This is a genomic window from Pseudomonas sp. P4_B4 (assembly GCF_056402255.1).
The window spans coordinates 1-113,663 of the sequence record NZ_JBFUHS010000021.1 but is presented as its reverse complement, the minus strand read 5'-3'; the positions used below and the strand labels follow the sequence as shown (position 1 = coordinate 113,663).

106 protein-coding genes (1 of these 106 running past the window's edge) are annotated in these 113,663 nt (G+C 61.5%); 56 read left to right on the top strand and 50 right to left on the bottom strand.

The annotated features are described in order from the left end of the window. The 4 genes in view from lpdA to AC1DVE_RS21060 are tightly spaced (at most 3 nt apart) and all read right to left on the bottom strand, a layout consistent with a single transcriptional unit that may run on beyond the window. Nucleotides 1-566: the 5' portion of a dihydrolipoyl dehydrogenase gene (gene lpdA / locus AC1DVE_RS21075; protein ID WP_223455985.1), read on the bottom strand. It extends 817 nt beyond the left edge of the window; the window shows 566 of its 1,383 coding nt (coding positions 1-566); it begins with the start codon at nt 564-566; the stop codon falls past the left edge of the window. A gap of 3 nt (nt 567-569) precedes the next feature. Then, nucleotides 570-1,844, bottom strand: coding sequence for a dihydrolipoamide acetyltransferase family protein (locus AC1DVE_RS21070; RefSeq protein ID WP_223533812.1), 1,275 nt, complete (start codon nt 1,842-1,844; stop codon nt 570-572). Continuing rightward, on the bottom strand, nt 1,845-2,903 hold the full coding sequence (locus tag AC1DVE_RS21065) for an alpha-ketoacid dehydrogenase subunit beta (protein WP_015095444.1): 1,059 nt from the start codon (nt 2,901-2,903) through the stop codon (nt 1,845-1,847). Nucleotide 2,904: 1 nt separating this feature from the next. Beyond that, nucleotides 2,905-4,140, bottom strand: a complete 1,236-nt coding sequence (locus AC1DVE_RS21060; RefSeq protein ID WP_223533813.1) for a 3-methyl-2-oxobutanoate dehydrogenase (2-methylpropanoyl-transferring) subunit alpha — start codon at nt 4,138-4,140, stop codon at nt 2,905-2,907. A 185-nt stretch (nt 4,141-4,325) separates the two neighbouring features. Between AC1DVE_RS21060 and bkdR the strand changes: the two genes are divergently transcribed. Then, entirely contained in the window at nt 4,326-4,814 is a 489-nt protein-coding gene (gene bkdR, locus AC1DVE_RS21055; RefSeq protein ID WP_007976593.1) for a Bkd operon transcriptional regulator BkdR, read from the top strand. A 9-nt stretch (nt 4,815-4,823) separates the two neighbouring features. Here bkdR and AC1DVE_RS21050 read toward each other — a convergent pair whose 3' ends face one another. Then, nucleotides 4,824-5,687 carry an MBL fold metallo-hydrolase gene (locus AC1DVE_RS21050; protein ID WP_223533814.1) on the bottom strand — a complete coding sequence of 288 codons (864 nt, stop codon included), beginning with the start codon at nt 5,685-5,687 and terminating at the stop codon, nt 4,824-4,826. A gap of 118 nt (nt 5,688-5,805) precedes the next feature. Here AC1DVE_RS21050 and AC1DVE_RS21045 point away from each other — a divergent pair, with 118 nt between their 5' ends. From AC1DVE_RS21045 to nahK, 6 genes are all read left to right on the top strand, one after another. After that, the gene (locus AC1DVE_RS21045; RefSeq protein ID WP_223455981.1) at nt 5,806-6,147 is read left to right on the top strand and encodes an ArsR/SmtB family transcription factor; all 342 of its coding nucleotides are present in this window, start codon (nt 5,806-5,808) and stop codon (nt 6,145-6,147) included. Nucleotides 6,148-6,314: 167 nt separating this feature from the next. Further along, nucleotides 6,315-7,559: an NAD(P)/FAD-dependent oxidoreductase gene (locus AC1DVE_RS21040; RefSeq protein WP_223533815.1), complete on the top strand. Its 1,245-nt coding sequence runs from the start codon at nt 6,315-6,317 to the stop codon at nt 7,557-7,559. 9 nt (nt 7,560-7,568) lie between these two features. Beyond that, nucleotides 7,569-8,375 carry a sulfite exporter TauE/SafE family protein gene (locus AC1DVE_RS21035; RefSeq protein ID WP_223533816.1) on the top strand — a complete coding sequence of 269 codons (807 nt, stop codon included), beginning with the start codon at nt 7,569-7,571 and terminating at the stop codon, nt 8,373-8,375. Between the two features lie 221 nt (nt 8,376-8,596). Then, on the top strand, nt 8,597-9,781 hold the full coding sequence (locus tag AC1DVE_RS21030; RefSeq protein ID WP_223533918.1) for a porin: 1,185 nt from the start codon (nt 8,597-8,599) through the stop codon (nt 9,779-9,781). A gap of 154 nt (nt 9,782-9,935) precedes the next feature. Beyond that, nucleotides 9,936-11,093, top strand: coding sequence for a nitric oxide-sensing protein NosP (gene nosP / locus AC1DVE_RS21025; protein WP_223455977.1), 1,158 nt, complete (start codon nt 9,936-9,938; stop codon nt 11,091-11,093). Further along, on the top strand, nt 11,023-13,656 hold the full coding sequence (gene nahK / locus AC1DVE_RS21020) for a hybrid sensor histidine kinase/response regulator NahK/ErcS' (protein WP_223455976.1): 2,634 nt from the start codon (nt 11,023-11,025) through the stop codon (nt 13,654-13,656). Before nosP ends, nahK begins: the two co-directional genes overlap by 71 nt. A gap of 112 nt (nt 13,657-13,768) precedes the next feature. Here nahK and AC1DVE_RS21015 read toward each other — a convergent pair whose 3' ends face one another. From AC1DVE_RS21015 to AC1DVE_RS20990, 6 genes are all read right to left on the bottom strand, one after another. Next, the gene (locus AC1DVE_RS21015) at nt 13,769-14,434 is read right to left on the bottom strand and encodes a response regulator transcription factor (RefSeq protein WP_046037303.1); all 666 of its coding nucleotides are present in this window, start codon (nt 14,432-14,434) and stop codon (nt 13,769-13,771) included. A gap of 56 nt (nt 14,435-14,490) precedes the next feature. Further along, the gene (locus AC1DVE_RS21010; RefSeq protein WP_223455975.1) at nt 14,491-15,048 is read right to left on the bottom strand and encodes a PQQ-dependent catabolism-associated CXXCW motif protein; all 558 of its coding nucleotides are present in this window, start codon (nt 15,046-15,048) and stop codon (nt 14,491-14,493) included. A gap of 130 nt (nt 15,049-15,178) precedes the next feature. Beyond that, nucleotides 15,179-15,970, bottom strand: coding sequence for an ABC transporter permease (locus AC1DVE_RS21005; protein ID WP_477784163.1), 792 nt, complete (start codon nt 15,968-15,970; stop codon nt 15,179-15,181). Then, nucleotides 15,967-16,698: an ABC transporter ATP-binding protein gene (locus AC1DVE_RS21000; protein WP_223455973.1), complete on the bottom strand. Its 732-nt coding sequence runs from the start codon at nt 16,696-16,698 to the stop codon at nt 15,967-15,969. Before AC1DVE_RS21000 ends, AC1DVE_RS21005 begins: the two co-directional genes overlap by 4 nt. After that, the gene (locus AC1DVE_RS20995) at nt 16,695-17,654 is read right to left on the bottom strand and encodes a YVTN family beta-propeller repeat protein (RefSeq protein ID WP_223535941.1); all 960 of its coding nucleotides are present in this window, start codon (nt 17,652-17,654) and stop codon (nt 16,695-16,697) included. The genes AC1DVE_RS21000 and AC1DVE_RS20995 overlap by 4 nt, the downstream gene beginning before the upstream one ends. A gap of 30 nt (nt 17,655-17,684) precedes the next feature. After that, entirely contained in the window at nt 17,685-18,869 is a 1,185-nt protein-coding gene (locus AC1DVE_RS20990; RefSeq protein ID WP_223455972.1) for an ABC transporter substrate-binding protein, read from the bottom strand. Between the two features lie 280 nt (nt 18,870-19,149). Between AC1DVE_RS20990 and pedF the strand changes: the two genes are divergently transcribed. The 13 genes from pedF to AC1DVE_RS20925 all read left to right on the top strand — a co-directional run bounded on the left by pedF (nt 19,150) and on the right by AC1DVE_RS20925 (nt 32,580). Next, on the top strand, nt 19,150-19,611 hold the full coding sequence (pedF, locus tag AC1DVE_RS20985; RefSeq protein ID WP_223455971.1) for a cytochrome c-550 PedF: 462 nt from the start codon (nt 19,150-19,152) through the stop codon (nt 19,609-19,611). 3 nt (nt 19,612-19,614) lie between these two features. After that, nucleotides 19,615-20,490 carry a substrate-binding periplasmic protein gene (locus tag AC1DVE_RS20980; protein WP_223455970.1) on the top strand — a complete coding sequence of 292 codons (876 nt, stop codon included), beginning with the start codon at nt 19,615-19,617 and terminating at the stop codon, nt 20,488-20,490. Between the two features lie 10 nt (nt 20,491-20,500). Next, nucleotides 20,501-21,262 (top strand): quinoprotein dehydrogenase-associated SoxYZ-like carrier, encoded by a 762-nt coding sequence (locus tag AC1DVE_RS20975; RefSeq protein ID WP_223455969.1) that lies wholly within the window; start codon nt 20,501-20,503, stop codon nt 21,260-21,262. A 16-nt stretch (nt 21,263-21,278) separates the two neighbouring features. Then, nucleotides 21,279-22,217, top strand: a complete 939-nt coding sequence (locus tag AC1DVE_RS20970; protein ID WP_223533915.1) for a quinoprotein relay system zinc metallohydrolase 1 — start codon at nt 21,279-21,281, stop codon at nt 22,215-22,217. Nucleotides 22,218-22,506: 289 nt separating this feature from the next. Continuing rightward, on the top strand, nt 22,507-24,282 hold the full coding sequence (locus tag AC1DVE_RS20965; protein WP_110661132.1) for a PQQ-dependent methanol/ethanol family dehydrogenase: 1,776 nt from the start codon (nt 22,507-22,509) through the stop codon (nt 24,280-24,282). A 202-nt stretch (nt 24,283-24,484) separates the two neighbouring features. Further along, nucleotides 24,485-26,005 carry an acetaldehyde dehydrogenase ExaC gene (gene exaC / locus AC1DVE_RS20960; protein WP_046037291.1) on the top strand — a complete coding sequence of 507 codons (1,521 nt, stop codon included), beginning with the start codon at nt 24,485-24,487 and terminating at the stop codon, nt 26,003-26,005. A 192-nt stretch (nt 26,006-26,197) separates the two neighbouring features. Beyond that, a complete protein-coding gene (gene pqqA / locus AC1DVE_RS20955; protein ID WP_003253598.1) occupies nt 26,198-26,269 on the top strand; it encodes a pyrroloquinoline quinone precursor peptide PqqA in 72 nt (23 codons plus the stop codon). 55 nt (nt 26,270-26,324) lie between these two features. Then, nucleotides 26,325-27,239 carry a pyrroloquinoline quinone biosynthesis protein PqqB gene (gene pqqB / locus AC1DVE_RS20950; protein WP_223461801.1) on the top strand — a complete coding sequence of 305 codons (915 nt, stop codon included), beginning with the start codon at nt 26,325-26,327 and terminating at the stop codon, nt 27,237-27,239. Nucleotides 27,240-27,380: 141 nt separating this feature from the next. Next, the gene (gene pqqC / locus AC1DVE_RS20945; protein WP_223461803.1) at nt 27,381-28,133 is read left to right on the top strand and encodes a pyrroloquinoline-quinone synthase PqqC; all 753 of its coding nucleotides are present in this window, start codon (nt 27,381-27,383) and stop codon (nt 28,131-28,133) included. Next, nucleotides 28,130-28,402 carry a pyrroloquinoline quinone biosynthesis peptide chaperone PqqD gene (gene pqqD, locus AC1DVE_RS20940; protein ID WP_223461805.1) on the top strand — a complete coding sequence of 91 codons (273 nt, stop codon included), beginning with the start codon at nt 28,130-28,132 and terminating at the stop codon, nt 28,400-28,402. The genes pqqC and pqqD overlap by 4 nt, the downstream gene beginning before the upstream one ends. Then, nucleotides 28,380-29,522, top strand: a complete 1,143-nt coding sequence (pqqE, locus tag AC1DVE_RS20935) for a pyrroloquinoline quinone biosynthesis protein PqqE (RefSeq protein ID WP_223461807.1) — start codon at nt 28,380-28,382, stop codon at nt 29,520-29,522. Before pqqD ends, pqqE begins: the two co-directional genes overlap by 23 nt. Nucleotides 29,523-29,696: 174 nt before the next feature. Then, nucleotides 29,697-30,860, top strand: coding sequence for an alcohol dehydrogenase-like regulatory protein ErcA (gene ercA / locus AC1DVE_RS20930; protein WP_223461809.1), 1,164 nt, complete (start codon nt 29,697-29,699; stop codon nt 30,858-30,860). Continuing rightward, the gene (locus tag AC1DVE_RS20925; RefSeq protein ID WP_223461811.1) at nt 30,844-32,580 is read left to right on the top strand and encodes a PAS domain-containing hybrid sensor histidine kinase/response regulator; all 1,737 of its coding nucleotides are present in this window, start codon (nt 30,844-30,846) and stop codon (nt 32,578-32,580) included. Before ercA ends, AC1DVE_RS20925 begins: the two co-directional genes overlap by 17 nt. On the opposite strand, the gene AC1DVE_RS20920 is transcribed toward AC1DVE_RS20925, so the two are convergent. The 9 genes from AC1DVE_RS20920 to copC all read right to left on the bottom strand — a co-directional run bounded on the left by AC1DVE_RS20920 (nt 32,556) and on the right by copC (nt 41,275). Further along, a complete protein-coding gene (locus AC1DVE_RS20920; protein ID WP_477784162.1) occupies nt 32,556-33,446 on the bottom strand; it encodes an aldose 1-epimerase in 891 nt (296 codons plus the stop codon). The two genes, AC1DVE_RS20925 and AC1DVE_RS20920, sit on opposite strands and share 25 nt — an antisense overlap. A 255-nt stretch (nt 33,447-33,701) precedes the next feature. Further along, nucleotides 33,702-34,982 carry a TRAP transporter large permease gene (locus AC1DVE_RS20915; protein WP_223458172.1) on the bottom strand — a complete coding sequence of 427 codons (1,281 nt, stop codon included), beginning with the start codon at nt 34,980-34,982 and terminating at the stop codon, nt 33,702-33,704. Then, on the bottom strand, nt 34,983-35,510 hold the full coding sequence (locus AC1DVE_RS20910) for a TRAP transporter small permease (protein ID WP_223458170.1): 528 nt from the start codon (nt 35,508-35,510) through the stop codon (nt 34,983-34,985). A 78-nt stretch (nt 35,511-35,588) separates the two neighbouring features. After that, nucleotides 35,589-36,560 carry a TRAP transporter substrate-binding protein gene (locus AC1DVE_RS20905; RefSeq protein ID WP_223458168.1) on the bottom strand — a complete coding sequence of 324 codons (972 nt, stop codon included), beginning with the start codon at nt 36,558-36,560 and terminating at the stop codon, nt 35,589-35,591. Between the two features lie 78 nt (nt 36,561-36,638). Beyond that, nucleotides 36,639-37,526: an SMP-30/gluconolactonase/LRE family protein gene (locus AC1DVE_RS20900; protein WP_477784161.1), complete on the bottom strand. Its 888-nt coding sequence runs from the start codon at nt 37,524-37,526 to the stop codon at nt 36,639-36,641. A gap of 52 nt (nt 37,527-37,578) precedes the next feature. Further along, nucleotides 37,579-38,403, bottom strand: a complete 825-nt coding sequence (locus tag AC1DVE_RS20895; RefSeq protein WP_477784160.1) for an NAD-dependent epimerase/dehydratase family protein — start codon at nt 38,401-38,403, stop codon at nt 37,579-37,581. 193 nt (nt 38,404-38,596) lie between these two features. Then, nucleotides 38,597-39,892 (bottom strand): OprD family porin, encoded by a 1,296-nt coding sequence (locus tag AC1DVE_RS20890; protein ID WP_223458162.1) that lies wholly within the window; start codon nt 39,890-39,892, stop codon nt 38,597-38,599. 156 nt (nt 39,893-40,048) lie between these two features. Continuing rightward, entirely contained in the window at nt 40,049-40,906 is an 858-nt protein-coding gene (gene copD, locus AC1DVE_RS20885; RefSeq protein WP_223458160.1) for a copper homeostasis membrane protein CopD, read from the bottom strand. Nucleotides 40,907-40,909: 3 nt separating this feature from the next. Further along, the gene (gene copC / locus AC1DVE_RS20880) at nt 40,910-41,275 is read right to left on the bottom strand and encodes a copper homeostasis periplasmic binding protein CopC (protein ID WP_223458158.1); all 366 of its coding nucleotides are present in this window, start codon (nt 41,273-41,275) and stop codon (nt 40,910-40,912) included. Between the two features lie 135 nt (nt 41,276-41,410). Here copC and AC1DVE_RS20875 point away from each other — a divergent pair, with 135 nt between their 5' ends. Continuing rightward, nucleotides 41,411-42,031: a TetR/AcrR family transcriptional regulator gene (locus tag AC1DVE_RS20875; protein ID WP_008046717.1), complete on the top strand. Its 621-nt coding sequence runs from the start codon at nt 41,411-41,413 to the stop codon at nt 42,029-42,031. Nucleotides 42,032-42,159: 128 nt separating this feature from the next. Here AC1DVE_RS20875 and preA read toward each other — a convergent pair whose 3' ends face one another. The 3 genes from preA to hydA form a co-directional block, all read right to left on the bottom strand. After that, entirely contained in the window at nt 42,160-43,434 is a 1,275-nt protein-coding gene (gene preA / locus AC1DVE_RS20870; protein WP_223458156.1) for an NAD-dependent dihydropyrimidine dehydrogenase subunit PreA, read from the bottom strand. Continuing rightward, entirely contained in the window at nt 43,435-44,802 is a 1,368-nt protein-coding gene (locus AC1DVE_RS20865) for an NAD(P)-dependent oxidoreductase (protein ID WP_223533872.1), read from the bottom strand. Between the two features lie 160 nt (nt 44,803-44,962). Continuing rightward, complete coding sequence (gene hydA / locus AC1DVE_RS20860; RefSeq protein WP_223458152.1) at nt 44,963-46,402, bottom strand: dihydropyrimidinase; 1,440 nt, start codon at nt 46,400-46,402, stop codon at nt 44,963-44,965. Nucleotides 46,403-46,943: 541 nt separating this feature from the next. Here hydA and AC1DVE_RS20855 point away from each other — a divergent pair. From AC1DVE_RS20855 to AC1DVE_RS20825, 7 genes are all read left to right on the top strand, one after another. Further along, complete coding sequence (locus AC1DVE_RS20855; protein ID WP_477784159.1) at nt 46,944-48,428, top strand: NCS1 family nucleobase:cation symporter-1; 1,485 nt, start codon at nt 46,944-46,946, stop codon at nt 48,426-48,428. A gap of 148 nt (nt 48,429-48,576) precedes the next feature. Further along, nucleotides 48,577-49,860: a Zn-dependent hydrolase gene (locus AC1DVE_RS20850; RefSeq protein WP_223533870.1), complete on the top strand. Its 1,284-nt coding sequence runs from the start codon at nt 48,577-48,579 to the stop codon at nt 49,858-49,860. A 94-nt stretch (nt 49,861-49,954) separates the two neighbouring features. Then, on the top strand, nt 49,955-50,389 hold the full coding sequence (locus tag AC1DVE_RS20845) for a carboxymuconolactone decarboxylase family protein (protein WP_477784158.1): 435 nt from the start codon (nt 49,955-49,957) through the stop codon (nt 50,387-50,389). Nucleotides 50,390-50,392: 3 nt separating this feature from the next. Further along, nucleotides 50,393-51,286 (top strand): RNA polymerase sigma factor SigJ, encoded by an 894-nt coding sequence (sigJ, locus tag AC1DVE_RS20840; protein ID WP_223458144.1) that lies wholly within the window; start codon nt 50,393-50,395, stop codon nt 51,284-51,286. Nucleotides 51,287-51,414: 128 nt separating this feature from the next. Beyond that, the gene (locus AC1DVE_RS20835) at nt 51,415-52,515 is read left to right on the top strand and encodes a LuxR C-terminal-related transcriptional regulator (protein WP_223533868.1); all 1,101 of its coding nucleotides are present in this window, start codon (nt 51,415-51,417) and stop codon (nt 52,513-52,515) included. 403 nt (nt 52,516-52,918) lie between these two features. After that, a complete protein-coding gene (locus AC1DVE_RS20830; protein WP_223458141.1) occupies nt 52,919-53,068 on the top strand; it encodes a hypothetical protein in 150 nt (49 codons plus the stop codon). A gap of 136 nt (nt 53,069-53,204) precedes the next feature. Then, a complete protein-coding gene (locus AC1DVE_RS20825) occupies nt 53,205-54,545 on the top strand; it encodes a hypothetical protein (RefSeq protein WP_477784157.1) in 1,341 nt (446 codons plus the stop codon). Between the two features lie 94 nt (nt 54,546-54,639). Here AC1DVE_RS20825 and AC1DVE_RS20820 read toward each other — a convergent pair whose 3' ends face one another. The 5 genes from AC1DVE_RS20820 to AC1DVE_RS20800 form a co-directional block, all read right to left on the bottom strand. Beyond that, nucleotides 54,640-55,407, bottom strand: a complete 768-nt coding sequence (locus AC1DVE_RS20820; RefSeq protein ID WP_008046696.1) for an SDR family oxidoreductase — start codon at nt 55,405-55,407, stop codon at nt 54,640-54,642. 145 nt (nt 55,408-55,552) lie between these two features. Then, on the bottom strand, nt 55,553-56,620 hold the full coding sequence (locus tag AC1DVE_RS20815) for a phosphotransferase family protein (protein WP_223458137.1): 1,068 nt from the start codon (nt 56,618-56,620) through the stop codon (nt 55,553-55,555). A gap of 144 nt (nt 56,621-56,764) precedes the next feature. Beyond that, nucleotides 56,765-57,730, bottom strand: a complete 966-nt coding sequence (locus AC1DVE_RS20810; protein ID WP_223458135.1) for a 2-hydroxyacid dehydrogenase — start codon at nt 57,728-57,730, stop codon at nt 56,765-56,767. A 144-nt stretch (nt 57,731-57,874) separates the two neighbouring features. Further along, on the bottom strand, nt 57,875-58,462 hold the full coding sequence (locus AC1DVE_RS20805) for a TetR/AcrR family transcriptional regulator (RefSeq protein ID WP_223537549.1): 588 nt from the start codon (nt 58,460-58,462) through the stop codon (nt 57,875-57,877). Nucleotides 58,463-58,490: 28 nt separating this feature from the next. After that, the gene (locus AC1DVE_RS20800; RefSeq protein ID WP_223458131.1) at nt 58,491-58,874 is read right to left on the bottom strand and encodes a tautomerase family protein; all 384 of its coding nucleotides are present in this window, start codon (nt 58,872-58,874) and stop codon (nt 58,491-58,493) included. 376 nt (nt 58,875-59,250) lie between these two features. Here AC1DVE_RS20800 and AC1DVE_RS20795 point away from each other — a divergent pair, with 376 nt between their 5' ends. Further along, the gene (locus AC1DVE_RS20795) at nt 59,251-60,531 is read left to right on the top strand and encodes a serine/threonine transporter (protein ID WP_223533571.1); all 1,281 of its coding nucleotides are present in this window, start codon (nt 59,251-59,253) and stop codon (nt 60,529-60,531) included. Nucleotides 60,532-60,625: 94 nt separating this feature from the next. After that, entirely contained in the window at nt 60,626-62,275 is a 1,650-nt protein-coding gene (locus AC1DVE_RS20790) for a SulP family inorganic anion transporter (protein ID WP_477784156.1), read from the top strand. Between the two features lie 126 nt (nt 62,276-62,401). Here AC1DVE_RS20790 and acnB read toward each other — a convergent pair whose 3' ends face one another. Further along, nucleotides 62,402-65,002, bottom strand: coding sequence for a bifunctional aconitate hydratase 2/2-methylisocitrate dehydratase (gene acnB, locus AC1DVE_RS20785; RefSeq protein WP_223458174.1), 2,601 nt, complete (start codon nt 65,000-65,002; stop codon nt 62,402-62,404). Between the two features lie 457 nt (nt 65,003-65,459). On the opposite strand from acnB, the gene AC1DVE_RS20780 reads away from it, so the two are divergent. Next, nucleotides 65,460-65,930, top strand: a complete 471-nt coding sequence (locus tag AC1DVE_RS20780; protein ID WP_223458126.1) for a DUF1289 domain-containing protein — start codon at nt 65,460-65,462, stop codon at nt 65,928-65,930. Nucleotides 65,931-65,985: 55 nt separating this feature from the next. Here AC1DVE_RS20780 and AC1DVE_RS20775 read toward each other — a convergent pair whose 3' ends face one another. Beyond that, the gene (locus tag AC1DVE_RS20775; protein ID WP_223458124.1) at nt 65,986-66,849 is read right to left on the bottom strand and encodes a universal stress protein; all 864 of its coding nucleotides are present in this window, start codon (nt 66,847-66,849) and stop codon (nt 65,986-65,988) included. Between the two features lie 162 nt (nt 66,850-67,011). Between AC1DVE_RS20775 and AC1DVE_RS20770 the strand changes: the two genes are divergently transcribed. Continuing rightward, on the top strand, nt 67,012-67,620 hold the full coding sequence (locus AC1DVE_RS20770) for a MiaE family protein (RefSeq protein WP_223458122.1): 609 nt from the start codon (nt 67,012-67,014) through the stop codon (nt 67,618-67,620). A 15-nt stretch (nt 67,621-67,635) separates the two neighbouring features. On the opposite strand, the gene AC1DVE_RS20765 is transcribed toward AC1DVE_RS20770, so the two are convergent. Beyond that, nucleotides 67,636-68,127 carry a GFA family protein gene (locus tag AC1DVE_RS20765; RefSeq protein ID WP_223458120.1) on the bottom strand — a complete coding sequence of 164 codons (492 nt, stop codon included), beginning with the start codon at nt 68,125-68,127 and terminating at the stop codon, nt 67,636-67,638. A gap of 164 nt (nt 68,128-68,291) precedes the next feature. On the opposite strand from AC1DVE_RS20765, the gene AC1DVE_RS20760 reads away from it, so the two are divergent. The 3 genes from AC1DVE_RS20760 (at nt 68,292) to AC1DVE_RS20750 (ending at nt 71,486) form a co-directional block, all read left to right on the top strand. After that, nucleotides 68,292-69,176 carry a LysR substrate-binding domain-containing protein gene (locus AC1DVE_RS20760; protein ID WP_223458118.1) on the top strand — a complete coding sequence of 295 codons (885 nt, stop codon included), beginning with the start codon at nt 68,292-68,294 and terminating at the stop codon, nt 69,174-69,176. A 100-nt stretch (nt 69,177-69,276) separates the two neighbouring features. Beyond that, the gene (aguA, locus tag AC1DVE_RS20755) at nt 69,277-70,386 is read left to right on the top strand and encodes an agmatine deiminase (RefSeq protein WP_223542970.1); all 1,110 of its coding nucleotides are present in this window, start codon (nt 69,277-69,279) and stop codon (nt 70,384-70,386) included. 2 nt (nt 70,387-70,388) lie between these two features. Continuing rightward, nucleotides 70,389-71,486 carry an extracellular solute-binding protein gene (locus AC1DVE_RS20750; RefSeq protein WP_477784155.1) on the top strand — a complete coding sequence of 366 codons (1,098 nt, stop codon included), beginning with the start codon at nt 70,389-70,391 and terminating at the stop codon, nt 71,484-71,486. A 120-nt stretch (nt 71,487-71,606) separates the two neighbouring features. Here AC1DVE_RS20750 and AC1DVE_RS20745 read toward each other — a convergent pair whose 3' ends face one another. The 5 genes from AC1DVE_RS20745 to AC1DVE_RS20725 all read right to left on the bottom strand — a co-directional run bounded on the left by AC1DVE_RS20745 (nt 71,607) and on the right by AC1DVE_RS20725 (nt 75,851). Further along, on the bottom strand, nt 71,607-72,224 hold the full coding sequence (locus AC1DVE_RS20745; protein WP_477784154.1) for a DNA-3-methyladenine glycosylase family protein: 618 nt from the start codon (nt 72,222-72,224) through the stop codon (nt 71,607-71,609). 4 nt (nt 72,225-72,228) lie between these two features. Next, nucleotides 72,229-73,041, bottom strand: a complete 813-nt coding sequence (locus AC1DVE_RS20740) for an isocitrate lyase/PEP mutase family protein (protein WP_477784153.1) — start codon at nt 73,039-73,041, stop codon at nt 72,229-72,231. A gap of 35 nt (nt 73,042-73,076) precedes the next feature. Further along, the gene (locus AC1DVE_RS20735; RefSeq protein ID WP_223458107.1) at nt 73,077-74,159 is read right to left on the bottom strand and encodes a bifunctional transcriptional activator/DNA repair enzyme AdaA; all 1,083 of its coding nucleotides are present in this window, start codon (nt 74,157-74,159) and stop codon (nt 73,077-73,079) included. A gap of 83 nt (nt 74,160-74,242) precedes the next feature. Then, nucleotides 74,243-74,863, bottom strand: coding sequence for a LysE family translocator (locus tag AC1DVE_RS20730; protein ID WP_223458105.1), 621 nt, complete (start codon nt 74,861-74,863; stop codon nt 74,243-74,245). Nucleotides 74,864-74,954: 91 nt separating this feature from the next. Continuing rightward, entirely contained in the window at nt 74,955-75,851 is an 897-nt protein-coding gene (locus tag AC1DVE_RS20725) for a DMT family transporter (protein WP_223458103.1), read from the bottom strand. 89 nt (nt 75,852-75,940) lie between these two features. Between AC1DVE_RS20725 and AC1DVE_RS20720 the strand changes: the two genes are divergently transcribed. Both AC1DVE_RS20720 and AC1DVE_RS20715 read left to right on the top strand, forming a co-directional pair. Continuing rightward, nucleotides 75,941-77,272 carry an aminotransferase-like domain-containing protein gene (locus AC1DVE_RS20720; RefSeq protein WP_223458100.1) on the top strand — a complete coding sequence of 444 codons (1,332 nt, stop codon included), beginning with the start codon at nt 75,941-75,943 and terminating at the stop codon, nt 77,270-77,272. Nucleotides 77,273-77,358: 86 nt separating this feature from the next. Beyond that, a complete protein-coding gene (locus AC1DVE_RS20715; protein ID WP_223458098.1) occupies nt 77,359-77,946 on the top strand; it encodes a LysE family translocator in 588 nt (195 codons plus the stop codon). A gap of 207 nt (nt 77,947-78,153) precedes the next feature. On the opposite strand, the gene AC1DVE_RS20710 is transcribed toward AC1DVE_RS20715, so the two are convergent. Together AC1DVE_RS20710 and AC1DVE_RS20705 are read right to left on the bottom strand one after the other, a co-directional pair. Beyond that, entirely contained in the window at nt 78,154-78,987 is an 834-nt protein-coding gene (locus AC1DVE_RS20710; RefSeq protein ID WP_223458096.1) for an AraC family transcriptional regulator, read from the bottom strand. 33 nt (nt 78,988-79,020) lie between these two features. After that, the gene (locus AC1DVE_RS20705; protein WP_223458094.1) at nt 79,021-79,524 is read right to left on the bottom strand and encodes a VOC family protein; all 504 of its coding nucleotides are present in this window, start codon (nt 79,522-79,524) and stop codon (nt 79,021-79,023) included. 266 nt (nt 79,525-79,790) lie between these two features. On the opposite strand from AC1DVE_RS20705, the gene AC1DVE_RS20700 reads away from it, so the two are divergent. The 6 genes from AC1DVE_RS20700 (at nt 79,791) to AC1DVE_RS20675 (ending at nt 85,244) form a co-directional block, all read left to right on the top strand. Continuing rightward, nucleotides 79,791-80,039: a transmembrane sensor/regulator PpyR gene (locus tag AC1DVE_RS20700; protein ID WP_223533574.1), complete on the top strand. Its 249-nt coding sequence runs from the start codon at nt 79,791-79,793 to the stop codon at nt 80,037-80,039. After that, entirely contained in the window at nt 80,039-81,193 is a 1,155-nt protein-coding gene (locus AC1DVE_RS20695) for an NnrS family protein (protein ID WP_223458090.1), read from the top strand. Before AC1DVE_RS20700 ends, AC1DVE_RS20695 begins: the two co-directional genes overlap by 1 nt. A gap of 171 nt (nt 81,194-81,364) precedes the next feature. Beyond that, on the top strand, nt 81,365-81,820 hold the full coding sequence (locus AC1DVE_RS20690) for a (2Fe-2S)-binding protein (protein WP_223458088.1): 456 nt from the start codon (nt 81,365-81,367) through the stop codon (nt 81,818-81,820). Nucleotides 81,821-81,845: 25 nt separating this feature from the next. Then, nucleotides 81,846-84,014, top strand: coding sequence for a xanthine dehydrogenase family protein molybdopterin-binding subunit (locus AC1DVE_RS20685; protein WP_477784152.1), 2,169 nt, complete (start codon nt 81,846-81,848; stop codon nt 84,012-84,014). 1 nt (nt 84,015) lies between these two features. After that, on the top strand, nt 84,016-84,597 hold the full coding sequence (locus tag AC1DVE_RS20680; RefSeq protein ID WP_223458084.1) for a hypothetical protein: 582 nt from the start codon (nt 84,016-84,018) through the stop codon (nt 84,595-84,597). 74 nt (nt 84,598-84,671) lie between these two features. Then, a complete protein-coding gene (locus AC1DVE_RS20675; protein ID WP_223458082.1) occupies nt 84,672-85,244 on the top strand; it encodes a GGDEF domain-containing protein in 573 nt (190 codons plus the stop codon). Between the two features lie 128 nt (nt 85,245-85,372). Here the strand turns inward: AC1DVE_RS20675 and AC1DVE_RS20670 are convergent, their stop codons facing one another. Next, a complete protein-coding gene (locus AC1DVE_RS20670; RefSeq protein ID WP_223459466.1) occupies nt 85,373-85,798 on the bottom strand; it encodes a VOC family protein in 426 nt (141 codons plus the stop codon). A gap of 113 nt (nt 85,799-85,911) precedes the next feature. On the opposite strand from AC1DVE_RS20670, the gene AC1DVE_RS20665 reads away from it, so the two are divergent. Further along, a complete protein-coding gene (locus tag AC1DVE_RS20665) occupies nt 85,912-86,772 on the top strand; it encodes a LysR family transcriptional regulator (RefSeq protein ID WP_223459468.1) in 861 nt (286 codons plus the stop codon). A gap of 170 nt (nt 86,773-86,942) precedes the next feature. On the opposite strand, the gene fabI is transcribed toward AC1DVE_RS20665, so the two are convergent. The 8 genes from fabI to gloB form a co-directional block, all read right to left on the bottom strand. Continuing rightward, nucleotides 86,943-87,737, bottom strand: coding sequence for an enoyl-ACP reductase FabI (gene fabI / locus AC1DVE_RS20660; protein WP_057398455.1), 795 nt, complete (start codon nt 87,735-87,737; stop codon nt 86,943-86,945). Between the two features lie 19 nt (nt 87,738-87,756). Further along, entirely contained in the window at nt 87,757-89,367 is a 1,611-nt protein-coding gene (locus AC1DVE_RS20655; RefSeq protein WP_223459470.1) for an ABC transporter ATP-binding protein, read from the bottom strand. 1 nt (nt 89,368) lies between these two features. Beyond that, nucleotides 89,369-90,388 carry an ABC transporter permease gene (locus AC1DVE_RS20650; RefSeq protein WP_223459471.1) on the bottom strand — a complete coding sequence of 340 codons (1,020 nt, stop codon included), beginning with the start codon at nt 90,386-90,388 and terminating at the stop codon, nt 89,369-89,371. A gap of 1 nt (nt 90,389) precedes the next feature. Then, complete coding sequence (locus tag AC1DVE_RS20645) at nt 90,390-91,463, bottom strand: microcin C ABC transporter permease YejB (protein ID WP_223459473.1); 1,074 nt, start codon at nt 91,461-91,463, stop codon at nt 90,390-90,392. A 4-nt stretch (nt 91,464-91,467) separates the two neighbouring features. Beyond that, entirely contained in the window at nt 91,468-93,309 is a 1,842-nt protein-coding gene (locus AC1DVE_RS20640; protein WP_223459475.1) for an extracellular solute-binding protein, read from the bottom strand. Beyond that, a complete protein-coding gene (locus tag AC1DVE_RS20635; protein WP_477784167.1) occupies nt 93,306-95,126 on the bottom strand; it encodes an extracellular solute-binding protein in 1,821 nt (606 codons plus the stop codon). Before AC1DVE_RS20635 ends, AC1DVE_RS20640 begins: the two co-directional genes overlap by 4 nt. Before the next feature lie 276 nt (nt 95,127-95,402). Then, entirely contained in the window at nt 95,403-96,833 is a 1,431-nt protein-coding gene (locus AC1DVE_RS20630; protein WP_223459479.1) for a LysM peptidoglycan-binding domain-containing protein, read from the bottom strand. A 99-nt stretch (nt 96,834-96,932) separates the two neighbouring features. After that, nucleotides 96,933-97,700, bottom strand: coding sequence for a hydroxyacylglutathione hydrolase (gloB, locus tag AC1DVE_RS20625; RefSeq protein ID WP_223459481.1), 768 nt, complete (start codon nt 97,698-97,700; stop codon nt 96,933-96,935). A gap of 65 nt (nt 97,701-97,765) precedes the next feature. Here gloB and AC1DVE_RS20620 point away from each other — a divergent pair, with 65 nt between their 5' ends. The 5 genes from AC1DVE_RS20620 (at nt 97,766) to AC1DVE_RS20600 (ending at nt 103,142) form a co-directional block, all read left to right on the top strand. Beyond that, the gene (locus AC1DVE_RS20620) at nt 97,766-98,524 is read left to right on the top strand and encodes a class I SAM-dependent methyltransferase (RefSeq protein WP_223459483.1); all 759 of its coding nucleotides are present in this window, start codon (nt 97,766-97,768) and stop codon (nt 98,522-98,524) included. A gap of 93 nt (nt 98,525-98,617) precedes the next feature. Then, complete coding sequence (gene rnhA / locus AC1DVE_RS20615) at nt 98,618-99,070, top strand: ribonuclease HI (RefSeq protein WP_007979123.1); 453 nt, start codon at nt 98,618-98,620, stop codon at nt 99,068-99,070. A gap of 154 nt (nt 99,071-99,224) precedes the next feature. Next, entirely contained in the window at nt 99,225-99,983 is a 759-nt protein-coding gene (dnaQ, locus tag AC1DVE_RS20610) for a DNA polymerase III subunit epsilon (RefSeq protein ID WP_223459485.1), read from the top strand. Nucleotides 99,984-100,257: 274 nt separating this feature from the next. Continuing rightward, the gene (locus AC1DVE_RS20605; protein WP_223459486.1) at nt 100,258-102,513 is read left to right on the top strand and encodes an Orn/Lys/Arg family decarboxylase; all 2,256 of its coding nucleotides are present in this window, start codon (nt 100,258-100,260) and stop codon (nt 102,511-102,513) included. A gap of 14 nt (nt 102,514-102,527) precedes the next feature. Next, entirely contained in the window at nt 102,528-103,142 is a 615-nt protein-coding gene (locus AC1DVE_RS20600; RefSeq protein WP_116261234.1) for a GNAT family N-acetyltransferase, read from the top strand. Here AC1DVE_RS20600 and AC1DVE_RS20595 read toward each other — a convergent pair. Next, the gene (locus AC1DVE_RS20595; RefSeq protein WP_223459488.1) at nt 103,108-104,001 is read right to left on the bottom strand and encodes a LysR substrate-binding domain-containing protein; all 894 of its coding nucleotides are present in this window, start codon (nt 103,999-104,001) and stop codon (nt 103,108-103,110) included. The two genes, AC1DVE_RS20600 and AC1DVE_RS20595, sit on opposite strands and share 35 nt — an antisense overlap. Before the next feature lie 88 nt (nt 104,002-104,089). Beyond that, nucleotides 104,090-104,317, bottom strand: coding sequence for a hypothetical protein (locus AC1DVE_RS20590; protein WP_008051885.1), 228 nt, complete (start codon nt 104,315-104,317; stop codon nt 104,090-104,092). A 175-nt stretch (nt 104,318-104,492) separates the two neighbouring features. Between AC1DVE_RS20590 and AC1DVE_RS20585 the strand changes: the two genes are divergently transcribed. Beyond that, nucleotides 104,493-105,053 carry an NADPH-dependent FMN reductase gene (locus AC1DVE_RS20585; protein ID WP_223459490.1) on the top strand — a complete coding sequence of 187 codons (561 nt, stop codon included), beginning with the start codon at nt 104,493-104,495 and terminating at the stop codon, nt 105,051-105,053. 196 nt (nt 105,054-105,249) lie between these two features. Here AC1DVE_RS20585 and AC1DVE_RS20580 read toward each other — a convergent pair whose 3' ends face one another. After that, nucleotides 105,250-106,200 carry a DUF1853 family protein gene (locus AC1DVE_RS20580; protein WP_223459492.1) on the bottom strand — a complete coding sequence of 317 codons (951 nt, stop codon included), beginning with the start codon at nt 106,198-106,200 and terminating at the stop codon, nt 105,250-105,252. 117 nt (nt 106,201-106,317) lie between these two features. Between AC1DVE_RS20580 and AC1DVE_RS20575 the strand changes: the two genes are divergently transcribed. From AC1DVE_RS20575 to pepN, 6 genes are read left to right on the top strand one after another with little or no spacing between them, the layout of a single operon-like run. Beyond that, the gene (locus AC1DVE_RS20575) at nt 106,318-107,208 is read left to right on the top strand and encodes an NAD(+) kinase (RefSeq protein ID WP_008016128.1); all 891 of its coding nucleotides are present in this window, start codon (nt 106,318-106,320) and stop codon (nt 107,206-107,208) included. Beyond that, nucleotides 107,208-108,179 (top strand): metallophosphoesterase, encoded by a 972-nt coding sequence (locus AC1DVE_RS20570; protein WP_150724073.1) that lies wholly within the window; start codon nt 107,208-107,210, stop codon nt 108,177-108,179. The genes AC1DVE_RS20575 and AC1DVE_RS20570 overlap by 1 nt, the downstream gene beginning before the upstream one ends. Further along, the gene (locus tag AC1DVE_RS20565) at nt 108,176-109,045 is read left to right on the top strand and encodes a rhomboid family intramembrane serine protease (RefSeq protein WP_223459494.1); all 870 of its coding nucleotides are present in this window, start codon (nt 108,176-108,178) and stop codon (nt 109,043-109,045) included. Before AC1DVE_RS20570 ends, AC1DVE_RS20565 begins: the two co-directional genes overlap by 4 nt. Nucleotides 109,046-109,077: 32 nt before the next feature. Beyond that, nucleotides 109,078-109,338 (top strand): YeaC family protein, encoded by a 261-nt coding sequence (locus tag AC1DVE_RS20560; RefSeq protein ID WP_223459496.1) that lies wholly within the window; start codon nt 109,078-109,080, stop codon nt 109,336-109,338. Then, nucleotides 109,335-110,165: a DUF2797 domain-containing protein gene (locus tag AC1DVE_RS20555; RefSeq protein ID WP_223459498.1), complete on the top strand. Its 831-nt coding sequence runs from the start codon at nt 109,335-109,337 to the stop codon at nt 110,163-110,165. The genes AC1DVE_RS20560 and AC1DVE_RS20555 overlap by 4 nt, the downstream gene beginning before the upstream one ends. A gap of 10 nt (nt 110,166-110,175) precedes the next feature. Then, nucleotides 110,176-112,833: an aminopeptidase N gene (gene pepN / locus AC1DVE_RS20550; protein ID WP_223459500.1), complete on the top strand. Its 2,658-nt coding sequence runs from the start codon at nt 110,176-110,178 to the stop codon at nt 112,831-112,833. Nucleotides 112,834-113,663: the final 830 nt, after the last annotated feature.

The following is a 113,663-nucleotide window of genomic DNA, read 5'->3' as shown; positions in this document are numbered from 1 at the left end:
GCAATGCCCAGCTCCAGACCGATGTAACCACCGCCGACCACAATCAAGCGCTTGGGCACGGACGTCGGCGCCAAGGCTTCGGTGGACGAGATGATCGGCCCGCCAATCGGCAACATCGGCAGGTTCACGCTTTTCGAACCGGTGGCCAGCACCAGGTGCTCGCACTGAATGCGCGTGTCGCCAACATCAATGGTTTTACCGTCAACCACTTTGGCCCAGCCTTGAACGACCTGGACCTTGTTCTTTTTCAGCAGCGCGGCAACGCCGGTGGTCAGGCGATCGACGATGCCGTCCTTCCATTCGACGCTCTTGGTGATGTCGAGGGTCGGCGCCGAAACGCTGATGCCCAGGGCCGAAAGCTGATGGTGGTGCTGCGTCTGATGAAACTGCTCGGCGACGTGAATCAGTGCCTTGGACGGAATGCAGCCGATGTTCAGGCAAGTGCCGCCCAACGATTGGCCTTCCACCAGAATGGTCGGGATGCCCAGCTGACCGGCACGGATCGCCGTCACATAACCGCCGGGGCCGCCGCCGATGATTAGCAGCGTGGTATTCAGAGTCTGCATGCCTTACTCCACAAACAAGGTAGCGGGTTGTTCGAGCAAGCCACGAATGGCCTGGATGAATAGCGCCGCGTCCATGCCGTCGACCACGCGGTGATCGAATGAGCTGGAGAGGTTCATCATCTTGCGGATCACGATCTGGCCTTTGATCACCATTGGCCGTTCGACGATCTTGTTCACGCCGACAATCGCCACTTCCGGCAGGTTCAGCACCGGCGTGCTGACGATGCCGCCCAAGGCGCCAAGGCTGGTCAGGGTGATGGTCGAGCCGGACAACTCGTCGCGGCTGGCCTTGCCGTTGCGTGCGGCGTTGGCCAGGCGAGCGATTTCCGTTGCACTGTCCCACAGGCTGCGGGCTTCGGCGTGACGCACCACCGGCACCATCAGGCCAACGTCGCTCTGGGTCGCGACGCCCACATGCACCGCGCCGAGGCGGGTGATGACCTGGGCTTCGTCGTCATAGCGGGCGTTCATCTGCGGGAAGTCGCGCAGGGCGACGACCATGGCGCGGACCAGGAACGGCAGTAAAGTCAGCTTGCCGCGGGTCGCGCCGTGTTTTTCGTTCAGATGCGCACGCACCTCTTCCACGGCGGTGACGTCGATTTCTTCGACATAACTGAAGTGGGCCGCACGCTGGGTGGCGTCCTGCATGCGCTGGGCGATCTTGCGGCGCATGCCGATCACCGGGATCTGCTGTTCATCGGTACGTTGGGCGTAAGCAGCTGCCACCGGTGCCGAAGCGTTCGACTGACCCTGGGCCAGGTAGGCGTCGAGGTCTTCATGCAGCACGCGGCCGGCGGGGCCGGTGCCACGCACCAGACGCAATTGAATGCCGAGGTCCAGCGCATGCTTGCGCACAGCCGGGGAGGCCAGTGGGCGTTCATCGGCTGCGCGAGCCACCATCGGGCCCTGGCAAACGGCAGCTTTCGGCGCCGGGGCAGCGACCGGTTTGCTTTCCACCACGGTTTCTACTTTGGCTGCGGCCACAGGCGCTTCTTTAACAGGTGCCGGTTGCGCCGATTCCTTAACGTTGCCCGCGCCTTCGACTTCAATGCTGATCAGCACACTGCCAACCGCCATGACTTCGCCCGGCTGGCCACCCAGGGCAATGACCTTGCCATGCACCGGCGACGGGATATCGACCATCGCCTTGTCGGTCATGACATCGGCCAGTACCTGATCTTCGACGACCATGTCGCCGACCTTCACGTGCCATACCGACAATTCAACTTCTGCAATGCCTTCACCAATGTCCGGCATTTTAATGACGTGCGTGCCCATTCAGACCTCCATGACCCGTTTCAACGCCGCGCCCACTCGGGACGGGCCTGGGAAATACGCCCACTCTTGCGCGTGCGGGTAAGGGGTGTCCCAACCGGTGACGCGTTCGATCGGCGCTTCCAGGTGGTGGAAGCAATGCTCTTGCACCAGCGACACCAGTTCGGCGCCGAAACCGCAGGTGCGGGTGGCTTCGTGCACCACCACGCAACGGCCGGTCTTTTTCACCGATTTGACGATGGTTTCCAGGTCCAGCGGCCAAAGGCTGCGCAGGTCGATGACTTCGGCGTCAACGCCGCTTTCTTCAGCAGCGACTTGCGATACGTACACTGTGGTGCCGTAGGTCAGCACGGTGACGTCCTTGCCCGGACGGGTGATCGCAGCGACGTCCAGCGGCACGGTGTAGTAGCCATCCGGTACTTGCGCGGCGGGGTGCTTCGACCACGGGGTTACCGGGCGGTCGTGGTGGCCGTCGAACGGGCCGTTGTACAGGCGTTTTGGCTCGAGGAAGATCACCGGGTCATCGTTTTCGATGGAGGCAATCAACAGGCCCTTGGCGTCGTACGGGTTGGACGGCATCACCGTGCGCAAACCGCAGACCTGGGTGAACATCGCCTCGATGCTCTGGCTGTGAGTCTGGCCGCCGTAGATGCCGCCGCCACATGGCATGCGCAGGGTCATCGGCGCGGTGAACTCGCCGGCCGAGCGGTAACGCAGGCGGGCGGCTTCGGAAATGATCTGGTCGGAGGCCGGGTAGACGTAGTCGGCGAACTGGATCTCGGCCACCGGACGCAGACCGTAGGCGCCCATGCCCACGGCGACACCGACGATGCCGCTTTCGGAGATCGGCGCGTCGAACACCCGGGAGGTGCCGTACTTGTTCTGCAGGCCTTCGGTGCAGCGGAACACGCCACCGAAATAGCCCACGTCCTGGCCAAAGACCACGACGTTGTCATCACGCTCAAGCATCACATCCATGGCCGAGCGCAGGGCCTGGATCATGGTCATGGTGGTCGTGGTCATGGCGGTTTCCAGCTCGATATTGTTGTTGTGATCGTTCATGTCAGATCCCCAACTCTTGGCGCTGGCGCTTCAAGTGCTCCGGCATCTCTTTGTAGACGTCTTCGAACATGGTCGCGGCGCTCGGAATCTGGCCGCCGGCGAGGGTGCCGTACTGTTCGGCTTCTTTCTGTGCGGCGATCACTTCGGCTTCCAGTTCGGCGCTGACCGCGGTGTGTTCCTCTTCGGACCAGTGACCGGTCTTGATCAGGTGCTGCTTGAGGCGCGCAATCGGATCACCCAGCGGGAAGTGGCTCCAGTCATCGGCGGGACGGTATTTGGACGGATCATCGGAGGTCGAGTGCGGGCCGGCGCGGTAGGTGACCCATTCGATCATGGTCGGGCCGAGGCCGCGGCGCGCACGTTCGGCGGCCCAGGCAGAGGCGGCGTAGACCGCGTAGAAATCGTTGCCATCGACCCGCAGGGAGGCAATGCCGCAACCGACGCCGCGACCGGCGAAGGTGGTCGCTTCACCACCGGCAATCGCCTGGAACGTCGAGATCGCCCACTGGTTGTTGACCACGTTGAGGATCACCGGCGCGCGGTACACGTGGGCGAACGTCAGGGCGGTGTGGAAGTCCGATTCAGCGGTGGCGCCGTCGCCGATCCACGCCGAAGCGATTTTGGTGTCGCCCTTGATCGCCGAGGCCATGCCCCAGCCCACGGCTTGCACGAACTGGGTGGCAAGGTTGCCGGAGATGGTGAAGAAACCGGACTCCTTGACCGAGTACATGATTGGCAGCTGACGTCCCTTGAGCGGATCGCGCTCGTTGGACAGCAACTGGCAGATCAGGTCGACCAGCGGCACTTCGCGGGCCATCAGGATGCTTTGCTGGCGGTAGGTCGGAAAGCACATGTCGTCGATGTTCAGGGCCAGGGCCTGGGCGCTGCCGATGGCTTCTTCGCCAAGGCTCTGCATGTAGAACGACATCTTTTTCTGACGCTGGGCGACCACCATGCGGTTGTCGTAGATGCGGGTCTTGAGCATGGCACGCATGCCCTTGCGCAGGATCTCTACCGGCACGTTTTCGGCCCACGGGCCGAGGGCATTGCCCTGGTCGTCGAGCACGCGAATCAGGCCACGGGCCAGATCAGCCGTGTCAGCCGGTTCAACGTCGATAGGGGGTTTGCGCACCGTACCGGCATCGGTCAGATGCAGGTAGGAGAAGTCGGTTTTACAGCCGGGACGGCCCGAGGGTTCGGGGACGTGCAGGCGCAGCGGTTCATACGCTTGGGTCATGGCTTCTACGCTCGATCTTGTGAATTTCTTGTAGTGAGCTGACAGATTTCGTTCGGTAGAAGAAATCTTGTCCTACAACAATCATAGGCCCGCCCAAGAAGAATATTTCTCTCTGTTTCGTTGCGCTAAAGATCATTTGCAGATAAAAAACCTGCATAAACACAAAAAACAGGTGGTTTTGTCTCATGCGCAAACTGGACCGTACCGATATCGGCATTCTCAACAGCCTTCAGGAGAACGCACGCATCACCAACGCCGACCTGGCGCGTTCGGTGAACCTCTCGCCGACACCGTGTTTCAACCGGGTCAAGGCCATGGAAGAACTGGGGGTAATTCGCGAGCAAGTGACGCTGCTCGATGCCGACCTGCTGGGGCTGCATGTGAACGTGTTCATTCACGTCAGCCTGGAGAAACAGGTGGAGGAGGCGTTGCAGCATTTCGAAGAGGCGATTTCCGACCGCCCCGAAGTGATGGAGTGCTACCTGATGGCCGGCGACCCGGACTATCTGATCCGGGTGCTGGTGCCGACCATCCAGTCGCTGGAGCGTTTCATGATGGACTTTCTGACCAAAGTGCCGGGGGTGGCGAACATCCGCTCGAGCTTTGCGCTCAAGCAGGTGCGCTATAAAACGGCGCTGCCGTTGCCGGCGAATGGGCTGACCCTGGGGAATTAAACGTCGATCTTAAAATTTGTTAAGCGGAATCTTCAGGTAAGTCACGCCATTGTCCTCTGCCGGCGGCAGTTCCCCCGCCCGCACATTGACCTGAATCGCCGGCAATAGCAGCGTCGGCATGCCCAGCCCGGCATCACGCCGGGTGCGCATGTCGACGAAGGCGGCTTCGTCGATGCCGTCGCGCACGTGGATGTTGCTTTTGCGCTGTTCGCCTACCGTGGTCATGCATTGGGGCGCGCGGCCCTCGGGCGGATAATCGTGGCAGATGTAGAGTCGCACGTCGGCGGGGAAGGCCAGCAGCTTGTGGATCGAGGCGTACATCTGGTTGGCATTGCCGCCGGGAAAGTCGCAGCGCGCGGTGCCCACGTCCGGCATGAACAGTGTATCGCCGACCAGGATCACATCGTTGCCGATCAGGTAAGCCATGTCCGCCGGGGTATGGCCGGGCACGTGCAAGGCGGTCGCCTTGAGATTGCCGATCATGAACGATTCGTTGGGGGCGAACAGGTGATCGAACTGGGAACCGTCGACGCGGAAGGCGGGCTCCAGATTGAACAGCGCCTTGAACACGTCCTGGACCTTGCTGATCGACTCGCCAATGGCGATCTTGCCGCCCAGTTCCCCGCGCAGGTATGGCGCGGCGGACAGGTGATCGGCATGGGCGTGGGTTTCCAGCAGCCATTGCACCTGCAACTGACGAGCACGGACGAAGGCGATGATCCTGTCGGCCTGGGTGGTCGCGGTACGCCCGGCGGCCCCGTCGTAGTCGAGCACCGGATCGACAATCGCACACTGCCCGCCATCAGCCTCGTAGACCACGTAGCTGTAGGTCGAGGAGGCGGGGTCGAGGAAAGCTTCAATCAGCGCGGGCATGGACACGAACCTGTGCAGGGGTAGAAAAGTCGGACGACGAATAGTCAGCCATGGGTTGCAACACTTTATGTAAAGACATAATGTTCGCAGCTTAAGTGACGTTGAAGGCATCCTGCAAATGCAATCCAGTCTGACCGAATGTGAAGTCGCTCAACTGCGCGCCTCGGCCTCCAAGGCCTGTGCGCTGCTCAAGGCCCTGGCCAATGAGGATCGCCTGTTGATCCTGTGCCAGCTGACCCAGGGCGAACGCAACGTAGGCGAGCTGGAAAAAATCACCGGCGTGCGCCAACCGACCCTGTCCCAGCAATTGGGGATCCTGCGCGATGAAGGACTGGTCGCCACCCGTCGTGAAGGCAAGTACATTTTTTACGGTCTCGCCAGTCACGAAGTGATCCAGGTGATGAAAACCCTCTCCGGGCTTTATTGCGGGGCGGTGCTTAAAAGCTGGGTTCAACCCTGATCCTGTTCAACACACCGAACCTGTGGGAGCGAGCTTGCTCGCGATGACGTCGGCACATTCAACATAAATGTTGGCAGACCAACCGTCATCGCGAGCAAGCTCGCTCCCACAATGATTTTGGTGTCTGGACTAGCATCAATCCTTGCGTGCAGCAAAAGGAACAAGCAATGAACGATCAACACTGGGGCTCATCCATCAGTGCAGATATCGTGGTCATCGGCGGCGGCACGGCGGGTATCGGCTTTGTCGCCAGCCTGTTCAAGCGTAGCCCGCATCTGAATATCACCGTGATCGAACCCGACTCCCGGCACTACTATCAACCGGCCTGGACGCTGGTCGGCGGTGGTGCCTACAACGTGGAAAACACCGTGCGGCCAATGGCGTCGGTGATGCCGCGCGGGACCCATTGGCTGCAGGCTGCCGTGACGGGCATCGATCCCGACAAGCGCCAACTCACCCTCGGTGACGGGCGCACGGTCGGCTATCAAAACCTGGTGGTCTGCCCCGGCCTGCGCCTGGCCTGGGAGAAGATCGAAGGCCTGGAGGAAACCCTCGGCCAGCACGGCGTGACCTCCAATTACAGCTATCGGCACGCGACCTACACCTGGGATCAGGTGCAGAAACTGCGCGGCGGCAAGGTGCTGTTCACCCAGCCGGCCATGCCGATCAAATGTGCCGGAGCGCCACAAAAGGCGCTGTACCTGTCCTGCGATCACTGGCGCAAGACCGGTGTGCTGGACAACATCGACGTCGAGTTCAATCTTGCGGGCGCGGCGCTGTTCGGTGTGGCGACCTTTGTCCCGCCGCTGATGAAGTACATCGAGAAGTACAAAGCCCGGTTGGCCTTCAACTCGAACCTGGTCAAGGTCGACGGCCCGGCGAAAACCGCCTGGTTCGACGTCAGGGATGCCGATGGCAATGTCACCCGCCAGGCCAAGACCTTTGACCTGCTGCATGTCGTGCCGCCTCAGGTGGCCCCGGATTTCGTTGCCCGCAGCCCGTTGGCCGACGCCGCTGGCTGGTGCGAGGTCGACCCCCACAGCCTGCAGCATCCGCGTTATCCCGGCGTCTTTGCGCTGGGTGATATCTGCGGCACCACCAATGCAAAAACCGCCGCGGCGGTGCGCAAGCAGATCGTGGTGGTGGCCGAAAACCTGCTGGCCTTGCGCAAGCAACAACCACTGCCGCTGAAGTACGACGGTTACGGCTCCTGTCCGCTGACGGTGGAGAAGGGCAAGGTGATCCTTGCCGAGTTCGGTTACGCGGGCAAGTTGCTGCCGACCTTTCCCCTTGACCCGACGATTCCGCGCCGCTCGGCGTGGTGGCTGAAGGCGACACTGCTACCGTGGTTCTACTGGAACGGTATGCTCAAGGGCCGCGAGTGGCTGACACGTGTGTCCAGGGTCGACTGAGAACTCCCTATGTTGCTGGCAAGTCTGTTTGGCGTAGTGATGGGATTGGTGCTCGGCTTGACTGGCGCCGGCGGCGGTATCCTTGCGGTCCCGGCCCTGGTGTTGGGGTTGGGCTGGAGCATGACCCAGGCCGCTCCGGTGGCGTTGTTCGCGGTGGGCAGTGCGGCAGCGGTCGGTGCCATCGACGGTTTGCGCCATGGCCTGGTGCGTTATCGCGCGGCGCTGCTGATCGCGGCGTTGGGTGCGGTGTTTTCGCCGGTGGGCATCTACTTTGCCCATCAGCTGCCGGAAAAAATCCTGATGATCCTGTTCAGCCTGCTGATGGTCGTAGTGGCCGGGCGGATGTTGCGCCGCGAGCGCAAGGACGAGGGCCCCAGCGATCACGGTCAGGCCAACTGGGGCCAGAAGAACTGCATGCTCGATCAACAGACCGGGCGCTTTTCCTGGACCGCCAAATGCACCGCGACCCTCGCCGCGCTCGGCGCAGTGACCGGCGTGGTCTCGGGATTGCTGGGGGTGGGCGGCGGTTTTCTGATTGTCCCGGCCTTCAAGCAACTGACCGATGTGCAGATGCGCGGGATCATCGCCACGTCGCTGATGGTGATCAGTCTGATTTCGGCCATCGGCGTGATCGGCGCGTTCCAGGCCGGGGTGCGCATCGACGGTTCGGGCATTGCCTTCATCGTCTCCAGCATCGTCGGCATGATCATCGGCCGCAAGCTCTGCTCCCGGGTGCCGGCGCGGGCGTTGCAGGGCGGGTTCGCCAGCATCTGCGTCGTGGTCGCCGCTTACATGCTGTTGAAAGCGGCCTTCTGAACTGCGGGCGCCTGGCTCCTACGAAAAGCCACGCCTGATCAGCTCTATAGACCTACACCCTAAGTTCCAAGCCCTGCCGACACGCGGTCTTACGCCATAGTTGTCACGCACCGCCGGCTCATCCAAAGCACCTGAAAACCACCCCCAAGGCAGCGTATGGCGCCGCCGGTCAGGTTTCGATAATCGCCTCCGACACTTAGTCCCCCGTTTCGGAGCGCGCCATGCACAACAATAAGAACGTCACGCATCGTTTTCTGCCTGCCTTTATCGCCAGCCTGTCTGCCCTTGGCCTGAGCCAAGTGGCCGAGGCGGATATCATGCTGTACGACAAGGACCAGACCACGTTCTCCACCGACGGCTACATCAACGCCTTCTACGTGAACAGCGATGTCGACCGGGCCGGCGAGCAGTTCGACCGTCGGCAGTCACGGGTGAAGATGGGCTTTTTACCCAACTACCTGGGCTTCAACATGGGCAAGCAGGTAGACGATCTCAAGCTCGGTGCTCGCGCCTCGTTCTGGGTCACCATCAACGACAGCCAAACCAACGGCACCGACACCGCCATCGATGTGCGGCAGTTCTTCGGCACCGTGGCCAACCCGGAATGGGGCGAAGTGCTGATCGGCAAGGACTTCGGGCTGTTCGCCCGTTCCAACATCCTGCTCGACGAAATGCTCGCCGGTTACGGCCAGGTCAGCGATACGTTGGGGCTGGTGGATGGTGGCGGGGTGTCGTTCGGCAACATTGGCACCGGTTACCCGTACCCGTTCCCGACCTCGCAGATAACCTATCGCACCCCGGTGATGGACGGTCTGCGCGTGGCGGTCGGCATCATGGACCCGGTGGACACCAACGACAGCAGCCCGACGGGCAAGGCCTATCAGGAAAACCCGCGTACCGAGAGCGAAGTCACCTATCAGTTCGACCTGGCCGGGGCAAAGATCTACAGCTGGGTCAACGGCAGCTACCAGACCTCGGACAACACGGATTCCACGGTCGAGACCGTCACCTCCAAGGGTGTCGGTTATGGCGTGCAGGCGAAGATGGGCGGCTTGTCCCTCACCGGGTCCGGTTTCCAGGCCAAGGGCATCAACCCGTTTTTCACCAACAATGCCGGCGAGCCGACCCTGCGCAACGTCGACAGCGACGGCTACCTGTTGCAGGGCTCCTACAAACTGGGCAAGAACCGCCTGGCCTTGTCCTACGGCAAGACCAATGACGATGGCAACGGCGTGGTCGGCAGCGGCGCGGACTACGAGACCCGCGGCATCGCGTTGTTCCATGACGTGAACGACAACCTCAAGCTGGTGGCCGAGTACAACCAGTTCGAAATCAACGGCCACGACACCAGCGAGCAGAACGAAAACACCGACACCTTCGCAGTGGGTGCGGTGCTGACCTGGTAACCCCGGGAGGTGGCCCTGGCCGTGCGCATCGCGGCGAGGGTCACCAACCGTCTCATCCCATCGAAGCGGCTACCCGCTACCCAAGTAGCATTCGTCGCACCCCACAGACTTCGTACACTCGTGCCTCATACACACGCACCTGCGGGAGGTAAGGATGCAGCAGAGCGAAGGCGTCGTCAGTGCAATGTCCCAGGCCACCGATGCCCGGCAGGTCGCGCAGGAACTGGCACGACAGTTGTTGCATCCGCACCTGGGGTTCGTGCTGTTCTTCTGTTCCGCCGAGTACGACTTGCAGGCGCTGGGCCAGGCCTTGCAGCAAAGCTTCGGCGGCATTCGCCTGGTGGGCTGCACCAGCGCCGGGGAAATCACCCCGCTGGGCTACGGGCGCAATTGCGTGACGGCGGTGGGCTTCGATCACCGGCACTTTTCCATCGCGATCGAGCTGATCGACCAGATGGAGCACTTCAGCCTGATCGACGCCCAGCAAATGGTCGAGCGCCTGGTCAGTGGCTGTCGCAGCAACACCCTGGCCCCGATCAAGGGCAACAGCTTTGCCCTGACCCTGCTCGATGGCCTGTCCAGCCGCGAAGAAATGGTCCTGGCGGCCTTGAGCGCGGCATTGGGCGACATTCCGCATTTCGGCGGCTCGGCCGGCGACGACAACTACCTGACCCATACCCATGTGTACTTCGATGGCGAGTTCCACAGCGGCGCGGCCGTGGTGGTGCTGGTCAATACCTGGCTGGATTTCGAAGTGTTCACCACCCACCACGTGCTGCCCCGCGCTGAGAAGCTGGTGGTCACCGGGGCCGACAGCACCTTGCGCCGAGTCTTCGAACTCAATGCCGAGCCGGCCGCCGCCGAGTACGCCCGGCACATCGGCGTGCCGGTGGCGCAGCTCGATCACCGGGTCTTCGCCGCGCACCCGTTGGCGGTACGGATCAACCAGCAGTACTACGTGCGGGCCATCCAGCAGGTGCATCCGGACCTGAGCCTGAGTTTCTACTGCGCCGTGGAAAACGGCATCGTCCTCACCGCCATGACCCCGGGCCCGATGCTGCCGAACCTGCAGAGCCTGTTCGAGGGGTTGCAGGAGCGCCTGGGCGATTTGCTGCTGACCATCGGTTGCGACTGTTTCCTGCGGCGTCTGGAACTCGAAGACGACGGCAGTCTTGATCAGATCGGCAGGTTTTTGCGTGAGCAACGGGTGATGGGTTTCAACACCTACGGAGAACAGTTCAATGGCATGCACATCAACCAGACCTTCACCGGCGTTGCCATTGCCCGTGGCCGTGCCCCAGGACATCGCTGAGCTGCAGGCCGAACTGGCCGGGCTGCGTCTGGAAAACCACAAACTGCAGCGCATCAATGGCGCGCTGATCGAGCGGGTCGAGTCCGGGGGAACCCGCGGCAACGATCCGTACGCGGCATTCCAGCATTCGGTGGTGCTGGCCGAGCAAGTGCGCGAACGCACCGATGCCCTGAACCAGGCCATGGCCGAACTCAAGGCCGGTAATCATCTGCTCAGCGAAGCCCGCCTGCGCGCGGAAACGGCGCATCAACACCTGATCGATGCCATCGAAAGCATTTCCGACGCCTTCGTGCTGTTCGACGCCGACCAGCGCATCGTGCTGTTCAACAGTCGCTTCAAGGCGTTCTGGAGCAATAGCCGGGTGCGGATCAACGCTGGCATGCGCCTGACCGAGGTCAAGCGGTTGATGATGAACAACGGCCTGTTCACCGAAGAGCCTCGGGGGCATGCCGACGAAAACCTGCTGTACCGCCTGCAGAACGGGCGCTGGCTGCAAGTCAGCGAGCGGCCGACCCAGGAAGGCGGGCGGGTGATCCTGTTCACCGACATTACCGACGTCAAACTCAGCGAAACCGTACGCCGTGAGCAGGCGGTGGCGCAGAAGTCGCATCTTTTGCAACGGGCGGTCGACAACCTGTCCCAAGGGGTGGCGATGGTCAGCGCCGAGGGCATCCTGGAGTTGTGGAACCGGCGCTTCCTGGAGTTGAGCGGCCTGGCGCCGGTGGCGGCCCATCGCCCGTTTGCCGAAGTGATCGCCGACAGCGAGCTGAACCTGCTGACCCCGGCCAGTCGCGATGGCAACGGACGACCGGTCCGCGAATGCGAGCAGCGCCTGTACGATGGCAGGGTCCTGGAAATCCGCACCCATCCGTTGCCCACCGGCGGTTTCGTCAACACCTTCACCGACATCACCGAGCGCTACCAGCACGCCGAGGCGCTGAGTGAAAGCGAACACTGGATCCGTCTGATCACCGATCACGTACCGGCATTGATTGCCTACCTCAATGCCGACCTGGTCTACGAGTTCACCAACAAGGTCTACGAAGAGTGGTACTGCTGGCCGCGAGGCGTGATGCTCGGCCAGAGCCTGCGCGAAGTGCACAGTGAACAGCATTACCAGCGGCTGGAGTCCTACGTGGCCAGGGCGCTGTCCGGCGAGAGCGTGACCTTCGAGTTCGCTGAAACCAACGTCAACAACCAGGAGCGCTACATGCTGCGCTCCTATGTGCCCAACCGTCTGGCCAGTGGCGAGGTGGTGGGGATTTTCGTGCTGATCCGCGACATCACCGAACGGCGGCGCACCGCCGAGGCGCTGCATCAGGCTTATCAGAACCTGGAGCTGCGGGTACGCGAGCGCACGGCGGAATTGACCACCCTCAACGACCAGCTGCTGCGCGAGATCGATGAGCGTCGCCTGGTCGAGTCACGCTTGCGCGAAGCCAAGCAGGAAGCGGAGCAGGCCAACCTGTCGAAGACCAAGTTCCTCGCCGCCGTCAGCCACGACCTGCTGCAACCGTTGAATGCCGCGCGCCTGTTTACCAGTGCCTTGCTGGAACGGCGCGAGCCGATGTCCAGCGAGATTCTGGTGCGCAACGTGAGCAATTCCCTGGAAGACGTGGAGAACCTGCTCGGCACCCTGGTGGACATTTCCAAGCTCGATGCGGGGGTGATCAAGGCCGACATTGCGCCGTTCGCCCTCAGTGAACTGCTGGACAACCTGGCCGCCGAATACACCCAGGTGGCGCGCAGTGAAGGCCTGCAACTGCACTTCATCGGCTGCTCGGCGCTGGTGCGCAGCGACATCCAGTTGCTCGCGCGGATTCTGCGCAACCTGCTGAGCAATGCGATTCGCTATACCTACAGTGGCCGCGTGGTGCTCGGTTGCCGGCGGCATCATCAGTGCCTGACGATCGAAGTCTGGGACAGCGGCATGGGCATTGCCGAGCATCGCCTGGAGGAGATCTTCCAGGAGTTCAAGCGTGGTGACGTGCAGCGACCCGATCAGGATCGCGGCCTGGGCCTGGGCCTGGCGATTGTCGAGAAAATTGCCGGAATCCTCGGGCATCCCATTCATGTGCGCTCGTGGCCGGGCCGGGGCTCGATGTTCTCGGTCGAAGTACCGTTGAGCGCCACCGCGCCGAAACCTCAGCCCGCGTTGCAGATGAGCGAGCCGATGCTTGAGCGCCTGCGCGGTGCCCGGATATGGGTGCTGGACAACGACGCGACCATTTGTGCCGGCATGCGCACCTTGCTCGAGGGGTGGGGGTGTCGGGTGGTGACGGCGCTGTCGGAGGAGGACCTGGCGCGGCAAGTGGACAACTACCACGCCGAGGCGGACCTGCTGATCGCCGACTACCACCTGGATAACGATCAGAACGGTGTCGATGCGGTGGCAAGAATCAATGCCCGTCGTGCCTCACCGATTCCGGCGATGATGATCACCGCCAACTACAGCAATGAACTCAAGCAGCAGATCCGCGAACTGGGCCACACCCTGATGCACAAGCCGGTGCGGCCGATGAAGCTGAAGACGGCGATGAGTCATTTGCTTGGCCGGCCTTGAAATCTACGGTGCATGGGACGGCCCCTTCGCGAGCAAGCCCGCTCCCACAGGTACATCGCTGTCCTTGTGGGAGCGGGCTTGCTCGCGAAAGGGGCGCCGCGGTCTTACTGACTCAACGCCGCAGATAAGACCCGAAATCAATATCCCCGGCACTCAGGATCGCTTGCACCCGGTTGTGCACGTTGAGCTTGCGCAGGATTGCCGAGACGTGGGCCTTGACCGTGGTTTCGGCGATTTCCAGGGTGTAGGCGATCTGCTTGTTCGATTCGCCCTTGGTCATGCGTTCCAGCACCTGCAGTTGCTTGCGGGTCAGGGCCTGGAGCAGTTCGGGCGGGAAGCTCGGGGTGTCGTTCATCCGCCGGTGGGTACTGCTTTTGCCGGTGCGGATGATGTCCGGGGGCAGGTAGACATTGCCATTGAGAATCTGCTGGATGGCATCGGTCATCTGGGCGCGGGGTGAGGACTTGGTGATGAAACCCACGGCACCGTAGGTGATGGCTTGCAGCACGATCTGTTTGTCTTGCTCGGCGGAGACAATCACCACCGGAATGGTCGGCGCTTCGTTACGCAGGTTGATCAGGCCATTGAGCCCGTGCATGCCGGGCATGTTCAGGTCGAGCAGGATCAGGTCCAGGTCGTCGTGTTCCTGGGTCAGGGCCAGGGCGCTGTCCAGGTCGGCGGTTTCCATCACTTCGCTGCCGGCAAAACCGTCGCTGATGACGTTGTGGATGGCTTCGCGAAACAGCGGGTGATCGTCGGCAATCAGGATTTTGTACATGGCCTTTCACCTCATTATTTTGATTATGGTGTGGCAACAACACGCACGCGTAAAGCTCAGGGAAAGGGTTCTGGCCGAGCTGGCGAAACCGGCAGATTGGCCGCTTGCCAGGCGTCCAGGCCATCGCGATACCAATACAGAGTCTTATAGCCCATGGTGGCTGCGCGCTTGACCGCATTCCAGCTCAACCAGCAGTCGGAGCGGCAGTAGAAGACCAGCGGTTGCGTCGGGTCGCCGGCGGTCAGCTTTTTCAGGTTGCCGGCGAAATAGTCCTGCCATTGCGGCGTCAGGTCGCCGTCCCCGGTATTGGCCAGCCAATGGCTGCCGGGCAGGTTTTCATGGGGCTGGTCTTCGATGAATTGCCCTTGCAGCCACTGACGGCGGTAGACGTCGATCAGCACCGGGCGCGGGGTTTGGTTGAGCAGGGTTTGCAGGGCGGGGGTGTCGACGATGGTTGCGCCTTGCAGCTGGTCGGGCGTCGGGCTGCGGTACAGGCCGATGCGATAGCCGTCGGTGGAGAACAGCGCTGTGTCGGCCTGCGCGGTGCTCAGCAGCAGACCCAGGGACAGGGCGGCGAGAGCAGGGCGCAACAGGCAACGTCGGGCACGTGGCATGGGTTAAGTCCTTATAGTTATGGACCTATTACATGCCAGTCGGGGGGCGTTGGGAATGCGACGATAGACAGGGAAACCAGTACTAAAGTAGTAATTTCACCCTGTTCAATGAAGATCCCCTGAGGGGTAATCAGCTGGATTTGCGCAGGGCCGCATGCTGCGGGTTGAAGGTCAGCACGGCGAGCAGCGCAAACAACAGCGTCAGCCCCGTGCACACCGCCAGAGCCAGGGGATTGAAGCGTTCATACAGGGCAAAACGCACCAGCTCCACCGCATGGGTGAACGGATTCACCGCGCACAGCCAATACAGCCACTCGCTGGCCTCGCGCATCTTCCACAGGGGATACAGCGCCGACGACAGGAAAAACAGCGGGAAGATCACGAAATTCATCACCCCGGCAAAGTTCTCCAGCTGACGGATCGCGTTCGACAGCAACAGGCCCAGGGCGCTGAGCATCAACGCCACCAGCAGCAGGGCCGGCAACGCCATCAACAGGCCCATGGCCGGTGGCCGCACGCCGTAGACCCAGGCAATCGCCAGGAACGCATACACCTGCAACAGCGAAATCAGCGACGTGRCCAACAGTTTGCTGCACAGCAGAAAGGTTCGGGGCAGGGGGCTGGTCAGCAGCACCCGCATGCTGCCCATCTCGCGGTCGTAGACCATCGACAGTGAGCCCTGCATGCCGTTGAACAGCAGGATCATGCAGGCCAGCCCGGGAATGATGTAGACCTCATAGGGGATGTAGGTGTCGTAGGGCTCGATGATCGCGATCCCCAGCGCTGCGCGAAAACCGGCGGCGAACACCAGCAGCCACAGCAGCGGCCGCACCAGGGCGCTGAGAAACCGCGTGCGTTGCAGCACAAAGCGCAGCCATTCGCGCAGCACGATACCGCTAAAGCATTGCCAGTAAGCGTTCATTGGGCAGCTCCTGATGTTGTCAGGCGGGTGAAGGCCGAACCGAGGTCACCGCCGTGTTCCAGGCTCAGGGCATCGGCCTGTCCGCTGGCTACCAGCCGGCCTTGATGCAGGATCAGCAAGTCATCGCTGGGCTGCACCTCGTCGAGCAAATGGGTGGTCCAGAGCACGCTGATGCGCTCGTCGCGACACAGGCTGCGGATGTGCTGGTTGAGCGCCAGGCGACTCGCCGGGTCGAGGCCGACACTGGCTTCGTCGAGCAGCAACAGGCGCGGCTCATGCAACAGGGCGCGGGCAATTTCCACCCGGCGACGATGGCCGCCATTGAGTTCGCGTACCCGTTCGCGGCGGCGGTCGGTCAGGGCCTGGCGGGCCAGTTCGGCGTCGACCCGAAGGTCGGTCTGACGCCGGGACAGACCATGCAATGCAGCGTGATAACGCAGGTTCTGTTCGACGCTGAGGTCCAGGTCCAGGGTGCTTTGCTGGAACACCACGCCCAATTGCCTGAGTGCCGGGCGTGCCGCGCTACGCAATGAACAGCCACCGACGCGGATCTCGCCTTGCTGCAGATCATAGAGCCGGGTCAGCAGGGCAATCAGGGTCGACTTGCCCGCGCCGTTGGGGCCCAGCAGCGCGGCGAAGCGCCCGGGCTCCAGGCTGAAACTCACCTTGCGCAAGGCCTCTCGGGCGCCGTAGGCAAAGCTCAGGTCACTGACTTCAAGGGCGTTCATGGCGTCACCACCACGCCCCAGGGATAGCGCCCGACCTTCACCGATTTACTGACCTTGAGGCTGTCGACATCGATCACCGAGACATCGCCGCTGACGCCGTTGGTGGCCAGCAATTGCTTCTGATCCGGGGTGAATGCCATCTGCCAGACCCGTCGACCCACCAGCAGGTAATCGAGAATCTCGAAGGTCTTGGCATCGATCACCGCCACATGATTGGCCGGGCCCAGTGCGACGAAGCCGTACTTGCCATCGGCGCTGAGCTTGATGCCGACGGGCTGGACCTTGTCGGGGTGCACGCCCTTGATCTGGAAGTTCAGGGTCTTGAGCACGGTGCGGCTGGCCACATCGAGAATGGTCACGGTGCCGCCGATTTCCGCCGAGGCCCAGAGCTGTGCGCCATCGGGGGAGAACTCGACGAAACGCGGGCGCTGATCCACCAAGGTGCTGTCGTCCAGGGTCTGGGTGCTGGTGTCGATCCAGTGCAGCATGTTGGTGGTCTCGCTGGTGTTGACCGCCCACTTGCCGTCAGGGCTGACGGCCATGCCTTCAGGTTCGACGCCGACGTTGATCTGGCCGAGCACCTTGGAAGTCTCGGTGTCGATCACCGTGACCAGCGCATCGTCTTCGTTGGAGACGTACAACCAGCGATTGTTCGGATGCAGGGCGAATTGCTCGGGGTCTTTGCCCGAGGGCAGTTCCTTGATGATCTTGCGCGTGGCCACGTCCATCACCTGGACCCGGTCCGAGTCACTGGCGCAGATGTACAGCAGCTTGTTGTCATGGGACAGCAGCAGGCCGCGGGGACGCTGGCCGACGGGCAGGGTGTCGGTGACTTGCAGGGTCTGCAGGTCGATCAGGCTCAGGCTGTTGTCCTTTTCGTTGGAGACCCAGGCAGTGCTGGCAACGGCATGGCCAGCGGCGAGCAGCATGATGCAAGAGAGCAGGGTGCGGCGCATGGCGGATTCCTTGTTGTTGTGATTTTCGGATCAGGGAAAACGGCAGCTGACCTCGGGTTTGTCGTAGCCCAGGCTGTCCATCTCATTGAACGGGTGCAGAAAACCATCTTGGGGTGAGGTGCTGACCAGCGCCCGGGGCTGGACGATGGGAATCGGCTGGCGCAACTGGCCGTTCCACGGCCGATAGCTGAGCTTGCGGCCCTTGAAACCATCGAGGGGCAACTGGTCGCTGATTTCCAGCGTACGGATCGCCATCGGCTCGGCCTGGCGCAGTTTGCTCACGGCGCTGGCGATGCTGCGCACGGCCATCCAGGCGGCGAAATCGCGGTCATTCATCCAGCGCCCGGTCAGGGCTTCGAAGCGTTTTTGCAGCTGCGCGGCGCCGTAGGTTTCCACGGTCTTGTGCCAGCCCACCGGGGTCAGGCCCTGGGTGCCGGCGACCGGGCGCGGGTACCAGGTCTGGTAGGGCACGTATTCACCGAAGTCGCCGCGTTCATCGGCCACCAGTACCACGTCGTACTCGGCGGTCTGGGTGAACAGCGGCATGTCGGCCTGGGCGCTGCGGCGTTGGTCGTTATCGAAGCTCCAGGGTTTTTCCGCCACCAGTTGCAAGCCAAAGCGCTTGGCCCCGCGGCGCAGGGCGGCGGCATAGGCTTGATCGTCCGGCGTCGGGCCGACAATCAGCAGCGCCCGCTGCCATTTGCGCAACACCAGAAACTGCGCCAGTGCATCGGCGAGCATCGCGCGGCTCGGCAAGGTGTGCAGTACGTTCGGCAGGCAATCGGTGGTGCGCAGGCTGTCATCGGGGCTACCGGCGTTGAACAGCAAACTGTCGGGCAGTGCCGCACTCAATTGGCGCAGGCTGGTGGCGGGGGCATTCACCACGAACAGGCGCAGGCCTTGTTCATGCTGCACCTTTGCCGCTTCGAGCAAGGCCTCGGGGCTGTCGACACTGGCGCTGACCAGGCTGTAGCCGTGGTTGAGAAAACGCCCGGTGCTGTTGCTGTCGGTGATCGCCAGTTCGGCGCCGCGCAGCCCGGCATCGATGGGCTCGGGGATGACGTTCGACAGCAACGGGCCGGGGTCGGGGCGATAACCCAGGTAGCCGATCCGCACCTGCAAGGGCGCATCGGCGGCCTGGCTCTGGGTGGCCAGGCCGGCGGCGCAGGCAATCGCCAGCAGGTAGATCAGGGCGTAAGGGATGAGCAGGCGCATAGGGCACTCCATTACAGGTAGCGCCAGCATAGGAAGGCTGTGGTGCAGTGAAAATATGCAGAAAGTACCGAAGGGCCAGTACCAAGGTAGTAGCCCGCCACGCACGGCGCGGTTCTGGCATGGGCAACCACGGCCCGCGTCCCGTGTCCACCGATTGCCTTACGACCAAGGGAGTAGGCGGCGACCACCAAAGCAGCATGGGGTCTGGGCGCAGGGCTTTCTAAGATGGCTGCCATAGCCTCTGCCAAGAGGTTTTGCGTGCAATCCAGAGGGCATAACAATGACAACAAAACGCAACGCCTTGCTCGTGACCGGGCTATTGGCCAGTTTGATCAGCGCAGGTTCCGTCTGGGCCCACGGCAACGTGGTGCCACAGGCCGTGGCCACCCCGGGGCTGACCCCGATCAAGGACGCCGGTGTGCAACTCGATGCCGATGGCTGGGCCGCGGTGAACCCGTATCGCACCGCTGCGGAACACGACAAGGCAGTGGAAATCGGTGCCTCGGCCTACACCCAGAACTGCGCGGCCTGTCATGGCCTGGAAGCCAAGTCCGGCGGTATCGCCCCTGACTTGCGCATGCTCGATGTCGGTGAGGCGGGCGATGAATGGTTCGCCGAACGGGTGCGCCATGGCGCCGTGCGCGACGGTCGGGTGTACATGCCGAAGATGGCCGACTACCTGAGCCAGGAAGCCCTGTGGGCGGTGCGCACTTATCTGGACTCTGTGCACGTCGAGGAGTGACCCATGCGCCTGCTCGCGGTGTTGATCAGCGCTCTGTGGCTGTGCTGCCAGGCGGCGCAGGCGCAGGTTCGCAACTACGACGAAATGATCGCCGCCGGGGAGCTGAAGGTGGCGGTCTACAAGGACTTCGCCCCCTACAGCTTTGAAAGCGCCGGAAAGCCCCAGGGCGTCGATGTCGAACTCGCCGAAGCCCTGGCCAAGGCGCTCGGCGTGCGTCTGACACTGATCTGGGCACCGGCCGGGGAAAAGCTCGATGACGACCTGCGCGATTACATCTGGCGTGCCAGTGCCTTGCACAACCAGCAACTGGCCGACCTGATGATGCGCGTGCCTTATGACCGTGACTACGCGCAGAAGCGCAACGAGTTCGGCGAACTGGTCAACGGCCAAGTGGTGATGTTCGGTCCGTACCAGAACGAGCAATGGCAGGTGGCCTATGACCGCCGGCGGCTGGACAAGGTCGCCAGCGTCGCGGTGTTCGAGCAGCACCCGATTGGTGTCGAAGTCGACAGCGTGCCGTCGTTCTACCTGACCTCGGTGTTCAACGGCATGCTCGCCGGCAAGACCCATCACTATCCCGGCGTGCCCCAGGCGTTTGCCGCGATGAAGGCCGGCGAGGTCGACGCGGTGATGGCCATGCGCGGCGAAATCGACTGGCAAGTTCACGAAGCGGCCGACCCGCAAGTGGCGCTGGCAGAAAATGCCTACCCGAACATGGGCAAGCAGCTCTGGGAAATCGGCATGGCGGTGCACGAAAGCAACCGGCAACTGGCCTATGCCGTGGAAGAGGCTCTGGAAAGCCTGATCCGCGAGGGTTCGGTGAAGACCATCTACGGCCATTACGGCCTGCAATACGACGTGCCCGAGATGTATCAATAAGGAGCAGGCGATGAAATGGCGAGGGAGTTGTCTGTTGGCTTGCTGGTTGAGCCTGGCGGCACAGGCTGGCGCTATCGATCCTGGCAAGGACCCGGTGCCATCGGTGATGTGGGCCTTCTATCAGCAGCAGTTTCTGGGCAATGCGCCGTTCGTTTTCGATGAGCGAGTCAAGTTGCTGGCGCCGCCGTTTGCCGAAGATGCCCGGCAGGTGCCGCTGGAAATCGACGCCCGGGCGTTCAAGGGCGAGGTGGTGAAAATCCTCGCCTGGGCAGAGCTGAACCCGTTGCCGAAAATCATCGACTTCCAGCCGCTGGATTCGGTTTTGCCCTGGCTGTCGTTGCGCATTCGCATCGAACAGGCCACGCCCTTGCGCGCGGCGGTGTTGACCCGTGACGGGTTGTGGCATGTCGGTTCGACCCTGATCGACGCCGCCGGTGGCGGCTGCACCGCGCCGAGCGTGGTGCGGACTCAACCGGGCTGGGAGGAGCACATCGGCGAAGTGCTCGGCGGGCGCTATCCCCGGGGTGAATTCAGCCGCTTGCGGTTGCAGGTGGCCCATCCCATGGACAACGGCATGGTCAGCGGCATTCCGGAATTCTTCATCAACCATGCCGAGCTGCGCGACCACAACGAGCAAGTACTGGCCCGGCTGGAGCTGTTTCCCGCAGTCAGCGAAAACCCCAACCTGGCCTTCGACATTGAAGGGGCAGGGCAAACGCGCCTGCTGCTACGGGACAACAGCGGCAATGAGTTCGATGCGTCGATCCCCTGATCTCAAGGAGCGTGGCATGCGCTGGATCCTGTTGATGGTGTTAAGCGTCAGTCTGCCGGCCCTGGCCGATCTCGAATACTCACTCAAGCCCCGGCAGATCGCCCAGGACACCTGGCTGCTGGAAGGCAGCACGGATAATTTCGCCAAGGCCAACGGCGGCAACATCGTCAATACCGCGTTCATCGTCACCGAACGCGGAGTGGTGGTGATCGACACCGGGCCGTCCCGGCGGTACGGCGAAGCGATGCGCAAGGCCATTGCCGCCACTACCGACAAGCCGGTGATCGAGGTCTTGCTGACCCATCACCACCCGGACCATGTGCTGGGCAACCAAGCTTTCAGCGACGTGCCGATTGGCGCCCTGGCCGGCACCACCGAGCTGCTGCAACAGCAAGGCGATGCCATGGCCGAGAATATGTACCGGATGGTTGGCGACTGGATGCGTGGCACCGAAGTGGTGCTGCCCACGCAGACGCTGACACCCGGCGTGAAAAGTTTTGGGAATCACGATCTGCGTCTGCTGAGCCTGGGTGGGCATACGGGCGCGGATCTGGCTATTCTCGACCAGCAAACCGGCGTGTTGTTTGCCGGGGACCTGGTGTTTTATCAGCGGGCGCTGACCACGCCCAACAGTCCAGGGCTGTCGGTGTGGCTGGCGGACATCGCGACCCTGCAAGGCTTGCCCTGGACGCTGGTCGTACCGGGCCATGGGCCGGTGTCGAGCGATCCACAACCCTTCGAGCAAATGCGCGATTACCTGACCTGGCTCGATCAGCTGATGCGCGACGGCGCCGCCAATGGCAGCGACATGGCCGAGATGATCCGCAGCCCCATCCCCGAACGCTTCGCCGGGATCAACCTGAGCCGTTATGAACTGATCCGCAGCATCAGTCATTTGTACCCGCGTTACGAGCGCGAGCGGATGACGCGGGTGGATTCCAACGCAAATAACTGACCCACCCCGATCTAATGTGGGAGCGGCGGTGCGACGATTCGACTTGCTCGCGAAGGCGGAGTGTCAGGCGACATCGATGTCGAATGTGCCGGCCTCTTCGCGAGCAAGCCCGCTCCCACAGGGGACTTTCATCAGGCACAAAATCCGCTGCTCATCTCCTCCCACCCTGTACCAAGGAACTAGCAATCTCCTCATTGCGGGCAATTGTTGCCAGGGCGGCGGCGCCCAAGAATCTGCACCAGACCGGGAAAATTTCCCGGGCATAACAAAAACTGCAGAGGAAGCCGTCATGACCCAACCCGCACGTCGCCAGCCCTTCGTCTTGAGCCTGCTGCTCAGTGCCATGCTGTTGTCCGGCCAGGCATTGGCCGGGGTTTCCGACCAGGACATTCTCCAGGACCCGAAGAACCCGGAACAGGTCGTGACCAACGGCCTCGGCGTTCAGGGGCAGCGCTACAGCCCGCTGGATATTCTCAACGTCGACAACGTCAAGGAGCTGCGCCCGGCCTGGGCGTTTTCCTTTGGCGGTGAAAAACAGCGTGGCCAGCAAGCGCAGCCGATGGTCAAGGACGGCGTGATGTACATGACCGGTTCCTACTCCCGGGTGTTCGCCGTGGATGCACGCACCGGCAAGAAACTCTGGCAATACGATGCACGCCTGCCCGATGACATCCGCCCCTGCTGCGACGTGATCAACCGTGGCGTCGCGCTGTATGGCGACCTGGTGATTTTCGGCACCCTCGACGCCAAGCTCGTGGCGTTGAACAAGGACACCGGCAAGGTGGTGTGGAGCAAGAAAGTCGCCGACCACAAGGAAGGCTACTCGATCAGCGCCGCGCCGCTGGTGATCAACGGCAAGCTGATTACCGGCGTGGCCGGCGGCGAGTTCGGCGTGGTGGGCAAGATCGAGGCCTACGACCCGAAAAACGGTGATCTGCTGTGGACCCGGCCGACGGTCGAAGGCCATATGGGCTACGTCTACAAGGATGGCAAAGCGGTGGAAAACGGCATCTCCGGCGGCGAGGCGGGCAAGACCTGGCCGGGCGATCTCTGGAAAACCGGCGGCGCGGCCCCTTGGCTGGGCGGCTATTACGACCCGGAAACCAACCTGCTGCTGTTCGGTACCGGCAACCCGGCACCGTGGAACTCGCACCTGCGCCCTGGCGACAACCTCTACTCCTCATCGCGCCTGGCGCTCAACCCGGACGACGGCACCATCAAGTGGCACTTCCAGAGCACGCCCCACGACGGTTGGGACTACGACGGCGTGAACGAGCTGGTGTCGTTCAACTACAGCGAAGGCGGCAAGGAGATCAAGGCGGCGGCCACTGCCGACCGTAACGGTTTCTTCTACGTACTGGATCGTACCAACGGCAAATTCATCCGTGGCTTCCCGTTCGTGGACAAGATCACCTGGGCCACCGGCCTGGATAAGAACGGCCGGCCGATCTACAACGAAGCCAGCCGTCCCGGCGCCCCGGGATCCGAAGTCAAGGGCAGCTCGGTCTTCGTAGCGCCGGCGTTCCTCGGCGCGAAAAACTGGATGCCGATGGCTTACAACCAGGACACCGGGCTGTTCTATGTGCCGTCCAACGAATGGGGCATGGACATCTGGAACGAAGGCATCGCCTACAAGAAAGGCGCGGCATTCCTCGGCGCCGGCTTCACCATCAAGCCGTTGAACGAAGACTACATCGGTGTGCTGCGGGCCATCGATCCGAAAACCGGCAAGGAAGTCTGGCGCCACAAGAACTACGCGCCGCTGTGGGGCGGGGTGCTGACCACCAAGGGCAACCTGGTGTTCACCGGCACACCTGAAGGCTTCCTGCAGGCTTTCAACGCCAAGACCGGCGAAAAGGTCTGGGAGTTCCAGACCGGTTCCGGCGTGCTCGGCTCGCCCATCACCTGGGAAATGGACGGCGAACAGTACGTCTCGGTGCTCTCCGGCTGGGGCGGCGCGGTACCGCTGTGGGGCGGCGAAGTGGCCAAGCGCATCAAGGACTTCAACCAGGGCGGCATGCTCTGGACCTTCAAGCTGCCCAAGGACCTCGTCGCCAAGCACTGATCCCTTGTGGGAGCGGGCTTGCATGCTGACCGACCCGCCGCCTTCGCGAGCAAGCCCGCTCCCACATTAGGTTGTGTGAAATCTACGACCAAATAACGAGAGCCCCTCCTGCCAACGATGCATTCGTCTGGCACGCGGGGCTCTCTAGTATCGGCTCATCGCCTGTCAGTACGACAGGCATCGACCCAGACAGAGGCCTACCATGATCTACGCACAACCCGGAACCCCAGGCGCCGTCATTACCTTCAAACCGCGCTACGGCAACTTCATCGGTGGCGAGTTCGTTGCCCCGATCAATGGCGAGTACTTCACCAACACCTCGCCGGTCAACGGTGAAGTGATCGCCGAATTCCCGCGCTCCAGCGCCGCCGACATCGACAAGGCCCTCGACGCCGCGCATGCCGCAGCGGATGCCTGGGGCAAGACCTCGGCCCAGGACCGCTCCCTGGTGCTGCTGAAAATCGCTGACCGCATCGAGCAGAACCTAGAGGTGCTGGCCGTCACCGAAACCTGGGACAACGGCAAGGCCGTGCGCGAAACCCTGAACGCCGACGTGCCGCTGGCGGCCGACCACTTCCGTTACTTCGCCGGCTGCATCCGCGCCCAGGAAGGCGGGGCTGCGGAGATCAATGAGTTGACCACGGCCTATCACTTCCATGAGCCCCTGGGCGTGGTCGGGCAGATCATTCCGTGGAACTTCCCACTGCTGATGGCCGCCTGGAAACTCGCCCCGGCCCTCGCTGCAGGCAACTGCATCGTACTCAAGCCTGCCGAGCAAACGCCGCTGTCGATCATGGTCTTCGCCGAGCTCATCGCCGACCTGCTGCCAGCGGGCGTGCTGAACATCGTCCAGGGCTTCGGTCGCGAAGCTGGCGAGGCCTTGGCCACCAGCAAGCGCATCGCCAAGATCGCCTTCACCGGCTCGACCCCGGTGGGCGCGCACATCATGCATTGCGCCGCCGAGAACATCATTCCGAGCACCGTGGAACTGGGCGGCAAATCGCCGAACATCTTCTTCGAAGACATCATGAATGCGGAACCGGCGTTCATCGAAAAAGCCGCCGAAGGCCTGGTGCTGGCGTTCTTCAACCAGGGCGAAGTCTGCACCTGCCCGTCCCGGGCGCTGGTCCAGGAGTCGATCTACGAGCCGTTCATGGCCGAGGTGATGAAGAAGATCGTCAAGATCAAGCGCGGCAACCCGCTGGACACCGAGACCATGGTCGGCGCCCAGGCGTCCGAGCAGCAATACGACAAGATCCTCTCGTACCTGACCATTGCCCAGGAGGAGGGCGCCGAGCTGCTCACCGGCGGCGCGGCCGAACGTCTGGAGGGCGACCTGTCCAGCGGTTACTACATCCAGCCGACCCTGCTCAAGGGCCACAACAAGATGCGTGTGTTCCAGGAAGAAATCTTCGGCCCGGTGGTGGGTATCACCACCTTTAAGGACGAAGCCGAAGCCCTGGCGATTGCCAACGACAGCGAGTTCGGCCTCGGCGCCGGCCTCTGGACCCGCGACATCAATCGCGCCTACCGCATGGGCCGGGCGATCAAGGCCGGGCGCGTGTGGACCAACTGCTACCACCTGTACCCGGCGCACGCGGCGTTCGGTGGCTACAAGAAGTCCGGCGTCGGTCGGGAGAATCACAAGATGATGCTCGATCACTACCAACAGACCAAAAACCTGCTGGTGAGCTACGACATCAATCCGCTGGGGTTCTTCTGATTCCTTAAACACGACGCATAACCTGTGGGAGCGGGCTTGCTCCCACATGGGTATGTGGGGTTCCGGAAATTTGCGCAACACCCCCTACCAAATCACCCCGCAAACTCCTTCGAAAGTAGCATTCGGGCCCTCATCGCGCCGTGCATTAATGGCTCTACCGGAATCACCCGGGCACAAGAAGAGGAATGACCCATGTGGACTAAACCCGCGTTTACCGATCTGCGCATTGGCTTCGAAGTGACGATGTATTTCGCCAATCGTTGATTGACCACCCGGCCAGCCGATGCGTTGGCCGGGCCTGCCTTCTGGAGCATCCGCCATGCACATCCGCGTTCTCGGTTCCGCCGCTGGCGGTGGTTTTCCACAGTGGAATTGCAACTGCCGCCAGTGCGCCGGTGTGCGCCATGGCAGCCTGCGGGCACAGCGCCGTACGCAGTCGTCGATTGCCCTGAGTGACGACGGTGTGGAGTGGGTGCTGTGCAACGCGTCACCGGACATTCGCGCGCAACTCGAGAGTTTTGCGCCACTGCAACCGGCGCGGCGCCTGCGTGACAGCGCCATCGCCGGCATCGTGCTGCTGGACAGCCAGATCGACCATTGCACCGGTTTGCTCAGCCTGCGCGAAGGCTGTCCGCATGCGGTGTGGTGCACCGAGCGCGTGCATCAGGACCTGAGCAGTGGTTTCCCGTTGTTCAACATGCTTGAGCATTGGAACGGCGGATTGCAATGGCAACCGGTCGGCCTCGATCGCCAGCCGTTCAGCATCCCGGCCTGCGAGTATTTGCAATTTCGCGGGATTCCCCTGGTGAGCAACGCACCGCCGTATTCGCCTAATCGCGGCAACCCGCAACCGGGCGACACCATTGGCTTGTTCATTGAAGACCTGCGCAACGGTGCTTCGCTGTTCTATGCACCGGGCCTTGGCCGGATCGACGATGAAGTGCTGGGCTGGATGCAGCGTGCCGATTGCCTGCTGCTGGACGGCACCCTGTGGCGCGACGACGAGATGCGTATCTGCGAAGTCGGCCAGAGCCTGGGCAGCGAAATGGGGCACCTCCCACAAAGCGGCCCCGGCGGGATGCTTGAAGTGCTGGAGGGTTTCAACCGCCAGCGCAAGGTACTGATCCACATCAACAACACCAATCCGATCCTTGATGAAGACTCGGCCGAGCGGGCGCTGCTGGAACGGCGGGGGATCGAGGTGGCTTACGACGGCATGAGTATTGAGCTGTAGCGAAGGACGCCTTCGCGGGCAAGTCGGATCGCCGCACCGCCGCTCCCACAGGGTTTGGTGTTTGCCGCGAATCCATTGTGGGAGCGGGCTTGCCCGCGAAGAGGCCGGACCAGACGCCGCAGAACTTCCCGGAGAACCGCAATGACTGACAATGCAATGACCCCCAGTGAATTCGAAGCCGCCCTGCGTGCCAAGGGCGCCTACTACCACATCCATCATCCCTTCCACCAAGCCATGTACGCCGGCCGCGCCAGCCGCGAGCAGATCCAGGGCTGGGTCGCCAATCGCTTCTATTATCAGGTCAACATCCCCCTGAAGGACGCCGCGATTCTCGCCAACTGCCCGGACCGCGACGTGCGCCGGGAGTGGCTGCAACGGATTCTCGACCACGACGGCGTCCCCGGCAGCGAGGGCGGTATCGAAGCCTGGCTGCGACTGGGCGAAGCGGTGGGGCTGGATCGCGAGCAGATTTTGTCCCAGGAATTGGTGCTGCCCGGCGTGCGATTTGCCGTGGACGCCTACGTCAATTTCGCCCGTCGCGCCTGCTGGCAGGAAGCGGCCAGCAGTTCGCTGACCGAACTCTTTGCGCCACAGATCCATCAATCGCGACTCGATGCCTGGCCGACCCATTACCCGTGGATCGACGCTGCTGGCTACGACTATTTCCGCACGCGCCTGAGCCAGGCGCGGCGCGATGTCGAGCATGGCTTGCGCATCACCCTGGCGCACTACGTGACGGCCCAGGGGCAACAACGCATGCTGGAGATCCTGCAGTTCAAGCTCGACGTGCTGTGGAGCATGCTCGATGCCATGAGCATGGCCTACGAGCTTGCGCGCCCGCCGTATCACACGGTCACCGGCGACAACGTCTGGCATCGGGGGATCGCCCTGTGAGCCTGATCGATCGCCAGCAGTCACCGGCCTTGCGTCGCGGTTTTCGTCTGCAATGGGAGCCCCGTCAGGACTGCCATGTGCTGCTGTACCCCGAAGGCATGATCAAGCTCAACGCCAGTGCCGGACAAATTCTCGCCCTGGTGGATGGCCAGCGCAGCGTGGCGGCGATCATTGATCGATTGAGCGCGAATTTTCCCGGGGTACCGGGGATCGACGAAGACGTGCTGGCGTTTCTGGAGGTGGCCCATGCGCAATTCTGGATCGAGTGAGACGCTGCCCGGACCGCCGTTGTGGCTGCTCGCCGAGCTGACCTACCGCTGTCCGCTGCAATGCCCGTATTGCTCCAATCCATTGGATTTTGCCCGGCACGGCGAGGAGCTGAGCACGGAAGAATGGATTCGCGTATTCCGCGAAGCGCGGGACATGGGCGCCGCGCAACTGGGGTTTTCCGGCGGCGAGCCGTTGGTTCGCCAGGACCTTGCCGAACTGATCAAGGCTGCCCGGGACATGGGCTACTACACCAACCTGATCACCTCCGGCATCGGCCTGACCGAGCAGAAGGTGCGCGACTTCAAGGTGGCCGGGCTGGACCATATCCAGATCAGCTTCCAGGCCGCCGACGAAGCGGTGAACAACATGCTCGCCGGTTCGCGCAAGGCCTTTGCGCAGAAACTCGCCATGGCCCGAGCGGTGAAAGCCCAGGGCTATCCGATGGTGCTGAACTTCGTCACCCATCGGCACAACATCGACCGGATCGCGCAGATCATCGAGTTGTGCCTGGAGCTGGAAGCGGATTTCGTCGAATTGGCCACCTGCCAGTTCTATGGCTGGGCCGAACTCAACCGCGTCGGTCTGTTGCCCACCCGCGAGCAATTGCAGCGTGCCGAGCGCATCACCAATGAGTACCGCGAACGCCTTGAAGCCCAGGGCCACCCGTGCAAGTTGATCTTCGTCACCCCGGACTACTACGAGGAACGTCCCAAGACCTGCATGAACGGCTGGGCCAACCTGTTTCTCGACATCACTCCCGACGGCACGGCCTTGCCTTGCCACAGCGCCCGGCAATTGCCGGTGCAGTTTCCCAACGTGCGCGAGCACAGCCTCTCGCACATTTGGAACGACTCGTTCGGCTTCAATCGTTTTCGCGGCGATGACTGGATGAAGGAGCCATGCCGCTCCTGCGATGAAAAACACAAGGACCTGGGCGGCTGCCGCTGTCAGGCCTTCATGCTGACTGGCGATGCCAGCAATGCCGACCCGGTGTGCAGCAAGTCGCCCCACCACGGCGTGATCCTCAAGGCCCGCGAAGAAGCGGAGGCGCCGGGGTTGGGGATGGAGCATCTGACGCTGCGTAACGCGAAGGCTTCGCAGCTGATTTATCGCGGCTAGTCTGGCGACACATATCCCCTGTGGGATCGCCGCACCGCCGCTCCCACAGGGGATCTGCGGAGAGTTCGAATGTGAGTACACCCCAGGCAGTGCTACCCATTGGTCTGATTGCATTCACAGCTGGATGGTTTAGTGTGGTTTCTACCTTCCAAAACAATAAAAACAGGCTTTCCAATGAGCCAGAGTCTCAACCAGCTGCGCAAATTCGTTTCCCCTGAAATCATCTTCGGTGCCGGTAGCCGGCACAGTGTCGGCAATTACGCCAAGACCTTTGGCGCACGCAAGGTCCTGGTGGTCAGTGACCCCGGTGTGATTGCCGCTGGCTGGGTCGCCGATGTCGAGGCCAGCCTGCAAGCGCTGGGCATCCAGTATTGCCTGTACTCCGATGTCTCGCCCAACCCACGGGTTGAAGAGGTGATGCTCGGCGCCGAGATGTACCGGGAAAACCACTGCGACGTGATCGTCGCCGTCGGTGGCGGCAGCCCGATGGACTGCGGCAAAGGCATCGGCATCGTCGTCGCCCATGGCCGCAGCATTCTCGATTTCGAGGGCGTGGACACCATCCGCGTGCCCAGCCCGCCGCTGATCCTGATTCCGACCACTGCCGGCACCTCGGCCGACGTCTCGCAATTCGTGATCATTTCCAACCAGCAGGAACGCATGAAGTTCTCCATCGTCAGCAAGGCCGTGGTGCCGGACGTTTCGCTGATCGACCCGGAAACCACCCTGAGCATGGACCCGTTCCTGTCGGCCTGTACCGGCATCGACGCCTTGGTGCATGCCATCGAAGCCTTCGTGTCCACCGGCCACGGGCCACTGACCGACCCCCATGCGCTGGAGGCGATGCGCCTGATCAATGGCAACCTGGTGCAAATGATCGCCAACCCGACCGACATCGCCCTGCGCGAGAAGATCATGCTCGGCAGCATGCAGGCCGGGCTGGCGTTTTCCAACGCCATCCTCGGTGCGGTGCATGCCATGTCCCACAGCCTCGGCGGCTTTCTCGATCTGCCCCACGGCCTGTGCAACGCGGTACTCGTCGAACACGTGGTGGCCTTCAATTACAACTCGGCACCGGAGCGCTTCAAGGTGATCGCCGAGACTTTCGGCATCGACTGCCGAGGCCTGAATCACCGGCAGATCTGCGGGCGCCTGGTCGAACACCTGATCGCCCTCAAGCACGCCATCGGCTTTCACGAAACCCTCGGTTTGCATGGCGTCAGGACCTCGGACATTCCGTTCCTGTCGCAGCATGCGATGCACGACCCGTGCATCCTGACCAACCCGCGCGAATCCAGCCAGCGTGATGTCGAGGTCGTCTATGGCGAAGCCCTCTGACGAGCAACAACGGGCCCTGGCCGGACTGCTGGGGCTGGGCAGCCATTCGGCGCGCAAGAGTCATTACCCGGAACTGGCCGCGCGCCTGGACGATCTGGAAGCCGAGCGTAACCGCTACAAGTGGCTGTTCGAAAACGCGGTGCACGGGATCTTCCAGGCCAGCCTGCACGATGGCATGCGCGCCGCCAACCCGGCGCTGGCACGCATGCTCGGCTACCAGGACCCGCAGGAGGTGCTGTTCTCCCTGACTGACCTGGCCAGCACCCTGTTCGTCGACGGCGCGCAGGAGCTGGAAACCATCGGTGAAATCCTCCGGCACCAGCGCAGCCTGCACGGCTATGAAACCCGCTTGCGGCGCAAGGACGGCAGTCACCTGGATGTATTGATGAACCTGCTGCTCAAGCCCGGCCAGGAAGGCCTGGTGGAAGGGTTCGTCTCCGATATCACCGAGCGCAAGCTGGCCCAGCGGCGCCTGCAGCAACTCAATGACGAACTGGAGCAGCGCGTCGTCGCGCGCACCGATGAGTTGCTCGAGGCCAACCGTAACCTTCAGCAGCAGATCACCCAGCGTAAACAGATCGCCCGGGCCTTGCGCGACGCCCGCGATGCCGCCGAGGCCGCCAATCACAGCAAGGACAAATACCTCGCCGCCGCCAGCCACGACCTGCTGCAACCGCTGAACGCCGCGCGGTTGCTGATTTCGACCTTGCGCGAACGCAAATTGCCGGAAGCCGAACAGCTGCTGGTGGAACGCACTCACCAGGCCCTGGAAGGAGCCGAAGACCTGCTGACGGATCTGCTCGACATTTCCCGGCTCGATCAGGCCGCGGTCAAGCCGGACATCGCCTCGTACCGCCTCGACGAACTGCTCGGGCCGCTGGTGTCGGAGTTCCAGTCCGTCGCCCAGGCGGCCGGCTTGAACCTGCGGGTGCGCATGGCCGATTGCGCCATCAGCACCGACTTGCGCCTGATGACGCGGATCCTGCGCAACTTCCTCAGCAATGCCTGCCGCTACACCGATGAAGGCAGCATCCTGCTGGGGGCAAGGCGTCGGGGCGAGATGTTGCGCCTGGAGGTCTGGGACACCGGGCGTGGCATCGCCGCCGACCGGCTCGATTCGATCTTCCTCGAGTTCAACCAACTGGACGTCGGCCGCGCCGCCGACCGCAAGGGCGTGGGTCTGGGGCTGGCGATTGTCGAGCGCATCGCCAAGATCCTTGGCTATAAGATCGGCGTGTACTCGTTGCCGGGGCGGGGTTCGATGTTCAGCATCGAGGTGCCGATATCCGACGAGGTTCCGTTACCCGTGAGCCAGGTGGTGCCACAACCGGGCACCGGCAACCCGCTGCCGGGCCGCCGTTTACTGGTGATCGACAACGAAGTGAGCATTCTCGAAAGCATGAGCGCGTTGCTCGGGCAGTGGGGCTGCGAGGTTCTGGTCGCCACCGATGAAGCGGCTGCGCTGGCGGCGCTACGCGGGCAGGCGCCGGAACTGATTCTCGCCGACTATCACCTCGATCACGGGGTGGTTGGCTGTGATGTGGTGCGACATTTGCGCGAGCATTTCCACCAGGACATTCCAGCGGTGATCATTACCGCCGACCGCACCGATCATTGTCGGCGTGCGTTGCAGCGGCTCAACGCACCCTTGCTGAACAAACCGGTGAAGCCCGGCAAATTGCGAGCGGTGTTGAGTCAACTGTTGGGGGCATCTGCCTGAAGCGGCCGATACTGCAGGGTGAAGCCCAGTTCGGTGGCTTGACCCTGCTCCAGCAATCGCAACCCCGGCCGACCGGGCAGGTGGTGCGCGTTGACCGGGTGGCTCACCGGTTCGATACAGAAAAAACCCAGGCCCACGGGGCAGTAGAGCAGGTAGTAATCGCTGCCGGTGGCCTGGCAGTCGAGCGTGTACCCAAGATCCGCTTGCTCGATCAGGCAGTGGCCGTTCCATTCGCAAAAACCGTTGTCTACCAGCGATTCGGGCAATGCCTTCGGTTGCTGGAAATCCCACTCGACCGGCAACGCGCTGAGTTCAGTCGGCAGTTTTGCCCCGTCGCACAACCACACATGCCGGGCGGGCGCCTGTAGTCGGGTGTTCGCGGTGCGCGGCAGATACGGATGCAATCCCAGGCCATGCCACGCAGCGTGTTCAGCCAGGTGCGTGACGTGCATTTCGATGCTCAGCTTGCCCGCGCTCAAATGGAAACGTTGCCGGGCGCGATAAGCGAAGGGGGTTGTGCTGTCGAGTTGCAAGACCACTTCATTTTCCGACCGGGAAACCACCTCCCACGGCTGCTGCCAGGCGCTGCCGTGAATCGGCAGGGGATCGGTGAGGCTGTTGGGCGCCAACGCCAGCCAACCATCGGGACAATCGAAACCGCCATCGGCGATGCGGTTGGACCAGGGGATCAAGGGAAAGCAGCCGAGTTTGCCGGGCAAGCCGGTGTTCAGGGCGTACTCATCGGCGTGTCGCAGCAAGGGCTGGCCGGTGCTGCGCACGGTCCAGTTGACGATGCTGGCGCCGAGTTCCGGGGCGAGGGTGAGGTGGGTGAGTTCGTCTTTGAGTTCGATCAGAGTTAGCGACATGTTGACCTGCCATGTGATTTTTTGAGACTTGCACCGTTCCCTGTGGCGAGGGGGCTTTTGTGGCGGGGGGGCTTGTCGGATCGCCGCACCGCCCCGTTCGGCTGCGAAGCAGTCGCAAATACAAGCGACTCGTGGTGCCTCATAAATTGCAGGGGGCCGCTGCGCGACCCAACGGGGCGGTGCGGCGATCCGACAAGCCCCCTCGCCACAAAAGCCCCCCAGCACTAAAGACCCTGGGCTTGCTGGTCAGGGTTTTTACAACACCAGATGCGGCAACCACAGCGACAGTGCCGGAATGTAGGTCACAGCCAACAGCACCAGGAACAGCACGCCGTAGAACGGCAGCAGGGCCTTCACAGTGGACTCGATAGTGACCTTGCCCACCGCCGACCCCACGAACAGGACCGCACCCACCGGCGGTGTGATCAGGCCGATGCCCAGGTTCACCAGCATGATCATGCCGAACTGCACCGGGTCCACGCCTATGCCGAGGATCACCGGCATCAGGATCGGCGTGAGGATCAGGATCAGCGGCGCCATGTCCATCACCGTACCGAGCAACAGCAGCATGACGTTGATGCACATCAGGATCACGTAGCGGTTGTCCGACAGGGTCAGGAACAGCGTGGTGATCTTCGCCGGAATCTGCATCAGGGTCATGATGTAGCCGAAGCTGGCGGCGAAGCCGATCAGGATCATCACGATCGAAATCGTCCGCACGGTGCGGTGCATCAGTTTGGGCAGTTCGCTCCATTTGTAGTCGCGGTAGATGAACATGGTCACGAAGAACGACCACAGCACCGCTATCGCCGCCGACTCGGTGGCGGTGAAAATACCCGACAGAATACCGCCGAGGATGATCACCATCGCCATCAGGCCCCACAGCGCTTCGCCGCAGATCTTCAGCGCCTCGCGCATCGGAATGACTTCACCCTTGGGGTAGTCACGCTTTTTCGCGAAGATCAGGCACAGCACCATCAGGCACGCGCTCATCAACAGGCCCGGCACCACACCGGCCATGAACAGCGAGGCAATCGACACCGTGCCGCCGGCGGCCAGGGAATAGAGCACCGAGTTGTGGCTGGGCGGTGTCAGCAGCGCTTGCACCGAACCGCTGACAGTCACTGCCGTGGCGAATTCCCGGGGATAGCCACGGCGCTCCATTTCCGGAATCAACACCGAGCCGACCGAGGCGGTGTCCGCCACCGAGGAGCCGGAGATCGCGCCGAAGAAGGTCGAGGCCATGATGTTGACCAGCGACAAGCCGCCGCGCACGAAGCCCACCAGCACCCCGGCGAACGCCACCAGGCGCCGGGACATGCCGCCCTCGGCCATGATCGCGCCGGCCAGGACGAAGAACGGAATCGCCAGCAGGGAGAATTTGTTCACGCCCCCGGCCACCTGAATCATCAGCGCCTGGAACGGGATGTCGATCCACCACGCGCCGATCAGTGCGGCAAACCCCAGGGCGTAGGCGACCGGCATGCCGATCAGGATCAACGCGATAAAACTGCCCAACAGAATAAAAGCGTCCATTCAGGCAGCCCCTTCGTTTTCTTCAACGAGGTCGAAACGCACGACCCGACGGTTGCTCTGGTCACCGAGCAAGAGTTTTTCCAGGACAAACACCAGCGTCAGCACGCCGCCCACCGGAATCGGCATGTACGTGATGCCCACCCGCAGGGTTGGCAGGGCGCTCATGAACTGATTCCAGGTGGACATGCACAGCTTGCTGCCCCAGATGGCCATGAACAGGCAGATGGTCGCCATCAACAGTTGCGCGACAATGGCCGCGGCCTTGCGCAGGTGCGGCGGCATACGGTCGGTGAGCATCGCCACCGCCATGTGCGAACCGGATCGGTAGCTGGCGGCGGCGCCGATGAAAGTGAACACCATCATCAGCAGAATGGCGGTAGGCTCCGGCCAGCTGGAGCCGGTGCCGAGGACGTAACGGGCAAAAACGCCCCAGGGGATCATCAGGGAAATGGCCAGGACCGACAGGCCAGCAACCCAGATGCAGGCCATGTAAATCCTGTCGTTGATACGCAGCAGCAGATTCTTCATCGGTTTCCACCGTAACCGGGCGCGCACTGACGTACACCAACGTCAGCGGCGCCGGGCCTTTCTTGAATGCAGGGAGGGTTACTGAACGGCTTCGATGCGCTTGATCAGGTCGGCGTAAGGCGCGCCGTATTTCTCGCGGATTGAGGCGGTTGCCTCGTAGAAAGGTTTCTTGTCGACGGTGATGAACTCGACGCCGGCGGCCTTGAGTTTCTCTTCACTGCTGGCCGATTTCGCATCCCACAGGGTGCGTTCCTGGGCTTGGGCCGCCTTGGCGGTTTTCTTCACCAGGGCCTGCTGCTCGGGGGTGAGTTTTTCCCAGGTGATTTTCGACATCACGATCGGCTCGGGCAGGATCAGGTGACCGGTCAGGCTGTAGAACTTGGCGTTCTGGTAGTGGTTGTGTTCGAGCAGGGTCGGCGGGTTGTTTTCCGCGCCGTCGATCACGCCGGTCTGCAGGGCACTGAAGATTTCGCCGGTGTCCATCGCGATGCCGTTGCCGCCCATGGCGTTGATGGTTTCGATGAACATCGGGTTGCCTTGCACGCGGATCTTCATGCCCTTGAGGTCTTCCAGGCTGCGCACCGGTTTCTTGGTGTAGAGGTTGCGCGTGCCGCCGTCCATCCAGGCCAGGGCGACCAGGTTGAATTCGGAGTTGGTGATCTTGTCGAGGATTTCGTCGCCGACCGCGCCGTCGATGACCTTGCGCATATGCGCCTGGTCACGGAACACGAACGGCATGTTGAACACGTTCACGTCCGGCACCACCGGCCCGACGATGCCGAGGCTGACCCGGGCCATCTGCACAGCACCGACCTGGGCTTGTTCGACCACTTCCTTTTCCGAGCCGAGTACGCCACCGGCGAACATCTTGAAGGTCAGCGCGCCATTGCTGTCGGCCACCAGGGTTTTGCCCAGTTGCTCTTCAGCCACCACGGTCGGGTAACCGGCGGGGTGAATGTCGGCGAATTTGATTTCCAGTGCCTGGGCGGCACCGCTGAGGGAGAAGGCGAATGGAAGTGCGGCGGCGAGCAAGGTGCGTTTGAAGTCCATGGGGGGTGTCTCCAGTTTTATTGTTTTTTTATTCAAGGCACAGCGATGCAGCAGGAGCGCTTTTTCTTTCGAGAAGGGTCAGTCGTTGAACAGGGGTTCGGGTAAGCCTTTGACGCCGGGGTCGAGGGCGAACACGCCACCGGCCAGTGATTGCGGGTCATGGTCGTCGCCGGGGCGGATCGAGGTCACGAACAGCGTGTCCAGTCGAGGGCCACCGAAGGCGCACATGGTGGGTTTTTTCACCGGTACGGCGAGGGAACGGTCAAGTCGGCCGTCGGGGGTAAAACGGTGGATCAAGCCTGCGTCGTTGGCGCAAATCCAGTAGCAGCCATCGGCGTCGACCGCCGCGCCGTCGGGGCGACCTTCGTATTGGTTCATGTCCACGAACACGCGGCGATTCGAAGGTGTACCGGTGTCGATGTCGTAGTCGAAGGCCCAGATCTGCTGGACTTGCGGATGGGAGTCGGACAGGTACAGGGTGCGCCCGTCCGGGCTGAAGCCCAGCCCGTTGGGCACCAGGAAACCCTTTTGTTGAGCATCGAGCGGCCCGCGTTGCCCGGCGCTGTAGCGATACAAGATACCCTCGGCGGCGTTGGCGCCCATGTTCAGCACCATGCTGCCGGCCCAGAAACGCCCCTGACGATCGCAGCGGCCGTCGTTCAATCGCATGTCGGCGCGGGCATGGTCGACCTGGGCCAGCCGTTCACTGTCGAGGCTGCCGTCGGTGCGCGGATGCAGGCGGAAGAACCCGCTCTCCATGCCGGCGACCCAGCCGCCGTCACGGTGACGGGCGATGCAAGCGAGCATCTGCGGGGTTTTCCAGGCATCCACCTGCCCGGTGTCGGCACTCCAGCGCTGTAAACCGCCGGCGGGAATATCGACCCAGTACAGCGCGTTTTCCTCAGGCACCCAGACCGGGCTTTCACCGACCGCGTTGCGGGCGTCGACAATCAATTCGGCTTGCATGGCAACTCATTCCCTTGGTTTTTGTTGTGGGGATCAAGCAACGCGCGAAGGCTCAGTCACCGAACGGCCCAGCTGCGCAGAAGGCGCCACCCTGATAGAGCCGCGCCGGATCATCGGCGGCTGGCATCGGCAGGGCTTCGACTTTTTCGCGGAACACTTCGGAGCTGTCCTGAGGGACAAATCCGAGGGTCGTGGCATAGCGGTTATCCCACCAGATGTCCTTGTTGTCGGACATGCCATAGACCACGGTGTGGCCGACATTCGGCGTATACAAGGCGCGCTCGAGCAGTTGGGTCAGGTCGCCGAAGCTCAGCCAGGTACTCATCATCCGGCGGTTGTGCGGCTCCGGGAACGACGAGCCGATGCGCACGCTGACGGTCTCGATGCCATAGCGGTCGAAGTAGAAGGTGGCCATGTCTTCGCCGTAGGACTTGGACAAGCCGTAGTAACTGTCCGGGCGGCGAGGGGAGTGGGCGTCGATCACCTCGTTTTGCTTGTAGAAGCCGATCACATGGTTGGAACTGGCGAAGATCACCCGCTTCACCCCGTGGCGGCGCGCGGCTTCGTAGATGTGGAACACGCCGCAGATGTTGGCGCCGAGGATCTCTTCGAACGAGCGCTCGGTCGATACGCCGCCGAAGTGCAGGATCGCGTCCACGCCTTCTACCAGTTGATGCACCGCCTGCTTGTCGGCCAGATCGCAGGGCACGACTTCTTCGCGATCATCGATGGCCGGCGCGATGTCGGCGATGTCCGACAGGCGAATCACATTGGCGTAGGGGCGCAGGCTTTCGCGCAGGATTTTCCCGAGGCCACCGGCGGCGCCGGTCAGCAGCAGGCGATTGAAAGGGGGGCGGGCGGTTGCAGTGGTCGTCATGGGAATCCTGGACAAACAGTTGTTGTTATTGAATCGTTGTAGGTTGTCGTATGACTGTGCGGGAGTATCGTTAGGGTTTCTGGCTCTTGTCAACGCGACATTGGTGGAAATTGACGGAGGGTCGTTCCTATTCGCTGAACTGAAATACCCTCCTGTGGGAGCGAGCAAGCCCGCTCCCACAGTTGTTTCGTGTTTACAACAGGCTGATGGGATAGCTGATGAAAATCCGGTTCTCATCGAATTCGTTGGTACTGAAGCTCTTGCGAATCGTTGCATTACGCCATTTCACGTTGAGGTTTTTCAGCGCACCACTCTGAACGGTGTAGGCCAGCTCCGATTCGCGACCCCATTCCTCGCCGTCGGTAATTTTCCCGGTGTGCACGTTGTCACCGCTGATGTAGCGGTTCATCAGGGTCAGGCCGGGAATGCCGAGGGCGACGAAGTTGTAGTCGTGACGTACTTGCCAGGACTTTTCCCGGGCGTTGTCATAGCTGGAGTTGTAGCTGTCGTTGGCCAGGGTGCCGCCGCTGGTGCCGTTGACCCGCATCCAGACGTCGTCACCGGTGAGTTTTTGCAGGCCGACGTAGAAAGTGTTGCCGCCATATTTGGCCGAGAGCAGGGCGAACGCGGTCTTGTTGTCGAGGTCACCGGCCTTGGCGCTGCCGTCTTCCTTGCCGATGAAGTAGCCGAGGTTGGCGCCCAGGGTCCAGTCGCCGACGGGCTGGCTGTGGATCAGGTTGAAGTATTGCTGCTGGTAGATGTCACTGAGTTCCGAGTACCAAACGCCGACCTGCGTGCGCTTTTCATTGAACGCATATTCACCGGCGCCGAAGTTGAAACGGTCCGAAGTGAACGCCGCTTTGCCGTTCATGAACATGTCTTCCATGCTCGCGTCGTTACGCGGGCTGTTTTTCTGGAATTGACCGCCGTAGAGCGTCAGGCCGCTGATTTCGGTGGAGGTCACCTGAGCGCCCTGGAAGGTCTGCGGCAGCGAGCGGCCATCGTCGGAACGCAGGATCGGCAACACCGGCATCCATTCACCGACCTTCAGTTCGGTTTTCGAGATTTTGCCTTTGAGCGCCACGCCGAGCCGGCCGAAATTGTCGGCGGGGCGGCCGTCGTCGTGGATCGGCAACAGCTGCGTGCCGCCGGTGCCTTTGCCGCCATCGAGCTTCTGCGAGTACAGGCCCAGTAGATCGACACCGAAGCCCACGGTGCCCTGGGTGAACCCGGAGCGGGCATCGAGAATGAAGTTTTGCGTCCACTCTTCAGCCTTGCCCTGGGGGTAGGCCGGGTTGGTGTAGTTGCGGTTGATGTAGGCGTTGCGCAGGTTCAGCGTGGCCTTGGCGTCGTCGGTGAAACCTTCGGCCTGGCAGGTGATGGGCAGGACGAGGGTCAGGCCGCTGCAGCCGATCAGGCTCAGGGTAAGACGACGGGCAAAGTCTGGACGCGAAGAACGGGCGGAGGAATTGCGGACGAGCTTGCTCACTGTGACGCTCCCTTGTTTATTGTTTTTATTATTGTTATACGTCGTCGTACAACATTGGGGCGATATTTGCGAGATTTTTGTGGGTTGTCAATCGGAAGTTATACGATGACCTGGCGCAGACTTCGGGATATCCGAGGAACCTGTGGGAGCGGATTGTCAGCTGGAAATCATCGGGGGCAGGGTGCCCAGTAGGGAGACTGCCGCCACTGCACCAAGCCCCAGCATCCACTCCAGCATCACGCTGGTGCGCAATGTCTGCAGACGCTGCTCGCAATCATTGATCCGCAAGCGATTGAACAACGCCAGGCCCAGCATCGCCGTCACCAGCACGGCCTTGATCAACAGGATCAAGGCGAACCCGGTGAACAACGGCGTCGGCCAGAATGCCCCGGTGAGCACCCGCACATTGATCAGACCGGTGATCAGCAACCCCGCGACCAGGCCGTAACCGATGCCACTGAAGCGCTGCAACATCCCGCGGATCGAATGCCCATCGGGTTGACGCAGAATCATCACCAGCAGCATCAAGCCGCCGAGCCAGGCACCCACGCAGATCAAGTGGATGAGTTGATTGAGGATCAGCAACTGGCCTGCGGTGCCATCGAGCATGGCGCCGTGGCCGACCGGGGCCAGGGTGGCCAGCAGCAGGCCGCTGAGGATCAGGCGCAGCGCAAGGCTGGCGCGCAGTGGTGTCAGCAACAGCGCCAGCAACAGCAGGTTGACCAGCAGATGCCAGCGCCAGACCTGACCGAAAAAGGTATTGCCCAGCACCAGGCCCAGGGTCGGCGGATCGAAGGCCGCGTCCCAGGCGCCGGCCATGCTCGCGGTAATCAGCAACAACCAGCAGACCCCGCTGGCCAGCGCCACCACCGCCAGCCAACGGCAGGTCCGAGCCAGGCGCTGATCCAGTGCGGTTTCACCATTTGCAAGCAAGGGCCTGAACACCCAGCCCCCGAACAGCATCAACACCACGATGAAATGCAGGAAGCGGCACAGCACCAGCGCGCTCGCCATGAATTACTGGCCAACCTTGAAGGCATAGGCACCTTCGCTTTTGTGGGTGTCGACGGACACGGCGTGCCATTCGACTTTGTAGGCGCCGGCGGTCAACGGCGCGGCCGGGGTGACGATCAGGGTCTTTTTGTCGCTGCCTTCGGTGGTCAGCGCTTTGACCGCCACCGGTGCGCCATCCCGGGTCAGCGTGACTTTAGTGAAACTGGCCTCGATACCCTCGGAGAACTCCAGGCGCAATTGCGCCGGCGCGGCCACGGTGCTGTCGGCGGCCGGTGTCTGGCTTTTCAGGTGGGCGTGGGCAAACACCGAAGAGGCAGCGAGTAGCGAGCCGAGCAGGGCAGCGACGGTCAGGGTTTTCTTGAGCAGCATCGTGGGGACCTCAGGCAGTTTCCAAGTGCGCAGAGTTTAGCTTTACGACGGCGGCTGTACGAAGTTTCGTTTTCACCTGTCGCCGCAGTCCAGAGCGGATGCTAGTCTTGCTCAACGTTGTTGTCGGGGATCCGCATGGGCAATCACAAGATCGAGATTCGTCGCAGTAACGTCGAAAAAATCCTGTTGGGGGCGGAAAAGGTCTTCGCTGAAAAGGGCTTCGGCAGCACCGCCATGGCCGACATCGCCGCTGAAGTGCAACTGCCGCGCTCCAACCTGCATTACTACTTCAGCACCAAGACCGAGTTGTACAGCGCCGTGCTCTTCGACTTGCTGGAAGTCTGGAAGCAGGACGCGCTGTGCTTCGAGATGTTCGACGACCCGCGTGTGGTGCTCAGCAGCTACATCCGCGCCAAGATGAACCATTCCCGCAGCCGGCCGTATGGCTCGAAAGTCTGGGCCAACGAAATCATCCATGGCGCGCCGACCCTCGGCGAAGCGCTGGATGCGAGCCTGTACGACTGGGCCAAGATGAAGGAAGCGAAAATCCGCCAGTGGGTGGACGACAAACGCATCCTGCCGGTGGAGCCATCGAGCTTGCTGTACATGATCTGGGCTTCGACCCAGCACTACGCCGACTTCGATCACCAGGTGAATATTCTCAACGATCACCAGCCGCTGTCGGACATGCAGTTCGAAAAGGCGGTGCAGACGGTGACCAGTGTGATTTTGCGGGGGATTGGGTTGGAGCCTTGAGACTTGTGGTGTAGCGGCGGGCCTCATCGCGAGCAGGCTCGCTCCCACATTGAAATGCAATCCAATGTGGGAGCGAGCCTGCTCCGGGCGGCGCTCCGACGATGGCGTCAGCTCAAACRCCGCTGACCTCAAGGGCTGACGTGATACGGATTCCTCGGATCATGATTCCAGTCCAGGAACGGCTTGCCAGTTTCCACCGGCACCATCTCGATGCAGTCCTGCACCGGGCAGGTGATCTGGCACAGGTTGCAGCCCACGCACTCCTCATCGATCACTTGATACTTGTGAGTGCCGTCCGCTTGCTTGAGGCTGGCCACCGCCTGGTGCGAGGTGTCTTCACAAGCGATATGACAACGACCGCAACCGATGCACGCCTCCTGATCAATCTTCGCGATCACTTGATAGTTGATGTCCAGGTACTTCCAGTCCGTGGTATTGCCCACCGCGCGGCCGGAAAACTCTGAGATGCTGGCATAGCCCTGACTGTCCATCCAGCGCGACAAGCCGTCCTTCATCTCTTCGACAATCCGGAAGCCGTGCAACATCGCCGCCGTGCACACTTGCACCGAGCCGCTGCCCAGGGCGATGAATTCCGCGGCGTCGCGCCAGTTGCCAATGCCGCCGATGCCGCTGATCGGCAGGCCCTGGGTCTGCGGGTCGCGGGCGATTTCGGCGACCATGTTCAAGGCAATCGGCTTGACCGCCGAGCCGCAGTAACCGCCGTGGGTGCTTTGGCTGCCGACCATGGGGTTGGCGACCATGCGCTCGAGGTTGACGCTGGTGATCGAGTTGATGGTGTTGATCAACGACACCGCATCGGCACCGCCTCGGTGGGCGGCGCGGGCGGCGACGCGGATGTCGGTGATGTTCGGCGTGAGCTTGACGATCACCGGCAACGAGCAATACGTCTTGCACCAGCGGGTGACCTGTTCCACATATTCCGGCACCTGGCCGACCGCCGCACCCATGCCCCGTTCCGGCATGCCGTGGGGGCAACCGAAGTTCAGCTCGATGCCATCGGCGCCGGTGGCCTCCACCAGCGGCAGGATGTTTTTCCAGGACTCTTCGACGCAAGGCACCATCAAGGACACGATCAGCGCACGGTCCGGCCAGTCCTTTTTGACCTGGGTGATTTCCCGCAGGTTGATCTCCAGCGAGCGGTCAGTAATCAGCTCGATGTTGTTAAAGCCCAGTACCTCCCGGTTCGCCCCGAAGTGCGCCGAGTAGCGCGACGACACGTTCACCGCCGCCGGGTCCTCCCCCAGGGTTTTCCAGACCACGCCGCCCCAGCCGGCCTCGAAGGCGCGGACCACGTTGTAGGCCTTGTCGGTCGGCGGCGCGGAGGCCAGCCAGAATGGATTGGGTGCTTTGATGCCGGCGAACACAATCGACAGATCGGCCATTTACGCAGCCTCCACGTTGAGCATCAGTTGAGCATTGATCGCCTCGGCGGCTCGCTTGCCATGCTGCACGGCTTGCACGGTGAGGTCTTGATCGAGGCTGGTGCAGTCGCCGCCGGCATACACGCCGGGGATGCTGGTGCGCAGGTTTTCATCGACTTCAATCCGTTCGCCCTGGCGCTTGAGCTCACGGGCCAGCGGATCGCTGAGGGCGTTGCCGTCGAAGGCCTGGCCGATGGCCTTGAAGATCGCATCGGCGGCCATTTCGAAGGTTTCACCGGTGGTTTGCAGGCGACCTTCCACCAGACAGGTGCGGGCGAAACGCATGCCGCGCACGCGGCCCTGGTCATCGAGCAGCACTTCTTCCGGTTGTGCCCAGGTCATCAGCCGCACCTGATTGGCCTTGGCAATGTCCTGTTCGTGATGGGTGGCACCCATGTCCTCGACGCCACGGCGGTACACCAGATTCACGTCGTGGGCGCCGAGGCGGGCCATTTGCACCGCCATGTCGATGGCGGTGTTGCCCGCGCCGAGGACAATGCAGTGGTCGGCCAGGGGCAACTGGCTCAGGTCATCGGCCTGGCGCAGTTCGCGGATGTAGTCGGTGGCGGCGAGCAGGCCGGGCGCGTCTTCGTGGGCCAGACCCAGCTGTTTGCTGGCATTGAGCCCGAGGCCGAGGAACACCGCATCGAACTGTTGGTGCAGTTCGCTGAGGGTCAGGTTGTCCCCGAGTTTCTGCCCGTGACGGATTTCGATGCCGCCAATTTCCAAGAGGAACTCAAGCTCCTTTTGCGCGTAGTCATCCACCAGTTTGTATTTGGCGATCCCGTATTCATTGAGGCCGCCAGCCTTTTCCCTCGCCTCGAAGATCACCACGTCATGCCCGTGCATGGCGCTGCGGTGGGCGCAGGACAAACCGGCCGGACCGGCACCCACCACGGCGATGCGTTTGCCGGTGGCGGCAGCGCGCTGGAAGGGGTGTGTGCTGAAGTGGGCATTGTCCACGGCGTAGCGTTGTAACAGGCCGATCATGACCGGCGCACATTCGTGGGCGTTGTTACGTACACAGGCTTGCTGGCAAAGAATTTCCGTCGGACACACCCGGGCGCAACTGCCGCCGAGGATGTTGGCCGAGAGGATTTTCTGCGCGGCGCCTTGCACGTTGTCCTGCGCAATGTTGCGGATGAACGAGGGGATGTCGATCTCGCTCGGACAGGCATTGACGCAGGGCGCGTCGTAGCAATACAGGCAGCGCGAGGCTTCCAGTTGCGCCTGGCGCTCGTTGAGCGGCGGCGCCAGGTCGGTGAAGTGGCCGGCGAGGGCGGCCGCATCCTCATGGGGATGCGGGAGATGGTCCAGGGTCTTGATCACGGTATTGGCCTCACGGTTATTTGAGGTGCTGCCTCTTATGGGCATTGTTTTTGTGTTGTCTGGGCTGACGTCATCGCGAGCAAGCTCGCTCCCACAGGGATCTCGGGTGTTCACAAAACCTGTGGGAGCGGGCTCGCCCGCGATAGGCCGCAGGCCGCTTTCAGCGTTTCACCGCAACCGGCTTGTGCAACTCAGCTCGCTTGCTCAGCAAATCAAACACCGCCGGATACGCCGGCCGTTCGATATAGCGCCCGGCCCCGCGTTCGGCCCGCAGGTCGCCGTCGGCCCAGACCACGCGGCCCTGGCTGATGGTGTGGCTGGGCACGCCGCGCACGGTCTTGCCTTCGAAGATGTTGAAGTCCACCTGCTGATGGTGGGTCTTGGCGGAAATGGTCCGCGTGCCCTGCGGATCCCACAGCACCAGGTCGGCATCGGCGCCCACGCGAATCGCGCCCTTGCGTGGGTAGAGGTTGAAGATCTTCGCCGTGTTGGTGGACGTCAGCGCGACGAATTGCTGCATCGAAAAGCGTCCACTGTTCACCCCTTCATCCCACAGCACTGCCATGCGGTCTTCGATGCCGGCGGTGCCGTTGGGGATCTTGCTGAAGTCGTCGCGGCCAGCGGCTTTCTGCTCGGCGCAGAAGCAGCAGTGGTCAGTGGCGGTGGTGTGCAGGTTGCCCGATTGCAGGCCATGCCAGAGCGCCTCTTGATGGCCGCGAGGACGGAACGGCGGGCTCATCACGTAACCGGCGGCGGTTTGCCAGTCCGGATCGCGATAGACGCTGTCGTCCAGCAGCAGGTGCCCGGCCAGTACTTCGCCGTAGACCGGCTGGCCCTTGCCCCGTGCGTAGGTGATTTCGTCCAGGGCTTCCTTGGTCGAGACGTGGACCAGGTACAGCGGCGTACCCAGGGTTTCGGCGATGCGGATTGCCCGGCTCGCGGCTTCGCCTTCAACCTGTGAAGGACGCGACAGGGGATGCGCTTCCGGCCCGGTGATGCCCTGGGCCATCAGCTTGCGTTGCAAGTGATACACCAGTTCACCGTTTTCCGCGTGAACGGTGGGCACCGCGCCCAGTTCCAGGCAGCGTTCGAAACTCGCCACCAGGGTGTCATCGGCGGCCATGATTGCGTTCTTGTAGGCCATGAAATGCTTGAAGCTGTTGACGCCGTGCTGGCTGACCAACTCAGCCATTTCCTCGCGGACCTGTTCGCTCCACCAGGTGATGGCGACATGAAAGCCGTAGTCCGACGCCGACTTCTCGGCCCAGCCGCGCCACTGATGGAAGGCTTCGAGCAAGGATTGCTGCGGATTGGGAATCACGAAGTCGATGATCGAGGTGGTGCCGCCGGCCAGTCCCGCCGCCGTGCCGCTGTAGAAGTCTTCGCTGGCCACGGTGCCCATGAAGGGCAGTTGCATGTGGGTGTGCGGGTCGATGCCGCCGGGCATCAGGTATTGGCCGCTGCCGTCGAGCACTTCGGCGCCGGCAGGAACATCGAGATTTTCGCCGATGGCCTTGATCACGCCGTCTGCGCAATACACATCGGCGCGATAACTTTCATCATGGGTAATAATGGTGGCGCCACGGATCAACAGAGACATTCCGAGTTCCTCGCAGGCAATGACCGGTTTATGCCGGTTCTAGATGTTCTATACAAAAACAGTCAAGACAGATCGATTCCTGTCAGTGCTGTCAGGATTAAACGCTAGCTGCAGTTATCCGAATCGGCAAGAATATTTTTTATAAGCTTATTATGTTGTTAACTAATTGATATTTAACGATTAAATTCAAGAATCACCAAAATGGTGAGGCCGCTCACCATTTTGACGCACTTGACAGGATCGAAAAATAGTCAAGATTTCCTATGTGAAATCAGCTGTTTGAGTATGGTCTATGGTTGATGTGCAGCCATTGAAAAAAAGATCAACGCACCAGTTTGAGTCCTGACTGTCCGGACAACTTGCCTGGCATTCGGCCTGAGTGGCCTGACAAATAGTCGAGTCAGCGAATAAAACTGATAAACATCAGTTGGTTGCAATGTGTTTATGGAACTGCCCGATGCGTAATCGGGGCACACGGCACGTTTATTGATGCCGCCAGCCCCTGATGAGCAACAATAATCAAAAGAACAGTGGAGCGGCCATGCAACAGATCAGATCGCAAGTGACCGAGCGCGACCGCTTGTTCGAGCTCGAAGCCGGCAGCGATGTCCTCGACAGTCCCCGTTACAACCACGACATTGCACCGACCAAGGTGCGCGAACGCACCTGGAACAAATGGCACATCACCGCGCTGTGGGTGGGTATGGCGATCTGCGTGCCGACCTACACCCTCGGCGGCGTGCTGACCGCGTACTTCGGCCTGACCGTCGGTGAAGCGCTGCTGGCGATTCTGTTCGCCAACATCATCGTGCTGATTCCCCTGACCCTGAACGCCTTTCCCGGCACCAAGTACGGCATTCCCTTTCCGGTGTTGCTGCGCTCGTCCTTCGGCGTGCTCGGTTCCAACATTCCGTGCCTGATCCGCGCCCTGGTGGCGTGTGGCTGGTTCGGCATCCAGACCATGTTCGGCGGGCTGGCGATTCACCTGTTCCTCGGCTCGGTGTTCGAGGGCTGGAAATCCCTGGGCGGCACCGGCGAAGTCATCGGCTTCATGGTGTTCTGGGCGCTGAACCTGTGGGTGGTGATTCGCGGCGCCGAGTCGATCAAATGGCTGGAAACCCTGTCGGCGCCGTTGTTGGTGCTGGTGGGCGTAGGCCTGCTGGTCTGGGCCATGCCCAACGTGTCGATGAGCGAATTGCTGGCAATTCCGGCCAAGCGTCCCGAAGGCGCCGGCGTGGCCAGCTACTTCGCCGCCGGGCTGACGGCGATGGTCGGCTTTTGGGCCACGCTGTCACTGAACATTCCGGACTTCAGTCGCTACGCAAAAAGCCAGAAGGACCAGATTGTCGGGCAGATCATCGGTTTGCCGCTGACCATGTTCCTGTTCGCGTCCCTCGGCGTGGTGATGACCGCCGCGTCGGTGAAACTGGTGGGGGTGACGGTTTCTGATCCGGTGACGCTGATCGGTCATATCCAGAGCCCGGTTTGGGTCGCACTGGCGATGGCGCTGATCATCATTGCCACGCTGTCGACCAACACGGCGGCCAACATCGTGTCGCCGACCAATGACTTCCAGAACATCGCGCCCAAGGCGATCAACCGCACCAAGGCAGTATTGCTCACCGGGTTTGTCGGGTTGGCATTGATGGCCCATGAGCTGCTGAAAAAACTCGGCCTGATCATCTCGGACGTCAGTCTCGAAACCGTCTATTCCAACTGGTTGCTCGGCTATTCCAGCCTGCTGGGGCCAATTGCCGGGATCATGGTGGTGGACTATTTCCTGATCAAGAAACAGCAACTGGACCTCGCGGGTTTGTACAGGGATGACGTGTATCCGGCGTGGAACTGGAGCGGCTTCATTGCTTTCGGCGTGCCGGTGGTGTTGACCCTGTTGTCCCTGGGCAGCGATGCGTTTAGCTGGTTCTACAGCTATGGCTGGTTTACCGGCTCGGCGCTGGGTGGGGTTATTTATTATGGGTTGAGTGTGATGAGACCTAGCCCATCTGTCGCGAAATCTGCGGTGTAAGGGAGGGCCTCATCGCGGGCAAGCCCACTCCCACAGGGTTCTCGGGTGTTCACAAAACCTGTGGGAGCGGGCTTGCCCGCGATGGCGGCCTCAAGTTCACCAACAAATTGCCTGAAGAAACACACAAGAACAGCCTGAGGAGATCATCATGAACGCGGCCATAGACGTTCTGCAGTCCAGCCATCAGCACATCAACCGCGACCGCCTGTGGCAATCGCTCATGGAACTGGCCAAGCTCGGCGCCACGGTCAAGGGCGGCGTGTGTCGCCTGGCCCTGACCGATCTCGACCGCCAGGCCCGGGACATTTTCGTCAAATGGTGTATCGATGCCGGCTGCACCGTCAGCATCGACGCCGTCGGCAATATCTTCGCCCGTCGTCCCGGGCGCAATCCCGACCTGCCACCGGTGATGACCGGCAGCCACATCGACACCCAGCCCACCGGCGGCAAGTTCGATGGTTGCTTCGGTGTGCTGGCGGGCGTCGAAGTGTTGCGCACCCTCAATGACCTCAACATCGAAACCGAAGCGCCGCTGGAAGTGGTGGTCTGGACCAACGAGGAAGGCTCGCGCTTCGCCCCGTGCATGATGGGTTCCGGCGTGTTCGCGGAAAAATTCACTCTCGAGGAAACCCTGGCCAAGGTCGATGCCGAGGGCGTGACGGTGGGCGAAGCGCTGAATGCCATTGGCTACGCCGGCCAGCGTAAAGTCAGTGGCCACAAAGTCGGTGCCTACTTCGAAGCCCACATCGAGCAAGGCCCGATCCTGGAAGACGAACGCAAGACCATAGGCGTGGTCATGGGCGCCCTCGGGCAGAAATGGTTTGACCTCAAACTGCGCGGCGTCGAAGCCCACGCCGGCCCGACCCCGATGCACCTGCGCAAGGACGCCCTGGTCGGCGCCGCGGTGATCGTCGGAGCGCTCAACCGCGCAGCCCTCAGCCATCAACCCCATGCCTGCGGCACCGTCGGTTGCCTGCAAGCCTATCCCGGCTCGCGCAACGTCATCCCCGGCGAAGTGCGCATGACCCTGGACTTCCGGCACCTGGAACCGGCGCGCCTGGACTCGATGATCGCCGAAGTGCGCGAAGTCATCGAAACCACCTGCGACGAACACGGCCTGACCTTCGAGCTGACGCCAACGGCCGACTTCCCGCCGCTGTACTTCGACAAAGGCTGCGTCGAAGCTGTGCGCGGCGCCGCCCAAAGCCTGGGCCTGTCGCACATGGACATCGTCAGTGGCGCAGGCCACGACGCGATCTTCCTCGCCGAACTCGGCCCGGCCGGAATGATCTTCGTGCCATGCGAAGGCGGCATCAGCCACAACGAAATCGAAAACGCCGCGCCGGATGACCTGGCGGCCGGCTGTGCGGTGCTGTTGCGAGCGATGCTGGCGGCTTCGGCGGCGGTGGCGAAGGGCGAGCTGGCAGCCTGAGCCGAGTGACGTGCGCTGAAATTTTCAGCGCACGTCACAACGCGCAATCCTCAATCGTCATCCTGTTGAATCCCTCAATCAGTGGAGCAACACGATGTCGTCCAACATCCAAGCGGTCAACCTGCTGCAAGCGATCCCACAGGTTTTCGAAAGCCTGGCCCAGGTCCATGTCGCGCTCGATCAGCATGATCTCGATCCCGCCCTCAAGCACTTGATCCACCTGCGCGCCTCGCAGATCAACCAATGCGGGTTCTGCGTAAAGATGCACACCCGCGAAGCCCGGGAAGCCAATGAAACCAACGAGCGTCTGGATCGCCTGATCGTCTGGCGTCACGTCAGTGACTTCAGCCCTGCGGAGCGCGCCGCGCTGGCGTGGACCGAAGCCTTGACGGTACTGGATGAAAAAACCGATTACGCCAGCCTGCGCGGTGAGCTGAGGGCGCATTTCAATGACGAACAGATCGGCGCCTTGACGGCCGAGATCGGCATGATCAACCTGTGGAACCGCTTACAGGTGTCGAGGCACTGATTGATGAACTGCGCTGAAAACGCCGCGACTGTGTTCGAGCAGCGCCGGCCCTTTTTGCTCGGTCTGGCCTATCGCATTCTCGGATCGCGCGTCGAAGCCGAGGATGCGGTGCAAGAGTTGTTCATCAAGTGGCTGGAGGCCGACCGGGCCTCCATCGCCACGCCGGCCGCCTGGCTGACCACCGCATGCACCCGTCATTGCATTGACCTGCTCCGGTCGGCGCACAAGTCGCGGGTGGATTACATCGGTACCTGGCTGCCGGAGCCGATTCACACGGCCCATCAGGACTCACCCGAGCAGATGCATGAACTGGCTTCGTCGCTGTCCACCGCATTCGTGTTGTTGCTGGAGCGGCTGACACCCAAGGAGCGTGCCGCGTACCTGCTGTACGAAATCTTCGACATGGATTACCCGCAGGTCGCTGATGCGGTCGGGGTGCAGGAAGCCGCTTGCCGCAAACTGGTGTCTCGGGCCAAGGCGAGTCTTGGCAGTGCCCAAACCCGCTATCAACCGGAACCTGTGCGGCAAAACCAGTTGCTGAGCGCCTTCCACAACGCCATTGCCAGTGGCTCTACGGCGAACTTGAGCGCGATGCTGAGCGAAGACGTCGAACTCTGCGCCGACAGCGGCGGCAAGGCTTCGGCGATCCGTGAAACGCTGTTTGGCATCGAAAGCGTGCTGGATTTCATTGGCCAGTCGTTGCACGCCTATTGGCAAACGTATGAATGGCTGCCCATTGAAATCAATGGTGCCCAAGGCGTCATCATTAAAGCCGACGGTGTTATCACCGCGTCGGTGACGTTTGGTTTCGATGAAATGGGGCGGGTGAATCGGGTTTTCATCATGCGTAATCCGGACAAGCTGGCAGGGCTGGGTGCGTCCTTTAACGTGCACTAGTCAAAGGACCACCGGCCCTTCAAGCTTTTCGCCGACAGAAAATGATGGAGATCCCACAAGGTTCATTGCACTAACCAGAACTCCGGCGGTCGTAGTCTTCACAGGGTCACTCTACTTGTGGAGTCGAAATGAGCCAGGACGTCTTGACCACGCAAGCCAATCGCCGCCAGTTGCAGCAAATCATCGCCGGCTTGTCCGATGGGGTGATTCTGCTCGATCCCGACCAGAGCATCCTGTGGGCCAACGAGGCGGCGCTGGCCATGCACGGTGCCTCGCAGATCAGCGACCTGGGTACCAGCGCCAAGGCGTATGCCAAACGCTTTGCCCTGCGTGATCGCAACAATCAGGTCGTGCCTGCCGACAGCTACCCGATCAACCGGGTGGCGCGGGGCGAAACGTTCAGCGATGTGCTGGTGGACGTGACGTCGACGGCGGACGAAGAGCGTACCTGGGTCCATCGCGTGCGCAGCCTGGTATTGGCCGATAGCCGTGGCGAGCCGGAGTCGCTGGTGTTGATCATGGACGATGTCACCGACCGGGCCTGCGCCGAGCAGCGCTTCGCCACAGCGTTTCGCCTGTCGCCAGTGCCGATTCTGCTTTGCGGCGCGGGTGATCAACGGGTGCTGGACGTTAACGAAGCGTTCCTCGATACCTTGGGTTATCCCCGTGAGGACGTGCTTGGCATCAGCATTGCGCAGATCGATTTCATCGATGACAAAAACGCGCGCATCTGGCTGTTCGCTGCGCTGGAGAAAACCGGCAGCCTGGACCGCATCGATGTGCGCTTGCGCCGAAAAGACGCCGGGCTGATCGATTGCACCGTGTCGGCGGACATCGTGAACATTCAAGGCAACCCCTGCTATCTACTGGTGCTGATGGACATCACCGAGCGCAGGCGCACTGAGCTGGAACTGGTGTCGGCCATTGAGGAAGCAATGAAGGACGCCTCATGGTTCAGCCGCACGCTGATCGAAAAACTGACCAACGTGAAGAACATCAATTCACCGAAGTTGCCCAGTGTGTCCTTCACCGACCTGACCACCCGTGAGCGCGATGTGCTGGGCCTGATATGCGAAGGCCGGGCCGACAAGGAAATCGCCGCGCGCCTGAAACTCGCGCCGAACACCGTGCGCAACCATGTGGCGGCAGTGTATTCCAAACTCAATGTGCACAGCCGCAGCGAAGCGATTGTCTGGGCGCGGGAGCGGGGACTGTTCTCCAGTGAATGACGGCCCAAGGGGCAGCGCTAAGGTGCAAATGCCTCCATCCGGGCTATCAGCGATTCGCAGATATTTATTTTTGTGACAGGTGTGTGGATTTTGCGCGCCGGTTCTGTTGTCACAAAAATGTGTCTATCACTTATCGCGGGTCAACCTATGAAAACTCTTGGGAAACGCGTTATCTCACCTTTGTCGCTGGCATTGTGCGTGGCGATTCTCGGCGGCTGTGCCAGTCCGCCACCCCCTCCAGCGGTCACTCCGCCACCTCCTGAACGCACCTGCCAGGCCATGGATAAAACCGATGTTCTGGGCGATGTACGGGGCGAAGACGGACAAGTGACCCGAGTCACTTCCACGACTCGCTGCGTCACGCAGTAAAGCCGGGCGCAGTAACCTCGATCTGCTCGGGGGGATGGTGATTTCCTTCATCGTCGCTTTGGGCGATGGGGTGCAGCAGGCCGATCTGTATGCCAGTTCGGCTTTCGTCGGTGCGGTGAGTTTGTTATTGCGCCTGCTGTCGGTGCCTTTTGGCTGGCCGTCGCCGAAAGTCGTGGGTGGCTGACAGCTCAAGTCAGAAGCGGTTTTTATCGCAACTAGTTTTAGTTTGCCTGTCACTTATAACAGTTTCCGGCATGTCGATTTTTCCTGATAGTCAACGGACTGTTTTTTATGTCCATCGCTGAAAAGGAATCGTCGTCATGACCGCCGAAATAAAAGCTGCAACCACTGAATCAAGCCCGTGGGAACAAGCCACGTTGTTTATCAACGGCAAGAAAGTGGAGTGGGGGGCGGAGCTCGTTTTGCTCCGTGGGCAGCAGAACGAAGTGACCGTGGAGGCTCCACCCGCGCTCGCCCGGACGCTCAACCTGGGGCTGGCTGAGGCTGGCAGTTTGAACATCGTTGCATCACCAAAATTTGGCGAGTGGGTTGTCCCCGTCGTTGGCAAGTTCAATTGGAAGATTACGCCGGACGCGGGCAAGAGCGGTCGCATCACTTTGGTGTTTTTCAGCAGGGAAGAGCTGGTGCCCTGGGAGCACCGAAGCCTGGTGATTTCGAGCAATCTGGCGGATGAGGCAGACGTGAAGATTGGCGGCTTCACCGTGCCTGTCGGGGGCAATTGGTTTATTCGGGATAATGCGCAAACGGTTACGTTGACCCCCAAATCAGGCAGCCCACTGGCCGGTCTTCCGGTCACACTGACCTGCGCCATCAAAGGTGGGCTGGATGTCGCCAACGTCGTGAGCGCACCAGCCTTCGGAAGTGGGCAAACCACGTATAGCTGGGCCGTCACCGGGAGGACAAAAAGCGGAACGTTCCAATTGGCGCTGACGGGCAAGGGCATGACCACGCCGATTACCTTGGCGATCAGCAAACTCGTATCGAGCAACTTGGCGGATGAAGCAGACGTGAGGGTTGGCGGCGTCCCCGTGCCTGCCGGGGGCAATTGGTTTATTCGGGGTAAGGCTCAAACGGTCTCATTGATCCCCAAATCAGGCAGCCCGCTGGCCGGTCTTCCGGTCGCGCTGATGTGCGCTTACAAAAGCGGACTGGATTACGCCAATATAGTGTGCATACCAGCCTTCGGCAGTGAGCGATTCACGTATAGCTGGGTCATCACCGGGAATACAAAAAGCGGAACGTTCCAATTGTCTCTGAGGGGCAGGGGCATGACCACGCCGATTACCTTGGCTATCAGCAAGTTGGTATCGAGTAACTTGTCGGATGAGACAGAACTATATGTCGACGGGAATTTGCCTCCCGCTGGTGACGTTGAGTTCAAAAGAGGCGTTCATCGGACAATCTCGTTAAGGGCAAAGTCCAATAGCCCGATAGGTAGCTATCCATTGATGTTGAACTTCAATGTTGGCGAAATTTTACCCGCTGATGTCGGCTGTATTCCACGATTTGGGCAGGCGACAACCAGTCACTCCTGGCTTGTGACCGCTCTCAACAGGACCGGGCGATTTGAATTGGTGGCGATGGACAAAGTTGGGGGAGAGATCCCTACTCAAATAAAGCTGCCTTGCCGAGCTATATGAAAAGTTCGAGCATCAGATAGAGAGCAGTCGACAAGGCTAAATGAAACAAAGAAAGGCAGCCAATCGGCTGCCTTTCTTTCATTCGCAAAGCGTATCAGGACAAGAAACCACCATCCACATTCAACGAAACCCCAGTGGTATAGCTGGAAGCATCGCTGGCGAGGTAAAGCACTGCACCGGCCATCTCACTCGGATCCGCCACCCGCTTGAGCGGAATCTGCTGTAAAGCAGTGTTCAGAATGGCTTCGTTTTTCACCAGTGCCGAAGCGAATTTAGTATCGGTGAGGCCTGGCAACAAGGCATTGCAACGAATCCCGAACTGCGCGCATTCCTTGGCAAACACCTTGGTCATGTTGATGACCGCTGCCTTGGTCACCGAGTAGATGCCCTGGAAGATCCCCGGCGAAACACCGTTGATCGACGCCACATTGATGATGCTGCCGCCACCGTTTTCGCGCATCAGCTTGCCGGCTTCGACCGACATGAAGAAGTAGCCGCGGATGTTCACGTCGACGGTTTTCTGGAAGGCGCTGAGGTCGGTGTCCAGCACGTTGCAGAACTGCGGGTTGGTCGCGGCGTTGTTGACCAGGATGTCGAGGCGGCCGAACTGTTCCTTGATGCCGGCGAAGACCTGGCTGATCTGTTCCATTTCGCCGATGTGGCAGGCAACGGCGGTGGCCTTGCCGCCAGCGGCGATGATCGCATCGGCGACGTGCTGGCAGCCTTCAAGCTTGCGGCTGGAGACAATCACGTGGGCGCCTTGCTGGGCCAGCAGTTTGGCGATGGCTTCACCGATGCCACGGCTGGCGCCGGAGACGAAAGCGATCTTGCCGTCGAGGTCGAACAACTGAGTCTTGGACATGGGATTCCCTTATAAAAAGTCTTGTTATCGAGTCAAATGCCGGGGTGTGGCGAGTGATGTCTGGTGGGCGGGCTTGCTGCGTTGGTCAGTGAGCGAGCGTTATCGTTAACGACCTTCGCGAGCAGGCTCGCTCCTACAGGGGATCTCAGAGGCTGGATTTGTTGATGACCTGCAAGCTCATCTGCTCAAGCAGCTTGTTCATGTGAATGAACTGCGCGAAGCGTTTGTCCTGGGTCTGGCCGTGATAGAAGCGGTAGTAGATCTGCTGCACGATGCCGGCCAGGCGAAACAGGCCGTAGGTGTAGTAGAAGTCGAAATTGTCGATGCGGATGCCCGAGCGTTCGGCGTAGTAATCGACAAACTCACGGCGTGTGAGCATGCCCGGCGCGTGGCTCGGCTGGCGGCGCATCATCTGCACCGGCGCCGGATCATCGGCTTCGATCCAGTAGGCGAGGGTGTTGCCCAGGTCCATCAGCGGGTCGCCGAGGGTGGTCAGTTCCCAGTCGAGCACGCCGATGATCTGCATCGGGTTGTTCGGGTCAAGGATCACGTTGTCGAAGCGGTAGTCGTTGTGCACGATGCTGGAGGTTGGGTGATCGGCCGGCATCTTGTCGTTGAGCCAGGCTTTGACCGTTGCCCATTGTGGCGCATCGGGGGTCAGGGCTTTTTCGTAGCGATCGCTCCAGCCTTTGATTTGCCGCGCCACGTAGCCTTCGGGTTTGCCGAGGTCACCCAGGCCGTAGGCGTTGTAGTCGACGCGATGCAGTTCCACGAACTTGTCGATGAAACTCTTGCACAGGGCTTCGGTTTTCACCGAATCCAGTCCCAATTCCGGTGGCAGGTCCGAGCGCAGGATGATGCCGTTGACCCGTTCCATTACATAGAACTCGGCACCGATCACCGCTTCGTCGGTGCAGTGCACGTAGGCTTTCGGGCAGTACGGAAAACCGTCGCGCAGTTGATTGAGGATGCGGAATTCACGGCCCATGTCGTGGGCCGACTTGGCCTTGTGGCCGAAGGGCGGGCGACGCAGGACGAATTCCTGTTCGGGGTATTCCAGTAAGTAGGTGAGGTTTGAAGCACCGCCCGGAAACTGGCTGATCCGTGGCAAGCCGCTGAGCCCCGGAATATGGGCCTTGAGGTACGGATCGATCAGGCTGGCATCGAGCTCTTCGCCGGTGCGGATACGGGTTGACTGGTCGTTAAGCGCCATGCTTATCCCTTCTGCTTATTCTGGAGGCCTTAAACTATTGGCTAATCTAATGCGCACACGGCGCACCCACAACCGCGAACGGCTCTTATAGGTGAGCGTGTTGCCGGCCAATCATTGTTTTTGATACAGCTGTTTGAATCGCCATCAATGGGCGACCCGGCTCATGGCGGGCGGCAAGTCGATCGGCGTCAGCACCGGTTGATTGGAGAAAAACGCCACGAGGTTCTTGCCCACCAGTTCGACGGTGCCCTGGGTGGCTTCCGGGGACAGCCCGGCGACATGGGGGGTGAGGATCACGTTGTTCAGGGTCTTGAGTGCATCCGGCACCTTCGGTTCGGCGTCGAACACATCCAGCGCGGCGCCGGCGATCCGGCGTTGCTCCAGGGCGCTGATCAGGTCGGCAGTGGCAATCACGCTGGCCCGGGCGATGTTGACGATAAACCCATTGGGGCCCAACGCGTCGAGTACCTGGCGATTGATCAGGTGCCTGGTGCCCTGGCCGCCGGGCGTGGCGACGATCAGGAAGTCAGAGGCGCGCGCCAGTTCGGTCGGCGTCGAGCAGAACGTGTAGGGCACATCGCTGCGATGCTGACGATTGTGGTAACTCACCGCCATGTCGAAGCCATTGGACGCGCGTTTGGCGATGGCCATGCCGACGGCGCCGAGGCCGAGAATACCCAGGCGTTTGCCGGCCAGTGAAGGGCGCATGATTTTTGGCCACTCGCCCCGGCGTACAGCTGCGTCGCAACGGGGAATATCACGCACCAGTGCGAGCAACATCGCCATGGCATGGTCGGCCACCGAGGACGCATTCACACCCGCACCGTTGGTGACGGTGATGCCGCGATCAGCGGCGGCCTGCAGGTCGATGTGTTCATAGCCGGCGCCGATCACGCAGATGATCTTGAGGTTGGGCAGCGCGGCGATTTCGTCGGCATACAGCCCCAATGGGCCCCGGGTGAGGACGGCGTCGATCTGCCCGGCATGGCGGGCGATGGCTTCGGCGCGCTCGGCGGGCGTTGGGGCCAGGATCAGGTGAAAACCCTGATGTTCGAGAATAGGCAGGTAATCATTGATGGTTTCAACCAGTACCAGAACGGTTACAGGCATGCTTGGCTCCCTGTGGGCATCGAAAAATCGGCTCGAACGTCACTTGAGATTGCTGATTTCAGGGTGGCTTGGCAACCACCAGCGATCGCAGTGCAGGAACTGGCGAAGCCTGCGATCTTTTTATTGCGCTGGGGGGCGGTCGCTTTACTTCGACGGCGTGAGGACGGCCCGGGCAGCCTCGAGAATTTCGTCAGACAGCGGATCGCCGCGGGTGGCCCGGGACAGCATCAGCGCACCGAACATCAGCGAATACTGCACCAGCGCCTGCTGGCGCTTGCTGGCTTCGTCCTCTGCGTCCAGCAGCGAGCCGAGGGAATCGAGCAGGTTGTTCAGGCCCTGCAGATAGGTTTGGCGCAATCCGCTCTCGGCGGCCTCGTGGCACATGTCGCCAGCGAAGGCCACCACCGGGCAGCTGTCGCCCGGATTGTCCCGGCTTTCGCTGGACAAGTAGGTTTTGACCACGGCGCGGCGGGAGGCGTCCTTGCTGTCCTGTTCGGTCACCCGCGCTTGCCAGCGTTGCGCGGCCTGCTCGAAAGCCCGGCCGCTAGCCTCTTGCGCCAGGGCTTCCCTGGATTTGAAATGCCCGTAGAAACCGCCGTGGGTCAGGCCCGCGGCGGCCATCACGTCGACAACGCTGATCCCGTGCAAGCCGCGTTCGCGAAACAGCCGGGTGGCGGCTTCGACTATGGTTTCGCGGTTGAGGTCGGCTTGTTTGCGGGAAACTCGGGGCATGGGTCATTCTCGGTTTGCAGGTTGAATATCAGAGGGCGTATTGGGCAATCCCGTTGCCGAACGACCAGTTCTCTTTTTTCACTTCCACCAGATTAATGAAAACGTCCTCCTGGCGCACGGCAAGCTCTGCGTTAAGGCTCTCGGCGATGGTTTTGTAGAGGAGTTTTTTCTGCTCGACGGTCCTGCCTTCGCTCATGGTGATCTGGATTACCACCAACTGGTCCGTGCGGTTGATGCCCAGATAACCGGGGTCAAAGATGAAATGCTGCGCATCGTGTTCGGCGAGTATCTGGAAATTATCGTTCTGCGGCACACCGATGGTGCTGTGCATGGCGGCGTAGATCAGTTGGCCGATGCGTTTGGCGTGGGTGGGGTCCTGATGTTTTTTGATGTCGACGCGAACCAGTGGCATGGGAAGACTCCAGAAGGAATGCAGGTCAGTTAAAAATACATGACGCCCGACCTTTATCAAGTGCGGACTGCGCTTTGGCGATGAAGCGCAGGTGCACCGCAGATCCTTGTGGGAGCGAGCTTGCTCGCGATGGCTGCGGCACATGCAACATATTCTCCGACTGATACTCCGCTATCGTCGGAACGCCGCCCGGAGCAAGCTCGCTCCCACAGGGGTATTTTTCGACTATCTGGTACCACCGTTCCTCACCTAAGTCTTTGCTTCTGCTCACTAATCCCCCAGAATGCCGCCCCTGTTTCGGCCGGGCGCTGCCTGTCGGGTATTCCGACGCGTCCTGGCCGGGTCGCAAGTGACCGGAATGTGGAGATCCCACCGGATGAATGATCAGGCCAATAGCGTTAACGAACGCTATGTAGAAGCGACACCCGCGACGCTTTCGAGCTGGAATCGCCAAGACACCACCTGGATGCTGGGCCTGTTTGGTACGGCGATTGGTGCGGGAACCCTGTTTTTGCCGATCAACGCAGGCCTGGGCGGTTTCTGGCCGCTGCTGATCCTGGCGTTGCTGGCGTTTCCGATGACGTTCTACGCACACCGCGGGCTGACCCGCTTCGTGCTGTCCGGTCGCGAAGGCGCCGACATCACTGAAGTGGTGGAAGAGCATTTCGGCATCAAGGCCGGCGCGCTGATCACCTTGCTGTACTTCTTCGCGATTTTCCCGATCCTGCTGATCTACAGCGTGGCCCTGACCAACACGGTCGGCAGCTTTATGGAACATCAACTGCACATCACGCCGCCACCGCGCGCCGTGCTGTCGCTGGTGCTGATCCTCGGTCTGCTGGCGGTGGTGCGTTGTGGTGAGCAATTGATCGTCAAGGCCATGAGCCTGATGGTCTACCCGTTCATCGTCGCGCTGCTGTTCCTGGCGGTTTACCTGGTTCCCCACTGGAGCGGCGGCATCCTGGCTACCGCGAGCAGCGTGCCGGCACCATCGGCGCTGTTGCATACCCTGTGGCTGGCGATTCCGGTGATGGTGTTCTCGTTCAACCACTCGCCGATCATCTCGGCGTTCGCCGTGGACCAGAAGCGTCGCTACGGTGAGCACGCCGAGGAGCGCAGCTCGCAGATCCTGTCCCGCGCCCACCTGCTGATGGTGGTGATGGTGCTGTTCTTCGTCTTCAGTTGCGTGCTGACCCTGTCGCCGGCGCAACTGGCTGAAGCCAAGGCGCAGAACCTGTCGATCCTGTCGTACCTGGCCAACCACTTCAGCAACCCGACCATCGCCTTCGCGGCGCCGTTGATTGCCTTCGTGGCCATCTCCAAGTCGTTCCTGGGGCACTACATCGGCGCCAGCGAAGGCCTCAAAGGCCTGATCGTCAAGAGCGGCAAGCGTCCGTCCGCCAAGGCCCTGGACCGCATGACCGCCGCGTTCATGCTGGTGGTGTGCTGGATCGTCGCCACGCTGAACCCGAGCATCCTCGGCATGATCGAAACCCTCGGTGGCCCGGTGATCGCGGCGATCCTGTTCCTGATGCCGATGTACGCCATCCGCAAGGTGCCGGCGATGGCACGCTATCGCGGCCAGGCATCCAACGTCTTCGTGACGGCGGTGGGCCTGGTGGCGATCACGGCGTTGATCTACTCGCTAACCGCGTGATCGAGCGGCCTGCTCGCGCAGTGCCGGATTGACAGCTACAGTGGCCGCTGCACGTGATACGTGCAGCGGTTTTTTTTCGCCTGGAGACACCGGATTGTCGAGCGCCTCACCGTCAAACCCCGTTGAACAACCCAATCGCTGGCAGGACCTGCTGGCGGGTTTGTCGATTGCCGGCCTGTTGCTGCCCGAAGCAGTCGCCTATTCAAGCATCGCCGCACTGGCGCCCCAGGCCGGGGTGATCGCCTTGTTCGCCGGGTTGCTGTGTTATGGCCTGTTGGGCACCAGCCGCTTTGCGATTGTCTCGGCCACTTCATCCTCCGCCGCCGTGCTGGCCGCCGCGACCGCCACCCTGGCCAATGGCGACTCCGGGCTTCGCTCGACCCTGGCCATCGGCCTGGTGCTGGTGACCGGGGCGTTTTTCTTGCTGGCGGGGCTGTTCAAGCTCGGCAGCGTGACTTCGTTTATCGCCAAACCGGTGCTGCGCGGCTTTGCCTTTGGCCTGGCGCTGACCATCATCCTCAAGCAGGTCGCCAGTGTGGTCGGCGTGCATTTGACCGATGCCAACCTGGTGGGCTTCCTGCCGCCATTGCTGGAACAACTGCCGCAATGGAACTGGGCTGCAGCGGCGGTCGGCGCCGTGGCATTGGCCTTGTTATGGCTGTTTGCGCAGTTTCGGCGCTTGCCGGGTGGTTTGTTGGTGGTGGTGATCGGCATTGCGGCGGGGCAGTGGCTGGACCTGCCGGCCTATGGCGTGAAGCTGATCGGCGTGATCGACCTGAGCCTGGAGGTGCCGAAGCTGCCGGCACTGCCGTTTGCCGACTGGCTGCGTCTGGGTGAATTGGCGTTCGCCATGGTGATGATTCTGTATGCGGAGTCCTACGGCTCAATCAGCTCTTATGCGTTAAAACATGGTGATCGCGTCACCTCGAACCGTGATTTGCTTGCGCTGGGGGCTTCCAACCTGCTGTCCGGCCTGTTCCACGGCATGCCGGCGGGAGCGGGGTATTCGGCGACGTCGGCCAATGAGGCGGCGGGTGCCACTTCACGCCTGGCCGGTATCGTGGCGGCGCTGGTGGTGCTGGTCATCGTGCTGACGGTGCTGCCTTACATCGCCCTGACTCCGGAACCGATCCTCGCCGCCATCGTCATCCATGCTTTGGGGCGCGGCTTGAGCCTGCAGCCGCTGGGACGCTATTTCATCTGGCGCCGAGACCGCTTGCTGGTCGTCTGCGCCGTGGGTGCGGTGTTGGTGCTGGGGGTGCTGGACGGCTTGCTGGTGGCGGTGGCGATCAGTGTGTTGCTGATGCTCAAGCAGATGTCGGCGGCGGATATCCAGATTCTGGGGCGGATCGATGGCGGTCACGACTTTGTCGACCTGCAACGCCATCCAACGGCGCAAGCCGTGCCTGGCGTGTTGATTGTGCGGCCGGGTGAAGCGTTGTTCTTTGCCAACGTCGAGCGGATTCTTGGTGGTGCCTTGCGTCTGATCCGGCACTCACAAGTGCCTGTTCATTCGGTGATTCTCAGTCTTGAGGAATCGCCTGATCTGGATGGCACCAGCATCGAGGCGTTGCAGGAGTTTTTTATGCGGGTGCATCAGGAAGGCAAACGGCTGATTCTGGCGCGTCTCAAGGACGACGCACAAACGGCGTTGGCGGTGTTGCCGCAGTTGGCGGCAAACGGAGTGGTGCTGAGCGGGTTGAGTGTTGATGGAGCGGTGCAGCAGGCGCTAGCTGGTCTGTGAGCCAAGAGTGATTGTCTGTGGCGAGGGAGCAAGCTCCCTCGCCACAGGAATCGCGTTTGACCATTACAGGCATAAAAAAACGCCGCTCATCTCACGATGGGCGGCGTTTTTCATTGCGTTGCAACGTTAGGCTTGAACGACCGGGATGTTGGCGTTCGCAGCAGCTTCACGGAACTCGGCGATCTGGTCGAAGGACAGGTAGCGGTAGACATCGGCCGCCATGCTGTCGATCTTGCCAGCGTATTCCATGTACTCCTCGACGGTCGGCAGGCGACCCAGGATGGAAGCCACGGACGCCAGCTCGGCCGAAGCCAGGTAGACGTTCGCGCCGTCACCCAGACGGTTCGGGAAGTTACGGGTCGAAGTCGACACGACAGTCGAGTTCGGCTCTACACGTGCCTGGTTACCCATGCACAGCGAGCAGCCTGGCATTTCCATGCGAGCGCCGGCCTTGCCGTAGATGCCGTAGTAGCCTTCTTCGGTCAGCTGGTGAGCGTCCATCTTGGTCGGCGGCGACAGCCACAGACGGGTTGGCAGCTGACCCTTGACCTGTTCCAGCAGTTTACCGGCAGCGCGGAAGTGACCGATGTTGGTCATGCACGAACCGATGAACACTTCGTCGATCTTCTCGCCAGCAACGCTGGAGAGCAGGCGAGCGTCGTCCGGGTCGTTTGGCGCGCAGAGCACAGGCTCCTTGATGTCGGCCAGGTCGATCTCGATGATTTCAGCGTATTCAGCGTCTTTGTCCGCTTCCAGCAGCTCAGGGTTGGCCAGCCAGGCTTCCATTGCTTGAGCGCGACGTTCCAGAGTACGTGCATCGCCGTAGCCTTCGCCGATCATCCAGCGCAGCAGGGTGATGTTGGACTGCAGGTATTCAGCAATCGACTCTTTGGACAGCTGGATGGTGCAACCGGCAGCCGAACGTTCAGCCGAGGCGTCAGACAGTTCGAACGCTTGCTCGACGGTCAGTTTAGGCAGACCTTCGATCTCCAGGATGCGACCGGAGAAGGCGTTCTTCTTGCCTTTCTTCTCTACGGTCAACAGGCCAGCCTGGATCGCGTAGTAAGGAATGGCGTGAACCAGGTCACGCAGGGTGACGCCTGGCTGCAGTTCGCCTTTGAAACGAACCAGGATCGACTCAGGCATGTCCAGCGGCATGACGCCAGTGGCTGCGGCGAACGCAACCAGACCGGAACCGGCCGGGAACGAGATGCCGATCGGGAAACGGGTGTGGGAGTCGCCACCGGTACCGACGGTGTCTGGCAGCAGCATGCGGTTCAGCCACGAGTGGATGATGCCGTCGCCTGGACGCAGGGAAACGCCGCCGCGGGTCATGATGAAGTCAGGCAGGGTGTGGTGGGTGGTCACGTCGATCGGCTTAGGGTAAGCCGCGGTGTGGCAGAAGGACTGCATCACCAGATCGGTCGAGAAGCCCAGGCACGCCAGGTCTTTCAGTTCGTCACGGGTCATAGGACCGGTGGTGTCCTGGGAACCCACGGTGGTCATCTTCGGTTCGCAGTAGGTGCCCGGACGAACGCCGGTCACGCCGCAAGCCTTGCCGACCATTTTCTGCGCCAGGGTGAAACCCTTGGTGCTTTCAGCCGGTGCTTCAGGCTTCTTGAACAGCGTCGAAGGTGGCAGACCCAGCTCGGTGCGAGCCTTCTCGGTCAGGCCACGGCCGATGATCAGCGGAATACGGCCGCCAGCACGAACTTCGTCCAACAGGACCGGGGTCTTCATTTCGAAGGTGGTCAGGACTTCGTCGGTGCCGTGCTTGCAGACTTTGCCAGCATGCGGGTACAGGTCGATCACGTCGCCCATGTGCATGTTGGAAACGTCGAATTCGATTGGCAGTGCGCCGGCATCTTCCATGGTGTTGTAGAAGATCGGAGCGATCTTGCTGCCGAAGCAGAAACCGCCGGCGCGCTTGTTCGGCACGTAAGGAACGTCGTCGCCGAAGAACCATAGCACCGAGTTGGTTGCCGATTTACGCGAAGAACCGGTACCGACCACGTCACCGACGTAGGCGATAGGGAAACCGGCGTTGCGCATTTCTTCGATCTGCTTCATCGGACCGGTGACGCCTTGTGCGTCAGGCACGATGCCGTCGCGAGCCATTTTCAGCATGGCCAGGGCGTGCAGCGGGATGTCTGGACGGGACCAGGCATCAGGCGCAGGGGACAGGTCGTCGGTGTTGGTTTCGCCGGTGACCTTGAACACGCGCAGGCTGATCTTGTCGGCCAGGGTCGGGCGCTTCACGAACCACTCGCCGTCAGCCCAGGATTGCAGCACGCCTTGGGCGTGAACGTTACCGTTCTTGGCTTTTTCAGCGACGTCGTGGAAGGCGTCGAACATCAGCAGGGTGTGCTTGAGTTCTGCGGCCGCTACTGGAGCCAGTTCGGCGTCGTCCAGCAGGTTAACCAGAGTCACGATGTTGTAGCCGCCCTGCATGGTGCCGAGCAGTTCAACAGCGCGCTTCTTGTCGATCAGGGGGGATTTGGCTTCGCCTTTGGCGATGGCGGACAGGAAGCCGGCCTTTACATAGGCTGCTTCGTCCACTCCAGGCGGAACGCGATTGGTGATCAGGTCAACGAGGAATGCTTCTTCGCCAGCCGGGGGATTTTTCAGCAGCTCGACCAGGCCTGCAGTTTGTTCGGCGTTTAGCGGCTGGGGAACGATACCCAGTGCTGCGCGCTCTTCGATATGTTTGCGGTAGGCTTCAAGCACAGTTATTACCCTCATCAGTGGTCCCAAATGGGTGTCCGGGACGCTCATCCCGAAATTGCCGTACTCATGCGCTGCATGGCGTTGTGAGCCACTTAGCCAGAATTACCGGCAATTCCTTACAGAAGCTGCTTTCAAAGTTTTACGCCTGCAGAACGGGAGCTGATGAGGGTTGGCGTTGGGCTTTTCCCCGCTGGAAAAACCCCTCGCCAACACCGCTCTGAAGGAACGACTGTGCTCGTGACGCTTTGAAAACAGCTTCTAACGGACATTGGCGCCTAAAAAGGCAGGCTGATTCTACGGCAAAAAAAAATTAAAGGTAAGTCAGTGTTTATTGGACTTTGGTGGTGGCGCTCACCAGAGCCCGATTCTCCATAGGCCCTGAACTTTGAGGGGTGATCAATGGCCGACAAAGGGCTAACATGCCGGCCTGTTCTGCTTTTTCGCGTTTTGCCTATCTATGCCCAATCAGACCATCAAGACACCCTGCGTCGGCCTCTGCTCCACTGTTTACGGTGACTTGGTGTGCCGTGGCTGCAAGCGTTTCCACCACGAAGTGATCCACTGGAACGGTTACAACGAGGAAGAAAAACGCGCGGTATGGCTGCGTCTTGAGCAGTTGCTGTCGCAGGTGATGGCCGCCAAGGTGGAAATTTTCGATCCGGCACTGCTGAGAATGCAGCTGGAGCAACGCAAGATCCGCTTCGTGCCCCATCAGTCGGAATATTGCTGGGCCTACCAGTTGATCGCCCGGGGCGCGCGGGTGATCAACAACCTGGAAGCCTACGGGATGGTGTTGCTGCCGGAGTTTCGCGACTGGAACCTGCCGGAATTGCGCGATGCCATTGATCGGGAGTTTTTCCTGCTTTCCGAGGCCCATTACCAGCGCTATATTGCGCCGGGGTTTCTGAAAGACTCCTTTGGCGGCTGAGCTGCTGATATGTGGCGAGGGGGCTTGCCCCCTCGCCACAAAAGCATGTTCGGCTTCAATGCTTGTCGGCCATTTCCTCAAGATGATCCGCCACTTCCGTCGGTTTGAGCACCAGCACATCGCTCTCCACCGCATCGAGTACCACTTCCGCCGTATTACCGATCAAGGTCCCGGACAATCCGCTACGGGCCACGGTACCGATCACCGTCACCGCCGCTTGCAACTTGTGCACCATGAACGGAATCAGCACATCCGCCGGGCCTTCCTCAATGTGCAGGTGATCATCGTCGATGTCGAATTCCGCCTGGAACGACTTGCATTGCTCGCGGTAGCGCGCCTGGATGGTTTCGCTGAGTTGAAACGTCGGGTCGGCCGACGACAGCATCGGCGACGGGTGGGCGCTGATCACGTGCAAGTGGGCCTTGGCCAGGGTGGCGATGTCATAGCCATGATCAATGATGGTGTCGTGCAGGTGGCGGTGTTCGAGGTCGGTGTTGCCGACGTCGACAGCTGCCAGGATCACTTTGTCTTTCCATGAATCAGCGGTTTTCACCAGCAGTACCGGGGAAGGGCATTGGCGCAGCAATTTCCAGTCCTCGGGTGTCAGCAGGGCCTTTTTCAGTGCGCTGTCGGGAAAGTGCTGCTTCACCACAAGACCGCAGCCTTCGGCTTGCTGCACATCGATGATGGTTTGATGCAGGCTCTGATTCCAGGCCTGCTCAGTGGTGATGTTGTAACCGTCTTCCAGTAAAGCGGCCTTGAGCACACCCAACATGCCACTGTGATCATGCTTGGGGTCGCACACCAGCAGATGCAACTGTGCCTGGGTCACACCGGCGATCAACTTCGCCCGTTTGAGCGCCAGGCTTTCGGAATGTTCGGGGTCGATGACCACCAGAATGCTGCGAACGGCTTGCATGTGCGCGATCTCCTGAAAATAAAAAAGCACGGCGTTGCACAACTATAGTTGCTGTCTGCGATTCGGGGACTTGATGCATATCAACGGTTGGCGACTGGTGGTCTGCGGGCAGGCCGGTATAATCGGCGCCCTTCGTTTTGAACCTATTTTTCCGTGAGCCCCATGATCCTTCCCGAAATTCACGAGTTCCTTGGCTGCCGCACCCCCGACGGCTGGATCCAGGCCGCGCTGGCCGATCAGGAAACCCTGCTGATCGACCACAAGAACTGCGAATTCAAGGCCGCCAGTACTGCATTGAGCCTGATCGCCAAGTATCACTCCCACGTCGATCTGATCAACATGATGTCGCGCCTGGCCCGGGAAGAGCTGGTGCACCACGAACAGGTCATGCGCCTGATGAAACGGCGCAAGGTCGAACTGCGCCAGCTGTCCGCCGGGCGTTACGCGTCGGGGCTGCGCAAGGTGGTACGCAGTCACGAACCGGTGAAGCTGGTGGACACCCTGGTGGTCGGGGCGTTCATCGAGGCCCGCAGTTGCGAGCGTTTCGAAGCGCTGGTGCCGCATCTGGACGAAGAACTGGGCAAATTCTACTTCGGTCTGCTCAAGAGCGAGGCCCGGCATTTCCAGGGTTACCTGAAACTGGCCTACCAGTACGGCGACGCCAAGGACATCGCCCAGGTGATCGACAAGGTCCGCGCCGCCGAGCAGGATCTGATCGAGTCGCCGGACGTGGAATTCCGTTTTCATAGCGGTGTGCCAGTAGCGGCGTAATCCCGCACCACCCAGTCATGAACGGCTCAAACCCAGCCGTTCATGCCATTGGGCGATGGACTCTTCGGGATATTCGTCGAACTGTTTATCACCGGGCAGGACTTGGACTTCCACCCACGTCGCCTTCGAACCAAGCATCAGGTGCGTATGCTCCGGCGGCACTGGCAGCGGCGTGTCGATGGCCGAGGCGAACGGGTGAATCAATTCCGGCCATTCAGGGCTGAACAGCCACAAACCCGAGCCGCAGACTGAGCAGAAATGCCGCTCGGCGGTGCTGCTGTGGGCGCGTTTGTCGCCTTCTTCCTTTAGCCGTGCATGGTAGATCGCGATGTGCTTGCGCCCGCGAACCCGGAGGCTGGCGGCATCGCCCCCGAGGTTGATCGCATAGCCTCCGCCACCTTGGGTCTTGCGGCAGATCGAGCAGTAGCAGCGCTGGTAAGGGTAGGGGTGGGCGCTGGTCAAACTGAACGACACCGCGCCGCAATGGCAGGAACCTTCGAGTTGCATGGGGGGCTCCGGTGGCTTGAGTGATCCCGTTCAGCCTAGAAGATTTGCAGTGATAGTGCCGACGCCTTCGCGAGCAAGCCCGACGATGAACGATAACGCGGTCCCACTGGACGCCCACCAAAGGCCAAGTCAGCATGGCCGCCTCGAAACCGGGACATGACCTGATGCGACGATTACCTTCCCTGGCAGCCCTGCGAACCTTCGAATGCGCCGCCCGCCACGCCCATTTCGGTCGGGCGGCGGCTGAGTTGTGTGTCACCGACAGCGCGGTCAGCCATCAGATCCGCCAGCTTGAAGAGCAGCTCGGTGTGCCGCTGTTCGTGCGCGAAGGCCGGCAGATTCGCCCGACCCTGGCCGCCGGGCGCCTGATGCAGAGCTTGCAGCAGGCTTTCGAACTGATCGGTGATGCCTGCGATGAACTGCGCGACCCTTCATCCCTGGCGGTATTGCGTCTGGCGGTCACCGCCGAGCTGGCGCAAAAGTGGTTGATGAGCCGGCTCACGGATTTCTACGCGCGTTACCCGCACATTACCTTGCATCTGTACGAACAGCCGATCGACGCCACGGCGCCCGGAGAAGACATCGACCTGGCGATCACCTACGGCACCGGCCCGGTGGACAGCACCGCGTATTTCGTCCGGCCGCTGCCGGCGTTGCAGTTCTTCCCGGTGTGCAGCCCCGGCCTGTTCAACCAGGGCACGCTGAAAACCCCGAAGGACCTGGCCCGCCACTGTCTGCTGCACGACGACCAGGACGGCAAGACCTGGACCGCGTGGCTCACCAGTCATGCCGGCGACCAGCGCCCCGACCGGCAACTGTATTTCGCCCATGCCGGGCTGGCACTGGAGGCCGCGGCCCAAGGGCAGGGCGTGGCCATGGGCGACAACCTGACGGCCCAGGAAGATTTGCTCAGTGGTCGACTGGTGCGGCCGTTCACCTCGAGCATGACCGCCCTGGGTCAATATGCGTTGGTGTGCGAGCGTGTGCGGCTGGAGCGTCCGGCGGTGGCGCAGATGCTGGAATGGTTCAACGATCAGTTGCTCGATTGATGAGTTAGATTCAAGTATTCCGAAATAATCATCGTTGGTGAGCCAGTCGCCAACGCCCTTAGCCTGTGGTCATTCCAATCCCTGCTGAAGAGGTTTGACCATGGCCCGTTTGCTCGACACCACTCCCAAACTGGACGGTTTCCGTCTGCCCGGCGAATTCGAAGCCAAGTCCGGTTGCTGGCTCGGCTGGCCAGAGCGTACCGATGTCTGGCGCAACGGTGCCAAGCCTGCGCAGAAAGTCTGGGTGCAGATCGTCACCGCCATTTCCATGAGCGAACCGGTCACGGTGTGCGCCTCGGCGGCACAGTTCGCCACCGCGCGCCGCCAGTTGCCGCCGCAAGTGCGCGTGGTGGAAATGACCTGCAACGACACCTGGTTCCGCGACAGCGGTCCGTGCTTCGTGGTCAATGACCAGAGCGGCGAAGTGCGCGGCGTCGACTTCGAATTCAACGCCTACGGCGGCCTCGACGGCGGCCTGTATTACCCGTGGGACAAGGACGACCAGATTGCCAGCAAGATCCTCGAAATCGAACGCTTCGACCGCTACCGCGCGCCGTTGATCGCCGAACTGGGCGGCATCCAGAGCGACGGCCAGGGCAGCATCCTGACCACCGAGCAATGCCTGCTCAACCGCAACCGCAACCAGCACTTGGGCAAGGACGAAGTGACCCGTCGCCTGACCGATTACCTGGGTGCCGAGCAAGTGATCTGGCTGCCACGGGGCTGCAAGTTCGACGAAACCGATGGACACGTCGATGACCTCGCGTGTTTCGTGCGCCCCGGTGAAGTAGTGCTGCAATGGACCGACAACCGCGACGACCCGCAGTGGGAAATCTATCAGGAGGCCTACGACATCCTGCGCAGCACCCGCGACAGTCGTGGTCGCGAGTTGATCGTACACAAGCTGCCGCAGCCGGATGTGCTGGAGTGGACCGCCGAAGAAGCCGAAGGCCTGGACCAGCAGGACAGCACCCACTCCCGTCAGGCCGGGACGAAGATCTGCGCGTCGTACATCAACTACTACGCCGGCAACAGTTCCATCGTGGTGCCGCTGTTCGGTGATCGCAACGACAAGGTGGCGCTGGCGACCCTGGCCGAGCTGTTCCCGAAACACAGCACCGTCGGCATCGAAAACTCCCGGGAAATCCTTCTCGGTGGCGGCAACGTCGCGTGCATCACCATGCCGCAGTACGCGGGCAAAGGAGTGTAAAAATGGGCCTGCACAAACTGACTCAAGCAATACTGCTGGTGCTTGCACCCCTGTGTGTGCAGGCCGCCGATACCGCCAGGCCGGTGGTCAACCTGTACATCTGGGGCGAGTACCTGGCCCCGGACACCTTGAAGAATTTTGAAGCGAAAACCGGCATCCATGTGGTGGTCGACCACTTCGATTCCCTGGAAACCGTCGAGACCAAGCTGCTCACCGGCCGCAGTGGCTACGATCTGGTGCTGACGGCGGGGCAGCATCTGTCCCGGGCCATCGAGAGTGGCGCGGTGCAGACGGTCGACAAACAGCAATTGCCGCATTTCGCCGGCGTCGGCGAGGAGTTCCGCCAGCACATGGCGGTGTTCGATCCGGGCAACCGCTATGCCGGGATCTACGCCTGGGGCACCACGGGCGTGGGTTATCAGGAGCAGGCGGTCAAACAGCGCCTGCCCGACGCGCCGACCGACAGTTGGGCGATGCTGTTCGACCCGGCCGTGGTCGCGAAATTCGCCGATTGCGGGGTCAGCCTGCTCAACGATCCCAATGAAGTGTTTGCGGCGGTCATGAAGTACATGGGCCTGGACATCAACCGCCAGAACCTCGATGACCTGAAGCTCGCCGAGCAGCAACTGGCGAAGATTCGGCCGTACATTCGCTACTTCGACAACGACCTGAACATCAGCGACCTGGCCAACGGCAACACCTGCGTGGCGATGTCGTGGAACGGCAACGTGGCCATCGCGGCGGGTCAGGCCGAGGCGGCGGGCAAGCCGTATTCGCTCAAGTACCGGATTCCGCAGGAGGGTACGTTGATCTGGTTCGATGCCATGGTCATTCCCAAGGACGCGCCGCACCCGAAGGCTGGCCTGGCATTGATGGACTATCTGATGACCCCGGAAGTGATTGCGCCGATCACCGACACTATCCATTACGCCAATGCGATCACGGCGGCGGACAGCTTGGTCGGCCCGGCGATTCGCAATGATCCGGGGACGTATCCGACGGCTGCGGTCAGGGCTTCGCTGTACAGCAAGAATGACAATGGCAAGGCGTTCAACCGGGCGCTGATCAGGGCGTTCAGTCGGTTGAAGTCGGGGTTGTGATTGGCTTTGGCTGTGTGATGTTGGTAAGGACGCCATCGCGAGCAGGCTCGCTCCTACAGGTTTTGTGTTCGACATAAGACCTGTAGGAGCGAGCCTGCTCGCGATGAACGATAACGCGGTTTATTTGTTGGGCACCCGCCACAAATACCACGACGCCACCGTCCGATAAGGGCTCCACGCCAACCCAATCTCGATCATCTGCTTGCGCGTCGGCTGCACCTCGAGCCCTTTGAGCCGTCGATAACCCTCTCGCACGCCAAAATCATCTGCCGGCAGGATATCCGGGCGTTCCAGGCTGTAGATCAGCAGCATCTCCACGGTCCAGCGGCCCACACCGCGCAAGGTGATCAGGCGCTCGATCAGCGCTTCATCGTCCATGGCCAGCGCCGTGGCGTAGTCCGGCACCACGCCGTCCAGCGACGCTTGGGCGATGCCCTGGATGGTCGCGATCTTGCTCGCGGAAAACCCGCAACTGCGCAGTCGGTCGAAATCCGTGGCGACGATCTGTTCAGGCCGGGGGAACGAACCCGAACCGAACAGCGCCAGCAGCCGGCCGACGATCGCATCGCCAGCCTTGGCATGCAGTTGCTGATAGGCAATCGCCCGCACCAGCGACTCATACGGATCACGCGCCGCATGCGGCTGGTGCAGGCACGGGCCGATGGCGTCGATGTGGCGGCGCCAGTCGTCATCGATGGCCGCCAGGAAGGCACTGGCCGCCTGATAGCCGTCGGCCATGGGCTCAGGCATTCCCGGACGGTTTCAACAGGGCGTTCACTTCGCCATAGGTCAAAGCCTTCAGGTCGTGGCTATCGAACTTGCCGGTTTGCAGAAAGCTTTTGGCGATGCCGGCCATGGCGCCGTAGAGGAACTCGGCGATGCCCGAACCCGCGCTCAGACGGCGTACGCCCAGTGCCTCGAGCGCTTCGGGCGACGGAAGGCCCGGGAACCCCAGCACATTCAGTGGCAGCGAGGTGCCCTGGCACAGTGCCTTGATCTCGTACTCCGCGGTAACGCCGGCGGCAAACAGGCCATTGGCACCGGCCGCCTGATACAGCGCAGCGCGCCTGAGGGTTTCGGCGACGCGATCTTCGGCGGGCACCAGACCCCGCAGGTAGACATCGGTGCGCGCATTGATAAACAGGTTCACGTTGCGTCGGTCGGCCACCTGGCGCGCGATCTCAATCTTGCGTACCAGCAACTCCGGTGGCGCGGAGCCGTCTTCGATATTGATCCCGACCGCACCGGCGGCGATCACCGCCTCAACCACCTGGGCCACCCGTTCCAGGTCATCGGAATAACCGGCTTCGATGTCCACGGTCAGCGGCACCGAAATGACCCGGGCAATCGACTCGACCGTCGAGACCAGGCGCTCAAGGGGCAAGGTGTTGCCGTCCGGGTAGCCATGCACCCAGGCCACCGCCGCGCTGCTGGTGGCCACGGCCTTGTTACCCAGTTGCTCCACCAAGCGCGCCCCGGCGGCATCGGCGACGTTGGTGAGGATCAGCAAACCTTCGTGATGCAGTTGGTGCAGTTGATTGTCGAACCTGTCCATCGAGTTTCCTTCCTTATGAAAAATCTGTGGGGGGATCAGAGCGCCAATGGCTCCGTGAGCTGCACCGCTGCGTTTTCCAGCCTGAGCAGAAACGCCTTGCGCGGCTGGCCTCCAGCGTAGCCGGTCAACGAGCCGTCGGCGCCGATCACCCGGTGGCAGGGCACGACAATCGATAAGCGGTTATGCCCGTTGGCCAGGCCCACCGCCCGACTGGCACCGGGCTTGCCCAGGCTCGCCGCGATGGCGCCGTAGGTGGTGGTCCGGCCGTAGGGGATCTTCGCAAGCTCAGCCCAGACCCGACGGGAGAACTCGCTGCCGGGCATGTGCAAGGCCACGCTGAACTCAGTGAGCGTGCCGGCGAAATACGCGGACAATTGCGCTTCGATCTGCTGCAAATGCGCGTTGTGCCCCGGTGCCACGGCATAACCAAAACGGTTTTGCAGCGCTTCGACCGCAGGATTCAGCGAGGCCTGGTCGAGAAACTCCAGCAGTACCAGCCCGCGCCGTTCGGCCATGGCGATCATCGGCCCCAGCGGCGTGGTCAGGCGCGTGAACAACAGCGGCTCGCTGTTGGCCGCGCGGCCCGGGGTGATGTGGAACGACTTTTGGAAGGCATCGCGAAATCCGCTCAGGGACTCGTAGCCGGAATCGAAGGCGACGTCATCGATGGAGTCACCCTGTTTGATCCCGCCCAACGCCATGCCCAGGCGCCGGGCACGCAGCCAGGCGTGGAAGGTCATGCCGAAATGCTGCTTGAACCAGCGACGCAGTTTCAGCGGTTCGATGCCTTCGGCCAGTAGTTGGGCGTCGGTCCAGCGCTGCTCCGGGTCGGCGTCTACCGATTTGAACAGTGTCTGCACCCAGTCCGGCGCGCTGGCGGCGGTGTCCAGCGGTTTGCAGCGCAGGCAGGCGCGATAGCCCGCCGCCAGGCATTGTTCGGCGTTGGCAAAGAACTCGACATTCGCAGGCTTCGGGCTGCGGGCGGTGCAACCGGGGCGGCAGAAGATGCCTGTGGTCTTGACCGCCGTGAAGAACACCCCCTCGTAGGAAGTGTCTCGTTCGAGCATGGCGCGAACCATCTCGGCGCGGGGCGGAAGCAGCGTTTTTTGTAGGTTCATGGGCGCAGCATAGATCGCGGCACGGGCGACCTCCACCGGAGAATCGACAGTGAATTTCCGATTTTCGCAATGCTCCTACAGGATCAGGCGCGTCTGGCCATCAGCAATACCGAAGCCGCCGCCGACAACAACCCCGCGCAGCAACGGTTGAACATCCGCTTTCCCGACGGCTTGGCGAACCAGCGGCGCATGTGCAGGCCCATGTAGGCGTAAGCGCCGATGGCGATCCATTCCAACACCAGAAACAACGCACCCAACACCACGAACTGCGGCGCAATGGCGTGGGTCGAGTCGACGAATTGCGGCAGGAACGCGGTGAATATCAGGATGGCCTTGGGGTTGCCGGCCGCGACCAGGAATTCCTGCCGGGCCAGCGCCAGCGTGCCCACGGGCGCTGAGGTGACCACGTTTTCGACACCTGGATCGGCGCGCCACAATTGCCAGGCGAGGTAGAACAGGTAGGCCGCGCCGAGGATCTTGAGGGCGTAGAACAGCAGCTCAGAGGTTTGCAACACCACCGCCAGCCCCGCCGAGGCGAGGGCAATCATCCCGGCGAACGCCAGCAACCGGCCGATGCCGGCCACACACGCGGTGCGGTAGCCATAGCGGGTCGAATTGCTGACCGACAGCAGGTTGTTGGGGCCGGGTGCCATGTTGAGGGCGAAGCAGGCCGGCAGAAACAGGGTGAGGGTGGCGAGGTCCATGGTGGGCTCCTGTAGCAAGAGCGCTATTTCTATCACGGCTTACCCTTGGCCAGACCCATACAGTCATGGGCGCAAACCACCGTACACGGGGCTATCTGGCGAACTTTTTCGCCCCGGCGACGCAGAGGATCACGGCGACGGTGACACCCAGCATGCCTACGCTGACCTGTTCATGCAGCAAGGTGGCGGCCAGGGTCAGCCCGAAAAACGGCTGAAGCAGCTGCAATTGCCCAACGGCGGCGATGCCCCCTTGGGCCAGGCCGCGATACCAGAACACGAAGCCGATCAGCATGCTGAACAGCGAGACGTAAGCCAGGCTGAACCAGGCCGGCGTGCTGATGCCGGTGAACGAAGCCGGCATGCGCATCCAGCTGAGCACGGCCACGACCGGCAACGACAGCACCAGCGCCCAGCTGATTACCTGCCAGCCACCCAGCGTGCGCGACAGTTTCGCGCCTTCGGCATAACCCAGGCCGCAGGCGAGGATCGCCAGCAGCATCAGAATGTCGCCTTGGGGGGAGGCGGTCAGGCCCTGCGACAGGGCAAACCCGACCACCAGCAGGCTGCCCAGCACCGAGAAAATCCAGAACGCCGCCCGTGGCCGCTCGCCGCCGCGCAGGACGCCGAACACCGCTGTCGCCAGGGGCAACAGGCCGACGAAGACGATGGAGTGCGCGGACGTCACGTATTGCAGCGCCAGCGCGGTCAACAGGGGAAAACCGATGACCACGCCCAGGGCAACGATGATCAGCGGTATCAGTTGCTGGCGCGCCGGGCGTTTTTCCTTGAATAACCACAGCAGGCACAGCGCCAGGATCGCCGCAATGGTCGCGCGCGCGACCGTCAGGAACACCGGATCAAACTCCAGCACCGCCACCCGTGTCGCCGGCAGCGAGCCGCTGAAGATCACCACGCCGATCAGCCCGTTGATCCAGCCGCTGGTGCTGTTTTCCAGCGTCCGGTGTTGCAAGTTCGAGGTCCGTTCCATTTGGCTCACGCTCATTGTCTGATTGCACGAAACTCATCGTATGAGCGACTATCGATACAATCAAAAAATTGTCATGGATACATCTCGACATGCCTCGATCCCGCTACAAGACGCTGGTGGATGCCTTTGCCGCCGACATCCGTTCCGGGCGTTTGCCGCCCGGCACGCGCCTGCCGACTCACCGGCAACTGGCCACAGAGCATGGTTTGGCACTGGTCACCGCCAGCCGGGTGTATGCCGAGCTGGAGGGCATGGGCCTGGTCAGCGGCGAAACCGGACGCGGGACCTTTGTCAGGGAAACCTCGCTGCCGCCGGGGCAGGGCATCTCGCAGCACGTGGTGGCGGCGGGGATGATCGACCTGAACTTCAACTACCCGTCATTGCCCGGTCAGGCCGACCTGTTGCGCACTGCCTTGCGTCAACTGGCATTGTCCGGTGACCTGGAATCCCTCCTGCGCTATCAGCCCCACGCGGGACGCCTGCACGAGCGGGCCTCGGTCGCGCGCCATCTGCTTGACCGCGGGCTGAGCGTGCCGGCCGAACAGGTGTTGATCGTCAGCGGCGCCCAGCATGGCCTGGCGGTGGCGATGATGACGCTGCTCAAGCCTGGCGACGTGATCGCCGCCGATGCGTTGACCTATCCCGGTTTCAAGACCCTGGCCGAAACCCTGCATCTGGAAGTCTTGCCGATTCCGGTCACGGATACCGGGCCTGATCTGCCAGCCCTGGAAAAACTCTGTCGCAGCCGATCGGTACGGGCTGTGTACTCGATGCCGACTTTGCACAACCCTTTGGGCTGGGTGATGGACCTCGATCAGCGCGAGCAGTTGGTGGCGATTGCGCGCCGGCATGACCTGACGATCATCGAGGACGCGGCCTACGCGTTCCTGGCCGAAAACGTACCGCCACCGTTGGCAGAGCTGGCGCCGGAAAGGACGGTGTACGTGTCCGGCCTGTCGAAGAATGTCGCCACCGGGCTGCGTGTTGGCTTCATCGCCGCACCCGCGCATTGGGTCGCCGCCTTCGAGCGCACCATCATGGCGACCACCTGGAACACCCCGGGCGTGATGACCGCCATCGCCACGGCTTGGCTCGACGATGGCACCGTCAGCCAACTGGAGGCGCAAAAACGCGCGGACGCCCGGGCCCGGCAAGCCCTGGCCCGCGAGGTACTGGCAGGGCTCAGGACCATCAGTCACCCGAATTCCTACTTCATCTGGTTGCCATTGGCGGAAGACGCCCGGGCCGACCAGATCGCCATGGCGCTGATGCGCGAGCAGGTGTCGGTGTCGCCGGCCGAGCCCTTTGCGATATCGGCTCATGTGCCACACGCGATACGCCTGGCGTTGGGTTCGGTGGACATGGATTCGCTGCGGGTTGCCCTGGGCAAGGTTAAAAACGTCGTTGGTTATTACTCATAGCGCTGCAGGGCAGTTTTCTTCAATACGCGAGCGGCTCGGCTCTTTACCTTGAGGGCCTTGTTCAATTCGATGGAAGAAGGTGTGCAATGAGTCTGATGATGTCCATGGCGGCGTTTGCGCTGGTCGCTTCCATCACGCCGGGGCCGGTCAATATCGTGGCGTTGAGCTCCGGCGCACGGTTTGGTTTCCGGGCCAGCCAGCGTCACGTGGCCGGGGCAACCCTGGGGTTTGTCTTGCTGTTGGTGCTGATGGGCCTGGGCCTGCATGAGTTGTTGCAGCGCTGGCCGGCGCTGACCCAGGTGGTGCAATGGGCGGGGGTGGCCTTTCTGTTGTACATGGCCTTCAAGCTGGCGGCCGACAATGGGCAGGTGCAGGCCAGTGAATCGGCCCAGGCGCCGTCAATGCTGTATGGCGCCATCATGCAATGGCTCAACCCCAAGGCCTGGCTGGCCTGCGTGGCCGGCATGGGCGCGTTTGTCGCCGATGGCGAGGCACGCCTGGTCTGGCAGTTCGCGGCGATTTATCTGGTGATCTGTTATGTGTCGGTCGGTTGCTGGGCGTATGCCGGGACGTTTTTGCGCGGTTTTCTGAATAATTCGGCGGGTATGCGCCTGTTCAATCGCGCCATGGCGTTGCTGCTGGTGGTGAGTGCGGTGTATCTGTTGTTGCCGTAACGGCAATCACCACGGTTTTGTGGCGAGAGAGTACTTTGTGGCGAGGGGGCTTGCCCCCGTTGGGCTGCGAAGCGGCCCCCGGCATTCTTTCAGGCATACATTGCTTGCAGGATTTACGACGGCTGCGCCGCCGAACGGGGGCGAGCCCCCTCGCCACAGGGGAGAGTCAGATTCAAGAGCATCTTTGCCAGGAGGCATTGTGTTGCCTCACCCCCGATACTGCCCCGGCGTCGCCGCCAAATGCTGTTTGAACGCCCGTTGAAAATGCGCCTGATCGGCGAACCCCGCTTCCAGTGCCACGTCCGCGATCAGCTTGCCGCTGCGCAATTGATCCTGGGCGAACTGGATGCGCCGGTTCACCAGGAACGCGTGGGGCGTCATGCCGTAATACTGTTTGAAGGCGCGGATCAGGTAGGACGGTGACAGTTGCGCCGCCTCGCAAATGTCTTCGAGCCTGAGGGTTTGCGTGCAGTGGTCACGGATGTAGTCGGCCGCGCGCTCCAGCTTGAAGTTGGGTTCGCGCAGCGGCTGGTCGGCCGGGTTGAGTCGTAGCTGAACCTCGGTAAAGAATTCCACGGCCACGCTGTGTTTGCGCAGCACGTCTTGCTGTGGATCGACCAGCACCTCATACAAGGCCGCGAGGCCGGCAAACAGCTGGGCGTCCCGGGTGTGGGTCAGGGAAAAGCGGCGAAACGCCGCGTCATCGCTGAACCCGAGCTGATGCTGCAAATCGGTCAGCCACGGCGTATCGACGTACAGCATCAGGTACGACCAGGGTTGGTCTTCGATCGGGTTGCAGGCGTGGACGTCGCCGGGGTTCATCAGCACCACCGTGCCGACGCTGACCTCGAACGCCGACTGCTCATGGAGATAGGTGCTGCGCCCGGCGGTGATCGCCCCGATGGAAAAGTGCTCGTGGGCGTGCCGGGTGTAGCAGACTTCGCGCCCGTCGGCGATGGCGCGGGCTTCGATGAAGGGCAGGGCATCATCGCGCCAGAAGCGCGGGGCCTTGTCGGCGTTCTTGGCAACGGCGTGCTTCATGCTCACTCCTCGGCAGGTCAGCGCCCGAGTGTATTAGCTCTCGCCGTCAAAGGCGCGCTGCAACGTCGCAATATCGAGTTTTTTCATCTGCATCATCGCCTGCATGGCCCGTTGGGATTTTTTCGTGTCGGGGTCCTTGATCATGTCCATCATCGCGACGGGGACAATCTGCCACGACAGCCCGAACTTGTCCTTGAGCCAGCCGCATTGCTGGGCCTCGGGCACGCCACCGGCCGACAGGTTGCCCCAGTAATGGTCGACTTCTTCCTGGCTCAGGCAATTGACCTGAAACGAAACCGCTTCACTGAACGTGAACAACGGCCCGCCATTGAGGCCGGTGAAACTCTGCCCGTCGAGCTCGAAGCTGACGGTCATGACCGAACCTTCCGGCCGGCCATGGAACTCGAAACCGGCGTGGCCGTAGTAGGTGACGGCAGTGATTTTCGAGTGGTCGAAGATCGAGCAATAGAATTTCGCCGCCTCTTCGGCCTGATCGTCGAACCACAGGCAGGGCGTGAGTTTTTGTACGCGTAGCATGGTGCCAACTCCTCTGCAGGTAACGCATGTTCCGGACTTTCAGCGTAGTCAGGCTCTGCTCGTCTGGCCGTACCGTAGATCGACAAATTTGCAACGGTGTTGCTGGCTTGTAGTCACAATGACTCTGTATGGGGTCAAACGGACTATTTGTGTGGTGGGTCTTTATGACTCGTATGCGCGCAACTGCCTGGATTTAAAGAGGCAAAAACCTGGCACGGGACTTGATCAGGTAAACGTACAACTGAACGCCTTCAGGAGTACGCATAATGTTCAACTTCTTCAGCAACCCCCAGAACGTTCTTCAACTGTCAAACCGTGTGCTCGGCGCGGGCCTGGCGATGCTGCTGGCCGGCATTTACGGTGCCTATCTCTACGGCGGCCATCTGGCGATCACCGTGCTGGTGGCCATGCACGCCATGACCATTATTGGCCCGACCTTGCTGAAAATCGGCTATGTCATGCGCCTGTTGTCCCAGCATCAGCTGGGTCAGGCCCGGATCGGGGTGTTGGCTTGATGCGCAAACTGGCGGCTGCACCGGTCTTCAGCCTGGGCTTTCGACCCTTCTTTCTGGCCGGGGCCGGGTTCGCGGCCCTCGCCATCGCGATCTGGGCCTTGTGGCTGTACGGCCGCTTGCCCGGTGCGCAACCGGTGGGCGGCATGCTCGCCTGGCATCGGCACGAAATGCCTTTCGGATTTGCCACGGCCATCATTGCCGGGTTCCTGCTGACGGCGGTGCCCAACTGGACCGGTCGGCCGGGGCTCAGGGGTTGGCCGCTGATCGGCCTGGTGCTGGTGTGGCTGCTGGCACGGTTGGCCTGGTGCCTGCCGATACCGGCGCCCTTGCTGCTGGCCTTGCAGGTTCCGTTTCTGCCGTTGCTGGCGTGGGGGTTGGGGCGCGACCTGCTGGCCGCGGGCAAGCGCGAGAATTATCCGATTCTGTTGATGGTGATGCTGCTGGCCGGGTGTCAGGCGTTGACGTTGCTGGGGTTCGCCGTTGATGACGCCAATCTGCAACGCCATGGCGTGCTGGCTGCCTTGTGGCTGGTGGGCGCGCTGATGAGCGTGATCGGCGGGCGGGTGATTCCGTTCTTTATCCAGCGCGGCTTGAACCGTCCCGCAGCGCCTGCGGCCCATCCGTTGCCGGGCAAGGTGTTGCTGATCAGCGCCATGCTGGCGGCGGTGTCTTTTGCCGCCGGTTTGAATGACGTCCCACGTGTATGGCTGGCGCTGTTGTTTGCGTTGATCAGCGGTTTGCATCTGCTGCGATTGTGGCGCTGGCATGATCGTGGCCTGTGGCGCGTGCCGCTGTTGTGGTCGCTGTACCTGGCCTACGCCTGGCTCGCGGTGGCGACGTTGGCCATGGCGCTGTGGCACTTGGGCTGGATGCCGCAACAAAGCCTGGCCACCCATTCGCTGGCCGTCGGCGGTATCGGCGGGTTGGTTCTGGCGATGATCGCGCGGGTCAGCCTGGGGCATACCGGGCGCTTGTTGCAGCCGTCAAAGGCGATCGTTGCGGGGTTTGCCCTGTTGTTGCTGGCGGGTGCGTTTCGAGTGTGGCTGGTGCCGTTTTCCGGTCAGGGGTTGGCGCTGTCGGCGTTGCTGTGGTGTAGCGCTTTCGGTGTTTTTGTCTGGCGCTACACCGGCATTTTATTGGGGCCGAGGCTCTAGCGAAGACCTTCAGGGCCGCCCTTCGAGGCGGCTTTTTCATGACCGGTGGTCGATGCGCCACGGCCTGCCGGCAAATTTGCGCTTAGCTGAAGGGATAGCCCGAGGCGCGCGCAGGTTTACAAGGCCGCAGCGACGCCCCTTCAGATCACCCTGAGTCTGAGGAACCGCGCCATGCTCACCCTGAACATCAATGGCCAGGATCAGGAGCTGGATGTCCCCGCCGACATGCCGCTGCTCTGGGTCTTGCGCGATGTCGCCCACCTCACTGGCACTAAATTCGGCTGTGGCGTCGCCCAGTGCGGGGCCTGCACCGTGCACGTCGATGGCGCTCCGCTGCGCTCCTGCATCACACCGGCCACGGCCGTGGCCCAAGGGCAGAAAATTCTCACCATCGAAGGCCTGTCTGTCGACGGCTCGCACCCGGTGCAACAAGCCTGGGCAGAGATCGATGTGGTCCAGTGTGGCTACTGCCAGTCCGGGCAGATCATGTCGGCGGCGGCGTTGCTGGCGAAAATTCCGCAACCGACCGACAGCGACATCGATCAGGCGCTGTCCGGCAACATCTGCCGTTGCGGCACTTACCCGCGGATCCGCGCAGCGGTCAAACGCGCCGCCGAGCTGGGTTGAGGCCGGGTTTAAGGGAGCTTGCGCCATGAACAGCATCAACGCGTTATCGCGTCGTGGTTTTCTCAAGGGCAGTGCCGTGCTGGGCGGTGGGCTGGTGGTGGCGTTTGCCATGCCCGGTGCCCACCGTTTCGCCATGGGCGCGGAGAACCAGGGCAACGTGTTTGCACCCAACGCCTTCCTGCGCATTGGCAACGACAACAGCGTCACCGTGTTGCTCGGCCATTCGGAAATGGGCCAGGGCATCTGGACCGGCCTGACCATGCTGATTGCCGAAGAACTGGACGCCGACTGGACGAAAATCCGCGTCGAGCATTCCCCGGCTTCGGCCGCCGATTACGGCTTGCCTGGCTTTGGCGGGATGCAAATCACCGGCGGCTCGACCTCGACCTGGATGGAGTTCGACCGCTATCGCCAGGCCGGCGCAGCGGCGCGCTTGATGTTGATCGAGGCGGCGGCCAAGCGTTTCAACGTCGCGCCGTCCGAGATTCGTACAGAATCGGGGGTGGTCATTGCCGGTGAACAGCGTGCCACTTACGGCGAGTTGGCCGATGACGCCGGGCAGTTGCCACGGCCGGACCCGGCCTCGATCAAACTCAAGGACGCGAAGGACTGGTGGCTGATCGGCAAACCCACCAGGCGCCTGGACACACCGGAAAAAATCACCGGCCGGGCGAAGTTCGGCATGGACGTGCAGTTTGACGGGCTGATGACCGCGATGGTCGCCCGTTCACCCACCTTCGGCGGAAGCGTCAAATCCTTTGAAGGCGCCGAAGCGCTGGCGATTCCGGGTGTGCACAAAGTGGTGCAAGTGCCGACGGGCATCGCGGTGATTGCCGATCATTTCTGGGCGGCGAAGCTGGGGCGCGATGCGCTGAAAATCGAGTGGAACCCGGGGCCGAATGCCGGGCTCAATAGCCGGGCGCTGCTGGAAAACTTCCGCAAACTCGCTGCCACTCCCGGCATGAACGCCGGTCAGGCGGGCGATACCCAGGCTGCGCTGGCGAAAGCGGCCAAGAAAATCGACGTTGAATACAGCGTGCCTTATCTGGCCCACGCGCCGATGGAGCCGCTGAACTGCACGGTGAGCATCACTCAGGACAAGTGCGAAATCTGGACCGGCACCCAGTTCCAGACCCTGGACCAAATGGTCGCCGGGAAAATCACCGGGCTCAAACCGGAACAGGTCGAGATCCATACCGAGTTTCTCGGCGGCGGCTTCGGGCGCCGGGCCAATCCGACGTCGGATTTCGTCAGCGAAGCGGTGTATGTCGCCAAGGCCGCCGGTGCACCGGTGAAAACCGTGTGGGCGCGGGAAGACGACATCCGTGGCGGCTATTACCGCTCGGCGTTCCTGCACCATGCGCATATCGGGCTGGGCGCCGACGGTATGCCGCTGGCCTGGAAGCATGTGATGGTCGGGCAGTCGATCATGGCCGGGACCTCGCTCGAAGCGAGCATGGTCAAGGACGGGATCGACAAGACCTCCGTCGAAGGCGTAGCCGACAGCCCTTACTTCGAAGGACTGGCCAATCACCAGATCGAACTGCACTCACCGAAAACCGGCATCAGCGTGTTGTGGCTGCGTTCGGTGGGACACACCCACACCGCGTTTGTCATGGAGTCGCTGATCGATGAGCTGGCCACGGCGGCCGGCAAGGATCCGGTGGAGTATCGGCGTACCTTGCTCAAGGACCATCCGCGCCACCTCGGTGTGCTGAACCTCGCGGTGGAGAAGGCCAACTGGACGGCGCCGCTGGCGGACGGCCATGCGCTGGGTGTGGCGGTGCATGAGTCGTTCGGCAGCTACGTGGCCCAGGTGGCCGAGGTGTCACAGGATAACCTCGCCATCCGCGTGCACCGGGTGGTGTGTGCGGTGGACTGCGGTATTGCGGTCAACCCGCAGAGCATCGCCGCGCAGATGGAATCGTGCATTACCTTTGGCCTGAGCTTTGCCTTGCGCAGCAAGCTGACGATCAAGGACGGGCAGGTGGTGCAGTCCAACTACCACGACTATCAGGTGCTGCGGCTCAACGAAATGCCGGTGGTCGAAGTGCATATCGTGCCCAGCAGCGACAAACCCGGTGGTATCGGCGAGGCCGGTGTGCCACCCATGGCACCGGCGGTGGCCAACGCGGTGTTTGCCTTGACCGGGCAGCGCCTGCGGGAGCTGCCCTTGCAGCTGTCGGGGGTGTGAGATGAAACGACATCACTGGTTGCTTGGTGCGGTGATCCTGGTCCTTCTCGTCGCCTACGCATCCCACGTGCTCGCCGATGACCACGATGCCTTGCAGGCGTTCGACACCGTGCAGAAGGTCTTCCAGAGCCCCCGTTGCCAGAACTGCCACATTCCCGGGGATTCGCCGCTGCAATTCGATGCTGGCGTGCCCCACGCCATGAATGTCGTGCGGGGCATGGACGGCAAGGGCTCGGCCGGGTTGCCCTGTGCAACCTGCCATGGCCAAAGCAATTCGCCGGCCAGTTACGGTCCGCACGCGCCACCCGGGGCGCCGCACTGGAGCCTGCCGCCAGCAGCGCAGCGGATGGCCTGGATTGGCCTGCCAGCCGATCGGCTGTGCGCGATGATCAAGGATCGCTCCAGCAACGGCGATCGGGATTTTGCCGCGCTGATCAAGCACGTCAGCGACGACAAGCTGGTGCTGTGGGGCTGGAACCCCGGCGGCAATCGCGCGCCGGTACCGGTGCCCCACGATATCTTCGTCACCCGGTTCAAACGCTGGGCCGATGCAGGAGGGCCGTGCCCGGTGGCAGGTAGCTGACCAACGGCACGCTAACAGGGAGTCAATGTGGGTACGGGCGACTCTAACGTGCATACCTGCCAAAGGAGTGAACGATGTTGATCTCAGGCAAAACGGGCCGATCCGCAAACCCGTTGCTCACGCCACAGCAAGAACGTGAACGGCTGCGCGATCTGGCTCGCCGGGCCGAGCAAGAGCTGGCAGGCGTGCAGATGGCGAGCATGGACGAGCTGACGCTGCTGTCCAATCGCCATGGTTTCACCGCGCTGGCCCGGCTCGGGCTGGACGCCTGCCGGGAACTGGGGACGCCGGCGACGCTGCTGTACTTCACCCTCGATGAATTCAAGCGCATGAGCTATCTGTATGGCCGGGCCAAAGGTGACGATGCGCTGAAGACGTTCGCCGATGTCCTGCGTATCGGCTTTCGTGAAAGCGATGTGGTCGGCCGACTTGAAGGCGACCGGTTCGTGGCGCTGTTGACCGGTTCCAGCGTCGTGGAGATTGCGGCGATCAAGGTACGGCTCAATGAGATTCTCGATGAACGCAACGCTACGGCGCATCGCAGTTATGACATTCGGTTCAGCGTTACCCAGGTCGAATATGACCCCACTGCTCATGACTCAATCGAGGAACTGCTGGGTGAGGCCGAGCGTTTGATGAGCCGTTAGGGCGGTGTTGTGTTGGCGGGCCTCATCGTCGGATCGCCGCCCGGAGCAGGCTCGCTCCCACAGGTTTTGTGAACGCCACAAATCCACTGTGGGAGCGAGCCTGCTCGCGAAGGCGTCCTGACAGACAACTATTTGGCAAACAACTGCCCAATGTCCTTGAACGCCTTGAACTCCAGCGCATTACCGCAAGGATCAAACAGAAACATCGTCGCCTGTTCACCCACCAGCCCCTGAAAACGAATCCCCGGTTCGATCACGAAGCGAGTCCCCAGTGACTTCAACCGTTCGGCCAGCGCCTCCCACTCGGCCATCCCGAGCACCACGCCAAAATGCGGCACCGGCACATCGTGACCATCCACGGCATTGGTGTGCGCGGCTTCTTGCGCAGGGCTTTTCGGTGCCAGGTGAATCACCAGTTGATGGCCGAAGAAATTGAAATCGACCCAATGCTCGCTGGAACGACCTTCTTCCAGACCAAACACTGAACCATAGAAATGTCGGGCGGCCGGTAAGTCGTAGACCGGGATGGCCAGGTGAAAAGGGGACAATTGCATCAGGCGAACCTCGTTGGTGGGTGGGAATGTGTCGAGTTTAGCCCTGTGCTTTTTGATTGAAAGACGATAATTTTTGCGTCGAGCTCAAATAATTTCGATCAATCGAGGCCGCCATGCTGCGAGAACTGAAAACCTTTATCGCAGTGGCGCGTTACGGCACGTTCGCCGCGGCCGGCATGCACATTGGCCTGACGCAATCGGCGGTCAGTGCGCAGATTCGCAATCTGGAACAGGCCCTTGGCATCCGTCTGTTCGACCGCACCGGCCGCCAGGCGCTGCTCAATGCGGCGGGGCAGCGGGCGTTGCCGATGGCCAGGGAAATGCTCGAAACCTTCAGCCGCATGGCTGTCAGTGACGATGTCAGCGAGTACCGTGGCGAACTGAAAATCGGCGCGGTGGCCACCGCCCAGACCGGGCTGCTGCCCCAGGCATTGTTGAAATTGCGCCAGCAGGCGCCCTTGCTGGAACCCAAGCTGGTGCCCGGTGTGTCACTGAACTTGCTGAGCCAGGTGGACACGGGAGAAGTGGACCTGGCGATCCTGATCAAGCCGCCGTTTGAGCTGCCCAAGGAGTTGTCCGCGCAGGTGATTCGCCGGGAGCCGTTCGTGCTGATCGTACCGGCGGACTTGGACGGCGATGATCCGTTACAACTGCTCGCCGAGCACCCTCATGTGCGCTACGACCGCAATTCGTTCGGCGGGCGACTGGTGACGCGGTTTCTGCGCGAGCGGCAGATCGAGGTGCACGTGGCGCTGGAGTTGGATGAACTGGAGGCGATTGTGAAAATGGTCGAGTGCGGCTTGGGGGTTTCCCTGTTGCCGGAGGCCGGGTTGTGGCTTGAGCATGGGGCCAGGGTGCGAGTCATCCCCTTGGGCGAGTTGACGTTCTATCGGGAGATTGTGTTGTTGCAGCGGTACAGCCAGCGAATGCAGCCAATTCAGCAGTTGTTTGCGCAATGCCTGACACAACACTAACCCTGTGGGAGCGGGCTTGCTCGCGAAAGCGGTGTGTCAGTCAACATCAATGCTGAATCTGAAGCCGTCTTCGCGAGCAAGCCCGCTCCCACAGGGGATTGTGTTTGTCCGTGAAATCGCAGGCATAAAAAACCCGCCAAAAGAGGCGGGTTTTTTAGGCTGACCGAAGATTACTCTTCGAGGCTGCCCATGGCTGTGGTGTTGAAACCACCGTCCACGTACATGATTTCACCGCTGATGCCGGACGCCAGGTCCGAGCACAGGAAGGCGCCGGCGTTGCCGACTTCTTCGATGGTGACGTTGCGGCGCAGCGGGGTTTGCGCCTCGTTGGCGGCCAGCATCTTGCGGAAGTTCTTGATACCGGAAGCGGCGAGGGTGCGGATCGGGCCAGCCGATACACAGTTGACGCGAGTACCGTCCGGGCCCAGGGAGCCGGCCAGGTAACGTACGCCAGCTTCCAGGGAAGCCTTGGCCATGCCCATTACGTTGTAGTTCGGCATGGTGCGCTCGGCGCCCAGGTACGACAGGGTCAGCAGGCTGCCGTTGCGGCCTTTCATCATTTCGCGGCCAGCCTTGGCCAGGGCCACGAAGCTGTAGGCGCTGATGTCGTGCGAGATGCGGAAACCTTCACGGGTGGTGGCTTCAGTGAAGTCGCCGTCCAGTTGGTCGCCCGGGGCGAAGCCTACGGAGTGCACGATGCAGTCCAGGCCGTCCCACTTCTTGCTCAGCTCTTCGAAGACCTTGGCGATTTCTTCATCGCTGGCCACGTCGCACGGGAAGCACAGCTCAGGGCTCGAACCCCAGCCTTGTGCGAACTCTTCGACACGACCCTTGAGTTTGTCGTTCTGATAAGTGAAGGCAAGCTCAGCGCCCTCGCGATGCATGGCGGCAGCGATGCCGGATGCGATGGACAGCTTGCTGGCGACACCGACGATCAGTACGCGCTTACCGGCGAGAAAACCCATGTGTTGCTCCTCTTTCAGGTTATTGCGCAGTGGCCGGAGCCAAAAAAGCGGCTTCCAGCAACTGCTGTGTATACGGATGTTGGGGGGCGGCAAAAATACTTTGCGCGTCTCCCTGTTCGACCACTTGGCCATGCTTGACCACCATCAACTGGTGGCTCAGCGCTTTCACCACAGCCAGGTCATGGCTGATAAACAGATACGTCAGGTTGTACTTGGTTTGCAGTGAACGTAAAAGCTCCACTACCTGGCGTTGTACCGTGCGGTCGAGGGCCGAAGTCGGCTCGTCCAGCAAAATCAACGCCGGTTTTAACACCAATGCCCGGGCAATGGCGATTCTCTGCCGTTGCCCGCCGGAAAATTCGTGGGGGTAGCGGTGCCGGGTTTCCGGATCCAGGCCTACCTCCTTGAGTGCTGCAATGATCGCTTGTTCCTGTTCCGCCGCGGTGCCCATCTTGTGGATCCGCAGGCCTTCGCCAACGATGTCATTCACGCACATCCGTGGGCTCAGGCTGCCGAACGGGTCCTGAAACACTACTTGCATCTCCCGCCGCAGCGGCCGGACCTGTTGCTGCGTCAGGCAGTCTAGCTGCTGGCCCTCAAAACGGATGGCGCCTTTGCTGGCGATCAACCGCAAAATCGCCAGACCCAGTGTCGATTTGCCGGAACCGCTTTCGCCCACGATCCCCAGGGTCTGGCCCTGGGGCAGGCTGAAGTTGATGCCGTCGACCGCCTTGACGTAATCCACCGTGCGCTTGAGCAGGCCTTTCTTGATCGGAAACCAGACTTTCAGGTCCTCGACCGCCAGCAAGGGCGGGCCGATCACGTTGCTTGCAGGCTTGCCGCCGGGCTCCGCTGCCAGCAGTTCCCGAGTGTACGGATGCTGCGGCGCGCGGAACAATTCTTCGCACGATGCCTGTTCGACGATACAACCTTGCTGCATGACACATACGCGATGCGCAATTCTTCGCACAAGGTTCAAATCGTGGCTGATCAGCAGCAGCGCCATGCCCAGGCGGGCCTGCAGTTCCTTGAGCAATTCGAGGATTTTCAGCTGAACGGTCACGTCCAGCGCGGTGGTTGGCTCGTCGGCAATCAGCAGTTCCGGCTCGTTGGCCAGGGCCATGGCGATCATCACCCGCTGGCGCTGGCCGCCGGACAATTCGTGGGGCAGGGCCTTGAGGCGCTTGTGCGGCTCGGGGATGCCGACCATCTCCAGCAGTTCCAGCGTGCGTTTGGTCGCGACCTTGCCGGTCAGGCCCTTGTGGATGCCCAGCACTTCGTTGATCTGCTTCTCGATCGAGTGCAGCGGATTGAGCGAGGTCATCGGCTCCTGGAAGATCATCGCAATGCGGTTGCCGCGAATGTGGCGAATGGTTTTTTCTTTCAGGTCCAGCAGGTTCTGCCCGGAATACAAGATAGTGCCGGACGGATGCCGCGCGAGCGGGTAGGGCAGCAGGCGCAGGATCGAATGCGCTGTTACCGATTTACCGGAACCGCTCTCGCCGACCAAAGCCAGGGTTTCACCGCGCTTGATGTCGAAGCTGACACCTTCGACCGCCAGCTGGCAGCGATTGCCGACGACAAAATCGACGGACAGGTCGCGCACTTCGATCAGATTGTTCTGATTCATTTCACTTCCTCGGGTCGAAGGCATCGCGAGCGGACTCGCCGATGAACACCAGCAAACTCAACATCAAGGCCAGCACGGCAAAGGCGCTGATGCCCAGCCACGGCGCTTGCAGGTTGGATTTGCCCTGGGCCACCAGTTCACCCAGGGATGGGCTGCCCGCCGGCAGGCCGAAACCGAGGAAGTCCAGGGCGGTCAATGTGCCGATGGCGCCGGTGAGGATGAACGGCATGAAGGTCATGGTCGAGACCATCGCGTTGGGCAGGATATGGCGGAACATGATCGCACCGTTCTGCATGCCCAGGGCGCGGGCGGCGCGCACGTATTCCAGGTTGCGCCCGCGCAGGAATTCGGCGCGCACCACGTCCACCAGGCTCATCCACGAGAACAGCAGCATGATCCCCAATAACCACCAGAAGTTGGGCTGCACGAAACTGGCAAGGATGATCAGCAGGTACAGCACCGGCAGTCCGGACCAGATCTCCAGAAACCGCTGCCCGGCCAGGTCCACCCAGCCGCCGTAGAAACCCTGCAAGGCCCCGGCGATCACGCCGATGATCGAGCTGAGCACGGTCAGGGTCAGGGCGAACAGCACCGAAATGCGGAAACCGTAGATCACCCGAGCCAACACGTCGCGGCCCTGATCGTCGGTGCCCAGCAGGTTATCCGTCGATGGCGGGGCCGGGGCCGGGACTTTCAGGTCGTAGTTGATGCTCTGGTAGCTGTAGGGAATCGGCGCCCACAGCACCCAGGCGTCCTTGGCCTTGAGCAGTTCGCGGATGTACGGGCTCTTGTAGTTGGCCTCCAGCGGAAATTCGCCGCCGAAGGTGGTTTCCGGGTAGCGCTTGAGCGCCGGGAAGTACCAGTTGTTGTCGTAGTGCACCACCAGCGGCTTGTCGTTGGCGATCAACTCGGCGCCCAGGCTGGCGCCGAACATGATCAGAAACAGCCACAGCGACCACCAGCCACGCTTGTTGGCCTTGAACAGTTCGTAGCGTCGGCGATTGAGAGGGGACAGGTTCATCTCAATGCTCCCGGCTTTCGAAGTCGATGCGCGGATCGACAAAGGTATAGGTGAGGTCGCCGATCAGTTTCACCACCAGCCCGAGCAGGGTGAAGATGAACAGCGTGCCGAACACCACCGGGTAATCGCGGTTGATCGCTGCCTCGAAACTCATCAGGCCGAGGCCGTCGAGGGAGAAGATCACCTCCACCAGCAACGAGCCGGTGAAGAAGATGCCAATGAGGGCCGAGGGGAAACCGGCGATCACCAGCAGCATGGCGTTGCGGAACACGTGGCCGTACAGCACACGGTGGTTGGTCAGGCCTTTGGCCCTGGCGGTTATCACGTACTGCTTGTTGATCTCATCGAGGAAGCTGTTTTTGGTGAGCAGGGTCATGGTTGCGAAGTTGCCGATCACCAGCGCGGTCACCGGCAGCGCCAGGTGCCAGAAGTAGTCGAGGATCTTGCCGCCCATGCTCAGTTCATCGAAGTTGTTCGAGGTCAGCCCGCGCAACGGGAACCAGTCCAGGTAACTGCCGCCGGCGAACACCACGATCAACAGGATGGCGAACAGGAACGCCGGGATCGCGTAGCCGACGATGATCGCCGAACTGGTCCAGACGTCGAAGTGGCTGCCGTGCCGCGTGGCCTTGGCGATCCCCAGCGGGATCGACACCAGGTACATGATCAGCGTGCTCCACAGCCCGAGGGAGATCGACACCGGCATCTTTTCCTTGATCAGGTCGATGACCTTGGCGTCACGGAAGAAGCTGTCGCCGAAATCCAGGGACGCATAGTTCTTGACCATGATCCACAAGCGTTCCGGCGCCGATTTATCGAAGCCGTACATGTGCTCGATTTCCTTGATCAGCGCCGGGTCCAGGCCCTGGGCGCCGCGATAGGCCGAGCCTGCCACCGAGACTTCGGCACCGCCGCCGGCGATGCGGCTGGTGGCGCCTTCGAAGCCTTCGAGCTTGGCGATCATCTGTTCCACCGGCCCGCCCGGGGCGGCCTGGATGATCACGAAGTTGACCAGCAAGATGCCGAACAGGGTCGGAATGATCAGCAACAGTCGCCGAAAAATGTACGCCAGCATCTGATTACTCCGTGCCCGCAGGATCGGCCTGCAGTGTGGTTTCGACTTCTATCGCCGGCTTGATGTCGGGCTTGACCCACCAGGTGGCCGTGCCGATGTCGTATTTAGGCGAGACTTTGGGATGGCCGATGTGGTTCCAGTACGCCACGCGCCAGGTCTTGATGTGCCAGTTGGGTATTACGTAATAGCCCCATTGCAGCACCCGGTCCAGCGCACGGGCGTGGGCCACCAGGCTGGTGCGCGAATCGGCGTTGATCAGTTGCTCGACCAGTTGATCGACCACCGGATCCTTCAGGCCCATGGAATTGCGGCTGCCGGGTTTGTCGGCGGCGGCCGACATCCAGAATTCCCGTTGTTCGTTACCCGGCGAATTGGATTGCGGGAAGCTGCCGACAATCATGTCGAAGTCCCGGGAACGCACGCGGTTGATGTATTGCGAGACGTCGACCCGGCGGATCACCAGATCAATGCCCAGGTCACTCAGGTTGCGCTTGAACGGCAGCAGCACCCGTTCGAATTCGGTCTGGGCCAACAGGAATTCGATGACCACCGGTTTGCCGGTGGCATCGACCATTTTGTCATCGACGATGCGCCAGCCGGCCTCTTGCAGCAGTTGATAGGCTTGCCTTTGCTGGGTGCGGATCATGCCGCTGCCGTCAGTGGTCGGGTTCTGGAAGGCTTCGCTGAACACCTGCGGTGGCAGCTTGCCGCGGAACGGTTGGAGGATCGCCACCTGATCAGTGTCAGGCAGCCCGGTGGCGGCCATTTCCGAGTTTTCGAAGTAACTGCGGGTACGCGCATAGGCACCGTTGAACAGTTGCTTGTTGGTCCATTCGAAATCCAGCAGTAGCGACAATGCCTGACGCACGCGGACATCCTGGAACACCGGGCGGCGCAAGTTGAACACGAACCCCTGCATGCCGGTCGGATTGCCGTTGGGAATCTGTTCCTTGACCAGTCGACCTTCGGTGACTGCCGGAGTGTTGTAGGCATTGGCCCAGTTTTTCGCGGTCATTTCCAGCCAGTAGTCGAACTGTCCGGCCTTGAGCGCTTCCAGAGCCACGGTGTTGTCGCGGTAGTAATCGGTGGTCATTACGTCGAAGTTGTAGAAACCCCGATTGACCGGCAGGTCCTTGCCCCAGTAGTCCTTGACCCGCTCGTAACGCACCGAGCGTCCGGCCTTCACTTCGCTGACTTTGTACGGGCCGCTGCCCAGCGGAATTTCCAGGTTGCCCTTGTTGAAGTCGCGGTCGGCCCACCAATGCTTGGGCAGCACCGGCAACTGGCCGAGGATCAGCGGCAGCTCGCGGTTGTTGGTGTGCTTGAACTTGAACAGCACGGTCAGCGGGTCTTCGGCGATCACTTCAGCCACGTCACTGTAGTAGCCGCGGTACATCGGCGCGCCATCCTTGGTCAGCATCTGGAAGCTGAACACCACGTCTTCGGCGCGAATCGGATGGCCGTCATGGAAGCGTGCTTCGGGGCGCAGGTAGAAGCGCACCCAGGCGTTGTCCGGAGCTTTCTCGATCAGCCGGGCAATCAAGCCGTACTCGGTGAACGGCTCGTCCAGGCCTTGCTTGGCCAGGGTGTCGTAGATCATGCCAATATCGTCCGCCGGCACGCCTTTGCTGATGAACGGGTTGAGGCTGTCGAAGCCGCCGAAACCGGCCTGACGGAAAATCCCGCCCTTGGGCGCGTCGGGATTGACGTAATCGAAGTGTTTGAAATCGGCCGGGTATTTCGGCGGCTCGTTGTACAGGGTCACGGCATGTTGCGGGGCGGCGCAGGCCAGCCCGGCGAATAGCAGACCGCTGGCCTGCAGGAGCAGGGCACGGATGGGTTTCATTGATCTTTCTCCGAAGATTTCAGCCACCACGCGTTCAGGCCCAGGGTGTAAGGCGGCGTGGTGACGAAGGCGAGCCGGTTGCGGTACGCCAGACGGTGATAATTGAGGTACCAGTTGGGAACGATGTAGTGCTGCCACAGCAGCACGCGGTCGAGGGCCTTGCCGGCGGCGATTTGTTCATCGCGGGTCTGGGCGGCCAGCAACTGTTCGAGCAAGTGGTCGACCACCGGGTTGGCAATGCCGGCGAAGTTCTTGCTGCCCTTGACCCCGGCCTGGCTGGAGTGAAAGTACTGCCATTGTTCCAGGCCGGGGCTGAGCGTCTGGTTGAGGGTCATCAGAATCATGTCGAAATCGAACTGGTCGAGGCGCTGCTTGTATTGCGCGCGATCGACCGTGCGCAGCCGCGCATCGATGCCGATGCTGGCGAGGTTCTCGACGTAAGGCTGGAGGATGCGTTCCAGGTTCGGGTTGACCAGCAGCAGTTCCAGGCGCAAAAGCTGCCCGGCGGCGTTTTGCAGACGCTGGCCATTGAGCTTCCAGCCGGCGTCGGCGAGCAGGCCGAGGGCTTTGCGCAGAGTCTCCCGGGGGATGCCACTGCCGTCGGTCTGCGGCAGGCTGAACGGCTCGGTAAAGAGCCTGGCCGGCAGTTGCTCGCGATAGGGCTTGAGCAACAGCCATTCATGCCCGACCGGCAACCCGCTGGCCGAGAACTCGCTGTTGGGGTAGTAGCTCATGGCGCGTTGGTAGGCGCCGCTGAACAGCGTGCGGTTGGTCCATTCAAAGTTGAACATCAGCCCCAGTGCTTCACGGACCTTGGCGTCCGAGAAAGCCGGACGGCGGCTGTTCATGAACAGGCCCTGGGTCTGGGTCGGGATCTGGTGGGGAATCTGCGCCTTGATCACCTCACCGCGGCGTATGGCCGGGAAGTTGTAGCCGGTGTCCCAGTTCTTCGCCTGATGCTCGATATAGATATCGAATTCACCGGCCTTGAACGCCTCGAACGCTACGTCGCTGTCGCGGTAGAACTCGACCTCCATGCGGTCGAAGTTGTACTTGCCGCGATTGACCGGCAGGTCTTTGCCCCAGTAGTCCTTGACCCGTTCGAAGACGATCTGTCGTCCCGGCGTGACCGAGGTGATGCGATACGGCCCGCTGCCCAGCGGCGGCTCGAAAGTGGTGGCCTTGAAGTCGCGGCCTTTCCAGTAGTGCTGCGCCAGCACCGGCATTTCGCCCAGGCGCAGGATCAGCAGCGGATTGCCGGCGCGCTTGAACACGAAGCGGATGCGCTGCGGGTTGAGGATGTCGACCCGCGACACTTCCTGAAGGCTGGTGCGGTACAGCGGATGGCCTTCCTTGAGCAACACGCGATAGGAGAACGCGACGTCGTAGGCGGTGATCGGTGTGCCGTCATGGAAGCGTGCTTCGGGACGCAGGTTGAACACCACCCAGCTGCGGTTCTCGCTGTATTCCACCGACTGGGCGATCAGGCCATAGCTGGACGCGGGCTCGTCACCCGAAGGCGCGTACTGCCCGGTACCGACCATCAGCGGCTCGTTGAGCTCGTTGATACCGTATTGCAGGAAGTTCGGCGTGGTGACCGGGCTGGTGCCCTTGAAGGTGTAGGGGTTGAGCGTATCGAAGGTGCCAAACGCCATGACCCGCAACGTACCGCCCTTGGGCGCTTGCGGGTTGACCCAGTCGAAGTGGGTAAATCGGGCCGGGTACTTGAGCGTGCCGAACTGCGCATAACCATGGCTTTCGCTGATCGTCGCGCTTGCGGTGGAGCTCAAGGCCAGGCTGATCAGGAGCAGGGGCAGGGGACGCTTCAAATAGGGGATCCGATCCAGGCGGCTTGGGCTTTGTGGACCGTACAGTAACAGCTTGTATGGACAGGAAAAAGACGGGGGGTTAAAGCGCAATATCGGCCGGGCCACAATCCTGTAGGAGCGAGCTTGCTCGCGAAGGCGGCCTGACAGACGAAATGGATGTTGATTGTGCCGGCGCCTTCGCCGGCAAGCCAGCTCCTACAGGTTTTGTGCTCGCCACAAAAACTGCGCAGGCATAAAAAAGCCCCTGAATTCAGGGGCTGTTTTTTAATGCGGATTGGCCACTGTCAGCATCTGACCAGGCTTCAGCGCCTGGCCGACACGCGGATTCCAGCGCTTGAGGTGCTGCATCTCTACGTTGAAGCGTTTGGCCACGATGTACAGCGAGTCGCCTTGCTGGACCTTGTACGTGGTCTGCTGCTTTTTGGTATTGGCTGCAATCACGGTGTTGACGCGCCCGGAGCTGCGTTTGCTGGTGTCCTGCATGACCAGGGTCTGGCCGGGCTTGAGGTTCTTGCCAGTCAGATTGTTCCAGCGCTGCAGGTCCTTCACGTCAACGTTGTTGGCCTTGGCGATGGAGCCGAGGTTGTCACCCCGCTTGACCCGGTAGGAACGCTTGACGCTGGCGACCTGGGTATCGTCGGCACCTTCGAAGACCGGTTTGAGCGATTTCTTGCTGATCAGTTCTTCAGGACGCATGGTCTGCAGGCTGCTGGTCAGCAGTTGCGCCTTGGAGGTCGGGACCAGCAGGTGCTGCGGGCCGTCGATGGTGGTGCGTTGCTTGAAAGCCGGGTTGAGCTGGAACAGTTCGTCTTCGTCGATGTTGGCGACTTCAGCAACCTTGGACAGGTCCATGCGCTGGTTGATTTCAACGACCTTGAAGTAAGGTTCATTGGCGATCGGGTTGAGGTTCACGCCGTAGGCTTCCGGCGCCATCACCACTTGCGACAGTGCCAGCAACTTCGGCACGTAGGCCTGGGTTTCGGAAGGCAGCGGCAGGTTCCAGTAGTCGGTCGGCAGGCCGAGGCGTTCGTTGCGCTCGATGGCCCGGCTGACGGTGCCTTCGCCGGCGTTGTAGGCCGCCAGGGCCAGCATCCAGTCGCCGTTGAACATGTCATGCAGGCGGGTCAGGTAATCCAGCGCGGCGGTGGTCGACGCGGTGATGTCGCGACGGCCATCATAGAAACGGGTTTGACGCAGGTTGAAGTAACGCCCGGTGGAGGGGATGAACTGCCAAAGACCCACCGCGTCGGCCCGGGAGTAGGCCATCGGGTTGTAGGCACTTTCAATCACTGGCAGCAGGGCCAGTTCCAGCGGCATGTTGCGTTCTTCAAGGCGTTCGACGATGTAGTGAATGTAGAGGCTGCCACGTTCGCCGGCGTTTTCGAGGAAGGATGGATTGCTGGCGAACCATAGGCGCTGTTGCTCGATGCGCGGGTTGACGCCCAGCCCGTCCTGCAGCTGGAAGCCCTGGCGCATGCGCTCCCAGACGTCCTGGGGAATTTGCGGGCTGGGTTTTTCGCTGAGCCAGATCGGCTTCTGCTTGGCGCGCGCGGCGATGTTCTGCGTGTGCGCCGCATCGGTCTGCGGCGCATGGCTGGAACAGCCCGCCAGGGTGGCGGACACAGCCACCGCAATGGCTTGAGCCAAGCGGGTCAATGCGTCTGAACTGATGGCTTTGCGAATAGGTGACGACATTGGCTGGAAGTAAGTTCCGGGCAAAAATGTCGGGCGATTCTAGAAAGCGCACCTTGCGCGGTCAACCTTTCAGAATTGTTGCAATCTTGAGAGGCCCCTTTAGAACCTGTCTTTCCATGCTCGAAGCGCAGCAAAAACCATATCGGGCGCCGAGTTATCGGTGCCGGTCCGTTCGTCCGCTTTTTCTTTAACGGATGTTTCACCGGAGCGCAAAAACGGGTTAGTGAGCTTTTCCAGTGCCAGTGTCGACGGCAGCGTCATGATCCCGGATTCCCGTTGGCGGGTGACTTTGGCCAGGCGTTCGGCGGTGTGCGGATTGTTCGGTTCGACGGCCGCGGCAAACTTCAGGTTGCTGAGGGTGTACTCGTGGGTGCAGTACACCTGCGTGTCATCCGGCAGCCCGGCGAGGCGTGTCAGCGAGTTGTACATTTGCTGTGGCGTGCCTTCGAACAAGCGTCCGCAGCCGGCGGCAAACAGTGTGTCGCCGCAGAACAGCAAACCGTGATGGTAATAGGCGATGTGCCCCAGGGTGTGGCCCGGGACCGCGAGGACGTCGAAGTCGCAGCCGAGCACGCTGACCTTGTCGTTGTCCTTGAGCGCAACGTCCCGTGCCGGGATCGTTTCGCTGGCTGGACCATAGACTTTCGCGTCCGTCGCTTTTTTCAGCTGTTCGACGCCGCCGACGTGGTCATGATGGTGATGAGTGATCAGAATATCACTCAGTACCCAGCCCGGATTGGCCGCGAGCCAGGCTTGTACGGGGCCGGCATCACCCGGGTCGACGACCGCGCAGCGTTTGCTGCCGTGGTCTTGTAACAACCAGATGTAGTTGTCGGTGAAGGCGGGCAGGGCAGTGATCTGTATCATCGTCGGATTCGCCAAGCGGAAAACATTGGCGCATCTTAGAACTTCCTGGCGCGTTGGAGAATGCAATGACTGATAAAGCGTTCGCACAGGCTGATCCTGACTGGCTGGCGTTGATCAGCGCCGCCCGTGAATGGCTGGCCGGTCCCCTCGGGCAATTTCTGCTGGGCGAAGAGCGGCGCATGCTCGAAGACGAGCTCGGGCGGTTCTTTGGTGGCTATCTGGTGCATTACGGTCCCTCGGCCCAGACCCCGCCGTCGGCCCCGCAGGTACAGCGCAACGTGCGCCTTGGCGCGCCCTTGCCGGGGGTCGAGATCGTTTGCGAAGAACAGGCCTGGCCTTTGAGCGAGCATGCTGCCGATGTGGTGGTGCTGCAGCATGGCCTGGATTTCTGCCTGTCGCCCCACGGTTTGCTTCGTGAGGCGGCAAGTAGCGTACGCCCCGGCGGGCATTTGCTGATCATTGGCATCAACCCCTGGAGCAGTTGGGGCCTGCGGCATGTGTTTGCCCAGGATGCGCTGCGCAAGGCGCGCTGCATTTCGCCGTCACGGGTCGCGGACTGGCTGAACCTGCTGGGCTTCGCGCTGGAGAAACGCCGCTTCGGGTGCTATCGTCCGCCGCTTGCGTCACCGGCGTGGCAGACCCGCCTGGCCGGTTGGGAGCGCAAGGCCGGTGACTGGCAACTGTCGGGCGGCGGCTTCTATTTATTGGTGGCGCGCAAGATCGTGGTGGGTTTGCGGCCGGTCCGTCAGGAGCGGCGCGAGCCGATGGGCAAGCTGATCCCGTTGCCGATGGCCAAGGTCAACCGGCGCAACATCGAACCGTAATACACACTTTTTTATTTGCTGCCGGGCCTGTCCCGGCTTCGGGCGTCGTCGGTCAGCGATCGGCGGGCCAGCGCATTTTCTGGATAGATTGGCATGAGCGATAGCGTAGAACTGTTCACCGACGGCGCCTGCAAAGGCAACCCTGGCCCTGGTGGCTGGGGCGCACTGCTGGTGTGCAAGGGCGTCGAAAAGGAACTCTGGGGCGGCGAAGCCAATACCACCAACAACCGCATGGAACTGATGGGTGCGATCCGTGGCCTGGAAGAGCTCAAGCGTCCCTGCGAGGTGCTGCTGGTGACCGACTCCCAGTACGTGATGAAAGGCATCAACGAGTGGATGGACAACTGGAAGAAGCGCGGCTGGAAAACCGCGGCGAAGGAGCCGGTGAAAAACGCTGACCTGTGGAAGTTGCTTGACGAGCAGGTCAACCGCCACAAGGTCACCTGGAAATGGGTGCGCGGACACATTGGCCATCACGGCAACGAACGGGCCGACCAGCTGGCCAACCGTGGCGTGGATGAAGTGCGTGGGTACAAGCAGGGCTGATTCGGTTCAACCGATGCACCGAGTTGCGGCCAATCGTCGGAGCGCCGCCCGGAGCCTGCTCGCGAAAGGCGCAACACGGTCCACCTGAAAGACCCCCGCGAGCGTGTTAACATCGCCGCTTTTGCACGATTGACCGATTGAGAGCTGAGCACTGATGGCCACCAGATCCGTTGTACTCGACACCGAAACCACCGGCATGCCGGTGACCGACGGCCACCGGATTATCGAAATCGGTTGTGTCGAGTTGATCGGCCGACGCCTGACGGGCCGGCACTTTCACGTGTACCTGCAACCCGATCGCGAAAGTGACGAGGGCGCCATCGGCGTCCACGGCATCACCAACGAATTCCTCGTGGGTAAGCCGCGTTTTGCCGAAGTGGCCGAAGAGTTCTTCGAGTTCATCAAGGGCGCGCAGCTGATTATCCATAACGCGGCGTTCGACGTTGGCTTCATCAACAACGAATTCGCCCTGATGGGCCAGCAGGACCGCGCGGACATCACGCAGCACTGCTCGATCCTCGACACCCTGATGATGGCCAGGGAACGTCACCCGGGGCAGCGCAACAGCCTCGACGCCCTGTGCAAACGTTATGGAGTAGACAACTCCGGCCGTGAACTGCACGGCGCCTTGCTCGACTCCGAGATTCTCGCCGACGTCTACCTGACCATGACCGGGGGGCAGACCAGTCTGTCCCTGGCCGGCAACGCCTCCGATGGCAATGGCTCCGGTGAAGGAGCGGACAATTCGGCCACCGAGATTCGCCGTTTGCCAGCGGACCGCCCGCCGACGCGCATCATCCGTGCCAGCGAAGACGACCTGGCCCGCCACGCGGCGCGCCTGGAAATCATCGGCAAATCCGCTGGCGCCCCGGCGTTGTGGGTGCAGTTGGCTGAGGCTGAAGCGCAGGCATAACACCAAATTTGGCAGACACTGCTTTTGTGGCGAGGGGGCTTGTCGGAACGCCGCACCGCCCCGTTCGGCTGCGAAGCAGTCGTCATTGCTGCTAGCGTGATTTGCCTGAATAAACACGGGACCGCTTCGCGCTCCAACGGGGGCAAGCCCCCTCGCCACAGAGAAACTCCCTCGTCGCCACAAGTTGGTGCGTCCCGCTCGCCACATCCTCTACAACACTCTACCCTGAGGTGATTGGCAGGCTCTGGTCTGCCGCCTCAGGACACTGTGCCTCATGTACAAAGACTTGAAATTCCCGGTCCTGATTGTCCATCGCGACATCAAGGCCGACAGCGTCGCCGGCGACCGCGTGCGGGGGATTGCCCGGGAGCTTGAGCAGGAAGGATTCAGCGTCGTTTCGGCGGTGGACTACACCGAAGGGCGTCTGGTGGCGTCGACTTACCATGGCCTGTCCTGCATGTTGATTGCGTCTGAAGACGCCAGTACCCACTCCCATCTGTTACAAAACATGGCAGAGCTGATCGGTCTGGCGCGGGTGCGTGCACCGGATCTGCCGATCTTCGCCTTGGGCGAAAAAGTGACCCTGGAAAACGCGCCCGCCGATGCCATGGCCGAGCTCAACCAGTTGCGCGGCATTCTTTACCTGTTTGAGGACACCGTGCCCTTTCTCGCCCGGCAGGTGGCCCGCGCCGCGCGCAAATACCTCGATGGCCTGCTGCCGCCGTTTTTCAAGGCGTTGGTGCAACACACGGCGGACTCCAACTACTCCTGGCACACCCCCGGTCACGGCGGTGGCGTGGCGTATCACAAAAGCCCGGTCGGGCAGGCGTTTCACCAGTTTTTCGGGGAGAACACCCTGCGCTCGGATCTTTCGGTGTCGGTGCCCGAACTCGGCTCCTTGCTCGATCACACCGGCCCCCTGGCTGAAGCCGAGGCCCGCGCGGCACGCAATTTCGGCGCCGATCACACCTTTTTCGTGATCAATGGCACCTCCACGGCCAACAAGATTGTCTGGCACTCGGTCGTCGCCCGCGATGACCTGGTGCTGGTGGATCGCAATTGCCACAAGTCGGTGCTGCACTCGATCATCATGACCGGCGCGATCCCGCTGTACTTGTGTCCGGAGCGTAATGAGCTGGGGATCATCGGCCCGATTCCCCTGAGCGAGTTCAGCCGCGAATCGATCCAGGCCAAGATCGACGCCAGTCCGCTGACCAAGGGCCGTTCACCGAAGGTCAAACTCGCGGTGGTGACCAATTCGACATACGACGGCCTCTGCTACAACGCCGAGCTGATCAGACAGCAACTGGGCAATAGCGTTGAGGTATTGCACTTCGACGAGGCCTGGTACGCCTATGCGGCGTTTCATGAGTTCTTTGCCGGGCGCTACGGCATGGGCACCTCCCGTGATGAAGACAGCCCGTTGGTGTTTACCACCCATTCCACCCACAAGTTGCTGGCGGCCTTCAGTCAGGCGTCGATGATTCATGTGCGCGATGGCGGAGCGCGGCAACTGGACCGGGATCGCTTCAACGAAGCATTCATGATGCACATCTCGACCTCGCCGCAGTACGGCATCATTGCCTCGCTGGATGTGGCTTCGGCGATGATGGAAGGGCCGGCCGGGCGTTCGCTGTTGCAGGAAATGTTCGACGAAGCCCTGAGTTTTCGCCGGGCGCTGGCCAATTTGCGCCAGCACATTGCCGTGGATGACTGGTGGTTCTCGATCTGGCAACCGCCGTCGGCGCAAGGCATCGAGCGGGTCGTCACCGAGGACTGGTTGCTGCAACCCGATGCCGACTGGCACGGCTTTGGCGGCGTGACCGACGATTATGTGCTGCTCGACCCGATCAAGGTCACGCTGGTGATGCCGGGATTGACCGCCGGTGGGGCCCTCAGCGAGCGCGGGATTCCGGCGGCGGTGGTCAGCAAGTTCCTTTGGGAACGCGGCCTGGTGGTCGAGAAGACCGGGCTGTATTCGTTCCTGGTGTTGTTCTCCATGGGCATCACCAAGGGCAAGTGGAGCACGCTGCTCACCGAACTGCTGGAGTTCAAGCGCAGCTACGACGCCAACGTCAGTCTGGCCAGTTGCCTGCCCTGTGTGGCGCAAGAGAATGTCGCGCGCTATCAGGGCATGGGCCTGCGTGATCTGTGCGATCAGCTACATGCCTGTTATCGCAGCAACGCCACCGCCAGGCACCTCAAGCGCATGTACACCGTACTGCCGGAAGTCGCGATGAAGCCGGCGGACGCCTATGATCAATTGGTGCGGGGTGAAGTCGAAGCCGTGTCGATCGATGCGCTGGACGGGCGAATCGCCGCGGTGATGCTGGTGCCGTACCCACCCGGCATTCCGCTGATCATGCCGGGCGAGCGTTTTACCGAGCCGACCCGCTCGATCATCGATTACCTGGCGTTTGCCCGCACGTTCGATAGCAGTTTCCCGGGGTTCGTTGCTGATGTGCACGGATTGCAACATGAAGATCAGGGCAGTGGACGGTGCTACACCGTCGATTGCATCAAGGAGTGAGGACCTTTCCCAGTATGCAGCCGGTTATAAATCCGAATTATCCAGGGTTGTCGGTACGGGTTGCCGACGAGGGTTTCGCCGCCTATATCTGGGGCAGTGATTTCAGTTTTGAAGTCGCGGCCTACGGTGCGGCCGAAATAGGCAAGCCGGTGGCACAGTGGCCGGTCACCCCGATCACGCCTTATCGCAAGTGCTACGGCATCGACCCCGAGGAATTCAGCAGCTTTCGCGATGGCGCCGACAGCGCGATTTTCATGGCGTATCTGGATGACCAGCCCGTGGGGCACCTGGTGGTCAGTACCAACTGGAACGGCTTTGCCCATATCGACGAACTGGCGGTGCACGCACCGGCCCGGCGGCATGGCGTGGCCAAGGCCTTGCTGGACGTGGCGCAGTTCTGGAGCCGCAAGAAGAAACTCCCGGGCATCATGCTCGAAACCCAGAACAACAACCTGGGGGCCTGCCGGCTCTATGAACGCTGTGGTTACGTGATTGGCGGGATCGACCACCTGCGCTATCGCGGCATCGATCCGAATACCGCCGAAGTGGCACTGTTCTGGTACCGACTGTTCGAAAACCCGCTGGAAAACCCGTTCAGTTCGTCAGCATCGCCGCGGCTTGTTCCGTGACGATGGTCAACAGTGCCTGAACCGCCGCAGAGGGTTCGGCGTTTTTCAGGGTCAGGGCGTAGAGACTGATCGGGACCGCCGGCGCCAGCGGGCAGGCGTCCAGCCCCGAGGCTTTGGCGCCGAGGGCGGTGAAGGGGTCGACGATGGCCAGGCCTTCGCCGGCCTCGACCATGCTGCGCATCATCTGATGCGTCTGGACCCGGGTCTGAATCACCGGGGCAGGGCGCAAGCCGTGCAGTTTGTTTTCCAGCGCAGGGCTCAACGGGTCGTGCCCCTCCAGGCCGATCATTGATTGACCGGCCAGATCCTGCAGTGAAATGTATTTCTGTTTCGGTTGCAGCCAGCCATGGGGGGCGAGCAACTGAAGTTTGCCCTGTGCAATCACTTGGCAATCGAGGTCGGCGTGATCGGGGTCATGCAGGCTCAGGCCCAGGTCACTTTCACGCAGCAGCAGGCTTCTGACGATGTCGCGGGTGGGCTGGCTCAGCAGTGTGCAAGGCGCATCGGGCAGGCGTCGGCGCAGGGCCGCGATACTGTGTGGCAACAATTGGTTGGCCAGAGGCGGGGTGCAGACGATTCGCAGCGGCGGCGCCAGGTATTGCCTGAGGCTGTTGGCCAGGCGCTGCACCGGTTCGAGGGCATCGTAGACCCGGGCAATTTCCACCTGCAATTCCCGTGCTTCACGGGTGGCCTGCAATCGTCCGCGCACGCTGGCGAACAGCATGAAACCCAACTGATCCTCGGCGTCGCGCAGCAAGCGCTCGACTTCGGCCACCGGCAGCTGCAGCCATTCGGCGGCGGTGCCCAGGTGACCGGTCTGCAGGAGCGCCTGGATCACTTCGATATGGCGTAAGCGCATGCGTGAAGTCCATGTTCAGCAGGTGGAGGAGTCAGTGGCTGAATCCTACCCCAAGTCCGCGCATATGACTTCTGCTCATAACGACGGGTTATGAAACGCTGGCGGTTTGCGGTTCGCGGGTAATGGTCACGCCGGTTTGCACCAGCATGAATTCATTGTCGTCGACCTTGTTGACACGGTCGCCAATGGCCAGCTTGTAGGTGGTGACAGGGCCTGAACCGTCTACCGCCGGGGTGGAGTCCTGGAACTCGTGCACCGAATAAATACGGCCTTCCGCGTCTCTTGCATGGAACTGACCGACGAGTACTGCTGCCATCTGCTTAGAACCTCTGGAGATAAATCACTCAATTTGCGGCACTGTAGACCGTGCTTGGGCGAGGTAAGTTTTCCTACGGGAAAAAAATAGTCAGGGGCGGTGTTTTCGATCGCCCACTGCTTGAATCGTCATCTATAACTACAAGCTCTTCCTATCGGACAGTCGAGAAACTCTTATGAGCAACGTCTATACGATCGCCGTCGTGGTCGGCAGCTTGAGAAAGGAATCGATCAACCGCAAGGTCGCACGGGCCCTGGTGGAGCTGGCGCCAGCCAATCTCAAGCTCAACATCGTCGAAATTGGCGATCTGCCGCTCTATAACGAAGACATCGATGGTGCTTCACCGCCGGCAGCCTACAGCACTTTCCGACAACAGGTGAGCTCATCCGACGCGGTGTTGTTCGTGACCCCGGAATACAACCGTTCGGTGCCGGCGCCGATGAAGAATGCGATTGACGTGGGCTCGCGTCCATACGGCAAAAGTGTCTGGAACGGTAAACCGGGGGCCGTTATCAGCGTTTCGCCGGGGGCCGTCGGCGGGTTTGGTGCCAATCACAACCTGCGTCAATCCATGGTGTTTCTGAATGTGCCGATGATGCAGCAACCGGAGGCCTATCTGGGGAACGCCGGTTCGGCGTTCGACGAGGAGGGCAAGTTGTCCGAGTCGGTCAAGCCGTTCCTGCAAAAATTCATCAATGCCTATGGGCAATGGGTCGAACAGCACAAGAAAGTTTGATGGTCATTGACCAGAGTTTTGTCCTGCCAGGCGCTGGATAACCGGCGATGCGGTTATCTCTTTAGACCGGGTTGGCCCCTTCGCGAGCAGGCTCGCTCCCACAGGGTTCTTCAGTGGATACAAGACTTGTGTTCGGCTGAGGCGCAATGTGGGAGCGGGCTTGCTCGCGAAGGGGCCGGCTCAGGCAATACAAGACTCAACCCTGTCCCGGCACATTCGGCCAAAGATCCGCCACCAGAAACAGCCGTTCGGCCTCTTCCCAGTCGCCGCTGGCATTTTCCGTCAGGCGCACCAGCAACTGCGCCGGTGCCAAGGGGTCCAGTTCATCCAGCCACGCCTGCATCTGTCCAGGGTTCCAGGTGTGCTCCGCCGAATAATGCGCCGGCGCCAGCCAGGCGTGGCGGGGCAGGGGTTGCCAGCGACCGGGCGGGCTCTGGGCCAACAACGCCGGCCAATCCTTTTGGTGCAACCAGCGTCCTCGTAAATGCTGTGGATGGGCACCCGACGGCGGGGCAGCCTGTCCGGGCCACGGGTACAGCAAATAACCCCCCAGCCACAAATGGGCGCTGAACGCCTGGATATCCAGCGCCGCCAGCACTTCACGGCTCTCGGGGCGCGCGGAAATCGGCAATTGATGCTGGCTCAGGTGCGCCAGTTTACGGTCGAGCCGGTCGTGGCAGCCCGGGCCCAGCCACTGGGCGGTGTCGTTCCCGTCGCCGGATTGCGGGCCGAGGTAGAGCTTGATCGCCAGTTCCAGGTGATGCACGCCGTCGCGGTCGCGCAGCAGCATGTCCAGTTCACCCAGGGTGTGCCCCTCGCGGCGAATCGGCAGGTTGGCGGCAATCAGTTCAATGCCCGGCGCATGCTGCACGGCGAACTGCCAGAGGCGTTCGTAATACAAACCCAGGCGCCGGGTCCGGGCCTGGGCCAGCCAATGCAGCAGGCCATAACTGTCCCGATCCAGCTGCCGCAGCCAATGCTCCAGCCGATCCGGTGCCTGCACCCAGTCGCTGCCGGCCAGCGGGTGACGCTGCGGCCACGGGGTATCGTCCAGCATGGGCGGCGCGAGGATGACCCACGCCAGGTCACGCACTTCAGGATGGCGTAACTGATGGGGCAGGTGGAGCAAATCCGGAAATAGCATCATCTTGCGAGCATAGCCTGAAACCCGGGCACACCCTTGAAGCTGAAAGGATTTTGTCTACGGGCGGCTTTCGCCCATAATCGGGTTTTTCGCCGCCACGCAGATCCCCGCAGGAGCCCCATGGAGCAATTTCGCAATATCGGCATCATCGGTCGCCTGGGCAGTTCCCAGGTGCTGGATACCGTCCGCCGACTGAAACGGTTTCTGCTCGATCGTCACCTGCACGTGATCCTCGAAGACACCATCGCCGAAGTGCTGCCAGGGCACGGCTTGCAAACCTCGTCGCGCAAGATGCTCGGCGAAGTCTGCGACATGGTCATAGTGGTCGGTGGTGACGGCAGTCTGCTCGGTGCCGCCCGGGCGCTGGCCAAGCACAATATTCCGGTGCTCGGTATCAACCGCGGCAGTCTGGGTTTCCTCACCGACATCCGTCCCGACGAGCTGGAAACCAAGGTCGCCGAAGTGCTGGACGGCCACTATCTGGTGGAAAACCGCTTCCTGTTGCAGGCCGAAGTCCGTCGCCACGGCGAGGCCATCGGCCAGGGCGATGCACTGAACGACGTGGTGCTGCACCCCGGCAAATCCACGCGAATGATCGAATTCGAGCTGTACATCGACGGCCAGTTCGTCTGCAGCCAGAAGGCCGACGGCCTGATCGTCGCGACGCCGACCGGTTCCACAGCCTATGCGCTGTCCGCCGGCGGGCCGATCATGCATCCCAAGCTCGACGCTATTGTGATTGTGCCGATGTACCCCCATACCTTGTCGGGTAGACCGATTGTGGTCGATGGCAACAGTGAGCTGAAAATCGTCGTGTCCAAGGATATGCAGATTTACCCGCAAGTCTCGTGTGACGGGCAGAACCACTTCACCTGCGCGCCCGGCGACACCATTACCGTCAGCAAGAAAGCCCAGAAACTGCGGCTGATTCACCCGCTTGACCACAACTACTATGAAGTCTGCCGGACCAAGCTCGGCTGGGGCAGCAAGTTGGGGGGTGGAGGCGACTGATGCTCGATCCCGCGCGTAGCTACGACCTGATCGGTGACGTGCACGGTTGCGCTCTGACCCTGGAGCACTTGCTCGACCGACTCGGTTATCACAAGCAGGGTGGCGTCTGGCGGCATGCCTCGCGCATGGCGGTGTTCGTTGGCGATATCATCGACCGCGGCCCGCGGATTCGTGAGGCACTGCATATCGTCCACGACATGGTCGAGGCCGGTCAGGCGTTGTGCATCATGGGCAACCACGAGTTCAATGCGCTGGGCTGGAGCACGCCGGCGCTGCCCGGCAGCGGCAAGCAGTTCGTGCGCGAGCACACACCGCGCCATGCCCGCCTGCTGCACGAAACCCTGACCCAGTTCGAACACCATCCGGGTGACTGGCACGACTTTCAGCAATGGTTCTACAAATTGCCATTGTTCGTCGATGCCGGGCGTTTTCGCGTGGTCCACGCCTGCTGGGACGCCGGGCTGATCGAACCGCTGCGGGCGTTGTTCCCCAACGGTTGCGTCGATGAGCACTTTCTCCAGGCGTCGGCGGAGTCGGGCTCTTTTGCCTGCACCGTATTCGACCGGCTGCTGCGCGGCACGGATATGCGCTTGCCCCATGGCCTGACCATGACCAGCGGCGACGGCCTGGTGCGTTCGTTCTTCCGGACCAAGTTCTGGGAAGACGATCCGAAAACCTACGGCGATATCGTGTTCCAGCCGGATGCACTGCCGGAACCCGTGGCCCGGACGCCGCTGACGTCCACCGAAAAGAACAGTTTGCTGCGCTACGGCATCGATGAGCCGCTGTTGTTCGTCGGCCATTACTGGCGCAGCGGCAAGCCGGCACCGATCCGGCCGAACCTGGCCTGCCTGGATTACAGCGCGGTGCTGTACGGCAAACTGGTTGCCTACCGACTGGATCAGGAAACCCGCCTGGATCCGCAAAAATTCGTCTGGGTCGATGTCGAGCGGCCGGAGGTGCTGCAATGAGTGCTGTAGCGGTATTGCGTCTGCCCTTGGCGGTGGACTTGAGCGGGTTCGTCACCCTGCTCAAGCGCATGCAAGTGCCCCACCGGGTCAGCGAGGAAGCGGGCGAGCAGGTGCTTTGGGTGCCGAGCAACATCAGTGAAGACGTGCGTGCGCTGTACGAACGGTTTCCGGCGGGCGATCCCGACCAGCAGCTGGACATTCCAGTGGCACAGACCGTCACGCGTCCGGGGTTCGTCGAGCAGTTGAAATACGCCAGGGCCACCGCTCTGGTATTGCTGCTGAGTGTGATTGTCGGCGCGGTGACCATGCTCGGCGACAACCTTGAAACGATGCGCTGGCTGACCTTCCTCGAATTCCGTGTGGTCGGCGAGTACCTCCACTTCACGCCACTGGCCGACAGCCTGGCGGCGGGGCAGTGGTGGCGCCTGTTCACGCCGATGCTGATCCACTTTGGCATCCTGCACCTGGCGATGAACGGCATGTGGTACTGGGAGCTGGGGCGGCGCATCGAGTCGCGCCAGGGCAGTATCAACCTGATCGGCCTGACCTTGCTGTTCAGCCTGGTGTCCAACTTCGCCCAGTATTTTTTCAGCGGCCCGACCTTGTTCGGCGGTTTGTCCGGCGTACTGTATGGCCTGCTCGGGCATTGCTGGATCTTCCAGTTGCTGGCGCCGAACCCGGCTTATCGCCTGCCCCGAGGCGTGCTGGTGATGATGCTGGTGTGGTTGCTGCTGTGCCTGTCCGGGCTGGTCTCGATGATCGGCTTCGGCGAAATCGCCAACGCGGCCCACGTCAGCGGGTTACTCATCGGATGCTTCACCGGTTTGTTGGGCGGTTTGTATAACCGCCGTAAACTGGCCGCCTAATTCAGAACATGCAATAAAGAGATGGAGACCCAATGTCCTCTTTTAACGAAATGATCAACAACATCACCCACGATATCTACGAGAGCCTGAAACTGGCCGTGGAAATCGGCAAATGGTCCGACGGTGGCAAACTCACCGCCGAACAACGCGAGCTGTCGCTGCAGGCGATGATCGCCTGGGAAATCCAGAACCTGCCCGAGGAACAGCGCACGGGCTACATGGGCCCGCAGGAATGCAACTCGAAGTCGATTCAAGTGCCGAATATCCTGTTCAAGTCGGATGCCATCCATTGATCGAGATTGGCCGTGGTGCAATCAGTAAAATGTCGGCGCGCCTGGACGGGCCGAACGTGCAATACGCTTTCCGTCTGGGCGAAACCGAGGTCCCGGTCAATCCGTTGATCGGTACCACGGTGCGCCTGGAATACCTGGGTGCGATCCACTGCATCCATTGCGGACGCAAGACCAAGACCAGTTTCAGCCAGGGCTACTGCTACCCGTGCATGACCAAGCTGGCCCAGTGCGACGTGTGCATCATGAGCCCGGAGCGCTGCCACTTCGAGGCCGGTACTTGCCGGGAACCTGAGTGGGGTGAGAAATTCTGCATGACCGACCACGTGGTGTACCTGGCCAATTCGTCGGGGGTCAAAGTCGGGATTACCCGTGCCACCCAGTTGCCGACCCGCTGGCTCGACCAGGGTGCGAGCCAGGCCTTGCCGATCATGCGCGTATCGACCCGCCAGCAGTCCGGTTTCGTCGAGGATCTGTTCCGCAGCCAGGTGGCCGACAAGACTAACTGGCGTGCTTTGCTCAAGGGCGATGCGGCGGCGGTGAACCTGGCCGAAGTCCGCGATCGACTGTTCGACAGCTGTGCCGAAGGCTTGCTCGGGTTGCAGCAGCGATTTGGCTTGCAGGCGATCCAGCCGGTGACCGATGTCGAACCGCTGGAAATCCGCTACCCGGTCGAGCAGTACCCGGCGAAGATCGTCAGCTTCAACCTGGACAAGAACCCGATTGCCGAAGGCACGCTGATGGGGGTCAAGGGCCAATACCTGATCTTCGATACCGGCGTGATCAATATTCGTAAATACACGGCTTACCAGCTCGCCGTGCATCAGTAAGGACTCCAGCATGCGCACCGAACAACCGAAGATGATCTACCTCAAGGACTATCAGGCGCCCGAGTACCTGATCGACGAAACGCACCTGACCTTCGAGTTGTACGAGGACCACAGCCTGGTCCATGCGCAACTGGTGATGCGCCGCAACCCCGAGCGTGGCCCGGGCCTGCCGCCGCTGGTGCTGGACGGCCAGCAGCTTGAGCTGTTGGCGGTGACGTTGGCCGACCAGGAGCTTTCCGAGGCGCAGTATCAGCTGACCGAGAATCACCTGACCCTGCACCCGACCAGCACCACCTTCACGGTCGATACCAGCGTCAGGATCCACCCGGAAACCAACACCGCGCTGGAAGGCCTGTACAAGTCCGGCACGATGTTCTGCACCCAGTGCGAGGCCGAAGGCTTTCGCAAGATCACCTATTACCTCGACCGCCCGGACGTGATGAGCACCTTCACCACCACGGTCGTGGCCGAACAACACAGCTATCCGGTGCTGCTGTCCAACGGCAACCCGATCGCTTCCGGCCCCGGCGAAGAGGGCCGGCACTGGGCGACCTGGGAAGATCCGTTCAAGAAACCGGCGTACCTGTTTGCGCTGGTGGCCGGTGACCTGTGGTGCGTCGAAGACAGCTTCACCACCCTGAGCGAGCGCAACGTGGCGCTGCGCATTTACGTCGAGCCGGAAAACATCGACAAGTGCCAGCACGCGATGAACAGCCTGAAGAAATCCATGCGCTGGGACGAAGAGGTCTACGGTCGCGAGTACGACCTGGATATCTTCATGATCGTCGCTGTGAATGACTTCAACATGGGCGCCATGGAGAACAAGGGCCTCAACATCTTCAACTCCAGCGCCGTGCTGGCCAAGGCCGAAACCGCAACCGATGCCGCGCACCAACGGGTCGAGGCGATTGTCGCCCACGAATACTTCCACAACTGGTCGGGCAACCGCGTGACCTGCCGCGACTGGTTCCAGCTGTCGCTCAAGGAAGGCTTCACGGTGTTCCGCGATGCCGGTTTCTCCTCGGACATGAACTCGGCCACGGTCAAGCGCATCCAGGACGTGGCGTACCTGCGCACCCACCAGTTCGCCGAAGACGCCGGCCCCATGGCCCACGCCGTGCGCCCGGACAGCTTCATCGAGATTTCCAACTTCTACACCCTGACCGTGTACGAAAAGGGCTCGGAAGTGGTCGGCATGATCCACACCTTGCTCGGCGCCGAAGGCTTCCGCAAAGGCAGCGACCTGTACTTCGAACGCCACGACGGCCAGGCCGTGACCTGCGATGACTTCATCAAGGCCATGGAAGATGCCAATGGCGTTGACCTGATCCAGTTCAAACGCTGGTACAGCCAGGCTGGCACACCGCGCCTGGCGGTGAGCGAGTCCTTTGATGCGGCGGCGAAAACCTACAGCCTGACCTTCCGCCAGAGCTGCCCGGAAACCCCGGACAAGGTTGAAAAACTGCCGTTCGTGATCCCGGTCGAACTGGGGCTGCTGGATTCCAAAGGCGCGGCGATTGCCCTGCGTCTGTCCGGTGAAGCCACCGCGCATGGCTCCTCGCGGGTCATTTCGGTGACTGAAGCCGAGCAGACCTTCACTTTCGTCGACATCGCCGAACAACCACTGCCATCGTTGCTGCGCGGCTTCTCGGCGCCGGTGAAATTGAGCTTCCCGTACAACCGCGATCAGTTGATGTTCCTGATGCAGCACGACAGCGACGGCTTCAACCGTTGGGATGCCGGCCAGCAACTGTCGGTGCAGGTGCTGCAAGAGTTGATCGGACAGCAGCAGAAGGGCGAAGCGCTGGTACTAGATCAGCGTCTGGTGTCGGCGCTGCGCACGGTGCTCTCGGATGAGTCGCTGGATCAGGCCATGGTCGCCGAAATGCTGTCGTTGCCAAGCGAGGCGTACCTGACCGAAATCAGCGAAGTGGCGGATGTCGAAGCGATTCACACGGCGCGTGAATTTGCCCGCAAGCAATTGGCCGATGCGTTGTTCGAAGGCCTGTGGCTGCGTTATCAGGCCAACCGCGAGTTGTCGAAGCAGACGCCGTACGTGGCCGAAGCCGAGCACTTTGCCCGTCGTGCCTTGCAGAACATCGCGCTGTCGTACCTGATGCTCAGCGGCAAGCCGGAAGTTCTGGCGGCAACCCTGGAGCAGTTCGATTCGTGCGACAACATGACCGAGCGCCTGACCGCACTTGCCGTGCTGGTCAATTCACCCTTCGAAGCCGAGAAGGCCAAGGCGCTGGCCAGCTTCGCCGAGCACTTCAAGGACAACCCGCTGGTCATGGATCAGTGGTTCAGCGTTCAGGCTGGCAGCGTGTTGCCCGGTGGCCTGGCACGGACCAAGGCGTTGATGCAGCACCCGGCGTTCAACATCAAGAACCCAAACAAGGTGCGGGCGCTGGTCGGTGCGTTTGCCGGGCAGAACCTGATCAACTTCCATGCCGCTGACGGTTCCGGGTATCGCTTCCTGGCGGATCTGGTGATTGAGTTGAATGGCTTCAATCCGCAGATTGCTTCTCGCCAGTTGGCGCCTTTGACTCGCTGGCGCAAGTACGACAGTGCTCGTCAGGCTTTGATGAAGGGGGAGCTGGAGCGGATTCGGGCTTCGGGGCAGTTGTCCAGTGATGTGTTTGAAGTGGTCAGCAAGAGTTTGGCCTGAGTTTGTTGTTGACCTTGGCGGCCTTCGGGCCGACCAGGGTCATGGGTTGATTGGGTACATATCCGTTTCTTCGGTAATGGCGGCTTATGGTTTCGCCCTTACGGCGAGTCCCTTTTGGCAAACGCCCCAAAAGGAACCAAAAGGTCTCGCCCCTTACGTACGGCCCCTCGCTTAGGCTCGGGGTTCCTTCGCTCCGGCATTCATCCGGGGGCATCGCCTCCGGTCGGCTTCGCGCGACCTCCTCTCGATGTGTTCGGCTGCGCCGAACGGCGCTGCGCGCCTCCCCCCGGATGAACGCCTCCACTCAGCCTGCCGAGGGGGCGGGTGGATCAAGATCAAGAGCTGCAGGCGAGCTAACGCTCGGCCTGATGAGTGGTGAAGAGCGTGGGGGTACGCCGCTCTGCTTTTGCTCTTCTGTGGGAGCGGCGGTGCGGCGATCCGACTTGCCCGCGAAAGCGGCCTGACAGCCGACCAATTTCTTTCGAATGTACCCAGCCCAACTGTAGGAGCGAGCTTGCTCGCGATGGCGGCCTACCGGCCGACCAAGAGCATCACAGGCAAACGAATCCCGCGATCAGGCCGGCCGGTAGGCCGCCTCGCTTTTGCTTTGGCTTTTGATCTTCTTGCCCCCTCGTGAGGCCGAGTGGAGGTTCTGCGCAGTGGGCAACCCGGCATGGATGCCGGGTTAGCCGCCGCCGGCCATGGATGGCCGATGGCGGCGGGCCCACGGAGCAGGACCGGAGCGAGGGCATGCCGAGCCTTGGCGAGGCACCGAACGTCAGGGGCAAGAGCCCTTGGTTACTTGGGGCTTTTCCAAGTAACCCGCCGTA

Coding starts and splice junctions, on each gene's coding strand:
- AC1DVE_RS21070 (WP_223533812.1), bottom strand. CDS start 1,844: ATGGGCACGCACGTCATTAAAATGCCGGACATTGGTGAAGGCATTGCA.
- AC1DVE_RS21065 (WP_015095444.1), bottom strand. CDS start 2,903: ATGAACGATCACAACAACAATATCGAGCTGGAAACCGCCATGACCACG.
- AC1DVE_RS21060 (WP_223533813.1), bottom strand. CDS start 4,140: ATGACCCAAGCGTATGAACCGCTGCGCCTGCACGTCCCCGAACCCTCG.
- bkdR (WP_007976593.1), top strand. CDS start 4,326: ATGCGCAAACTGGACCGTACCGATATCGGCATTCTCAACAGCCTTCAG.
- AC1DVE_RS21050 (WP_223533814.1), bottom strand. CDS start 5,687: ATGCCCGCGCTGATTGAAGCTTTCCTCGACCCCGCCTCCTCGACCTAC.
- AC1DVE_RS21045 (WP_223455981.1), top strand. CDS start 5,806: ATGCAATCCAGTCTGACCGAATGTGAAGTCGCTCAACTGCGCGCCTCG.
- AC1DVE_RS21040 (WP_223533815.1), top strand. CDS start 6,315: ATGAACGATCAACACTGGGGCTCATCCATCAGTGCAGATATCGTGGTC.
- AC1DVE_RS21035 (WP_223533816.1), top strand. CDS start 7,569: ATGTTGCTGGCAAGTCTGTTTGGCGTAGTGATGGGATTGGTGCTCGGC.
- AC1DVE_RS21030 (WP_223533918.1), top strand. CDS start 8,597: ATGCACAACAATAAGAACGTCACGCATCGTTTTCTGCCTGCCTTTATC.
- nosP (WP_223455977.1), top strand. CDS start 9,936: ATGCAGCAGAGCGAAGGCGTCGTCAGTGCAATGTCCCAGGCCACCGAT.
- nahK (WP_223455976.1), top strand. CDS start 11,023: ATGGCATGCACATCAACCAGACCTTCACCGGCGTTGCCATTGCCCGTG.
- AC1DVE_RS21015 (WP_046037303.1), bottom strand. CDS start 14,434: ATGTACAAAATCCTGATTGCCGACGATCACCCGCTGTTTCGCGAAGCC.
- AC1DVE_RS21010 (WP_223455975.1), bottom strand. CDS start 15,048: ATGCCACGTGCCCGACGTTGCCTGTTGCGCCCTGCTCTCGCCGCCCTG.
- AC1DVE_RS21000 (WP_223455973.1), bottom strand. CDS start 16,698: ATGAACGCCCTTGAAGTCAGTGACCTGAGCTTTGCCTACGGCGCCCGA.
- AC1DVE_RS20995 (WP_223535941.1), bottom strand. CDS start 17,654: ATGCGCCGCACCCTGCTCTCTTGCATCATGCTGCTCGCCGCTGGCCAT.
- AC1DVE_RS20990 (WP_223455972.1), bottom strand. CDS start 18,869: ATGCGCCTGCTCATCCCTTACGCCCTGATCTACCTGCTGGCGATTGCC.
- pedF (WP_223455971.1), top strand. CDS start 19,150: ATGACAACAAAACGCAACGCCTTGCTCGTGACCGGGCTATTGGCCAGT.
- AC1DVE_RS20980 (WP_223455970.1), top strand. CDS start 19,615: ATGCGCCTGCTCGCGGTGTTGATCAGCGCTCTGTGGCTGTGCTGCCAG.
- AC1DVE_RS20975 (WP_223455969.1), top strand. CDS start 20,501: ATGAAATGGCGAGGGAGTTGTCTGTTGGCTTGCTGGTTGAGCCTGGCG.
- AC1DVE_RS20970 (WP_223533915.1), top strand. CDS start 21,279: ATGCGCTGGATCCTGTTGATGGTGTTAAGCGTCAGTCTGCCGGCCCTG.
- AC1DVE_RS20965 (WP_110661132.1), top strand. CDS start 22,507: ATGACCCAACCCGCACGTCGCCAGCCCTTCGTCTTGAGCCTGCTGCTC.
- exaC (WP_046037291.1), top strand. CDS start 24,485: ATGATCTACGCACAACCCGGAACCCCAGGCGCCGTCATTACCTTCAAA.
- pqqB (WP_223461801.1), top strand. CDS start 26,325: ATGCACATCCGCGTTCTCGGTTCCGCCGCTGGCGGTGGTTTTCCACAG.
- pqqC (WP_223461803.1), top strand. CDS start 27,381: ATGACTGACAATGCAATGACCCCCAGTGAATTCGAAGCCGCCCTGCGT.
- pqqE (WP_223461807.1), top strand. CDS start 28,380: ATGCGCAATTCTGGATCGAGTGAGACGCTGCCCGGACCGCCGTTGTGG.
- ercA (WP_223461809.1), top strand. CDS start 29,697: ATGAGCCAGAGTCTCAACCAGCTGCGCAAATTCGTTTCCCCTGAAATC.
- AC1DVE_RS20925 (WP_223461811.1), top strand. CDS start 30,844: ATGGCGAAGCCCTCTGACGAGCAACAACGGGCCCTGGCCGGACTGCTG.
- AC1DVE_RS20920 (WP_477784162.1), bottom strand. CDS start 33,446: ATGTCGCTAACTCTGATCGAACTCAAAGACGAACTCACCCACCTCACC.
- AC1DVE_RS20915 (WP_223458172.1), bottom strand. CDS start 34,982: ATGGACGCTTTTATTCTGTTGGGCAGTTTTATCGCGTTGATCCTGATC.
- AC1DVE_RS20910 (WP_223458170.1), bottom strand. CDS start 35,510: ATGAAGAATCTGCTGCTGCGTATCAACGACAGGATTTACATGGCCTGC.
- AC1DVE_RS20905 (WP_223458168.1), bottom strand. CDS start 36,560: ATGGACTTCAAACGCACCTTGCTCGCCGCCGCACTTCCATTCGCCTTC.
- AC1DVE_RS20900 (WP_477784161.1), bottom strand. CDS start 37,526: ATGCAAGCCGAATTGATTGTCGACGCCCGCAACGCGGTCGGTGAAAGC.
- AC1DVE_RS20895 (WP_477784160.1), bottom strand. CDS start 38,403: ATGACGACCACTGCAACCGCCCGCCCCCCTTTCAATCGCCTGCTGCTG.
- copD (WP_223458160.1), bottom strand. CDS start 40,906: ATGGCGAGCGCGCTGGTGCTGTGCCGCTTCCTGCATTTCATCGTGGTG.
- copC (WP_223458158.1), bottom strand. CDS start 41,275: ATGCTGCTCAAGAAAACCCTGACCGTCGCTGCCCTGCTCGGCTCGCTA.
- AC1DVE_RS20875 (WP_008046717.1), top strand. CDS start 41,411: ATGGGCAATCACAAGATCGAGATTCGTCGCAGTAACGTCGAAAAAATC.
- preA (WP_223458156.1), bottom strand. CDS start 43,434: ATGGCCGATCTGTCGATTGTGTTCGCCGGCATCAAAGCACCCAATCCA.
- hydA (WP_223458152.1), bottom strand. CDS start 46,402: ATGTCTCTGTTGATCCGTGGCGCCACCATTATTACCCATGATGAAAGT.
- AC1DVE_RS20855 (WP_477784159.1), top strand. CDS start 46,944: ATGCAACAGATCAGATCGCAAGTGACCGAGCGCGACCGCTTGTTCGAG.
- AC1DVE_RS20850 (WP_223533870.1), top strand. CDS start 48,577: ATGAACGCGGCCATAGACGTTCTGCAGTCCAGCCATCAGCACATCAAC.
- AC1DVE_RS20845 (WP_477784158.1), top strand. CDS start 49,955: ATGTCGTCCAACATCCAAGCGGTCAACCTGCTGCAAGCGATCCCACAG.
- sigJ (WP_223458144.1), top strand. CDS start 50,393: ATGAACTGCGCTGAAAACGCCGCGACTGTGTTCGAGCAGCGCCGGCCC.
- AC1DVE_RS20835 (WP_223533868.1), top strand. CDS start 51,415: ATGAGCCAGGACGTCTTGACCACGCAAGCCAATCGCCGCCAGTTGCAG.
- AC1DVE_RS20830 (WP_223458141.1), top strand. CDS start 52,919: ATGGTGATTTCCTTCATCGTCGCTTTGGGCGATGGGGTGCAGCAGGCC.
- AC1DVE_RS20825 (WP_477784157.1), top strand. CDS start 53,205: ATGACCGCCGAAATAAAAGCTGCAACCACTGAATCAAGCCCGTGGGAA.
- AC1DVE_RS20820 (WP_008046696.1), bottom strand. CDS start 55,407: ATGTCCAAGACTCAGTTGTTCGACCTCGACGGCAAGATCGCTTTCGTC.
- AC1DVE_RS20815 (WP_223458137.1), bottom strand. CDS start 56,620: ATGGCGCTTAACGACCAGTCAACCCGTATCCGCACCGGCGAAGAGCTC.
- AC1DVE_RS20810 (WP_223458135.1), bottom strand. CDS start 57,730: ATGCCTGTAACCGTTCTGGTACTGGTTGAAACCATCAATGATTACCTG.
- AC1DVE_RS20805 (WP_223537549.1), bottom strand. CDS start 58,462: ATGCCCCGAGTTTCCCGCAAACAAGCCGACCTCAACCGCGAAACCATA.
- AC1DVE_RS20800 (WP_223458131.1), bottom strand. CDS start 58,874: ATGCCACTGGTTCGCGTCGACATCAAAAAACATCAGGACCCCACCCAC.
- AC1DVE_RS20795 (WP_223533571.1), top strand. CDS start 59,251: ATGAATGATCAGGCCAATAGCGTTAACGAACGCTATGTAGAAGCGACA.
- AC1DVE_RS20780 (WP_223458126.1), top strand. CDS start 65,460: ATGCCCAATCAGACCATCAAGACACCCTGCGTCGGCCTCTGCTCCACT.
- AC1DVE_RS20775 (WP_223458124.1), bottom strand. CDS start 66,849: ATGCAAGCCGTTCGCAGCATTCTGGTGGTCATCGACCCCGAACATTCC.
- AC1DVE_RS20770 (WP_223458122.1), top strand. CDS start 67,012: ATGATCCTTCCCGAAATTCACGAGTTCCTTGGCTGCCGCACCCCCGAC.
- AC1DVE_RS20765 (WP_223458120.1), bottom strand. CDS start 68,127: ATGCAACTCGAAGGTTCCTGCCATTGCGGCGCGGTGTCGTTCAGTTTG.
- AC1DVE_RS20760 (WP_223458118.1), top strand. CDS start 68,292: ATGCGACGATTACCTTCCCTGGCAGCCCTGCGAACCTTCGAATGCGCC.
- aguA (WP_223542970.1), top strand. CDS start 69,277: ATGGCCCGTTTGCTCGACACCACTCCCAAACTGGACGGTTTCCGTCTG.
- AC1DVE_RS20750 (WP_477784155.1), top strand. CDS start 70,389: ATGGGCCTGCACAAACTGACTCAAGCAATACTGCTGGTGCTTGCACCC.
- AC1DVE_RS20745 (WP_477784154.1), bottom strand. CDS start 72,224: ATGGCCGACGGCTATCAGGCGGCCAGTGCCTTCCTGGCGGCCATCGAT.
- AC1DVE_RS20740 (WP_477784153.1), bottom strand. CDS start 73,041: ATGGACAGGTTCGACAATCAACTGCACCAACTGCATCACGAAGGTTTG.
- AC1DVE_RS20735 (WP_223458107.1), bottom strand. CDS start 74,159: ATGAACCTACAAAAAACGCTGCTTCCGCCCCGCGCCGAGATGGTTCGC.
- AC1DVE_RS20730 (WP_223458105.1), bottom strand. CDS start 74,863: ATGGACCTCGCCACCCTCACCCTGTTTCTGCCGGCCTGCTTCGCCCTC.
- AC1DVE_RS20725 (WP_223458103.1), bottom strand. CDS start 75,851: ATGGAACGGACCTCGAACTTGCAACACCGGACGCTGGAAAACAGCACC.
- AC1DVE_RS20720 (WP_223458100.1), top strand. CDS start 75,941: ATGCCTCGATCCCGCTACAAGACGCTGGTGGATGCCTTTGCCGCCGAC.
- AC1DVE_RS20715 (WP_223458098.1), top strand. CDS start 77,359: ATGAGTCTGATGATGTCCATGGCGGCGTTTGCGCTGGTCGCTTCCATC.
- AC1DVE_RS20710 (WP_223458096.1), bottom strand. CDS start 78,987: ATGAAGCACGCCGTTGCCAAGAACGCCGACAAGGCCCCGCGCTTCTGG.
- AC1DVE_RS20705 (WP_223458094.1), bottom strand. CDS start 79,524: ATGCTACGCGTACAAAAACTCACGCCCTGCCTGTGGTTCGACGATCAG.
- AC1DVE_RS20700 (WP_223533574.1), top strand. CDS start 79,791: ATGTTCAACTTCTTCAGCAACCCCCAGAACGTTCTTCAACTGTCAAAC.
- AC1DVE_RS20695 (WP_223458090.1), top strand. CDS start 80,039: ATGCGCAAACTGGCGGCTGCACCGGTCTTCAGCCTGGGCTTTCGACCC.
- AC1DVE_RS20690 (WP_223458088.1), top strand. CDS start 81,365: ATGCTCACCCTGAACATCAATGGCCAGGATCAGGAGCTGGATGTCCCC.
- AC1DVE_RS20685 (WP_477784152.1), top strand. CDS start 81,846: ATGAACAGCATCAACGCGTTATCGCGTCGTGGTTTTCTCAAGGGCAGT.
- AC1DVE_RS20680 (WP_223458084.1), top strand. CDS start 84,016: ATGAAACGACATCACTGGTTGCTTGGTGCGGTGATCCTGGTCCTTCTC.
- AC1DVE_RS20675 (WP_223458082.1), top strand. CDS start 84,672: ATGTTGATCTCAGGCAAAACGGGCCGATCCGCAAACCCGTTGCTCACG.
- AC1DVE_RS20670 (WP_223459466.1), bottom strand. CDS start 85,798: ATGCAATTGTCCCCTTTTCACCTGGCCATCCCGGTCTACGACTTACCG.
- AC1DVE_RS20665 (WP_223459468.1), top strand. CDS start 85,912: ATGCTGCGAGAACTGAAAACCTTTATCGCAGTGGCGCGTTACGGCACG.
- fabI (WP_057398455.1), bottom strand. CDS start 87,737: ATGGGTTTTCTCGCCGGTAAGCGCGTACTGATCGTCGGTGTCGCCAGC.
- AC1DVE_RS20655 (WP_223459470.1), bottom strand. CDS start 89,367: ATGAATCAGAACAATCTGATCGAAGTGCGCGACCTGTCCGTCGATTTT.
- AC1DVE_RS20650 (WP_223459471.1), bottom strand. CDS start 90,388: ATGAACCTGTCCCCTCTCAATCGCCGACGCTACGAACTGTTCAAGGCC.
- AC1DVE_RS20645 (WP_223459473.1), bottom strand. CDS start 91,463: ATGCTGGCGTACATTTTTCGGCGACTGTTGCTGATCATTCCGACCCTG.
- AC1DVE_RS20640 (WP_223459475.1), bottom strand. CDS start 93,309: ATGAAACCCATCCGTGCCCTGCTCCTGCAGGCCAGCGGTCTGCTATTC.
- AC1DVE_RS20630 (WP_223459479.1), bottom strand. CDS start 96,833: ATGTCGTCACCTATTCGCAAAGCCATCAGTTCAGACGCATTGACCCGC.
- gloB (WP_223459481.1), bottom strand. CDS start 97,700: ATGATACAGATCACTGCCCTGCCCGCCTTCACCGACAACTACATCTGG.
- AC1DVE_RS20620 (WP_223459483.1), top strand. CDS start 97,766: ATGACTGATAAAGCGTTCGCACAGGCTGATCCTGACTGGCTGGCGTTG.
- rnhA (WP_007979123.1), top strand. CDS start 98,618: ATGAGCGATAGCGTAGAACTGTTCACCGACGGCGCCTGCAAAGGCAAC.
- dnaQ (WP_223459485.1), top strand. CDS start 99,225: ATGGCCACCAGATCCGTTGTACTCGACACCGAAACCACCGGCATGCCG.
- AC1DVE_RS20605 (WP_223459486.1), top strand. CDS start 100,258: ATGTACAAAGACTTGAAATTCCCGGTCCTGATTGTCCATCGCGACATC.
- AC1DVE_RS20600 (WP_116261234.1), top strand. CDS start 102,528: ATGCAGCCGGTTATAAATCCGAATTATCCAGGGTTGTCGGTACGGGTT.
- AC1DVE_RS20595 (WP_223459488.1), bottom strand. CDS start 104,001: ATGCGCTTACGCCATATCGAAGTGATCCAGGCGCTCCTGCAGACCGGT.
- AC1DVE_RS20590 (WP_008051885.1), bottom strand. CDS start 104,317: ATGGCAGCAGTACTCGTCGGTCAGTTCCATGCAAGAGACGCGGAAGGC.
- AC1DVE_RS20585 (WP_223459490.1), top strand. CDS start 104,493: ATGAGCAACGTCTATACGATCGCCGTCGTGGTCGGCAGCTTGAGAAAG.
- AC1DVE_RS20580 (WP_223459492.1), bottom strand. CDS start 106,200: ATGATGCTATTTCCGGATTTGCTCCACCTGCCCCATCAGTTACGCCAT.
- AC1DVE_RS20575 (WP_008016128.1), top strand. CDS start 106,318: ATGGAGCAATTTCGCAATATCGGCATCATCGGTCGCCTGGGCAGTTCC.
- AC1DVE_RS20570 (WP_150724073.1), top strand. CDS start 107,208: ATGCTCGATCCCGCGCGTAGCTACGACCTGATCGGTGACGTGCACGGT.
- AC1DVE_RS20565 (WP_223459494.1), top strand. CDS start 108,176: ATGAGTGCTGTAGCGGTATTGCGTCTGCCCTTGGCGGTGGACTTGAGC.
- AC1DVE_RS20560 (WP_223459496.1), top strand. CDS start 109,078: ATGTCCTCTTTTAACGAAATGATCAACAACATCACCCACGATATCTAC.
- pepN (WP_223459500.1), top strand. CDS start 110,176: ATGCGCACCGAACAACCGAAGATGATCTACCTCAAGGACTATCAGGCG.